Annotated in this window: 78 protein-coding genes and 1 pseudogene (1 of these 79 cut by a window edge); 47 read left to right on the top strand and 32 right to left on the bottom strand. The window is 68.4% G+C overall.

What is annotated here, in order from left to right; translation table 11 throughout:
* Positions 1 to 87, top strand: a pseudogene (locus tag ASC91_RS27670) (IS5/IS1182 family transposase); the annotation flags it as partial.
* Positions 88 to 232: 145 nt separating this feature from the next.
* Here the strand turns inward: ASC91_RS27670 and ASC91_RS27665 are convergent.
* The 3 genes from ASC91_RS27665 to ASC91_RS27655 all read right to left on the bottom strand — a co-directional run bounded on the left by ASC91_RS27665 (position 233) and on the right by ASC91_RS27655 (position 4,495).
* Complete coding sequence (locus ASC91_RS27665; RefSeq protein WP_162247881.1) at positions 233 to 1,285, bottom strand: LacI family DNA-binding transcriptional regulator; 1,053 nt, start codon at positions 1,283 to 1,285, stop codon at positions 233 to 235.
* A 370-nt stretch (positions 1,286 to 1,655) separates the two neighbouring features.
* A complete protein-coding gene (locus tag ASC91_RS27660; protein WP_056205243.1) occupies positions 1,656 to 2,750 on the bottom strand; it encodes a DNA glycosylase AlkZ-like family protein in 1,095 nt (364 codons plus the stop codon).
* A 2-nt stretch (positions 2,751 to 2,752) separates the two neighbouring features.
* Complete coding sequence (locus tag ASC91_RS27655) at positions 2,753 to 4,495, bottom strand: sensor domain-containing diguanylate cyclase (RefSeq protein WP_056205240.1); 1,743 nt, start codon at positions 4,493 to 4,495, stop codon at positions 2,753 to 2,755.
* Positions 4,496 to 4,656: 161 nt separating this feature from the next.
* Between ASC91_RS27655 and yajC the strand changes: the two genes are divergently transcribed.
* The 4 genes from yajC to ASC91_RS27635 all read left to right on the top strand — a co-directional run bounded on the left by yajC (position 4,657) and on the right by ASC91_RS27635 (position 10,524).
* Positions 4,657 to 4,980: a preprotein translocase subunit YajC gene (gene yajC, locus ASC91_RS27650; protein ID WP_056205313.1), complete on the top strand. Its 324-nt coding sequence runs from the start codon at positions 4,657 to 4,659 to the stop codon at positions 4,978 to 4,980.
* Between the two features lie 81 nt (positions 4,981 to 5,061).
* A complete protein-coding gene (secD, locus tag ASC91_RS27645) occupies positions 5,062 to 6,960 on the top strand; it encodes a protein translocase subunit SecD (protein WP_056205238.1) in 1,899 nt (632 codons plus the stop codon).
* Between the two features lie 12 nt (positions 6,961 to 6,972).
* Positions 6,973 to 8,007 (top strand): protein translocase subunit SecF, encoded by a 1,035-nt coding sequence (secF, locus tag ASC91_RS27640; protein ID WP_056205235.1) that lies wholly within the window; start codon positions 6,973 to 6,975, stop codon positions 8,005 to 8,007.
* A 45-nt stretch (positions 8,008 to 8,052) separates the two neighbouring features.
* Entirely contained in the window at positions 8,053 to 10,524 is a 2,472-nt protein-coding gene (locus tag ASC91_RS27635) for a DUF1631 family protein (protein ID WP_056205231.1), read from the top strand.
* Positions 10,525 to 10,629: 105 nt separating this feature from the next.
* On the opposite strand, the gene ASC91_RS27630 is transcribed toward ASC91_RS27635, so the two are convergent.
* The 3 genes from ASC91_RS27630 to ASC91_RS27620 form a co-directional block, all read right to left on the bottom strand.
* Complete coding sequence (locus ASC91_RS27630) at positions 10,630 to 11,082, bottom strand: DUF494 family protein (protein ID WP_056205310.1); 453 nt, start codon at positions 11,080 to 11,082, stop codon at positions 10,630 to 10,632.
* A gap of 110 nt (positions 11,083 to 11,192) precedes the next feature.
* Positions 11,193 to 12,284 (bottom strand): DNA-processing protein DprA, encoded by a 1,092-nt coding sequence (dprA, locus tag ASC91_RS27625; RefSeq protein WP_056205228.1) that lies wholly within the window; start codon positions 12,282 to 12,284, stop codon positions 11,193 to 11,195.
* Positions 12,285 to 12,511: 227 nt separating this feature from the next.
* The gene (locus ASC91_RS27620; RefSeq protein ID WP_056205226.1) at positions 12,512 to 13,681 is read right to left on the bottom strand and encodes a LysM peptidoglycan-binding domain-containing protein; all 1,170 of its coding nucleotides are present in this window, start codon (positions 13,679 to 13,681) and stop codon (positions 12,512 to 12,514) included.
* 116 nt (positions 13,682 to 13,797) lie between these two features.
* Here ASC91_RS27620 and def point away from each other — a divergent pair, with 116 nt between their 5' ends.
* The 10 genes from def to ASC91_RS27570 all read left to right on the top strand — a co-directional run bounded on the left by def (position 13,798) and on the right by ASC91_RS27570 (position 23,639).
* Positions 13,798 to 14,334: a peptide deformylase gene (gene def / locus ASC91_RS27615; protein ID WP_056205224.1), complete on the top strand. Its 537-nt coding sequence runs from the start codon at positions 13,798 to 13,800 to the stop codon at positions 14,332 to 14,334.
* The gene (gene fmt / locus ASC91_RS27610) at positions 14,334 to 15,266 is read left to right on the top strand and encodes a methionyl-tRNA formyltransferase (protein ID WP_056205222.1); all 933 of its coding nucleotides are present in this window, start codon (positions 14,334 to 14,336) and stop codon (positions 15,264 to 15,266) included. Before def ends, fmt begins: the two co-directional genes overlap by 1 nt.
* A gap of 55 nt (positions 15,267 to 15,321) precedes the next feature.
* Entirely contained in the window at positions 15,322 to 16,167 is an 846-nt protein-coding gene (htpX, locus tag ASC91_RS27605) for a zinc metalloprotease HtpX (RefSeq protein ID WP_056205220.1), read from the top strand.
* A 47-nt stretch (positions 16,168 to 16,214) separates the two neighbouring features.
* On the top strand, positions 16,215 to 16,589 hold the full coding sequence (locus ASC91_RS27600) for a hypothetical protein (protein WP_056205217.1): 375 nt from the start codon (positions 16,215 to 16,217) through the stop codon (positions 16,587 to 16,589).
* A 115-nt stretch (positions 16,590 to 16,704) separates the two neighbouring features.
* Positions 16,705 to 17,463 carry a head GIN domain-containing protein gene (locus ASC91_RS27595; protein ID WP_162247880.1) on the top strand — a complete coding sequence of 253 codons (759 nt, stop codon included), beginning with the start codon at positions 16,705 to 16,707 and terminating at the stop codon, positions 17,461 to 17,463.
* Between the two features lie 25 nt (positions 17,464 to 17,488).
* Positions 17,489 to 18,205: an AzlC family ABC transporter permease gene (locus ASC91_RS27590; RefSeq protein ID WP_056205212.1), complete on the top strand. Its 717-nt coding sequence runs from the start codon at positions 17,489 to 17,491 to the stop codon at positions 18,203 to 18,205.
* Positions 18,206 to 18,290: 85 nt separating this feature from the next.
* On the top strand, positions 18,291 to 18,620 hold the full coding sequence (locus ASC91_RS27585) for an AzlD domain-containing protein (RefSeq protein ID WP_056205211.1): 330 nt from the start codon (positions 18,291 to 18,293) through the stop codon (positions 18,618 to 18,620).
* 67 nt (positions 18,621 to 18,687) lie between these two features.
* Positions 18,688 to 19,881 (top strand): phosphoglycerate kinase, encoded by a 1,194-nt coding sequence (locus ASC91_RS27580; RefSeq protein WP_056205208.1) that lies wholly within the window; start codon positions 18,688 to 18,690, stop codon positions 19,879 to 19,881.
* A gap of 95 nt (positions 19,882 to 19,976) precedes the next feature.
* A complete protein-coding gene (locus ASC91_RS27575) occupies positions 19,977 to 21,227 on the top strand; it encodes a GGDEF domain-containing protein (protein ID WP_162247879.1) in 1,251 nt (416 codons plus the stop codon).
* Between the two features lie 75 nt (positions 21,228 to 21,302).
* Entirely contained in the window at positions 21,303 to 23,639 is a 2,337-nt protein-coding gene (locus tag ASC91_RS27570; RefSeq protein WP_056205203.1) for an NADP-dependent malic enzyme, read from the top strand.
* On the opposite strand, the gene ASC91_RS27565 is transcribed toward ASC91_RS27570, so the two are convergent.
* Positions 23,572 to 24,513, bottom strand: a complete 942-nt coding sequence (locus ASC91_RS27565; protein ID WP_082533067.1) for a DMT family transporter — start codon at positions 24,511 to 24,513, stop codon at positions 23,572 to 23,574. The two genes, ASC91_RS27570 and ASC91_RS27565, sit on opposite strands and share 68 nt — an antisense overlap.
* Before the next feature lie 20 nt (positions 24,514 to 24,533).
* Between ASC91_RS27565 and ASC91_RS27560 the strand changes: the two genes are divergently transcribed.
* From ASC91_RS27560 to pyk, 3 genes are all read left to right on the top strand, one after another.
* Positions 24,534 to 25,127, top strand: a complete 594-nt coding sequence (locus ASC91_RS27560) for a helix-turn-helix domain-containing protein (RefSeq protein ID WP_056205199.1) — start codon at positions 24,534 to 24,536, stop codon at positions 25,125 to 25,127.
* A gap of 16 nt (positions 25,128 to 25,143) precedes the next feature.
* Positions 25,144 to 25,617 carry a GNAT family N-acetyltransferase gene (locus ASC91_RS27555; RefSeq protein WP_056205195.1) on the top strand — a complete coding sequence of 158 codons (474 nt, stop codon included), beginning with the start codon at positions 25,144 to 25,146 and terminating at the stop codon, positions 25,615 to 25,617.
* A gap of 67 nt (positions 25,618 to 25,684) precedes the next feature.
* A complete protein-coding gene (pyk, locus tag ASC91_RS27550; protein WP_056205191.1) occupies positions 25,685 to 27,115 on the top strand; it encodes a pyruvate kinase in 1,431 nt (476 codons plus the stop codon).
* Between the two features lie 4 nt (positions 27,116 to 27,119).
* Here the strand turns inward: pyk and ASC91_RS27545 are convergent, their stop codons facing one another.
* Positions 27,120 to 27,554 (bottom strand): Cd(II)/Pb(II)-responsive transcriptional regulator, encoded by a 435-nt coding sequence (locus ASC91_RS27545; RefSeq protein WP_056205189.1) that lies wholly within the window; start codon positions 27,552 to 27,554, stop codon positions 27,120 to 27,122.
* 78 nt (positions 27,555 to 27,632) lie between these two features.
* On the opposite strand from ASC91_RS27545, the gene ASC91_RS27540 reads away from it, so the two are divergent.
* Positions 27,633 to 28,265: a cation transporter gene (locus ASC91_RS27540; RefSeq protein WP_056205186.1), complete on the top strand. Its 633-nt coding sequence runs from the start codon at positions 27,633 to 27,635 to the stop codon at positions 28,263 to 28,265.
* On the opposite strand, the gene ASC91_RS27535 is transcribed toward ASC91_RS27540, so the two are convergent.
* The 3 genes from ASC91_RS27535 to ASC91_RS27525 all read right to left on the bottom strand — a co-directional run bounded on the left by ASC91_RS27535 (position 28,237) and on the right by ASC91_RS27525 (position 31,115).
* A complete protein-coding gene (locus tag ASC91_RS27535) occupies positions 28,237 to 29,484 on the bottom strand; it encodes an NRAMP family divalent metal transporter (protein WP_056205184.1) in 1,248 nt (415 codons plus the stop codon). The genes ASC91_RS27540 and ASC91_RS27535 overlap by 29 nt on opposite strands.
* A 7-nt stretch (positions 29,485 to 29,491) precedes the next feature.
* Positions 29,492 to 30,565 carry an MBL fold metallo-hydrolase gene (locus ASC91_RS27530; RefSeq protein ID WP_056205181.1) on the bottom strand — a complete coding sequence of 358 codons (1,074 nt, stop codon included), beginning with the start codon at positions 30,563 to 30,565 and terminating at the stop codon, positions 29,492 to 29,494.
* Positions 30,566 to 30,641: 76 nt separating this feature from the next.
* Positions 30,642 to 31,115, bottom strand: coding sequence for a group 1 truncated hemoglobin (locus ASC91_RS27525; RefSeq protein WP_056205179.1), 474 nt, complete (start codon positions 31,113 to 31,115; stop codon positions 30,642 to 30,644).
* Positions 31,116 to 31,312: 197 nt separating this feature from the next.
* On the opposite strand from ASC91_RS27525, the gene ASC91_RS27520 reads away from it, so the two are divergent.
* Positions 31,313 to 32,017: an ABC transporter substrate-binding protein gene (locus tag ASC91_RS27520; RefSeq protein ID WP_056205176.1), complete on the top strand. Its 705-nt coding sequence runs from the start codon at positions 31,313 to 31,315 to the stop codon at positions 32,015 to 32,017.
* A 3-nt stretch (positions 32,018 to 32,020) separates the two neighbouring features.
* Here ASC91_RS27520 and cphA (ASC91_RS27515) read toward each other — a convergent pair whose 3' ends face one another.
* Both cphA (ASC91_RS27515) and cphA (ASC91_RS27510) read right to left on the bottom strand, forming a co-directional pair.
* Positions 32,021 to 34,594 carry a cyanophycin synthetase gene (gene cphA / locus ASC91_RS27515; protein ID WP_056205172.1) on the bottom strand — a complete coding sequence of 858 codons (2,574 nt, stop codon included), beginning with the start codon at positions 34,592 to 34,594 and terminating at the stop codon, positions 32,021 to 32,023.
* A gap of 14 nt (positions 34,595 to 34,608) precedes the next feature.
* Complete coding sequence (cphA, locus tag ASC91_RS27510) at positions 34,609 to 36,783, bottom strand: cyanophycin synthetase (RefSeq protein ID WP_056205168.1); 2,175 nt, start codon at positions 36,781 to 36,783, stop codon at positions 34,609 to 34,611.
* 101 nt (positions 36,784 to 36,884) lie between these two features.
* Between cphA (ASC91_RS27510) and ASC91_RS27505 the strand changes: the two genes are divergently transcribed.
* The 3 genes from ASC91_RS27505 to ASC91_RS27495 are packed head-to-tail and all read left to right on the top strand — an operon-like array spanning position 36,885 to position 40,092.
* Positions 36,885 to 39,131 carry an ABC transporter ATP-binding protein gene (locus tag ASC91_RS27505; protein ID WP_056205165.1) on the top strand — a complete coding sequence of 749 codons (2,247 nt, stop codon included), beginning with the start codon at positions 36,885 to 36,887 and terminating at the stop codon, positions 39,129 to 39,131.
* Positions 39,124 to 39,618 carry a RidA family protein gene (locus ASC91_RS27500; protein WP_056205161.1) on the top strand — a complete coding sequence of 165 codons (495 nt, stop codon included), beginning with the start codon at positions 39,124 to 39,126 and terminating at the stop codon, positions 39,616 to 39,618. The genes ASC91_RS27505 and ASC91_RS27500 overlap by 8 nt, the downstream gene beginning before the upstream one ends.
* Complete coding sequence (locus ASC91_RS27495) at positions 39,619 to 40,092, top strand: DUF1854 domain-containing protein (protein ID WP_056205159.1); 474 nt, start codon at positions 39,619 to 39,621, stop codon at positions 40,090 to 40,092. It abuts the gene before it with no gap.
* A gap of 51 nt (positions 40,093 to 40,143) precedes the next feature.
* On the opposite strand, the gene bfr is transcribed toward ASC91_RS27495, so the two are convergent.
* Positions 40,144 to 40,620, bottom strand: coding sequence for a bacterioferritin (gene bfr / locus ASC91_RS27490; protein WP_056205148.1), 477 nt, complete (start codon positions 40,618 to 40,620; stop codon positions 40,144 to 40,146).
* Positions 40,621 to 40,726: 106 nt separating this feature from the next.
* Between bfr and ASC91_RS29090 the strand changes: the two genes are divergently transcribed.
* The 6 genes from ASC91_RS29090 to ASC91_RS27465 all read left to right on the top strand — a co-directional run bounded on the left by ASC91_RS29090 (position 40,727) and on the right by ASC91_RS27465 (position 48,067).
* The gene (locus tag ASC91_RS29090) at positions 40,727 to 40,948 is read left to right on the top strand and encodes a bacterioferritin-associated ferredoxin (RefSeq protein WP_082533065.1); all 222 of its coding nucleotides are present in this window, start codon (positions 40,727 to 40,729) and stop codon (positions 40,946 to 40,948) included.
* A gap of 124 nt (positions 40,949 to 41,072) precedes the next feature.
* Positions 41,073 to 41,288, top strand: a complete 216-nt coding sequence (locus tag ASC91_RS27485; RefSeq protein WP_056205145.1) for a cold-shock protein — start codon at positions 41,073 to 41,075, stop codon at positions 41,286 to 41,288.
* Between the two features lie 86 nt (positions 41,289 to 41,374).
* A complete protein-coding gene (locus tag ASC91_RS27480) occupies positions 41,375 to 43,666 on the top strand; it encodes a YgiQ family radical SAM protein (RefSeq protein WP_056205142.1) in 2,292 nt (763 codons plus the stop codon).
* A gap of 129 nt (positions 43,667 to 43,795) precedes the next feature.
* Entirely contained in the window at positions 43,796 to 46,009 is a 2,214-nt protein-coding gene (locus ASC91_RS27475) for a bifunctional diguanylate cyclase/phosphodiesterase (RefSeq protein ID WP_056205140.1), read from the top strand.
* Positions 46,010 to 46,055: 46 nt separating this feature from the next.
* A complete protein-coding gene (locus tag ASC91_RS27470; protein ID WP_056205139.1) occupies positions 46,056 to 47,276 on the top strand; it encodes a 6-phosphofructokinase in 1,221 nt (406 codons plus the stop codon).
* Positions 47,273 to 48,067 (top strand): ABC transporter substrate-binding protein, encoded by a 795-nt coding sequence (locus ASC91_RS27465; protein WP_157282191.1) that lies wholly within the window; start codon positions 47,273 to 47,275, stop codon positions 48,065 to 48,067. Before ASC91_RS27470 ends, ASC91_RS27465 begins: the two co-directional genes overlap by 4 nt.
* A 6-nt stretch (positions 48,068 to 48,073) precedes the next feature.
* Here ASC91_RS27465 and ASC91_RS27460 read toward each other — a convergent pair whose 3' ends face one another.
* Positions 48,074 to 48,535 carry a YciI family protein gene (locus tag ASC91_RS27460; RefSeq protein ID WP_056205133.1) on the bottom strand — a complete coding sequence of 154 codons (462 nt, stop codon included), beginning with the start codon at positions 48,533 to 48,535 and terminating at the stop codon, positions 48,074 to 48,076.
* A 65-nt stretch (positions 48,536 to 48,600) separates the two neighbouring features.
* Between ASC91_RS27460 and ASC91_RS27455 the strand changes: the two genes are divergently transcribed.
* The 3 genes from ASC91_RS27455 (at position 48,601) to ASC91_RS27445 (ending at position 51,809) form a co-directional block, all read left to right on the top strand.
* Entirely contained in the window at positions 48,601 to 49,071 is a 471-nt protein-coding gene (locus tag ASC91_RS27455) for a glyoxalase/bleomycin resistance/extradiol dioxygenase family protein (RefSeq protein WP_056205131.1), read from the top strand.
* 75 nt (positions 49,072 to 49,146) lie between these two features.
* Positions 49,147 to 49,545, top strand: coding sequence for a BlaI/MecI/CopY family transcriptional regulator (locus tag ASC91_RS27450; RefSeq protein WP_056205129.1), 399 nt, complete (start codon positions 49,147 to 49,149; stop codon positions 49,543 to 49,545).
* The gene (locus ASC91_RS27445) at positions 49,542 to 51,809 is read left to right on the top strand and encodes a M56 family metallopeptidase (protein ID WP_056205126.1); all 2,268 of its coding nucleotides are present in this window, start codon (positions 49,542 to 49,544) and stop codon (positions 51,807 to 51,809) included. Before ASC91_RS27450 ends, ASC91_RS27445 begins: the two co-directional genes overlap by 4 nt.
* A 20-nt stretch (positions 51,810 to 51,829) precedes the next feature.
* On the opposite strand, the gene ASC91_RS27440 is transcribed toward ASC91_RS27445, so the two are convergent.
* The 13 genes from ASC91_RS27440 to ASC91_RS27380 all read right to left on the bottom strand — a co-directional run bounded on the left by ASC91_RS27440 (position 51,830) and on the right by ASC91_RS27380 (position 64,128).
* Positions 51,830 to 52,738, bottom strand: coding sequence for a hydroxymethylglutaryl-CoA lyase (locus ASC91_RS27440; RefSeq protein ID WP_056205123.1), 909 nt, complete (start codon positions 52,736 to 52,738; stop codon positions 51,830 to 51,832).
* 3 nt (positions 52,739 to 52,741) lie between these two features.
* Positions 52,742 to 54,724, bottom strand: coding sequence for an acetyl/propionyl/methylcrotonyl-CoA carboxylase subunit alpha (locus ASC91_RS27435; protein ID WP_056205120.1), 1,983 nt, complete (start codon positions 54,722 to 54,724; stop codon positions 52,742 to 52,744).
* A gap of 94 nt (positions 54,725 to 54,818) precedes the next feature.
* Entirely contained in the window at positions 54,819 to 55,025 is a 207-nt protein-coding gene (locus tag ASC91_RS27430; RefSeq protein WP_056205118.1) for a hypothetical protein, read from the bottom strand.
* A gap of 1 nt (position 55,026) precedes the next feature.
* A complete protein-coding gene (gene bioB, locus ASC91_RS27425) occupies positions 55,027 to 56,067 on the bottom strand; it encodes a biotin synthase BioB (protein WP_056205116.1) in 1,041 nt (346 codons plus the stop codon).
* Positions 56,064 to 56,765, bottom strand: a complete 702-nt coding sequence (bioD, locus tag ASC91_RS27420; RefSeq protein ID WP_056205112.1) for a dethiobiotin synthase — start codon at positions 56,763 to 56,765, stop codon at positions 56,064 to 56,066. Before bioD ends, bioB begins: the two co-directional genes overlap by 4 nt.
* Positions 56,762 to 57,976, bottom strand: coding sequence for an 8-amino-7-oxononanoate synthase (locus tag ASC91_RS27415; RefSeq protein WP_056205107.1), 1,215 nt, complete (start codon positions 57,974 to 57,976; stop codon positions 56,762 to 56,764). The genes bioD and ASC91_RS27415 overlap by 4 nt, the downstream gene beginning before the upstream one ends.
* A complete protein-coding gene (bioA, locus tag ASC91_RS27410) occupies positions 57,963 to 59,252 on the bottom strand; it encodes an adenosylmethionine--8-amino-7-oxononanoate transaminase (RefSeq protein ID WP_056205104.1) in 1,290 nt (429 codons plus the stop codon). Before bioA ends, ASC91_RS27415 begins: the two co-directional genes overlap by 14 nt.
* Positions 59,249 to 59,863: a DUF4126 domain-containing protein gene (locus tag ASC91_RS27405; RefSeq protein ID WP_056205101.1), complete on the bottom strand. Its 615-nt coding sequence runs from the start codon at positions 59,861 to 59,863 to the stop codon at positions 59,249 to 59,251. The genes bioA and ASC91_RS27405 overlap by 4 nt, the downstream gene beginning before the upstream one ends.
* A 5-nt stretch (positions 59,864 to 59,868) precedes the next feature.
* The gene (locus ASC91_RS27400) at positions 59,869 to 60,378 is read right to left on the bottom strand and encodes a hypothetical protein (RefSeq protein WP_056205099.1); all 510 of its coding nucleotides are present in this window, start codon (positions 60,376 to 60,378) and stop codon (positions 59,869 to 59,871) included.
* Between the two features lie 4 nt (positions 60,379 to 60,382).
* Entirely contained in the window at positions 60,383 to 61,168 is a 786-nt protein-coding gene (locus ASC91_RS27395) for an enoyl-CoA hydratase/isomerase family protein (RefSeq protein WP_056205097.1), read from the bottom strand.
* Entirely contained in the window at positions 61,165 to 61,686 is a 522-nt protein-coding gene (locus tag ASC91_RS27390) for a GNAT family N-acetyltransferase (RefSeq protein ID WP_162247878.1), read from the bottom strand. The genes ASC91_RS27395 and ASC91_RS27390 overlap by 4 nt, the downstream gene beginning before the upstream one ends.
* Before the next feature lie 40 nt (positions 61,687 to 61,726).
* Positions 61,727 to 62,521: a M48 family metalloprotease gene (locus tag ASC91_RS27385; RefSeq protein WP_056205089.1), complete on the bottom strand. Its 795-nt coding sequence runs from the start codon at positions 62,519 to 62,521 to the stop codon at positions 61,727 to 61,729.
* Positions 62,521 to 64,128: a carboxyl transferase domain-containing protein gene (locus tag ASC91_RS27380; RefSeq protein ID WP_056205086.1), complete on the bottom strand. Its 1,608-nt coding sequence runs from the start codon at positions 64,126 to 64,128 to the stop codon at positions 62,521 to 62,523. The genes ASC91_RS27385 and ASC91_RS27380 overlap by 1 nt, the downstream gene beginning before the upstream one ends.
* 163 nt (positions 64,129 to 64,291) lie before the next feature.
* Between ASC91_RS27380 and ASC91_RS27375 the strand changes: the two genes are divergently transcribed.
* The gene (locus ASC91_RS27375) at positions 64,292 to 64,984 is read left to right on the top strand and encodes a TetR/AcrR family transcriptional regulator (RefSeq protein WP_056205083.1); all 693 of its coding nucleotides are present in this window, start codon (positions 64,292 to 64,294) and stop codon (positions 64,982 to 64,984) included.
* Here the strand turns inward: ASC91_RS27375 and ASC91_RS27370 are convergent.
* Complete coding sequence (locus tag ASC91_RS27370) at positions 64,981 to 65,262, bottom strand: hypothetical protein (RefSeq protein WP_056205081.1); 282 nt, start codon at positions 65,260 to 65,262, stop codon at positions 64,981 to 64,983. The two genes, ASC91_RS27375 and ASC91_RS27370, sit on opposite strands and share 4 nt — an antisense overlap.
* A 75-nt stretch (positions 65,263 to 65,337) precedes the next feature.
* Here ASC91_RS27370 and ASC91_RS27365 point away from each other — a divergent pair, with 75 nt between their 5' ends.
* The 5 genes from ASC91_RS27365 to ASC91_RS27345 all read left to right on the top strand — a co-directional run bounded on the left by ASC91_RS27365 (position 65,338) and on the right by ASC91_RS27345 (position 75,122).
* On the top strand, positions 65,338 to 66,963 hold the full coding sequence (locus ASC91_RS27365; RefSeq protein WP_056205079.1) for a FecR domain-containing protein: 1,626 nt from the start codon (positions 65,338 to 65,340) through the stop codon (positions 66,961 to 66,963).
* Positions 66,960 to 69,341, top strand: a complete 2,382-nt coding sequence (locus tag ASC91_RS27360; protein WP_056205077.1) for a CHASE2 domain-containing protein — start codon at positions 66,960 to 66,962, stop codon at positions 69,339 to 69,341. Before ASC91_RS27365 ends, ASC91_RS27360 begins: the two co-directional genes overlap by 4 nt.
* A 200-nt stretch (positions 69,342 to 69,541) precedes the next feature.
* Complete coding sequence (locus ASC91_RS27355) at positions 69,542 to 72,301, top strand: TonB-dependent siderophore receptor (protein ID WP_056205073.1); 2,760 nt, start codon at positions 69,542 to 69,544, stop codon at positions 72,299 to 72,301.
* 126 nt (positions 72,302 to 72,427) lie between these two features.
* Entirely contained in the window at positions 72,428 to 72,883 is a 456-nt protein-coding gene (locus ASC91_RS27350) for a (2Fe-2S)-binding protein (protein ID WP_056205070.1), read from the top strand.
* Positions 72,884 to 72,893: 10 nt separating this feature from the next.
* Positions 72,894 to 75,122: a xanthine dehydrogenase family protein molybdopterin-binding subunit gene (locus ASC91_RS27345; RefSeq protein ID WP_082533062.1), complete on the top strand. Its 2,229-nt coding sequence runs from the start codon at positions 72,894 to 72,896 to the stop codon at positions 75,120 to 75,122.
* 1 nt (position 75,123) lies between these two features.
* Here the strand turns inward: ASC91_RS27345 and ASC91_RS27340 are convergent, their stop codons facing one another.
* Complete coding sequence (locus ASC91_RS27340) at positions 75,124 to 75,339, bottom strand: heavy-metal-associated domain-containing protein (RefSeq protein WP_235532124.1); 216 nt, start codon at positions 75,337 to 75,339, stop codon at positions 75,124 to 75,126.
* 27 nt (positions 75,340 to 75,366) lie between these two features.
* Between ASC91_RS27340 and ASC91_RS27335 the strand changes: the two genes are divergently transcribed.
* Both ASC91_RS27335 and ASC91_RS27330 read left to right on the top strand, forming a co-directional pair.
* On the top strand, positions 75,367 to 75,921 hold the full coding sequence (locus tag ASC91_RS27335) for an NADPH-dependent FMN reductase (RefSeq protein WP_056205065.1): 555 nt from the start codon (positions 75,367 to 75,369) through the stop codon (positions 75,919 to 75,921).
* Positions 75,918 to 76,817, top strand: a complete 900-nt coding sequence (locus tag ASC91_RS27330; RefSeq protein WP_056205062.1) for a pirin family protein — start codon at positions 75,918 to 75,920, stop codon at positions 76,815 to 76,817. Before ASC91_RS27335 ends, ASC91_RS27330 begins: the two co-directional genes overlap by 4 nt.
* A 4-nt stretch (positions 76,818 to 76,821) precedes the next feature.
* Here ASC91_RS27330 and ASC91_RS27325 read toward each other — a convergent pair whose 3' ends face one another.
* Both ASC91_RS27325 and ASC91_RS27320 read right to left on the bottom strand, forming a co-directional pair.
* Complete coding sequence (locus ASC91_RS27325) at positions 76,822 to 77,556, bottom strand: hypothetical protein (RefSeq protein ID WP_056205060.1); 735 nt, start codon at positions 77,554 to 77,556, stop codon at positions 76,822 to 76,824.
* Positions 77,553 to 78,572, bottom strand: coding sequence for an ATP-binding protein (locus ASC91_RS27320; RefSeq protein ID WP_056205055.1), 1,020 nt, complete (start codon positions 78,570 to 78,572; stop codon positions 77,553 to 77,555). The genes ASC91_RS27325 and ASC91_RS27320 overlap by 4 nt, the downstream gene beginning before the upstream one ends.
* 412 nt (positions 78,573 to 78,984) lie before the next feature.
* Here ASC91_RS27320 and fba point away from each other — a divergent pair, with 412 nt between their 5' ends.
* The 7 genes from fba to ASC91_RS30095 all read left to right on the top strand — a co-directional run.
* Positions 78,985 to 80,049: a class II fructose-bisphosphate aldolase gene (fba, locus tag ASC91_RS27315; protein WP_056205053.1), complete on the top strand. Its 1,065-nt coding sequence runs from the start codon at positions 78,985 to 78,987 to the stop codon at positions 80,047 to 80,049.
* Between the two features lie 7 nt (positions 80,050 to 80,056).
* The gene (locus tag ASC91_RS27310; protein ID WP_056205051.1) at positions 80,057 to 80,482 is read left to right on the top strand and encodes a gamma-glutamylcyclotransferase family protein; all 426 of its coding nucleotides are present in this window, start codon (positions 80,057 to 80,059) and stop codon (positions 80,480 to 80,482) included.
* Between the two features lie 98 nt (positions 80,483 to 80,580).
* On the top strand, positions 80,581 to 83,703 hold the full coding sequence (locus ASC91_RS27305; RefSeq protein ID WP_056205048.1) for a PAS domain S-box protein: 3,123 nt from the start codon (positions 80,581 to 80,583) through the stop codon (positions 83,701 to 83,703).
* 1 nt (position 83,704) lies between these two features.
* The gene (locus tag ASC91_RS27300) at positions 83,705 to 84,085 is read left to right on the top strand and encodes a response regulator (protein ID WP_056205044.1); all 381 of its coding nucleotides are present in this window, start codon (positions 83,705 to 83,707) and stop codon (positions 84,083 to 84,085) included.
* Positions 84,086 to 84,095: 10 nt separating this feature from the next.
* The gene (locus ASC91_RS27295; RefSeq protein WP_056205303.1) at positions 84,096 to 84,992 is read left to right on the top strand and encodes a phosphoribosylaminoimidazolesuccinocarboxamide synthase; all 897 of its coding nucleotides are present in this window, start codon (positions 84,096 to 84,098) and stop codon (positions 84,990 to 84,992) included.
* A gap of 145 nt (positions 84,993 to 85,137) precedes the next feature.
* Positions 85,138 to 86,283, top strand: a complete 1,146-nt coding sequence (locus tag ASC91_RS27290) for a hypothetical protein (protein ID WP_157282189.1) — start codon at positions 85,138 to 85,140, stop codon at positions 86,281 to 86,283.
* A 127-nt stretch (positions 86,284 to 86,410) separates the two neighbouring features.
* Positions 86,411 to 86,890 carry the beginning of a serine/threonine-protein kinase gene (locus ASC91_RS30095; protein ID WP_056205039.1) on the top strand. 1,302 nt of this gene lie beyond the right edge of the window, so only the first 480 of its 1,782 coding nucleotides appear in the window; it begins with the start codon at positions 86,411 to 86,413; its stop codon lies beyond the right edge, outside the window.

The raw sequence follows: 86,890 nt of genomic DNA, 5'->3' as shown, positions 1-86,890 counted from the left end.
CGCCGCATCTTCTCCAGATTCGAGAAGCTCGACGTCATGTTCATCGCCTTCATCTGCTTCGCACTCATCGCAGATGGCCTGCGGTAGTGTTAACAGGCCCTAATCGGTTGATCAATTTTTAATTAACCGATTAATCAGCCGATCAAAAAAGGTGCGGCCACGCCGCACGCGCATCTTAAATTGGTCGACCAGTTAAGCTGACTAGGGGAAAACCTAGCCACCTCCGCACGTGTCAAGGGATGGTCAGCGGCTCGCTCCGCGGTCCTGGCAAGGTCCGCCTGTGGACGATCTCGACGGGCAGGACGATGTCGCGAGGGCCCTCGTAGGCCTCGCCACGGCGCTGCGCCTCGATCAGCTGCATCAGGGCCTCGACCGCACGACGACCTATCTCAAGCAGGGGCTGGCGCACGGTCGTCATGCCCAGTGCGCGGGCCATCAAGGTGTCATCGAAGCCTGCAATGGAGATGTCCCGAGGAACGCTCAACCCGCAGCTCTGCAGCGCCTCGATGCAGCCGAAGGCGATGTCGTCGCTGCCACAACAGACGGCCTCGGGCAACGGCTGACCGCGGTGCCGTTGCAGCCATTCCCGCATGGCCTGCCTACCCCCTTCGGCGGTGAACCACGTGCGGATCAGATGGTCGGATGCAACTTCCACTGCGGCTTCGGCATGGGCGCGCAGGAAGCCATCGACACGGACGTCCGCGCCCTTGACGTTCACCGGACCACCCATGCAGAGGATCCGGCGATAGCCAAGCTCGAGCATGTGGCGTGCAATGGTATAGCCGCCTGCTTCATCGTCGGCCTCGACGTTCACCTGGGCCTGCAATAGCGGGCCAGCGTGGATCGTGACCATGGGCGTATGCGGTGGCAGCCAAGTCGTGCTGTCATCTTCCAGCTGACGCGCCAGCACGACGAGCCCGTCGACGCGTCCGTCGCACAACGCAGGGATGCGCTTGGGCGCTTCTTCCCAGCCGCCGAGCGGAAAAATGGATGTGCTCTGTTGGGCTTGCGTCGCGCCCCGCACGACGCCGCTGAAAATTTCCAGGAAATAGAGGTTGGGCTCCTCATTGGCAATGTTGGCGACGAAGCCGATGGCATTGGTGCGTTGAAACGTCAGCGCACGCGCGGTCGCGTTGGGCCGGTAGCTCAAGCGCGCCGCCGCCGCGAGGACCCGTTCACGCGTCTCGACCGACACGCGCGTCGAACCCTTCGCACCGCTGAGCGCGGAGGACGCCGCCGCACTAGAAACCCCCGCTTCTCGCGCGACGTCAGCAAGCGTGGGCAACTTGTGACGACGGCTCTTCGGCGGCTTGGACGGCTGGGGTATCGGAGCGGACACTTCCGGGGGCTGGAGACGGGGCGAGGCACTCTAGCATCGCGTCTGGCTGGAGCCGCTGGAACTGCTGGAGTCCTTCAGTCGAATCAATGCTGCCAAGGCAGCTCTGTGCTCACCTTCGCCAGCTTGCGGCCGACCGTGGTCACTGTCGGACCTGACGTCTTCGTGGCTGATGGTCGTCAACGAAGGCCGTTGACCTATGTGGTCAGAGCCCGATCCTCGCCATTTGCGGGCTGACTTGCTGGTGAAGAGGCTTTCCGTGACGTGGGGCCGTCAGTTGCTGGCCGCTAGCCGCCCCGTCAAGCACTCGTCCTTCGCATCAGCCGGCCTCGACCCCCAAGAACTCCGCCAGCCGCGTCCGCTCCACCTCCAGCGCTGGTTTGAAGGCCGCGTCGCGGGGTGCGCGGCCGGCCACATAGCCGCAGTCCACTTTCAGTCGCCCGCCCTTCACGCTGGCATTGGCCCAGCCGACGACCTGGTCGCGCCACAGCAGCGGCAGCGCGTAATGGCCACGCACCCTCTTGGCCGCTGGCGTGTAGGCCTCGAAGCGGTAGGCCCAGCCCCACAGCAGCTCGAAGCGGCGGCGGTCCCAGACGACAGGATCGAAGGGCGCGAGCAGTCGCACCTGCGAGGGGATGCGCCAGCCGCGTGTCGGGTCTTCATTCGCCGGCCAGTACCAATCCACGCCGTCGATGTGCGTGTGCGCCAGGCGTTCCTTCGCGCGGGTGATCGTCGCCGGCGCCAGCTCGCGCCACTGGTGGGCGCCGTGGAACAGCATGCGGATGAGCTGGGACAGGCTGCCGGCCGGCAGGGGGGCGTATTTCTGCACCAGCACATCGGCCAGCGCGTCCATGGCCGTCTGCGGGTCGGGGTGGGCTTCCCAGGTCGGACCGAGTCGGTAGACGCGCGTGCCGCTGTCGCGCCGCACGACGTCGAGATGGCCGCGGTAGTGCAGGCCGTCCAGCAGCTCGGTGGACAGCCGGCTGTTACCGCCAAACCAGTTCTTCACCTGTCCGTGGCCCAGCGCCGCGTCGACCTCGGCGGGATGGGCCTCGCCCAGGCGCTCGACCTCGGCCAGCACGGCGTTGGCGAGCTTCCAGTGCGGCTTGTCCCACACACGACGCGTCGTGCGCGGGTGCATCAGCGCGCGCAGCTCGGGCGTGACGAAGCCGTAGTTGATGAAGAAGTCTTCCTGCAGCGGCAGGCGCGGGTAGCGGCGCTCCAGGTCGCCGGCGCGGTAGTCCTTGACGCGGTGGCGCAGCGTCAGGTCCTGCGCCCTGGCGGGGGCGCGCAGCGGGTCGGCCTGCACAAAGCCGCCGAGCTTCTCGACGGCCTTGACCAGGGTGGTGGGCGTGAACAGGCTGCGCGCGACGGCAAGGCGGCGCAGGGTGCTGAGATCAAGGCTGGCGGGCATCGCTAGGCGGGGGGCTGCTTGCGGGCGAACATGTCGGCATCGGCATGCCGGAGCAGGCTCTCGGTGTCCTGGCCGTCGTCGGGGTAGAGGGCGATGCCGAAGCTTGCCGCCACCTGGAAGTCGGCCGGTGCCAGGCCCGCCAGGCTTTCCAGCGGCATGCGCATGCTGGCCTCGAGGTGGTCGCGCGCGGCTTCGGCGTCGGCGCGGTTCTCGACCGAGTCCAGCAGCATGACGAATTCGTCGCCGGCATAGCGGGACACGATGTCGCCGATGCGCACGCCGGCCCGCAGCCGCTGGCCGACCTCCTTCAGCACCGCGTCGCCCACGCCATGGCCAAAGCGCTTGTTGACGTCCTTGACGCGATCGAGGTCGACGAACATGACGGCGAAGGGCCAGCGGTCGCCGCGGCGGCGCTGCTGCAGGATGCGGTCCTCGATGCGGCGCAGGATGGCGCTGCGGTTGGACAGGCCCGTCAACTGGTCGGTCAGCAAGCGCCTTTGCATGTCGGCAAAGCTGCGCGCGAGCTCGCCGAGTTCGTCGGTGCGGTGCACCTCGGGCGGCTCGTCGAGCACGCCCTCGCCCACGCGCCGGGCGGCGTCGGCCAGCTCGCGCAGCTCACGGGTGACGATGCCCAGCACCGCCCAGCCCAGGCCCAGGGCGATGACGACGCCCAGGCCCGCGAGCATGCCGGCCTGCACGAAGTTGCGCTGCACACCAACCAGGAAGTCGGCGCGCGGCACGGCGACGATGATGAGCCAGTTCAAGCCCAGGGCCGGGTCGACGCGGGCATAGCCGAGCTGCACGACGCGGCCATCGGCATCGGCAAAGCTCGCCGTGCGCGGCGCGGTGCCCAGGGCCTCGGCGCCGGCCGCCGTGCGTTGGCGCACTGCCTCGAAGGCGGCAACAACGAGGGCGTCGGGGCTCTGCGCGGCGTTCAGCCTTTCGTGCTGGCCGACGGCCAGCGTCTTCATGTGTGCGCCGCGTGACACGCCGACGAGTTGCCCATCGCCTTCCACGACCATGGCGACGGCGTTCTCGCTCAATGACAGCCGCTGCAGCAGCGCATTGACCTGCTTGAGCGACAGGTCGGTGGCGGCCACGCCCTCGGGTTCGCCGACGTCGTTGCCCACGCGCTTGGTGCGCGTCGTGACCAGATCCAGGGTCTTGAAGTCGATGTAGACCGGCGTCCAGCTCAGCGGCGCCGGGTTGGCCAGTGCGGCCTGGTACCAGGGGCGCTCGCGCGGCTCGAACACCTTGTCCTCGGTGACCGGCGAGCGCATGTCGCCGGTGATGCCGCTGAGGCGGTAGATGGTGCGCGGGCCGGTGCCCGCGGTGCGCACGCGCAGCTCGGCCTCCAGTTCGGAGAAGCGCCACAGGCCAAGGAAATGCCCCTGGCGGTCGCCGTAGTAGACGTAGTTGTTGGGATCCCGGTGCACCGAGGTCGCCAGCCAGAAGCGGTTGCGCAGCGCGTCCAGCTCGCGGGGCAGGTTCTCCGGCGCCGGCAGGCCGGTGGGGAAGGCCGCCTCCAGCACGGCATCGGCCCCGCCGACATGGCGCTCCAGCGACACGGAGATGCGGTTCACGGCCTCGACCAGGAGCTGGCCCGACAAGGTGTTCACCGTGTCGCGCCCGGCGCGCCAGGACAGCGTGCCCACCAGCAGCACCAGGCCCAGCACCAAGACGACATAGGGCAGCGTCAGCAGGCTGCGCAGGCTCAGTCGGTCGGTCAGCGCCCTGATCGGCAAGGGAGGAACTCCAGACAGGTTGAATGTGGCGGCGGCAGGTTAGCAGGGGTGGGCGCAGCGGCGTAGCCCCTCGGAGCCCCGTCATCGGGGCGTTTGGCGCGGCGCACTAGAATTCAAGGTTGCCCTGCGGTTTTTGCGGCCGCCCACCCAAGGAATTCAACGTGTTCATCTCCAACGCCTACGCCCAGGCCGCCCCGGCTGCCGCCAGTTCCGACAACGGCCTGCTCGGCATGCTGCCCCTGGTGCTGATGTTCGTCGTGCTCTATTTCGTCATGATCCGGCCGCAGATGAAGCGCCAGAAGGAGCACAAGGCCATGATCGAGGCAGTGCAAAAGGGCGACGAGGTTGTCACGGCCGGCGGCATCATCGGTAAGGTCGCCAAGCTGGGTGACAACTTCATCCACCTGGAAGTCGCCAACGGCGTCGAGCTGCAGATCCAGCGCAGCGCCGTCACCCAGGTTCTCCCTAAGGGCAGCTTGAAGTAATCGGCCCTGCGCCCATCTCCCGGGCCACGGCCGCCCGGGCGCTGCTGATTACGCCGTGCAGGCGCATACAAGGAAGTCCCCATGAACCGCTATCCGCTCTGGAAGTACGCGATCCTGCTCGTCGCGCTGCTGATCGGCACTCTGTACACCCTGCCCAATCTGTTCGGCGAAGCGCCGGCGGTGCAGGTGTCCAGTGCCAAGGTGACCGTCAAGGTCGACAACTCGATGACCACCCGCATCGAGGCCGCACTGGAGCAAGCCGGCATCAAGGCGGACTTCGTCCAGTTCGACGGCAACTCGGTCAAGGCGCGCTTTGGCGACACCGACACCCAGCTCAAGGCCAAGGACGTCATCAGCAAGGAGCTCAACCCCAATGCTGCCGAGCCGACCTACATCGTCGCGCTGAACCTGCTGTCGCGTTCGCCGCAATGGCTGGCCAGCCTGCATGCCAACCCGATGTACCTGGGCCTGGACCTGCGGGGCGGCGTGCACTTCCTGATGCAGGTCGACATGAAGGCGGCACTGACCAAGAAGGCCGAGTCGCTGACCGGCGATGCACGCAGCATGCTGCGTGACAAGAACATCCGCCACGCCGGCATCAGCCGCGACGGCAACACGGTGGTCATCGCCTTTCGCGACGCCGAACAGCGCGCCGCCGCCACCGAGTTGCTGCAGACGCAGCTGCCTGATGTCGTCTGGACGCCGCAGGGCGAGGGCAGCGAGCTGCAGCTGTCCGGCAGCCTGGCGCCCAAGGCCCAGGTCGCGGTGCAGGACGCCGCCATCAAGCAGAACATCACCACCCTGCACAACCGCGTCAACGAGCTCGGCGTGGCCGAGCCCGTCATCCAGCAGCAGGGCGCCGACCGCGTCGTCGTGCAGCTGCCCGGCGTGCAGGACACGGCCAAGGCCAAGGACATCATCGGCCGCACCGCCACGCTGGAGCTGCGCATGGTGGACGACGGCAGCGAGTCGCTGGAGGCGCTCAAGGGCAACGGTCCCGTGCCCTTCGGCACCGAGCGCTTCATCGACCGCGGCTTCGGCCCCATCATCGTCAAGCGCCAGGTGGTGCTGACCGGTGACGCCCTCGTCGATGCTCAGCCCGGCTTCGACGAGAACCACTCGCCGTCGGTCGACCTGACGCTGGACGCCAAGGGCGCCCGCATCATGAAGGACCTGTCGCGCGAGAACGTCGGCAAGCGCATGGCCATCATCCTGTTCGAGAAGGGCAAGGGCGAGGTCGTGACGGCGCCGGTCATCCGCAGCGAATTGAGCGGCGGGCGCATCAAGATCAGCGGCGCGATGACGACCCAGGAAGCCAGCGACACAGCCCTGCTGTTGCGCGCCGGGTCGCTGGCCGCGCCGATGGAGATCATCGAAGAGCGCACCATCGGCCCGAGCCTGGGCAAGGAGAACATCGAGAAGGGGATCGCCAGCGTCACCTGGGGCTTTGCCGCGGTGGCCGCCTTCATGTGCGTCTACTACCTGCTGTTCGGCGTGTTCTCGTCGCTGGCGCTGGGCTTCAACCTGCTGCTGCTGATCGCGGCGCTGTCGATGATGCAGGCCACGCTGAGCCTGCCGGGCATCGCCGCCATTGCGCTGGTGCTGGGCATGGCCATCGACTCCAACGTGCTGATCAACGAGCGCGTGCGCGAGGAACTGCGTGGCGGCGAATCGCCCCAGCAGGCCATCCGGCTGGGCTACGAACGCGCCTGGGCCACCATCCTGGACTCCAACGTGACGACGCTGATCGCCGGTGTCTCGCTGCTGGTGTTCGGCTCCGGCCCGATCAAGGGCTTTGCCGTCGTGCATTGCCTGGGCATCCTGACCTCGATGTTCTCGTCCGTCGTGTTCTCGCGCGGCCTGGTGAACCTCTGGTACGGCCGCCAGAAGAAGCTCAAGAGCGTGTCCATCGGGCAGATCTGGAGGCCCGACGCCGACAAGCCCGCCGCCGAGACGACCGACGTCGCCGCCAAGGCCTGAGAAAGCTAGAACATGGAACTCTTTCGCATCAAGCGCGACCTGCCGTTGATGAAGCATGCGTTGGTCTTCAACGCTATCTCCTTCATCACCTTCGCAGCCGCCGTGTTCTTCCTGGTCACGCGGGGCCTGCATTTCTCCATCGAGTTCACCGGCGGCACGGTCATCGAGGTGGCCTACCCGCAGGCGGCCGAGATCGAGAAGACTCGCCTGGTCGTCGAGAAGATGGGCTTCGGCGAAGTGCAGGTGCAGAACTTCGGCTCTTCGCGCGACGTGATGATCCGCCTGCCCGTGCGCGGCGATATCAAGCAGACCGAGCTGGTCGGCAAGGTCTTCACCGAGCTGTGCACGGCCGAGGCCGGCACGATCAGCGAGCATCAGGAAGTGACGCCCCAGGGCGAGCAGGTCAGCAAGCAGATCTGCAGACGAGCCGATGGCGCCGAGCCGATCAAGCTGTCGCGCTCCGAGGTCGTCGGCCCGGCCGTCGGGGCCGAGCTGGCCCAGGACGCCGCCAAGGCACTGGCCGCGACGGTCATCGGCATCATGATCTACCTGGCCATCCGCTTCGAATGGAAGTTCGCGGTCGCCGGCATCATCGCCAACCTGCACGATGTGGTCATCATCCTGGGCTTCTTCGCCTTCTTCCAGTGGGAGTTCTCGCTGGCGGTGCTGGCGGCCATCCTGGCGGTGCTGGGCTACTCGGTGAACGAATCTGTCGTCATCTTCGACCGGGTGCGCGAGGCCTTCCGCAGGTTCCGCAAGATGAACACCCACGAGGTCATCGACCACGCCATCACCTCGACGATGAGCCGCACCATCATCACCCACGGTTGCACGCAGCTGATGGTGGTGTCCATGCTGCTGTTCGGCGGGCCGACGCTGCATTACTTCGCCGTCGCGCTGACCATCGGCATCCTGTTTGGCATCTACTCCTCGGTGTTCGTGGCGGCGGCCATCGCCATGTGGCTGGGCGTCAAGCGGGAGGACCTGGTCAAGGCGGGCGTGAATCGTGACGACCCCAATGACCCGAACTCCGGGGCCGTCGTGTAGAGTGATCGCAACCCAACATTCCAGCCGCGCAGCCCTCACCAGTCCATGACCGCCGCTCGTAACCAGGCCCTGGCGACCCAGGCGCGGCGCGTCTATCTGGAAGCTCTGGTGCGCGGCATGACGCCCCTGGTCGCTGCGGTCGGCCAGGGCGCTGGCCAGCAACTGGCCCACGGCGTCCCCCACGCCATCATGATGGCCAGGCGCGACGCGGTGCAGGCCTGGCAGAAGCTGGGCCCCAACTGGCAGATGGCCGTCGTCGCGGCGCTGCGCCACGCGGCAGTGCACGGCGTCTCCGACAACGCCCGCGAGCACGACACGACCGTGCCGGCCCAGTCGGTGAAGATGAGCCTGGTCGACGACTCGACCATCGAGCGCGAGATCACCAGCTCCCGCCTGGCCCTGGTCATGATGGACCGGGCGACCTGGGAATTCACCGACCTGCGCACCCGCATGCAGGCCCTGGAGGCTCATGACGACCTGGAACCGCTGGACCTGCTGCGGGCCCATGTCGTGGCCCGCGTGGCGCTGGACGCCTGGACCCGCGTCGGCCTGGACGCGAACATCTGGCAGCTGCTGCACCATGAGCTTCACGAGGAATTCGCCCAGCTCATCAGCGAGGCCTACCACGAGACCAACCGCTGGCTGATCGCCCAGAAGGTGCTGCCCGAGGTCGATCTGCGGCCCTTCATCCGCCGCACGGCCCAGGCCGCTACGGCGGCGACGGCAACGGCCACTGGCGCGCCGGTACCGCCGCCACCGCCGGTGTCTCCCGGCCCGGGTCTCGCCCCCACGTCAGGCCCGGTGCCGATGGTCGCGGGTGGGGCATCGGCGCGCAGCAAGGCGAGCAGCCAGGCCGACGAAGTCATGGCCCAACTGCAGCGTGTGCTGGCCCGCCATGTGCCGGGCTTTCCGGTCGTCAAAAGCCAGGTGCCGGCCCGCCCGGGTGGCGGCAAGCCGAGCCTGGCCGATGTGACACCCAGCCATGCCGGCACCCTCGGTGGTGGCAGTTCATCGAGCGGCGATGCACCCGCCTCCGTGGCCAGGCCGTCGCTGGCCGATGCGCCGCCCGTCTCCGTTTCCGCCGCCTCGCCGCGGTTGATGGGTGCCATCAAGCATGCCCAGGAGTCCTTGCAGCGCCGCCCCGGCGCAGCTGGCGGTGTGGATACCGGTGGCAGCGCCAGCGCCCCGCGTGCGCTGGAGGAGATTGGCGCGCGCAACCAGGCCTTCAAGCAGGTCCTGAAGCAGGCCGCGAGCAACCCGGCCGAACGCGCGACCATCGAGATCGTCGCCATGATGTTCCAGAGCATCCTGACCGAGGAGCGCATCCCGGCCACGGTGCGGGTCTGGTTCGCGCGGCTGCAGATGCCGGTGCTGCGGGTGGCCGTCAGCGAACCCGACTTCTTTGCCGCCGCCGACCATCCGGCGCGTCGTCTCATTGACCGCATGGGCGCGTGCGTGATGGGTTTCAACACGGCCCAGGTCAGTGGCCCGGGTTCGGAGCGCGCCAGCAACGATGCGCTGGAGCGGGAGATCAAGCGCGTCGTGCAGGTCGTCGAGGCCTATCCGGACACCGGCCGGCGGGTCTTTGCCACCGTGCTGACCGAGTTCGAGAAGTTCCTCGACCACTATTTCGAGAACGAGAACCAGGCCTCCAAGCGCGGCGTGTCGCTGGCCCAGCAGGTCGAGCAACGCGAAACCCTGGCCATCCAGTACACCATCGAGCTGCGCAAGATGCTGTCCGAGGTGCCGGTACAGGACGGCGTGCGCGACTTCCTCTTTCACGTCTGGGCCGACGTGCTGGCCGTCACGGCGGTGCGCGCGGGCGCCCAGTCCGACGTGACCAAGTCCATGAAGCGGGCCGCCGCCGACCTGATCTGGAGCGCCAGCTCCAAGGCCTCGCGCGAGGAGCGTGCCGAGGTCATCCGCCGCCTGCCGCCCCTGCTCAAGACGCTGCGCGATGGCATGAGCCACGCCGGCCTGCCGACGGACAAGCAGGACGAGCATGTGCGCCAGCTCAACAACGCATTGGCCGCCGCTTTCACGGCCAAGACGGCCGCCATCCCGCGCGAGCGCCTGGACGAGCTGATGGACCAGCTCGAGACACTGGAAGCCATGCTGCCCGAGGACATCGAAGGCGGCGACAGCCATGTCGACGAGATGCTGGTGCGCGACCTGTCCGGCCACGAATCCGAGGGCATGGAGGTCGTCGCCGAGGGTGGCTCCGCGCCGACGCCGGCCATGGTGGCCTGGGCGCGCGAGCTGCAGGTCGGCGGCTGGTTCATGCTCGACTACCGCGGCCGCAACGAGCAGGTGCAGCTGGCCTGGCGCGGCCTGCGCAAGCAGCTGGCGCTGTTCGTCACGCCCAAGGGCCGCGGCGTGCTGTTCTCGCTGAACCGCATGGCCGCCTTCCTGCAGGCAGGCCTGCTGCTGCCTGCCCAGGACGAAGCGCTGACCGTGCAGGCCACGCGCAAGGCGCTGGCCAAGCTGGATGCCGATCCCGGGCAATTGCTCAAATGATTTGCGGGTCAGACCTGCGCGCGTAGCGCGCTGCTCTGACCCCAACTGATTCAGGAATTGAAAAAGGACGCCGCGGCGTCCTTTGTTCTTGGTGCATCAGCGGGTTCAGTGGATCAACCGATCCTCGGGGGCAACGAACAGCTCGTCCAGGATCAGCGCATCGGGCTCTTCGCCCAGGCTCCAGAACACCATCAGCACGATGATCTTCAGGTCTTCCAGGTCCATCGGGTTCCCGGAGATGGCCATGGCGCGGTCGATGACCATCTCGCGCATCGGGCCGGGCAGCACGCCGGCCGACTCGAGGAAGCTGACGAAGCTGATCGACTCCTCGCCCAGGTGCTCCATCTCCGCGGGCGAATAGACGCGCATCGCGTGTTCGCTCTGCTCGCCCTGGTAGGACTCCCCGGACGCGGCCAGACCGTCCAGCCAGGAGAGGGCCTCCTGGATTTCGTCGTTCTCGAAGCCCACCGCCGTCAGTTTTCGCGCGAGTTGCGCGTGATCGGGGCAGGCGTCCGGGCGCCAATAGGTCTCGTAGAGATAAACCAGGACATCGAACATCGTGAGGGGATGATAGCCCAGGGTCTGGCGCACTCCGGACGCGAATAACCCCTCGGATCAGGCTCTGATATCCGCGGTTAAGCTCGCTGTCTCTGCTGCCCAGCCTGTCCTCATCCCTGCCGTCGACGCTGGAAGAGCTGGCCCGCCAGGCGGGCAATGTGGCCGTCGAGCTCCAACTCCAGCAGGGCGGCGCTGAGCTCGGCCGCCGGCCAGCCGCAGCGGGCCATCAGGGCATCCAGGCTGACCGGATCGAAGCCCATGGCGTCCAGCAGCGCCTGCTGCTCGTGAGGCGTCTCGGCAGGCTCGGGCGTCACGCACAGCTTGCCCAGCGGCGGCAGCTCCTCCAGCACGTCCTGGGCCGACTCGACCAGCTTGGCGCCCTGGCGGATCAGCGCATGGCAGCCGCGGGCCTGGGGTGAATGGATGGAGCCGGGGATGGCGAACACCTCGCGGCCCGCCTCGACGGCCTGCCGGGCCGTGATCAGCGAGCCCGACTGCACGGCGGCCTCGACGACCAGGCAGCCCTGGGCCAGGCCGGCAATGATGCGGTTGCGGCGCGGAAAGTTGGCCGGCAGCACCGGGGTGCCCAGTGAGTACTCGCTGACGATGAGGCCGCCGCCGGCCAGTAGCCGCGCCGCCAGCTTCTCGTTGCGGCGCGGGTAGACCTGGTCCAGCCCGGTGCCGACGACGGCGATGGTGGCGCCGTCGGCGTCCAGGGCGCCCTCATGCGCGGCGGCGTCCACGCCCAGGGCCAGGCCCGAGACGATGGTGTAGCCACCGCGTGCCAGCGCCCGGGCGAAGGCGCGCGCGTTGTCGCCCCCCTGGGCGGTCGGGTTGCGGCTGCCGACGATGGCGATGGACGGCGCGCCCAGCAGTTCGCGCCGGCCCTGCAGCCACAGCAGCAGCGGTGGGTCGGCCGTGGCCAGCAGGCGGGGTGGGTAGTCGGCATCGCCGAGAACGAGCAGGTCATGGCCGGGTTCGGCCAACCATGCCTGGGCCTTGTCGATCAATTCGTCGAGATGGTCAGGGGGCTTGTTGAAGCCCTCGCGCTGTTTGCCCGGCAGCGCCTGGTCCAGGGCGACGGCGGGGAGTTCGAAGACAGCCTGCGGGCTGCCGGCCATGGCCAGCAGCCGCCGCGCCGCTGCCGGGCCCACGCTCTCGGTGAGCCGCAGCCAGGCGACAAGCTCGATGGGTGTCAGCATCAGCGGTTCGAAGAACCGCCGGGCCGAGCGCTGGGCCGCTCCCGAGCCGGCCCGCCTTGGCGATGTGCTTGCCGGTCAATCCGGCAAGCATCGCCGTTCCCTCGGGGGCTGAGGCCGGACACATTGCGCCCAGTGGGCGCGATGTGCCTACCGAAGGGCTGCGGCACCCGCCGCAGCGCGGTCTGCAAGACCGACCAAGGTACTCCTTGGGCTAGGGGCTCCATTCTCTAAGGCTGGGTAAAGCGGTCGCCCGGTCGAACCGGCTCTTTCACCGAGATGATCAGCGCATAGGACACGCGCTCATAGACCTCGAAGACGAACAGGATGCCGTGGCGCTCGTCGGGCAGCTTGATGGCCTCGGCCCTCTCCTGGGTCTTGTCCATGACCCTGGCGCCGTCGCGCCACAGCGCGAACACATGGCCGCGCTCGATGCCATCACGCTTGCCGCGGTTGAGCGCGACGATCTGGTTCTGGCCTGCGTTGAGTGCCTCGCCGTAGATGGCCGCGATTTGACCCGCCATGGGCTGGCTGGGCGCGTGCGGCACATACAGCTCGAGATTGCGTGCCGGTGCCGGCGCCAGACGGTCGCCGATGCCGACCTCCTGCTTGATCTGCCGGACGGTCATCGTGGCCGGCACGATCTCGGCCTTGCCATCGGCGCCGGTGCGCTCCTCGCCCAGACGGGTCAGTTCAGCCGTGCCGACATACGGGGCCTCGTAGCCCAGGATCTCGTTGGTGGCTGGGTCGCGCAGCGGGCGGGCGTTGCGGAAGACGCGGAAGTCGGTGCCGCTGCCGAAATCGCCACGCGCATAGGCCAGTTCGCCCGGGCCGAGCAGCACATGCCCTTCCTGGGCGGCGACGATGCGCGGTGCCGTGGCCAGCGCATCGGTGTCGAAGACGACAGCGTCGGTCAGGAAGGGTTGGATCAGGTGCAGCGGGATGCTTGGGATGGGGCTGGAATCCAGCGCCGAAATGCGCATCTGCGGCCGCAGCTTGACCACGCCATTGCCGGCCGTATTGCCGCCGACGCCCTGTGCCAGTTGCAGCCGGGCCCGGCCATCGACCTTGACCAGCAGCAGCACCTGGCCCGGGTAGATCAGGTGGGGGTTGCGAATCTGGTCGCGGTTCATGCCCCAGAGCTCGGGCCAGCGCCAGGGGCTTTTCAGGAACAGCTTGGAGATGTCCCAAAGCGTGTCGCCTGGCTGCACCGTGTGGCTGTCCGGCGCATTGGGCGCCAGTTCGGCCAGGGGCACGCCCGCGGACGCGACCTGATCGGCGACGCGTCGCTGTTCGGCGGTGACGGGCAGCTTGCTGGTTTGCGCCCAGGCTGAGGTCGCCGTCGCGAGGGCGAGGCAGGTCGCAAGGACTGCGAAGTGGGCTGGGCGGGCAACGGGCATCTGGCGCGGTCTCCGAGGGGATTGCCGGATCGGCGAAAATCCAGGCGATTCTGCCCGCAATCACCGGGGGCAACCAACAACCGCTAGCGCTCGTTTGCGAGTGCTTACAAGGCGCCATGGCCCAACTGCACATCCTTCGCTACCCCGACCCGCGTCTGCACACCGTTGCCAAACCGGTGGCCGCCGTGGACGAGCGCATCCGCCAGCTCGTCGATGACATGCTGGAAACCATGTACGCCGCCGACGGTGTCGGCCTGGCCGCGACGCAAGTCGATGTGCATGAGCGTGTCATCGTCATCGACACGTCGCAGGATCGCGACACCCCGCGTGTGCTGATCAATCCCGAGCTGGTTCGTCTCAGCGAGCGCATGGTCGAGGGCGAGGAAGGTTGCCTGTCGGTGCCGCAGATCTACGACAAGGTGCCGCGCCATGCCGAGGTCACCGTGCGCGCCACCAATCGCGACGGCGAGGTCTACGAGTTCGAGGCCGATGGCCTGCTGGCCGTGTGCGTTCAGCACGAGATGGATCACCTGCTGGGCAAGGTCTTCGTCGAATACCTGAGCCCGCTCAAGCGCGACCGCATCAAGACCAAGATGGTCAAGAAGACGCGCGAGGAAGAGCTCGAGGCCAAAAAGCGCAACCAAAGGTTGTGATGCGCGTCGTCTTTGCTGGCACGCCAGAATTCGCTGCCGTTGCGCTGGACGCGTTGCTGGCTGCCGGTTTTGCCGTGCCGCTGGTGCTGACCCAGCCCGATCGCCCGGCCGGGCGGGGCATGAAGCTGCAGGCTTCGGCGGTCAAGCAACGCGCCGTTGCGGCCGGCATCCCGGTCGCCCAGCCGCAGGGCCTGAAACTGGACGGCAAATATGCCGCTGACGCGGCTGCGGCGCGCGAGGCGTTGCGGGCGGCAGATGCCGACGTGATGGTCGTCGCCGCCTATGGCCTCATCCTGCCGCAGTGGGTGTTGGACACCCCGCGCCGCGGCTGCCTGAACATCCACGCCTCGCTGTTGCCGCGCTGGCGCGGTGCCGCGCCCATCCACCGTGCCATCGAGGCTGGCGACGCCGAGACCGGCATCACCATCATGCAAATGGATGCGGGCCTGGATACCGGCGACATGCTGCTGATCGGCCGCGAGACCATCCGCGCCGACGACACGACCGCGGCCCTGCATGACCGGTTGGCCGAACTGGGCGGTCGCCTGATTGTCGAGGCTCTGCAGGCGCCCAGCCTGGCGCCGACGCCCCAGCCCGGCGAGGGCGTCACCTACGCGCACAAGATCGAGAAGGCCGAGAGCGCCATCGACTGGACGCTGCCCGCTGTCGTGATCGAGCGCCGGCTGCGCGCCTTCGATCCCTTCCCCGGCGGCCAGGCGACACTGGCCGGCGAGGCGCTCAAGGTTTGGCGGGCCGAGGTCGTTGAAGGCCGGGGTAAGCCGGGTGAAGTCATCGCCGCCGGGCCGGAGGTTGCTTGTGGTGAAGGCGCTTTGAAACTGACCGAACTGCAACGCGCCGGGGGCAAGCGCGGGCCGGCTTCGACCTTCCTCCAGGCCCGGCCGATTGCCGTCGGCGAACGCTTCGACGCTTGAAACCCCGGGTGCGTGGCACCATCTCCCACGTATTCCTGACTTCCGGGCCGGTGACATGTTCAATCTGCTGAAAACCGCTGTCCTGATGGCCGCCATCACGGCGCTGTTCATGGCCGTCGGGTCCTGGATCGGCGGCCAGGCCGGCATGCTGATCGCGTTGCTGGTGGCCGTTGGCATGAATTTTTTCGCCTACTGGTTTTCGGCCGACATGGTCCTGCGCATGTACAACGCCCGGCAGGTGGACGAGAGCACCGCGCCGCAGTTCTATCGGATGGTTCAGGAACTGGCGCAACGGGCCGGTCTGCCCATGCCCAAGGTCTATTTGATCGACGAGGAAGCACCGAACGCCTTCGCGACCGGCCGCAACCCGGAGCATGCCGCCGTCGCGGCAACGACGGGCATCCTGCGCGTGCTGTCCGAGCGCGAGTTGCGTGGTGTCATGGCCCATGAACTGGCCCATGTGGCGCACCGGGACATCCTCATCAGCACCGTCAGCGCGACGATGGCCGGTGCGATCTCGATGCTGGCCAACTTCGCCGGGCTGTTCGGCGGCCGCGACGAGAACGGCCGGCAGACCAATGTCATCGCCAGCATTGCGATCGCGTTGCTTGCACCGCTGGCCGCCACGGTGATCCAGATGGCCATCAGCCGCGCCCGCGAGTTCGAGGCCGACCGCGGCGGCGCCGAGCTCTCCGGCGACCCGGCCGCGCTGGCCTCGGCCCTGGACAAGATCCACCGCTACGCTCAGGGCATTCCGATGGCACCCGCCGAGGCTCACCCGGAGACGGCGCAGATGATGATCATGAACCCGCTGTCCGGTGGTGGCCTGCGAGGGCTGTTCTCCACCCACCCGTCGACCGAGGAACGCGTCACGCGCCTGCTCGCGATGGCCAGGCGCTGACTCGCCGTGACCTCAAGTTGCAGCCGCGCCGGCCGATAGCTGAGCCCATGAAGCGCCTTCTTCTTGCCCTGCCCCTGCTCGCAGCCCTGTCGGCCTGCGAGCAGCTTGGCATCGACGACCCCGCCAAAGTGGCCGCTGCCAAGGAAGCCGAGGGCAAGGCCATCGGCAGCGCCTGCCGGCATGCGATGCGTGCCATCGAGGACTGCTACGTCCTCAACCCCAAGGCCCAGAAGGCCGCCGTCTACACCGGCTGGCGCGAGATGGACGAGTACATGCGTGAGAACAAGCTCGAGGGCGTCGCGCCCGTCGTGCCGCGCCCGGGCTCGGTCAAGCCGTCGGCCGACGAGCCAGAGGCCAAGCCGGTCGAGAAAGCCGCTGAAAAGGCGTCTGAAAAGGGCGGCGACAAGGCCAAGGGCCACTGATCCGGCACCGCCAGACGCATTTCGCCCCTTCCATCCTGCGCACTGTCGCGTTGGTCAGGTCCGTCCCGGCGCCGCTTGGCACCATGGGAACCATCAAAACCCGATGGAGCCCGACATGAACACCTCCCGCCGTCTCTTTGCCCTCGGTCTCGTGGCCGCCGCCATGTTCAGCGGCTCCGCCCAGGCCTGGAGCTGGACCATCAACAGCGAGCGCGTCAACGGCAATGGCGACATCGCTACCGAGGCCCGCGACACGGGCGCCTTCGACGGTGTCGCGCTGACCGGCGGCTTCAACGTCGTCATTCGCCAGGGTTCGGGCAACAAGGTCGAGGTCAAGGCCGACCGCAACCTGCTGCCCCTGATCGAAACCCGCGTCGTCGACGGCAGCAAGGGCCGCACGCTGGAGATCTCGCCCAAAAAGGGCGTCAATGTGCACAGCTCGACCAACCCCAGCCTGACCATCGAGATGCCGGCCCTGCGCTCGATCGCTGTGGCCGGCTCCGGCACCGTCAAGGTCGAGGCCATGAAGACGGCCGGCGTCGACGCCTCAATCGCCGGCTCCGGCGACATCCGCTTCGCGGGCCTGGACGCCGAACGCCTGGGGATGAAGGTCAGCGGCAGTGGTGACATCGTCGCGGCCGGCCGCTGTGCCAGCGCCCAGGTGACCATCGCCGGCAGCGGCGACGTGAAGGCGGCCGACCTGGTGGCGGAAGACGTCAAGGTCAGCATCGCCGGTAGCGGCGACGCCCAGGTCAACGCGACCAAGCGCCTGAATGTCTCCATCGCTGGCAGCGGCGACGTGAAGTACGCGGGCTCGCCGGAGATTTCGTCCTCCGTCGCCGGCAGCGGCAAAGTCCGTCGCATCGGGCAGTGATTGAAGTGCCGCCGACAATGGCGGCATGAGTCTGACTTCCAGGTTGCGCGCGCTCGCGGCCGACCCCGATTTCCGCCACGGCGCGCGCGACATGGCCTCGCCCTCCCTGGGCCTGGCGGCCTGGGGCCTGGTGACCGGTGTGACCATGGTCAAGAGCGGGCTCAGCATCCCGCTCGCTATGGGCATGTCGCTGCTGGTGTTTGCCGGCAGCGCGCAGCTGACGGCCCTGCCGCTGATCGCCTCCGGCGCGCCGCTGTGGGTGCTGCTGGCCACGGCGTTCTGCGTCAACCTGCGCTTTGTCATCTTCAGCGCGCAATGGCGCAACTACTGGGGCCATCTGCCCAGGGCGCGCCGGCTGCTGAGCGGCTATGTCGCGGCCGACCTGAACTTCGTCTACTTCGTCAAGCGCTATCCGGACCCCGTGCCGGTGCCGGGCCAGCAACGCTATTTCTGGGGTGGCGTGGCCGTCAACTGGCCGACCTGGCAGGCCTGCTCCTTCGCCGGCATCCTGCTGGCCGACCGCATTCCGCCGCATTGGGGCATTGGCTTCGCCGGCGTGCTGGCGCTGCTGGGACTGTCCTATTCGCTGCTGACCGAGAAGGTGCTGTGGTGGGTGGCTGTGACGGCTGGCGCTGTGTCGATTGCCACCTATGCGTTGCCGCTCAAGCTCAACATCCTGTGCGCCATCTTTGCGGCGGGCGCCGTAGGCTGGTGGCTGGACGCGCGAAAGGCCAGGGCATGAGCGTGCGCCGAACGCCGGGCCGTCCCAAGTCGGCGCGCATCCCCTCGGGGGATCGGTCGGCGTACTCGACGACCGAGGGGCGGACATGAGCGATGCGATGACCTGGGTGGCGCTGTTCGGCCTGGCCGGCATTTCCGTCCTGACCCGCAGTTTCTTCATGATTGGCGAGAAGCCCCTGCCCATTCCGGACTGGCTGCGCGAACTGCTCAAGGTTGCACCGCTGGCGGCCCTGGTCGCGGTCGTCGCGCCCGAGATCTTCATGACGCAGGGCCAGCTCATCACGACCTGGCAGGATGCGCGCTGGCCCGCGGCGGTGGCCGCGACGGCCTACTACTTTTGGCGCAAGGGCATCCTGGGCACCATCCTCGTCGGCATGGCGGTCATGCTGCCTTTGAAGCTCGGCCTCGGCTGGTAACCGCGCCGGAACGGCGGGCAGCGAGAATCGCGGCAGTTTCGGTTTCTCATCAACTGCCCCGCCCACCATGAACGTCATCCGCTTCTCCGACCTGATCGCCGCCGGCAAGGTGGCCGGCCAGCGCGTCTTCATCCGCGCCGACCTCAACGTGCCGCAGGACGACACCGGCAAGATCACCGAGGACACCCGCATCCGCGCCTCGTTGCCGGCCATCAAGATGGCTCTGGACGCTGGCGCCGCCGTCATGGTCACCTCCCACCTGGGCCGCCCGACCGAAGGCGAGTTCAAGCCTGAAGATTCGCTGGCGCCGGTGGCCGAGCGCATGGCCGAGCTGCTGGGCCGCCCGGTGCCGCTGCAGCGCGACTGGGTCGATGCCGTCTCCGTCGCGCCGGGCCAACTGGTGCTGCTGGAGAACTGCCGCGTCAACAAGGGCGAGAAGAAGTGCAGCGAGGAGCTGTCCAGGAAGCTTGCCGCCTTGTGCGACATCTTCGTGCACGACGCCTTCGGCACGGCCCACCGCGCCGAGGCCACCACCTACGGCATCGCCAAGTACGCCAAGATCGCTTGCGCCGGCCCGCTGCTGGCAGCCGAGATCGACGCCATCACCAAGGCCCTGGCCAACCCGCGCCGCCCGCTCGTCGCTATCGTTGCCGGCTCCAAGGTGTCGACCAAGCTGACCATCCTGCAAGCCCTGGCGAGCAAGGTCGACGGCCTCATCGTCGGCGGCGGCATCGCCAACACCTTCATGCTGGCCGCAGGCCTGAAGATCGGCAAGTCGCTGGCCGAGCCGGATCTGATCGATCAGGCCAAGTCCGTCATCGATGCGATGGCTGCGCGCGGCGCCGACGTGCCCATCCCCGAAGACGTCGTGACGGCCAAGACCTTCTCCGCGGGTGCCACGGCGGCGGTCAAGGCGGCCACCGACGTGGAGGACGACGACCTCATCCTCGACATCGGCCCCAAGACGGCCGCCAAGCTGGCCGAGAAGCTCAAGGCCGCCGGCACCATCGTCTGGAACGGCCCGGTCGGCGTGTTCGAGTTCCCGGCCTTCGCCCATGGCACGGAGGCCATCGCCCGCGCCATCGCCGAGAGCGTCGCCTTCAGCATTGCCGGTGGCGGCGACACGCTGGCTGCGATTGCCAAGTACGGCATCGAGAAGGACGTGGGCTACATCTCCACGGGCGGCGGTGCCTTCCTGGAGGTGCTGGAAGGCAAGACGCTGCCGGCCTTCAAGATCCTGGCCGAGCGCGCAGCGGGCTGATACAAGTCCGCCGCTGGGGGCGGTCATGATTTCACGTTCAGCGTCGGCCGCCCCCACCGCCCGGCGTTACCGGCCGACACAATTGCCGGATGGTTTTGCGCTGGCTCCTCGCCCTGCTCGTCGTCACGACGCTGCTCGGCCTTTATGCCAACGAGTATTGGATGACTCGCCACCTCGTGCTCGATGGGCGCGGCGCGGGTCAGCATCTGGAAATCGTCGACGACCGCAGCAGCGGCGGCAAGAGTGAAGCCAGGCTGGACGCGCCTGCCGGCGGCCCGGTGGGCATGCGCTGCGACATCCGCCCCGGCTACGAGTGGCCCTACTGCGAGCTGCAGTTCGAGATGAAGGGCCGGCCGCTGGACCTGAGCAACTTCAGCCACATCCGCCTGTGGCTGAATGCCGAGGGCCCATCGCTGGACCATCAGGCGCCACAGGTGCGCGTCTTCCTGCGCAATGCCAACCCGGCCTATACGAAGCCGGGTGACGCCGAAAGCCTCAAGCCCCAGGAGGTCACCTTCGCGCCCGGCGCCCAGCCCCAGCCGGTGGAAGTGCGGCTGTCGCAGTTCGCCGTCAGCTCGTGGTGGGCCCAGACACATCAACTGCCCGTATCCCTGGTGGGCCCGGAGATGGACAGCATCCGCGTCATCAGTTTCAGCACCAGCGGCCAGGTGGCGCCGGGCCAGCACCTGATCCGCGTCGACCGCGCCGAGCTCGTCGGTGACTGGGTCGCTCCCGAGACCTTCCGCCTCGGCCTGGTTGGCCTGTGGATGTTCAGCCTGCTGGGCTATCTGGTCTGGGAAAGCTGGACGGTGCACGGGCGCCTGCGCTTGTCGATGAAACGCTCGCGAGCGCTCGAGAAGATGGCCTTGCGCGACCCGCTGACCCGTGTGGCCAACCGCGATGGCCTCAACCGTGCACTGGACCTGCTGCTGCAAGTGCAGGGCGACATGAGCTTCCCGCTGTCGGTCGTCTTCGTCGACGTCGACCATTTCAAGCGTGTCAACGACGAGCATGGCCACGAGGTCGGCGACCAGGTGCTGGTGCTGCTGGCCCGCACGCTGCGCGCCAACCTGCCGCGTGACGACCTGCTGGCGCGCTGGGGCGGCGAGGAGTTCGTCATCGTCATGCCGCAGACGCCGGCCGAGGAGGCCGTGGCCGTGGCCGAGCGGCTGCGCCAGGTGCTGGCGCGCGTTGAATGGTCGGCCGGGCTGAAGGTCACTGCGAGTTGGGGCGTCGCCCAGGCGGCGGCGGCGGCGGATGTCGAGGCTGCGTTGCGCGAGGCCGACCAGGCCATGTACCGCGCCAAGCATGAAGGCCGCGACCGGGTGATATCGGCTTCGGCATAGATCGCCAAAAAACCTGCATCGGCGGGGGCTGAAACGCGGCGTAACCTACGGGGTTATCCCTGGAGAACCGCCCTCATGGAAAAGAACAACGCACCCTTGTCGCCTGCCGAAGCCGCGCTGCGCGACGCCGCCCTCGACTACCACCGCAGCCCGACGCGCGGCAAGATTTCGGTCACGCCGACCAAGGCGCTGTCCAACCAACGCGACCTGTCGCTGGCCTACTCGCCAGGCGTGGCCTATCCCTGCCTCGACATCGAACGCGACCCGTCGCTGGCGGCCGACTTCACGTCGCGCGGCAACCTGGTGGGCGTCATCACCAACGGCACCGCCGTGCTGGGCCTGGGCGACATAGGTCCGCTCGCCGCCAAGCCCGTCATGGAAGGCAAGGGCTGCCTGTTCAAGAAGTTCGCCGGCATCGATGTGTTCGACATCGAGCTCGCCGAGCGCGACCCGGATAAGCTGATCGACATCATCGCGGCGATGGAGCCGACGCTGGGCGGCATCAACCTTGAGGACATCAAGGCGCCCGAGTGCTTCTACATCGAGCGCGAGCTGTCCAAGCGCATGAACATCCCCGTCTTCCACGACGACCAGCACGGCACGGCCATCATCTCGTCGGCGGCGCTGCTCAACGGCCTGGAGCTGGTGGGCAAGGAAATCGCCAGGGTCAAGGTGGCCGTGTCGGGCGCGGGGGCCGCCGCCATCGCCTGCCTGGACGTCATGGTGGGCCTGGGCGTCAAGCGCGACAACGTCTTCGTCTGCGACTCGCGCGGCGTCATCCAGTCCGAACGTGAAGACGCGAAGGCCGGCAAGCTGGACGAGTCCAAGCAGCGCTATTGCCAGATCACGGCGGCGCGCACACTGGCCGATGTGGTCGATGGCGCCGACGTCTTCCTCGGCTGCTCGGCCGCCGGGGTGCTGACGGCCGACATGGTCAAGACCATGGCCAGTCAGCCCATCATCCTGGCGCTGGCCAACCCCGAGCCCGAGATCCGCCCCGAGTTGGCCAAGGCCGTGCGGCCGGACTGCATCATGGCCACGGGCCGCAGCGACTACCCCAACCAGGTCAACAACGTCCTGTGCTTCCCCTACATCTTCCGCGGCGCGCTGGACTGCGGCGCGACCAAGATCACCGAAGGCATGAAGCTCGCCTGCGTGCGCGAGATCGCGGCGCTGGCCAAGGCCGAGACAAGTGACGAAGTGGCCGCGGCCTATGCCGGCCAGGAACTGGCTTTTGGCCCGGAATATCTGATCCCCAAGCCGTTTGACGCGCGGCTGATCCTGCGCATCGCGCCCGCGGTCGCTGCGGCTGCGGCGGCCGACGGCGTGGCCACGCGGCCGGTGGCAGACCTCGTCGCCTACCGCCAGTCGCTGGAGCGCTTTGTCTACCAGACCGGCATGTTCATGCGCCCGGTGTTTGCCACCGCGAAGGCCGAGTGCGCACGTGTCATCTACGCCGAGGGTGAGGACGAGCGCGTGCTGCGCGCGGTGCAGGTGGCGCTGGACGAGGGCCTGTGCAAGCCGACGCTGATCGGCCGACCGGCGGTGCTCAAGGCGCGCATCGAGCGCGCCGGCTTGCGGCTGAAGCTGGGTGAAGACGTTGCCGTCATCGACCCCGAGGACGACCCGCGCTTCCGGCAGTACTGGGAGGCCTACTACGCCCGCATGAAGCGCAACGGCTTCACGCCCGAGATGGCCAAGTCCGCCGTGCGGCGCTCCAACACAGCCATCGGTGCGCTGGCCATCGAGCTGGGCGACGCCGACGCGATGATTTGCGGCATGGTCGGCCGCTTCGACCGCCACCTGGAGCAGGTGCGCGACCTCGTCGGCCTTCGCGAGGGCGTGCGCCAGTTCGCCGCGATGAACGCGCTGATCCTGGAGCAGATGACGCTCTTCATCACCGATACCTTCGTCAACGACGACCCGAGCGCCGAGGAGCTGGCCGACATCGCCGCGATGGCTGCCGAGGAGGTGAGCCGCTTTGGCCTGCCGCCCAAGCTGGCTTTCGTCAGCCATTCGATGTTTGGCTCCAGCACGCGGCCGTCGGCCGTCAAGATGCGCCGCGCCCACGAGCTGTTCTCGGCCGCCCACCCTGAAGTCGAATGCGACGGTGAAATGCATGGCGACGCGGCCCTTTCCGAGAGCGTGCGCCAGGCCTTTCTGCCCGACAGCAAGCTCAAGGGCGCTGCCAACCTGCTGGTGCTGCCGACGCTGGATGCGGCCAACATCCTCTTCAACGTGCTGAAGATCAGCGCCAGTCACGGCGTCACGGTCGGCCCCATCCTGCTGGGCGCGGCAGCCCCCGTGCACATCCTGACGCCCTCCGCGACGGTGCGCCGCATCGTCAACATGACGGCTCTGGCGGTTGCGGACGTGCGGGAAGCCCGCGAGGCCCGTTCAGCGCAGGGCTGAACTGCGCCAGCGCCACGCCGGCGAGGATGACGCCGGCGCCGAGCAGCTTGGGCGCGCTGAACTGCTCACCGCCCCACAGCCACGCGATGAGGCCGGCCACCAGCGGCATCAGGTAGATCAACGGCGCGGTGCGGGCCACGCCGCGCTTCTCGTTGGCCCAGCCCCAGGCCAGCCAGCCCAGGAAGCCGCCGCCGATGACCTGCCAGGCCAGGCCCGGCCATACCCATGTGGGCTGCGTTGCCCAGTCCAAGGACACCAGTGCTGGCGAGCACCACAGCAGCATCGGCAGCGTGCACACCAGGCTGCCATAACCTAGCACCGTCACACCGCCGTGGTGCTGGATCAGTGGCTTGCTCGCCACCGTGTAGTAGCTGAAGAGGGCGGCGGCGGCCAGCAGCGTCAGGTCGCCCAGGCCGGCCTGCCAGTCGGCGGCGAGCAGCTTGTCCGATGTGAAAACCAATGCGCCCGTGGCCGCCATCGCCACGCCGACGACCTGGCCCGCGGAGAGCTTCTCCACGCCGGTTGCGCGCAGGATCAGCAGTGTGAACACCGGCCCGCAGGCCAGCAGCACGCTGGCGCTGAAGGCAGTGGAGCCCTGCATGCCGTAGGCCGACAGCAACAGGTGCAGGCCTTGGCCGATCAGCGTCAATCGCACCAGCGGCCAGACTTCGCCGCGGTCCAGTCGCGGCCAGCGCATGCCGAAACGCCAGCACAGCAGGGCCACGGCGCAGAAGGGCATCAGCAGATAGCGCAGCCCCAGGAAACCCGTCGGGCCGACCTGGTTGAACAAGGCCTTGGACAGTGGGAAATTGACGCCCCAGGTCAGCACGACGGCCATAGCGGCGATCAATGGAGCGAGCTGGCGGTCCTTCATATCGGCTAGCATATTCTCATATGAGAGAAGAATTCTCTGAATTGAGCGAAGAGGGGCAGTTCGAGCGTCAACTGGCCGAGCGGCTGGCTGCGCTGCGCACGGCCGCCGGCTGGTCGCTGGACGAGTTGGCTTTGAAAAGCGGCGTCAGCCGCGCAACGCTGAGCCGGCTGGAGCGCGCCGAGACCAGCCCGACGGCGACGCTGCTGTCGCGCCTGGCCCGCGCTTACGGCCTGCCGTTGAGCCGCCTGCTCGCCGAAGCCGAGGCCTTGCCCGTGCGCCTGCTGCGCGCCGCCGACCAGCCACGCTGGCACGACGTGCAGAGCGGCTTCGAGCGACTGATGCGCTGTCCGCCCCTGGCCGGCTTCGCGACCGAGGTCATCGAGGGCCGTCTCGCGCCCGGCGCCGAGCTGGCCTACGACGAGCCCACCGTCGCGCGCCTGGAACACCACCTGTGCCTGCTGGAAGGCCGGCTGCGGCTGACTCTGCAGGGGCAGGTCTTCGAGCTGGGCGCTGGCGACTCGATCAGCTTTCGCTGCCTTGGGCGCAGCGTTTTCACCAACCCCGGGGCCGAATCAGCGCGCTATCTGCTCGCGATGACGGTGCCTTCCCTGTAACTGGTATCCAACCACCATGAGTTCCGAACTGCCCGCCCGCCTTGCGCCGCTGGACCCCGGTCATCCCGATGCGCGGCGTCTGATCGCGCTGTCCGAGGCCTATATGGGCGCGCTCTATCCCAGCGAGAGCAACCACTTCGAGCCCGCCGATGGCCTGCGCCCACCGCAGGGCAGCTTCTACGGGCTGTGGCGTGGCGAGCAGCTCGTCGGCTGCGGCGGCGTCAAGCACTTCGACGCGGACGGCTATGGAGAGATCAAGCGTCTTTTCGTGCTGGATAGCGAGCGTGGCCGTGGCGTCGCCCGGCAGCTGATGGCGCAGTTAGAGGCCGAGCTGACCGAACGCGGCCTGCGGATCGCGCGGCTGGAGACCGGTATCCACCAGCCCGAGGCCCTGGCGTTGTACCGGCGTCTGGGCTACTCGGAGCGCGGGCCCTTCGGCGGCTACACGCCTGATCCATTGAGCTCCTTCTTCGAGAAGGTGTTGGGTTGAAACACGACGAAACTCGCGCGAGGCTTGGCGGACCATAATTCCGCGCCTTCCAAGAATCGAGACAGCCATGACCCGCGCCACCAAGATCGTCGCCACCCTCGGCCCTGCTTCCAACACGCCGGAGATCCTGGAGAAGATGATCCGCGCCGGCGTCGACGTCGTGCGGCTGAACTTCTCCCACGGCAAGGCGCAGGACCACATCGACCGCGCGACCATGGTCCGGGAAGCCGCGCAACGTGTCGGCAAGTCGGTGGCCATCATGGCCGACCTGCAGGGCCCCAAGATCCGCGTCGGCAAGTTCGAGGGCGGCAAGATCGAGCTGATCCCCGGCGCGCCCTTCATCCTGGACGCCGACCGCACCGAGCTGGGCAACCAGGACATCGCCAGCCTCGACTACAAGGAACTGCCGCGTGACGTGAAGCCCGGCGACACGTTGCTGCTCAACGACGGCCTGCTGGTGCTGACCGTCGAGTCCGTGCGCGGCGCGCAGGTCCACACCATCGTCAAGCTCGGCGGCGAGCTGTCCAACAACAAGGGCATCAACAAGCAGGGCGGCGGCCTGACGGCGCCGGCACTGACAGCCAAGGACATGGACGACATCAAGACCGCGATGTCCTTCCAGTGCGAATACCTGGCCGTCAGCTTCCCCAAGAACGCCACCGACATGGAAATGGCGCGCCAGCTCGCCAACGTGGCCGGCGAGGCTTATCGCCACAAGCCGGCCATGATCGCCAAGATCGAGCGCTACGAGGCCATCCCCCACCTCGAGGCCATCCTGAAGGCCAGCGACGGCATCATGGTGGCGCGTGGTGACCTGGCCGTGGAAGTGGGCAACGCAGCCGTGCCGGCGCTGCAAAAGCGCATGATCAAGATGGCCCGCGAGCTGGACAAGGTGTCCATCACGGCCACGCAGATGATGGAGTCCATGATCGTCAACCCGGTACCCACGCGTGCCGAGGTCAGCGACGTGGCCAACGCCGTGCTGGACGGCACCGATGCCGTCATGCTGTCCGCCGAGACGGCTGCCGGCAAATACCCCATCGAGACCGTCGAGCAGATGGCCAACATCGCGCTGGAAGCCGAGCGTGCCGAGTTTGTCAGTCTCGACACCGACTTTGCCGGCCGCCAGTTCGGCCGCATCGACCAGTCCATCGCCATGGGCGCGCTGTTCACCGCCTACCACCTGGGCTGCAAGGCCATCCTGGCCCTGACCGAATCCGGCTCGACGGCACTGTGGATGAGCCGCCACCGCATTCAGGTGCCCATCTTCGGCCTGACGACCCAACCGGTCAGCCAGCGCAAGATGGCGCTCTACCGCAATGTGCTGCCGCTGTTGATGCCCAAGTTCGAGGACCGCGACGTGGCCCTGGCCGCCGCGGAAAAGATCCTCGTCGAGCGCGGTGTGCTGATGCCCGGCGACACCTATGCCATCACCTGCGGGGAGCCGATGGGCTACCCCGGCGGCACCAACATGCTGAAGGTCTGCCGGGTCGGCTGATGCCCTAGTGGCTGTGGCCGACGTGGCTCTTGGGCGGTAGCTCGGCGCCCGGCTCGGCCAGCCCTTCGAGGATGGCGCAGGCCGGCTCGTCGCCCTGGCAGCGTGCCCGCAGCGCGCGCAATTCCTTCTCCAGTTCCTGCAGCGCCGTGATGCGCGCGCTGACGTGGTCGATGTGCGCGTCCAGCAGCGCATGCACACCTGCTCCGTTGGCGCCACCGTGCCCGTCGCCCTGCAGCGCCAGCAGCGCCCGCACCTCAGCCAGGTTCATGTCCAGCGAGCGGCAGCGGCGGATGAAGTGCAGGCGCTCGACATCAGGCGGGCCATAGACGCGGTATCCAGCATCCGTGCGCGGTGGCGGCGCCAGCAGGCCCTCGCGCTCATAGTGGCGGATGGTGTCGACCTTTGTTCCGGTCAGGCGGCTGAGTTCTCCGATACGCATGTGACGATTCTCGGCTTGACTCTGGTGTGGCTCCAGGGTTTGCAATAGCGGCAGTTTTCAGCCAAGGTCTTCCCCGCCATGAGCCACGCCTGCCACCACCATCACGATGAACCCAGCCCCGGCAATTCGCCGGCCTACCGCCGTGTGCTGTGGGCGGCACTGCTGATCAATGCGGCCATGGCCGTCGTCGAGATCACGACCGGCTGGCGCGCCGGGTCGCTGTCGCTGTGGGCCGATGCGCTGGATTTCATCGGCGACGCAGCCAACTATGGCGCGTCGCTGGCCGTGCTGTCGGCCGGGCTGCTGTGGCGGGCGCGGCTGGCCTGGGTCAAGGGTTGGGCGATGGCGGTGTTCGGCGTTGGTGTGCTGGCCCGCGCGGCCTGGGCCGCCTGGGCGGGCGAGCCACCGCAGGCCGCGACCATGGGTATCGTCGGCACGCTGGCCCTGCTGGCCAATGTGGGTGTGGCCGTGATGCTCTATGCCTGGCGCGAAGGCGACGCCAACATGCGCGCGGTCTGGCTGTGCAGCCGCAACGACGCGCTGGGCAATGTGGCCGTCGTGGCCGCCGCCGGCGGCGTGGCACTGACCGGCCAGGCCTGGCCTGACTTGCTCGTGGCCGTCATCATGGCCGGCCTCGCCTTGCACTCGTCACGTGTGGTGCTGCGCCACGCGCGTGAAGAACTCAGACCAGCGCCAATGCCAGTGCGGTAAGCGCCATCACGCCGGTGGCAGCCCAGCCCATGCGGCGCAGCCTGGGGCCGATGACATGCTCACCCATGACGGATTCACGCGTGGCCAGCACCATCATCGCGGCCATGATGGGCACAGCGCTGATGCCATTGAACACCGCCGACCAGAACAGCGCCTTGACCGGGTCCAGCGGCGCGAAGCACAGGGCCACGCCGCCCAGGGTCGCGACGGCGATGACGCTGTAGAAGCCGCGTCCCTCGCCGCGTTCGAGCTTGAGGCTCAGGCTGTCGCGCCAGCCGGCCACCTCGGCCACCGCGTAGGCCGCCGAGCCAGCCAGCACCGGCACGGCCAGCATGCCCGTGCCGATGATGCCCAGGCTGAACAGCAGCGCCGCATGCTCGCCCGCGATCGGCCGCAGCGCCTCGATGGCCTGGGCCGAAGTCTGGATGTCGTGCACGCCGGCGGCATGCAGCGTCACGGCCGTGGACAGCATGATGCAAAAGGCGATGAGGTTGGAAAAACCCATGCCGACATGCGTGTCCAGCTTGATGCGGCGCAGATGGCGCTTCACGTCGGCTGGCTTGCAGGGGCGGCCTGCGCAGTCCTCGACCTCCTGGCCCGCCTGCCAGAAAAACAGATAGGGGCTGATCGTCGTGCCGAACAGCGCCACCAGCATCAGCACCGTGTCACGGTTCCATTTCAGCTCCGGCCGTATCGTGTGCAGCAACACCTCGCCCCAGTCCAGGCCCAGCACGATGACGACGCCGACATAGGCCAGCAGTGCCAGCGTCAGCCACTTCAGCCAGCGCACATAGCTCTGGTAGGCGAGGAAGACCTGCATCAGCACGCTCACCACGCCGAAGGCGATCGCGTAGATCAGCGCCGGGCCGCCCACCAGCATGTGCAGCGCGCTGGACATGGCGGCGATGTCGGCGGCGATGTTCAGCGTGTTGGCTGCCAGCAGCAGGCCTACCAGCGCCAGCAGCACAGGGCGCGGGAACGTGCGCTTCATGTTGGCCGCCAGGCCGCGGCCGGATACATAGCCGATGCGGGCGCTGACGATCTGGATCGCGGCCATCAGCGGCAGGGTGAAGACGACGCTCCACAACATGCCGTAGCCGAACTGCGCGCCGGCCTGGGAGTAGGTGGCAATGCCGCTCGGGTCGTCGTCCGCCGCGCCGGTGATCAGCCCAGGGCCGAGCTCATGGAAAGGCCGACGAAGACGGGCAAGGAGAGTCATGGCGCGGCTAGCCTAGCCGCGAGGATGGGGGCAGCCTGTCGGCAAGTTCCTCGGGCGGCTGTCGGATTTGGCGAAGCGGCAGACGCCGTGTCTCACCGATGGCCAGCGTGAAGAAGGCCTGCTCAGCCAGCCCAAGCGCCGCGCGCTGCCGTTCGAGCTGGCGGGGCGGCTCGTCCAGCGCCTCGTCGGTCAGCTCGAAGGTGCCCCAGTGCACGCCCAGCGAGCGCTTGGCGCCGAGGTCGGCGTGGATCTTCAGCGCTTCCTCGACATTGACATGCTGGCTCTGCATGAACCAGCGCGGCTCGTAGGCGCCGATGGGGATCAGCGCGATGTCGAAGCTGCCGCCTTGATGAGGCTGCTGGCGCTCGGCGAAGCGCTCGCGGATGTCGGCGAAGTCGCGTGAATAGCCGGTGTCGCCGGCGAAGAAGAGCTGGCAGTCCGGTGCGAACACGGCGAAGCCGCCCCACAGCGTCTTCATGCGATCGTTCAGGCCACGCGCCGACCAGTGCTGGGCCGGGACGAGCACGATGTCCACGCCGGCGAGGCGCTCGGCCTGCCACCAGTCCAGTTCCACGACGTGCTCGATGCCGCGTGCCTGGAACCAGGCCCTGAGGCCCAGTGGCACGACGAAGAGCGGGCTGCCGCCGGGCTGGCGCGCGAGGCTGCGTACCGAAGCCAGGTCGAGGTGGTCATAGTGGTTGTGCGAGACGAGCACGGCGTCGACGTGGGGCAACTCGGCCAGCGCCACGCCTGGCGGCTGCTCGCGCTTCGGCCCGGCAAAGGGCAGCGGCGAGGCGCGCCCGGAGAAGATCGGGTCGGTCAGCAGGTTCAGGCCGCCGAGCTGGGTCAGCACGGTGGCGTGGCCGATCCAGGTCACCGCCGGCTGCTGCGCAGCGCCGTGGTTGGCGCGGATGAAGCCGAGATCGGCCGGCTGCGTCGGGATGGGCTCAGCCGGGCGCGGCGGCAGGCCGCGACGGGAGGCGTTCCAGCGCCAGCGGATCACGTCCGCCAGCGACTTGGGCTCGAAGTCGCCGTGGTTGTTCTGGAAGCCGCCGTTGCGGTGGTGTGGGGGCAGGCTCATGCAGAAGCGCCAGGCCAGGCCCGGTTTCCTTGACCCCTTTGTGAGTCGGGCTGGGCGAATGCCGGTCCTGGCAGCTTCATTTCGTGATGATGTCGCGGTGGAAATGGGCCATGCGGGCCAGCAACTGGTTCTGCACGCCGAAGGGCACGTTGGCCCTGTCCATGGCGCGCTGCAGATGCTCGACCAGGGTGTTGAAGTCGCCTTTGCCAATGCCCAGATGGGCGTGCGCGTCCTTCATGCCCACGCCGTCGTAGACGCAGGGGCCGCCGGCAACGACGCAGAAGTAGTCTGCCAGCACGCGCTTGAGGTGCTTCATGTTGATGCCGTCGAAGAAGCGCGCGATGCGCGCGTCCTGCAGCAGGGTGTCGTAGAAATCGTTGGTGAAGCGCTGGATGGCTTCCTGGCCGCCGAGCTGCTGGTAGAGCAGGTCATCGTGGGGAATCGGGGCCACGCCGGGGCGGACCGTGCTGGCCTGCGTCTGGGCATGGGCCAACGGCACCGCCAGGGCCCAGGCCAGGGTGAGGGCGGCGAACGACAGGCGGGACTTCATCGGGGGTGTGGCAGGTGACCGGCGAGTCTAGCGATGCGACCCTGGGCGTGGCGTGCCGGGTCGGCAGGTTTTCGTGCGCCGGTCACGGTCCGCTGGCCGGCTGGCCACCCTGCGCTCGCCCTGGATTGGCGGGCACGGCATGATGCAGTCCCATGGTCGGGACGCGGCGATATTGGGTGCGAAGGGGAGTGGGCGGCATGGCCGCGCTGCTGCTGAGCCCGCTTGCCGGTGCCGAACCTGCCCGGCCGCTGGTGATGTTGGTGGAGACCAGCGCGCTGATGCCGCATGCCCGCATCGAGGGCGACCGCGTCATCGAAGGCCTGAACCTGGACATCGGCCAGGCCCTGGCGCGGCGCCTGGGCCGCGATCTGGTGGCCCGCCCGACGCCGCGCAAGCGCCTGGCCGAAGCCCTGCAACGCGGCGAGGGCGACTTGTTGTGCGATTACCAGAGCGACTGGCTGCCCGGCGCCTTCGCGTGGAGCCGGCCCTTCCTGCCCGACCAGGCCCTGCTCATCAGTGCCGCCTCGGTGCCGGCGCCGGCCTCGTTGACAGCGTTGACAGGGCAGCCCATCGGCACGGTGCGCGGCTATGTCTATCCGGAGATGGCCGACGCACTGCGATCAGGCTTCCTGCGCGACGACGCACCCGATGCGGTGGCCAATCTGCAGAAACTCGAACTCGGCCGCATCCGCCATGCGCTGACCGGCCGGCGCGTGCTGGAGTACCAGCAGCGTATCGGCCACTTCAAGCTGCCCCTGCATCCGCCGCTGGTCGTGTCGGAAGTGCTGGCCCAGTGCGCGTTGTCGCCGAGCAGCCCGGTGGGCCTGGCGGCGTTGAACACCGCCATCCAGGGCCTGGTCAGCGAAGGCGAACTGAATCGCCTGCTGGCCAGGTACCGCTGAGCCTCAGCCGGCGGCAATGCGCTGGGCCAGATGGGCCAGCGCCTCTTCCACCTGATCCACCAGCACCAGGCAGAGGTCGCCCGGCTGCAGGCGTTCCAGTGCACGGTCGATGGCCGTGAACTCACCGACGATCTCCTCGACATGCCGGGTGCGCGACGCGCCTTCCAGCCCGGCACGCAGCAGGGCCACGACCTCGCCGGCCGCGCGGCCGCGCTGGCAGGCGTCTTCGTAGAGGATGACCTCGTCGAAGGCGCCGCCGAGGATCTCGGTCTGCACGCGGATGTCCTCGTCGCGGCGGTCACCAGCGCCGCTGATGACGACGCTGCGGGTCTTGGCCGGCAATGCCGCGACGGCACCGACCAGGGCCTTCATCGCGTCGCCGTTGTGGCCGTAGTCGGCGATGACGGTGGCGCCGCGGTAGTCCATGACGTTGAAGCGGCCCGGCGCGTTGTCGGCGTCATTGGCGAAGCTGGCCACGCCGCGGCGGATGGTGTCCCAGTCCAGGCCCACGGCCCAGGCCGCGGCCACCGAAGCCATCGCGTTCTCGACCTGGAAGCCGATGAGGCCGCCACGCGTGATGGGGATGTCGCGCAGCGGGATGCTCTCGCGCCAGACGCCCTGGGCCGCAATGAGCTGGTCGCCGTCCACATAGACGCAGCGCTTGCCCTGGGCGCGGTGGGTTGCCATCAGCGGGTGGTGGCGGTCGGCGGCGAAATAGATGACCTGGCCGGGGCAGACCGAGCTCATGCTGGCCGTCAGCGGGTCGGTGGCGTTCAGCACCGCGTAGCCGTTGGGCGCGACGTTCTGCACGATGACGCGCTTGACCAGCACCAGGTCTTCCGCCGTGTGCAGGAAGTTCATGCCGAGGTGGTCGCCCGCGCCGACGTTGGTGACCACGGCGACCTGGCAGCGGTCGAAGCCCAGGCCTTCACGCAGGATGCCGCCGCGGGCGGTCTCCAGCACGGCGGCCTCCACGTCCGGGTGCATCAGCACATTGCGGGCGCTTTTGGGGCCGGAGCAGTCGCCGCTGTCGATCTGGCGGCCATCGACATACACGCCGTCGGTGTTGGTCATGCCGACCTTGAGGCCGCAGCTGGCAAACAAGTGCGCGATCAGCCGCGTGACGGTGGTCTTGCCATTCGTGCCGGTGACGGCGACGACGGGGATGCGCCCGTCCTCGGCCATGCCGCCCGATTTGTTGCCGGTGCCGAACAGATGGCCGACGATGCCCTCGCCGACATTGCGGCCCTTGCCATAGCTGGGGCTCAGGTGCATGCGCAGGCCCGGTGCCGCGTTGACCTCGACGATGCCGCCGTTGATCTCTTCGAGCGGCCGCAGCACGCTCTCGGCGACGACGTCGACGCCGCAGACGTGCAGGCCGACGACCTGGGCCGCGGCAATAGCGCGTGCAGCCACCTCCGGGTGGACGTCGTCCGTCACGTCCGTGGCGGTGCCGCCGGTGGACAGGTTGGCGTTGTTGCGCAGGATGACGCGCTGACCCTTGTCGGGCACCGACTCCGGCGCCAGGCCCTGCTGGGTCAGGCGCGCGACGGCGATGTCGTCGAAGCGGATCTTGGTCAGCGACGTCGCGTGGCCGTCACCGCGGCGCGGGTCGGAATTGACCTTGTCGACCAACTGCTTGACCGTGTGCACGCCGTCGCCGATGACGTGCGGCGGATCGCGTCGCGCCGCGGCGATCAGCTTGTCGCCGATGACGAGCAGCCGGTAGTCGGAGCCAGGCAGGAACTTCTCGACCATGACGGGGCCGATCTCGTCGGCCGCCTTGTAGGCAGCCTCAAGCCCCAGGCGTGTCGTCACGTTGACGGTCACGCCCTTGCCCTGGTTGCCGTCCTGCGGCTTGACGACGACGGGCAGGCCGATCTCCTGGGCCACGGCCCAGGCATCGTCCACCGAGTCGACCGGCCGGCCGATGGGCACCGGCACGCCGGCGGCCTGCAGCAACCGCTTGCACAGGTCCTTGTCCTGGGCGATGGACTCGCTGACCGCGCTGGTGGCGTCGACCTCGGCGGCCCAGATGCGGCGCTGCTTGGCGCCCCAGCCGAACTGCACCAGGCTGCCTTGCGTGAGGCGGCGGTAGGGAATGCCGCGCGCCAGGGCCGCATTGACGATGGAGCCGGTGGAGGGGCCGAGGCGGATGTCCTCGTCGAGCTCGCGCAACCGGGCCAGCGTCGCGTCGGCATCGAACTCGCCACCGTTCAGCGCAGCGAGCACGAGCTTGAGCGCCTGCTCGAAGGCCAGCCGGCCGACGTCTTCCTCGCTGTACTCGATGACGATCTGGTAGGTGCCGGCCTCGGGCGTGACATGGGTCTGGCTGAAAGTCACCGGGCAGCCGGCCTGGGCCTGCAGGGCCAGCGTGGCCTGCTCGAGCACCTGGGCCAGCGAGGCGTCTCTGCGCAGCTCGCCGACTGAGGGAAAGAGCTGGCGCAACCGCGGCTCGAAGCCGGGCAGGCGCTCGAGCGAGCGCTCGGACTCGTTGCAATGCACGACGGCTTCGATGGCCGTGTGGCGGCTCCACATGTTCGGGCCGCGCAGCGCGCGGGTGCGGGAAACGTCCATGAGTCGTGTTCTTTTCAGGCGAGGTGCAGGTTGGGCACGAAGGTGTCGAGCCCGGCGGCGATCAGCTCGGGCGAGATGCCCAGGGCCCAGGCGGCGGCGACGGCGGCAAGTAGCGTCGAGGCATCGATGGCCTGGTCGCCAAAGCGGCGCAGCAGGGCCTCGATGTTGGCGCCCGGCGTCTCGGCCGGGCCATGGGCCAGTACGGCGGCGCCGCCGCGCAGGAAGACGGCGCGTCCACCGCGGTCGCGGTGGTGCTGCAGGGCCTCGAGGCTGCCGTCCTCCGCGTAGAAGACGACCTCGCCGTCGCTCAGCTCGGCCATGTCCACCAGGCGCGGGTGGGCGGCATTGAGCACGCTGGCGCCGTCGCTGAGCACGACGTCGATCTGGGTGCGCAGCACCTTGTAGAGCTGGTCGATGTCCTGCACGTCGAACTCCGCCAGCGCGGCGATGCCGTCCAGATCGGTGACGACGCCGACGGCGGCGCGGTCATAGGCCAGGCCATCGCGCAGGATGGAGGCAGCATCGTTCTCGATGACGACGGCGTTGACGCCGCGGTTCATCAGGAGGCGGTGAGCGGCGTCCCAGCGGGCGCTGTCGCGCTTCTCGACGCGGCGCGTGCCCAGGAAGAGGCCGTCACGGCAGGCCAGGCCGACATGGCGGCCGTTCAGGTGCAGCAGCCAGGCGACCAGGCGCGTGATCTGGCGCCCGCCGCGCGAGCCAGCCACGCCGACGATGGGGATGCGGCCGGTCTCGTCCTCGGCGAAGAGGTGGTCGATGATGGCCTGGCCGACGGGCTGCGGCGCGCCTCCGGCGGGCTTGAGGTGCATCAGCAGACCCGGGCCGGCGTTCACTTCGACGATGGCGCCGCCGGTCTCGGACAGCGGCTTGGAGATGTCCTCGGTGACGAGGTCGACGCCGGCGATGTCCAGGCCCACGGTGCGGGCGGCGAGCGACACGGCATGCGCCACCTCGGGGTGGACCTCGGGCGTGCAGTCGATGGACACGTTGCCATTGCGCTGGATCAGCACGGCCTTGCCGGCCGCGGGCACGGCCTCGGGCGACATGCCCTGGCGTTGCAGGTCCAGCAGCAGGGCGGTGTCTTCGTGCACGCGGATGCGGTTGAGCGGGAAGTCCTCGCTCAGGCCGCGGCGCGGATCGGTGTTGATCTGGCTTTCGACCAGTTGCTCCACGGTCTGGCGGCCGTCGCCGTGCACCCAGGCGGCTTCGCCGCGCGCGGCCGCCACCACCTGGCCGCCCACGACGAGCACGCGGTGCTCATTGCCGGGGATGTAGCGCTCCACGAGCACCGAGGAGCCGTGGCGGGCCGCCAGCGCGAAGGCGGCCTCGCAGTCGGCCTCGGTCGCGATGTCCAGGGAGACGCCGCGGCCATGGTTGCCGTCGCTGGGCTTGACGACAACGGGCAGGCCGGTGTCCTGTGCCACCGTCCAGGCCTCGGCGGCGGTCTTGACCTCCTGGCCTTCCGGCACGGGCACGCCCACGGCCTTCAGCAGCGTCTTGGTCAGGTCCTTGTCGCTGGCGATGCCTTCGGCAATGGCGCTGGTCATGTCGGTCTCGGCCGTCCAGATGCGGCGCTGGCGCGCGCCGTGGCCGAGCTGCACCAGGTTGCCGTCGTTCAGGCGGATGTGGGGGATGCGGCGGTCCGTGGCCGCGGCGACGATGGCCGCCGTGGAGGGGCCCAGGTAGCAGTCGTCCAGCTTGTCGCGCACGCGGGCCACCGCGGCGGGCGCGTCGAAGGGCTGGTCGTTGATGACGGCCATGATCAAGGCATGACCCTCGGCCAGGGCCGCGCGGGCGACCTGCTCGTCACGCGCCCGGAACACCATGCGGTAGACGCCGCGCTGGCTGGTGGAGCGGGTCTGGCCGAAGCCGGTCGGCATGCCGGCCAGGTTGAGCAGCTCGATGACGATGTGCTCCAGCACATGGCCGCACCAGGTGCCTTCGGTCAGCCGTTCCAGGAAACCGCCGCGCTCACCGACGCCGCAGTGGTGCTCGACGAGGTTGGGCAGGGCGGCCGTCAACCGCTCGTTGAAGCCCGGCAACACATGGCTGGGGTGGTCTTCCAGCTCGCCGAGGTCCAGCCAGACCTCCAGCACCGGCCGGTAGGTCCACATATTGGGCCCGCGCAGGTAATTGATGCGCAGCAGGCGGATGTCGTTCTTCTGGCTCATGGAGCGTATCGAGTAAGGGGTTGTGCGCGGTGCAATCGCGTGGAATTGTGCGCTGAACTCATGGCGGAGAATCGCCGCAGCCCGTAAGAGCCAACAACAACATGCAAGACCTTCCTCCCGCTGCAGTGCTTCATCCCCAAACAGCCGTCCTTCAGGGGCGGCTCATGGCTGGCGAGAACGTGGTGGCCCTGCTGGAGGTTGACCTGGATGCCCAGGGCCACTTCGCGCAAGGGCTGATCGCGCTGACGAATTCACGCCTGCTGGCCCTCGATCCCACCAGCGCCAGCTGGGTCGAACACACGCTGGTGCCGGGCTTGAGCCTCAAGCTCAGTGACCATGGCGGCCTGGCCTTCATGGAGCTGTTTGACGCCGACCGGCGCCTGGCGCGCTGGCGCTTCACGCTGGCCTGCAATCCGGCGGCGGTGCGCTTTGCCGACGCCTTCGGCCGCGAGGTGCAGCGCCTTTCGGGCCATGTCGTGCTCGAAGAGGCCGATGACGGCGAGGACTCGACCTTCGATTTCGGCGAGGCCAGCAAACCGCCGAGCACCTGGGTGCTGCTGCGGCTGTGGCGCTTTGCGCGGCCCTACCGGGGCCAGCTCTTGCTGGGCTTCTCGCTCATGCTCGGCTCGATTGGCGCAACCCTGGTGGCGCCTTACCTGAGCATGCCGCTGATGGACAGGGTGCTGATCCCGTTCCAGAACGGCCAGTCGATCGACACCAGGCTGGTCGGGTCGCTGCTGGGCGGCCTGCTGGGTGCGGCGTTGTTCTCGTGGTTGCTGGGCTGGGCCAAGACCTATCTGCTGGCGCTGGTGTCCGAGCGCATTGCCGCCGATCTGCGCACGGCGACCTTCGACCATCTGCTCGGCCTGTCGCTCGAGTACTTCGGCAACAAGCGCACCGGCGACCTGATGGCGCGCATCGGCTCCGAGACCGACCGTATCAGCGTGTTCCTGAGCCTGCACGCGCTGGACTTCATCACCGATGTGCTGATGCTGCTGATGATCTCGGCGATCCTGTTCAACATCCACCCGGGCCTGGCGCTGGCCACCCTGGTGCCCTTGCCCTTCATCGCCTGGATGATTCATCTGGTGCGAGACCGGCTGCGCACCGGCTTCGAGAAGATCGACCGCGTCTGGGGCGAGGTCACCAACATCCTGGCCGACACCATCCCGGGCATCCGCGTCGTCAAGGCCTTTGCCCAGGAGAGGCGCGAGGCGCAACGCTTTCGGGAGGCCAACGCCAAGAACCTGGTCGTGAACGACCGCCTCAACAAGACCTGGAGCCTGTTCGGCCCCACGGTCTCGCTGCTGACCGAGATGGGCCTGCTCGTCGTCTGGGGTGTCGGCATCTGGCTGATCTCGCACCAGAGCATCACGGTCGGCACGCTGACAGCCTTCCTGGCCTACATCGGCCGCTTCTATGGCCGGCTGGATTCGATGAGCCGCATCGTCTCGGTCACGCAGAAGGCCGCGGCGGGCTCCAAGCGCATCTTCGACATCCTGGACCACGTCTCCAACGTGCCCGACCCGGTCAACCCCCAGCCCTTCGAGAACGTGACCGGCGCGATTTCGATGCAGGGCCTGGACTTCCGCTACGGTTCGCGCTCGGTCATCCGCAACCTGAACCTCGACATCCGCCCCGGCGAGATGGTCGGCCTCGTGGGCCACAGCGGCTCGGGCAAGAGCACGCTCGTCAACCTGATCTGCCGCTTCTATGACGTGACCGAGGGCGCCATCAAGGTCGATGGCGTGGACCTGCGGCGCATCAGGGTGACCGACTACCGCCGCCACATCGGCCTCGTGCTGCAGGAGCCCTTCCTGTTCTTCGGCACCATCGCCGAGAACATCGCCTACGGCAAGCCGGAGGCCACGCGCGACGAGATCGTCGCAGCCGCGCGCGCCGCGCATGCTCACGAGTTCATCCTGCGGTTGCCGCATGGCTATGACAGCCTCGTCGGCGAGCGCGGCCAGGGCCTGTCAGGCGGCGAGCGCCAGCGCATCTCCATCGCCCGGGCGCTGCTGATCGATCCGGCCATCCTCATCCTCGACGAAGCGACCTCAGCCGTGGACACCGAGACCGAGAAGGAGATCCAGCGCGCGCTGGACAACCTCGTCAAGGGCCGCACCACCATCGCCATCGCCCACCGTCTGTCCACGCTGCGCAAGGCCGACCGCCTCGTTGTCATGGACCGCGGCGAGATCGTCGAGCTGGGCCCGCACGACGAACTGATCGCCCGCCAGGGCCACTATTGGCGCCTCTGGGAAGCTCAGGTCCGCCGCGTGGACCAGGAAGACCTGGAGGAACATGCCGTGACCCCCAACCCCAGCGCCCACACCACCGATGCTTGATACCGCCCTGCACGACCGTGACCGCGAGCTGGATGCCGCCAGCGCGGAACACGGCTTCGACCCCGCCGTTCCCCTGCAGATTGGCGGGCGCTACAGCCCGCTGGTGCGTGACGGCCGAACCCTCTACCTGAGTGGCCAGATCCCGCGCATCGGTGACCATGTTGCCGTGGCCGGCGTCGTCGGCGCTGAGGTCAGCCTGGAGCGCGCCAAGCGTGCCGCGGCCATCTGCGTGCTGCGAGCGCTGACCTTGCTGCGCCAGGAGCTCGGCAGCCTGGATCGGCTGCAGGCCGTGGTCAGGATGACCGTCTTCGTGCATTGCGACGCCGGCTTCACCCAGCACAGCGAAGTGGCCGACGGTGCCTCCGACCTGGTCTGGCGCGTGCTGGGCACGGCTGGTGCCCACACGCGCACCTCGGTCGGCGTGCTGCAGCTGCCCAAGAACGCGGCGGTCGAACTCGACCTGATCGCGACCTCCGCGGAGTCCTGAATGTCCACACTGCCCTTCCGCGACCTGCATCTGGACGCCCTTGGCCGGTTGCTGCTGACCGATCTGAACGGCGACAGCCATGTCGGTGTCACGCCGGTACGTGCCCACCCGATCTCGGCACCGGACGAGGGCCTGTCCCTGGTCGGCTCGCACGGCCATGAACTGGCCTGGGTGGAGCGCCTGTCGGCCCTGCCCGAGGGGCCGCGCCGGTTGCTAGAGGCCGAACTGGCCGCCCGCGAATTCCATCCGACGCTCAAGCGCCTGATTTCGGTCAACACCTTTGCCACGCCCAGCACCTGGCGCATCGAGACCGACCGCGGCGAGGTCGACTTCGTGCTCAAGAGCGAGGAAGACATCCGCCGCCTGGAAGAGGGCCGCCTGCTGATCACGTCCACCCATGGCGTGCAGTTGCAGGTGCCGGATCGCTGGGCGCTGGACAAGCATTCCAAGCGGCTGCTGGAACGCTTCCTCTGAGACAAGAAAAAGCCGCCTGCGAGAGGCGGCTCGGCGCGAGGGTGAGGGTGCTCAGCTGGGCTCGCTCATCTGCGACTGCAGATAGTTCTGCTCGCCAACGGTGGTGACGAGTTCCAGCTGGGTTTCGAGATGGTCGATGTGCTCCTCGGTGTCGTCGAGGATCTGCACGAAGATCTCGCGGGACACGTAGTCGCGCACCTGCTCGCAGTAGGCGACGGCTTCCTTCAGGTGGACGTGCGAGGCCTTTTCGATGATCAGGTCGCAGCTCATGGTCTCGACGGCGTTCTCGCCGATGTAGAGCTTGCCGAGGTCCTGCAGGTTGGGCAGGCCGTCCAGCGTCAGCACGCGCTCGATGAGCTTGTCGGCGTGCTTCATCTCCTCGATGGACTCCTCGTACTCGTGCTTGGCCATCTTCAGCAGGCCCCAATTCTTCAGCATGCGGGCGTGCAGGAAGTACTGGTTGATGGCCGTCAGCTCCAGCTTCAGCTGGGCGTTGAGGTGGGCGATGACTTGGGGGTCGCCTTTCATGGGGAGCTCCGGATCGTGAAATTAAGCCGCAGTATCCCCAGTGAAAGCCCCACGGCAAAACCGCTCTTTCTGCAAATGAGACCGATTCGCATTAGACTTCGCACCCATGATTGTTTGTGTCTGCCACCGAGTCTCTGATCGCGACATCGCGATTGCCGCCTCCAGCGGCTGCCCGGATTTCGAGGCCCTGCAGGATGACCTGCGCGTGGCCACGGCCTGCGGCGCCTGCCGGGACTGCGCCTGTGCGGTTTTCGAGGAAAGTCGTGTCGAAGGCGCCGCTCCGCGGGGACGCGGCATGGTGGTCGTCCCGATCCGACTGGCGGCATGAACTAGAATGCTCCCCGGCGCCGACATCCGGCGCCTTTTTGTTGGTCTGATTTCCTGAACGTCGTTGTGAATTCCGCAGCCGATCTGGGGCGGGCCACGCAGCACGACAACAGTAAGGAAATTCCATGAGCACCCTCCAAACCGGCACTGTCAAATGGTTTGACGACGGCAAGGGCTTCGGCTTCATCACGCCGGCCGACGGCAGCAAGGACCTGTTCGCCCACCACAGCGAAATCAAGAACAACGGCGGCTTCCGCACGTTGGCTGAAGGCGCCCAGGTCGAATTCGAAGTGAAGCAGGGCCCCAAGGGCCTGCAAGCAGCAAACATCCGTTCGCTGTAATCCCTCACGGCTTTGGCCGTTGAGTCAAGCCCGCGCCCTGCGCGGGCTTTGTGCTTTCTGGGTCCGCCGTCGACAATCCACCTCTTATGTCCGCCTTGCCCGTCACTGCCCCGAAGGCCCTGACCGCTTACCGCCCGTTCTGGGCCAAGCGTTTCGGCCCCGCACCCTTCCTGCCCATGAGCCGGGCGGAGATGGAGCAGCTCGGCTGGGATTCCTGCGACATCATCATCGTCACCGGCGACGCCTACGTCGACCACGCCAGCTTCGGCATGGCCGTCATCGGCCGCACGCTAGAGGCGCAGGGCTTTCGCGTCGGCATCATTGCCCAGCCGGACTGGAACAGCGCCGACGCCTTCAAGGCCCTGGGCAAACCCAATCTGTTCTTCGGCGTCGCGGCCGGCAACATGGATTCGATGATCAACCGCTACACGGCTGATCGAAAAATCCGCAGCGACGACGCCTACACGCCCGGTGGCGAGGGCGGCAAGCGCCCCGATCGCGCGACCCTGGTCTACACCCAACGCTGCCAGGAAGCCTTCAAGGACGTGCCCATCGTCATCGGTGGCATCGAGGCCTCGCTGCGTCGCATCGCCCACTATGACTACTGGCAGGACAAGGTCCGCCGCTCCGTCCTCGTGGACAGCAAGGCCGACCTGCTGGTCTACGGCAACGCCGAACGCGCCATCATCGAGATCGCCCACCGCCTGGCGCGCCGCGAGCCCATCGAGAGCCTGACCGATGTGCGCGGCACCGCCTTCATGCGCCGCGATGACGACCCGACGGCCGAAGGCTGGTTCGAGCTCGACTCGACCGAGGTGGACCGTCCCGGCCGCATTGACGAGCTGATCAGCCCCTACCAGATCGTCGAAGAGAACAAGGCCTGCGCGTCCAACGACGCGCCCGATGGGGCGAAGCCCATCACCATCCACAAGACCGGCCGCATCACCATGCCGCCGCGCGACCACACGGTGGTGCGCCTGCCGGCCTATGAGAAGGTCAAGAGCGACCCGGTGCTCTACGCCCACGCCAACCGCGTGCTGCACCTGGAGACCAACCCCGGCAATGCCCGCGCGTTGGTGCAGCGCCACGGCGAGCGCGACCTGTGGATCAACCCGCCGCCCATCCCGCTGACGACGCCGGAGATGGACCACGTCTTCGACCTGCCTTACGCGCGCAGCCCGCACCCGAGTTATGCGGACGAGAAGGGCGGCCACGACGGCGCGACCAAGATCCCGGCCTGGGAAATGATCCGCTTCAGCGTCAACATCATGCGCGGCTGCTTCGGCGGCTGCACCTTCTGCTCCATCACCGAGCACGAGGGCCGCATCATCCAGAGCCGCTCGGAAGACTCCGTGATCCGCGAGATCGAGGAGATGCGCGACAAGGTCAAGGGCTTCACCGGCATCGTGTCGGACCTGGGCGGCCCGACGGCCAACATGTACCGCATCGGCTGCAAGAGCCCCGAGATCGAGGCCGCCTGCCGCAAGCCCAGCTGCGTCTACCCGGGCATCTGCCCGAACCTGAACACCAGCCACGACCCGCTGATCAAGATGTACCGCCGCGCGCGTGCGCTGCCGGGCGTCAAGAAGATCCTGATCGGCTCGGGCCTGCGCTACGACCTGGCCGTGCAGTCGCCCGAGTACGTGAAGGAGCTCGTCACGCATCACGTCGGCGGGTATCTCAAGATCGCGCCCGAGCACACCGAGAACGGGCCGCTGTCCAAGATGATGAAGCCGGGCATCGGCAGCTACGACCGTTTCAAGCAGATGTTCGAAGCGGCGAGTGCCGCAGCCGGCAAGAAGCAGTACCTGATCCCTTACTTCATCGCCGCCCACCCCGGTACCAGTGACGAGGACATGATGAACCTCGCCGTCTGGCTGAAGAAGAACGGCTTTCGCGCCGACCAGGTGCAGACCTTCTATCCCAGCCCGATGGCCACGGCCACGGCCATGTACCACTCGGGCAAGAACCCGCTCAAGGGCATCAGCCGTGACGAGACGCGCGGCGAGAGCGTGGACATCGTGCGCGGCGAGCGCCGCCGCCGCCTGCACAAGGCCTTCCTGCGCTATCACGACGCCAACAACTGGCCGCTGCTGCGCGAGGCGCTCAAGGCCATGGGCCGGGCCGACCTGATCGGCAACGGCAAGCACCACCTGATCCCGACCTATCAGCCCATCACCGACGGCAGCTACGAAAGCGCGCGGCGCAAGAACTCGACCGGCGTCACACCGGCGGCCAAACCAGCAAGTGCGGCGCCGATGAAGCCGGCCACCCCGCGCAAGGGCCAGCTCTTGACCCAGCACACTGGCCTGCCGCCGCGCGTGACCGGCGCAAGTCGTAACAGCGCGCCGCGTCCGGGCAAACCCGCAAAACGTTGAGGCGATTCGCAGGACTTTTGCCCCTGCTTTTCGTGACTACAAGGCCGAGGATGCCGTACGCTTGCGGCTACTTGACGAGTAGGAGCCGCGGCCGCGCCGTGATGCCCCAGCCCCGGAGCCCTCGCCCCCATGCAAGAAACGCCCGCCGTTGACGACGACCTGCTCGAGCTGCTCGACGACCCCGAGCACGCTGAAGGCGAGCATCGCCCGCAAGACCGGCCCTGGCGCATCCTCATCGTTGACGACGACGGTGACGTCCACAAGGCCACCGAACTGGCCATGCAGGGCCTGACCGTCGAAGGCCAGCCCCTCGTCTTCCTGCACGCCTCTTCCGCCGCCCAGGCCCGCCAGTTGCTGGCCAGCGAGGACGACCTCGCCGTCGTGCTGCTCGACGTCGTCATGGAGAGCGAAGACGCCGGGCTGCAACTGGTGCGCCATATCCGCGATGAGCTGTGTCTGAACGCCCTGCGCATCGTGCTGCGCACCGGCCAGCCCGGCTATGCGCCCGAAATCGAGACGGTGCAGGCCTATGACATCAACGACTACAAGACCAAGTCGGAGCTGACCCGCACGCGGCTGTACACGGTGCTGACGGCCGCGGTGCGCTCCTACCGCCAGATCTGCGCGCTGGAGGCCAACCGCCGCGGCCTGGAGATGATCGTCGAGAGCAGCACCTCGCTGTCGCGCATGCGTGGGCTCTCCCGATTCGCCGAGGGCGTCGTCACCCAGCTCTGCGCCCTGCTCGGCATCCTGCCCGAGGGCCTGGTCTGTGCTCAGGTCAGCGGCGAAACCGGCGACGAAGTCCGCATCGTCGCGGCCGCCGGCCAGTACAGCGGCCTCATCGACCGGCCGCTGGCCCAGGTCAAGATCGCCACCGTGCGGGACCGCCTGGAGCGCTGCCTGCAGCAGGAACGCAACCTCTACGACGACGGCACGGTCCTCTATTTCGGCATGGGCAAGGGCCGCGCGATGGCAGCGCTCGTGGATGTCGGCCGCGAGCTCGACGAGCTCGACCAGCAGCTGCTGCGCGCCTTCTGCTCCAACATCTCGGTCGGCTTCGAGAACGTGGTGCTCTACAGCCAATTGCTGGACCAGGCCTACAACGACCCGCTGCTGCGCCTGCCCAACCGCAACCGTTTCGTCGAGCTGCTCGACAAGAACCTGAAGGATCCGTCCGGTGTCACGCTCGCGCTGATCGACATCGACGATTTCTCCGACATCAACGACGCCTTTGGCCACCACTTCGGCGACCAGGTGCTGCAGGCCGTCGTGCACCGCATGAGCGAGACGCTGGGCCTGAACACCGCGATGGCCCGCGTTGGCGCCGACACCTTTGGCGTGCTGGGCGAGCATGCCAAGGTCTGCCCCGAGACCGTGAACAGCGTCTTCGCCGACCCCTTCATCGTTGCCGGCGAGCGACTGCAACTGTCCGCCACCACGGGCCTCGTGCGCCTGGGTGAATCCAAGGCCGTCGGCTCCGAACTGCTGCTCGATGCCCAGATCGCGCTCAAGCGCGCCAAGCAGCAGCAGCGCGGCTCATCTCAGTACTTCTCTGCCGCCATGGGCAGCGACGCGCGCGAGCGCTTCAAGCTGCTCAAGGGCCTGCGGACCGGCTTCGAGGAAAGCCAGCTCTTCGTCGTCTACCAGCCCCAGGTCGAGCTGAGCAGCAGCCGCATCGTCGGTGCCGAGGCCCTGCTGCGCTGGAAGACGCTGGATGGTCGTTTCATCCCGCCCGACCAGTTCATTCCGCTGGCCGAGCAGAGCGGCCTCATCATTCCCATCGGCGAGTTCGTCATGCGCACCTCCTGCGCCCAGCTGAAGAAGATGCAGGCCCTGGGCCATGCCGACTTCCGCATGGCCGTCAACGTGTCCATGGCGCAGTTCCGCCACCCCGGCTTCATCGACATGCTGGGCCGCGCGCTGCAGGACTGCGGCGTCGCCGGCCAGAACATCGAGCTCGAAATCACCGAGTCCATGGCCATGGAAGACGCCGACCTCGTGCTGCGTGTGCTGGCCGACATCAAGCAGCTCGGCTTCAGCGTCGCCATCGACGACTTCGGCACCGGCTTCTCATCTTTAAGCCAGCTGCGCCAGCTGCAGGTCGACCGCCTCAAGATCGACCGCGCCTTTGTGCAGGAGGCGCAGGCCTCGTCCGCCGGCTCGACGATCGCCCAGATGGTCATCAACCTCGGCCGCGGCCTGGGCCTGACCGTCATCGCCGAAGGCATCGAGACCGAGGAGCAGCGCCAGTACCTGATCGGCCTGGGCTGCCATGAGGGTCAAGGCTGGCTGTTCGCCCGGCCCATGCCCGCGGACCAACTTGAAGTTTGGATGAACCGCTGAGACCCCTAAACTCCGCGCCGTCGATTGACGACAGCCAGGAGCGTTCATGAGTCTCGCCAAGATCCTCGTCGCCCAGGGCGGCGGTCCCACCGCCGTCATCAACCAGAGCCTCGTCGGTGTCGTGCTCGAAGCGCGGCGTCAGGCCGGTGTGGGCAAGGTTTACGGCGCCCGCCATGGCGTGCGGGGCATCGTCAACGAGGACTTCGTCGACCTGACCCAGGAGACCAGCCACAACCTCGAGCTGGTGGCCAACACGCCGGCCTCGGCGCTGGGCTCCACGCGCGACAAGCCCGATGCCGCCTATTGCCGCGAGATCTTCACGGTGCTGCAGGCGCACGGCATCACGCATTTCTTCTACATCGGCGGCAACGACTCGTCGGACACCGTGCGCATCGTCTCGGAGGAGGCGCAGGCGGCCGGCTACCCACTGCGCTGCATCCACATCCCCAAGACCATCGACAACGACCTGGTGGGCAACGACCACACGCCGGGCTATGCGTCCGCCGCGCGCTTCGTCGCCCAGGCCTTTGCCGGCGCCAACCTCGACAACGCGGCCCTGCCGGGCGTCTACGTCGGCGTCGTCATGGGCCGTCACGCCGGCTTCCTGACGGCGGCCGCGGCCCTGGGCAAGAAGTTCGAGGACGACGGCCCCCACCTCATCTACCTGCCCGAGCGCCACTTCGACAACGAGCAGTTCCTGCGCGACGTGAAGGCCACCTACGAGCGCTTCGGCCGCTGCGTCATCGCCGTCAGCGAGGGCATCCACGACGCCAGCGGCACGCCGATGCTGTCCAAGCTGGCCGGTGACCTGGAGCGCGACGCCCACGGCAATGTGCAGCTCAGCGGCACCGGCGCGCTGGCCGACCTGCTCTGCGAGGAGATCAAGACCAAGCTCGGCATCAAGCGCGTGCGCGGCGACACCTTCGGCTATCTGCAGCGCAGCTTCCTGGGCTGCGTGTCCGACGTGGACCAACGCGAGGCCCGCGAGGTCGGCGAGAAGGCCGTGCAGTACGCCTTCCACGGCGACCGCGACGGTTCGGTCGCCATCAAGCGCGTCGGCTACTACGCGGTGGACTACGAACTGTTGCCCCTCACCGCCGTCGCCGGCAAGACGCGCACGATGGAAGACGAGTTCATCAGCGCAAGTGGCACCGACGTGACCGATGCCTTCCGCCTCTACCTGCGCCCGCTGCTGGGCTCTGGCATGCCGGACGCGTTCAGGCTGAGGCCGAACCCGGTGGAGAAGGTGCTGCGGCGCGAGCCGTGAGACCGATCTCCCCGCGGCTGCTGCTGGCGATCGCGGTGGCGATGGCCGGGCCGGCGGCCGCCGCGGAGGTCACGCTGCGCTTTTTGAGCCAGGACTTTCCGCCCTACGTCGAGCGAGAGGGGCAGCAGGCCCGTGGCCCGTTCGTTCGGCTGGTGATGGAGGGTTGTGCGCGCCTGGGCTGGAAATGCTCGGTCGAAGTCCTGCCTTGGCGTCGCGCCCAGGCCGCTGTCGAGCGCGGCGAGGCCGAGGGCATCTTCCCCCTGCTGGACACCCCGCAGCGCCGCCAGATCTACCACCTGAGCCAGCCCGTCGTGGGGGTCCAGATGGTCTTCTTCACACGCGTCGAGCAGGACTTCTTCTACCGTGATCCGGCCAGCCTGGGCACCCAGAGGATCATCGGTGTGTTCGGGCCGTCCGGGACGGCGACCGTGCTCCAGGACATCGTCGCCGCCAACCCCAACACCATGGTCGTCGAGCCCGACAACACGACGGTGCTGCGCAAGCTGCTGGCCGGTCGTTACGGCGAAGACGGCGTCGCCCTGATCAACCGCGACGTGGCCTGGCATCTGGCAGACCGCTCGCACCTGACGGGGCTGCGGGAGGCGGGCGTCGCCCATACGGACACCTATCGCATCGGCCTCGTGCGCAAGCGGGTCAGCGCCGCGCAGGCAAATGCCTTCATGGACATGCTGGCCGAGATGTGTACTTCGCCAGCGGCGGCCCTGCTGCTCGCGCCCGAACTGGTGCCGAGTGCGGCCTGCGGCGCCGTGCCGGCCAAAGCGGCGCGCTGAATGCCCTCACGGCTTGGGCTTGATCAGCTTCGGATGCCACTCGTTCACGGCCAGCAGCGCTGCCGAGCCGAAGTGCTTGTGCAGCTCGGCCACCATCTCGCCGCTGGCGATGACGGGGTCGGTCTCCACGGCCTTGCGGGCGACGTCCATGTCCGACGTCGCGAAGATGAAGAGGCCGCGCCAGCCGTCTACGCCGTCGAAGGGGCCTGCGTAGACGAGCAGGCCTTCCTTGGCCAGGCGGGTCATGTTGGCAAAGTGGCCCTTGAACATCTCGTCGCGCGCCGGGCCGGCGGGCATGGGCTTGGGGCCGGTCTTCAGCAGCACGAAGGTGTACGAACGCAGGCCCTGGTCGTTGGCACCCCAGGCCTGGGCCTTGGCGGCGTCGTAGATGGGCGCCTCCTGGGCCTGGACGGGCAGGGCGCAGAGCAGGGTGAGAGCGCAGGCGGCAAGCAGTTCAAACAGTTTCATGGTGGTGGTGGCGCGTCAGTCGGGGTGCGAGGATTGAACCGCACCCCAGCTTCAGCAAGACCGCGATGAAAACCCTTGGTTTCGCCAAACCCACCCCACCCGGCTGGCCGCGCCTGTCGTCGGCCCTGTACTGCGAGAACGCCCGCGAAGCCGTCGCCTGGTATTGCCAAGCCTTCGGTTTCGAGGTCGAGATCGTCGTCGACGCGCCGGACGGCAGCGTCATGCACAGCGAGATCCGCTATGGCGAAGCCATCGTCATGGTGGCCGAGGGCAGCGCCGAGCGCGAGGCGCGCTTTGGCGTGGCGGGGCGCTCCCCCAAGGCCGTCGACGGCGTCAACACGCAGACGCTGTTCCTCTATGTCGACGACGTCGATGCACATTGCGCCCAGGCCCGCGCGGCCGGCGCCAACGTGACCTACGAGCTGACCGACAACGACTACGGTGCGGAGTACTGGACCGACCGCAGCTATGGCTGCCTCGACCCGGACGGCCATCTGTGGTGGTTCAGCCAGCGGCTGCGCAACCCGCCTGTCTGACCCCCTGCCGAAAGACACTTGCTGCCTTCATGGCGGTCTTCTACATTTGTAGTACGACAACTGTAGAAGATCGTGATGGATGAGGACACCGGCAGTGGGGACGTGTCGCTGAGCGAGCTGCAGCTCAGCCTGATGCGCGTGCTTTGGGCGCGTGGCGAGGCCAGTACGGCCGATGTGGCGGAAGCGCTGCGCGGCGAGCGTGATCTCGCGCACACGACGGTGGCGACGCTGCTGACGCGCCTTGAAAAGCGCGGCCTGCTCAGCAGCCGCCGCGAAGGCCGTGCGCTGCTCTATCAGCCCCTCGTGACGCAGGCCGACGTGCAGCGCTCCATGGTGGGCAGCCTGGTCGACAGCCTGTTCGCCGGCCGCGCCAGCGCCCTCGTCAGCCACCTGCTGGACGCCCGCGGCGTCGATGCCGGCGAACTGGCCGAGCTGCAGGCGCTGCTGAAACAACGCAAGGGAGAGACGCGATGACCGATGTGCTGCTGACCTGGCTGTGCAGCTACCTGCTGCACAGCAGCCTGTTGATCGGCGCGCTGTGGGCGGCCGAGCGCGCCGGCGTGCTGGCCCGCCTGGCCCTGTCGACGCAGGAGACGCTGTGGCGCCTGGCCTTGCTGGGCGGCCTCGTCAGCGCCAGCCTGCCGCTGCTGCCCACGTTGCCTCAGACCGCGCCGGCCGATGTCGTGCGGCCCGCCGTCGTCGTGCAGGAGGCCGCGCCGGTGCCCGCCGATGTTCGGCTCATCGTCGTCGAGGCGCCCGCCGCCGCGCGGCCCAGCGCTCAGCTCGGCGCCTTGCCCATCACGACGCCGCTGGCGCCGCAGGCCCATGACGTCGCCATCGGCTTCATGGCGCTGTGGCTGGCGGGTGCCGTGTTGATGCTGCTGGGCCTGGCCCTGCAGTGGGCCTGGCTGCGCCGCACCGTGCGCTGCCTGCCCGAGTTGGCTGACGCGCGTTGGCGAACCCTGGCCGTGCGCCTCGCTGCCGACATGCGCCTGCCCCTGCCCTCATTGCGCCATGCACGCGCCAACTGGGCCAGCCCGCTGCTGGCGCCGGGCCGGGTGCTCTGCCTGCCGGCCTGGTGCCTGGACCTGCCGGACGACGAAGCTCGTGCCGTGCTCGGCCATGAACTGGCTCATCTGCGCCGCCGCGACCCCGCCTGGCGCCTGCTTGCCGCCGTCATGAAGACCCTGCTGTGGCCGCAGGTGCTGAACCGCGTCGCGCTGCAGCGCCTGGACCTGCTGGCCGAGCTGGCCTGCGATGCTGCGGCCGCTGCACCGACCGGCCAGCGCCTGGCCCTGGCGCAAAGCCTGCTGCGCTGCGCTGAGGCACTGAAGGCCCAGGGAGGCGGCCACGGCCCCGCCCTGGCCTGCGGTGCCGCCAGCGCGGGCTCGCCCTTGTTCGCCCGTGTGCGCCGCCTGCTCAAGGCCGAGGTCGAGGGTGAGGACGCTCCGCGCGAGCGCCGCGGCCTGCGCCTGGGACTGGTGGGCGCCATGGTGATCGCCCTGGTCGCGCTGCCGGCGGTCGTCGTCAGCCACACCGATGGACGCAGTCTTCTGGATCGCTTCGACCTTGGTGGCCTGAGCGACGGCATGTCCTTCTCGGTGCGCGGCACGCGCATCTACAGCCGCTATCCCGGCGGCAGCTTCTCCGTGACGCTGGACGGCAAGGCGGTGTTCAACGACGCCGAGGATGAAGTGCAGACGCTGACGGGCACCCTGACCGTGAAGGAGCGCGAGGGCGGGCTGACGCGCGAGATGGTGCTGAAGTCCATGGGCGAGGGTCGCATCGAGCGTGAGTACCGGGTCGGCAACGAGAGCCTGCCTTTGGATCAGGCCGGTCGCCAGTGGTGGGCCAAGGCCGTGCAGCGCATGGCCGAGGACCTGACCGACCCGCAGGTGCGTGCCCGCAAGCTGTTCGCCAAGGGCGGTGTCGATGCGGTGCTTACCGACATCGAGCGTGCCCGGGAGGACTTCCAGCGCCGCCGCCGCATCGAGGCCGCGCTGCAACTCGACGCGCCGCTGCCCGCGGTGGCGTTGGACCGCCTGATCACCGCCTCCACGACCCTGCAAGGTGCCTTCGAGCGTCGCGAGGCCTTGAGCGCCATTGCCCGCCAGCCGCTGAACGAACCCCAGCAGCTGGCCTGGCTGGCCGCCGTGGCCGGCATCGACAGCGACTTCGAGCGCCGTGAGGCCCTGGGGGCGCTGGCGCCCAAGCTGCTCGACAGCCCTGCCGTGCTCGCGGCCTGGACCGAGGCGCTGGGCCGTATCGGCGGCGACTTCGAGCTGCGCACGGCCATCGACAACCAGGTGTCGGCGACGCCCCAACCCGCCGTGCTCGCGGCCGCCGTGCAGGCGGCGGCGCGCATCCAGAGTGATTTCGAGAAGCGCGAGGCCCTCGGCGCCGTCGCGCAACGCATGCAGGGCGACGAGGCCGAGCTGGTCGACGCCTATGCCCGTGCAGCCGGCGGCATCTCGGGCGGCTTCGAACGGCGCGAGGCCTTGAACCGCCTGCTGGACCGGCCCAAGCTGGCGGCCGCAGGCCTGGAGCGCGTGCTGGCCAGCGCCGAGAGCATGGAAGGCGGCTTCGAGCGCCTGCAGGTGTTGCTGCGCGTGGCCGAGAAGCTGGGCCAGGCCAAGCCGGTCGATGCCGGTCTCGTTGAGCGCGTGCGCCGCGCCGGGCGCGGCCTGGGTGACCACGAGCGCGGTCAGATCGAGAACGCGCTGGACCGGCTGGGCTGACGCCGCAAGGCGCGGCGGGCTTAACTCGCTCGTTTCGCGAGCACGGCGCGCGCCACGCGCGACACCGGCGGGCGGCCCAGCACGTTGGAGATGTAGGCGCCGGCGTCCACGAGCTTGTCGAGGTCGATGCCGGTTTCAATGCCGAGACCATTGAGCAGGAACACCACGTCCTCGGTGGCGACATTGCCGGTCGCGCCCTTGGCATAGGGGCAGCCGCCCAGGCCGGCCACGCTGGCGTGGAAGCTGTGGAGCCCCAGTTCCATGCTCGCGTAGACATTGCTCAGCGCCTGGCCATAGGTGTCGTGGAAGTGCCCCGACACTTCGGCGAGCGGGAAGTGCTTCAGCGCCCGCTCCATGGCCGCCTGCACCTTGCGCGGCGTGCCGACGCCGATGGTGTCGGCGATGTCGATCGCGTCCACGCCCAGCTCGCGCAGCGGCTTCACGACGCGCTCGACCTGGTCGGCGGTGATTTCACCTTCGTAAGGGCAGCCGAGCGAGCAGGACAGCGCGGCGCGCACCTTGATGCCGGCGGCGTGTGCGCCTGCTATGACCGGCGCAAAGCGCTCCAGGCTTTCGGCGATGGAGCAGTTGATGTTCTTCTGCGTGAAGGCTTCGCTCGCGGCCGTGAAAACGAGGACCTCGTCGGGCCTGGATGCCAGCGCCGGCTCCAGCCCCTTCAGGTTGGGCACGAGCACCGAGTAGCGCACCCCGGTGCGGCGCTCGATGGCCGCCATCACGGCGGCGTTGTCGCCCATCTGCGGCACCCACTTCGGGCTGACGAAGCTGGTGACCTCGATCTCCTTGAGCCCCGCGTCCTGCAGCATCGCCACGAGCTGTGCCTTGTGCTCGGTGGCGACGTTCTCCTTCTCGTTCTGCAGCCCGTCGCGCGGGCCGACGTCGAGGATCTTGACGTGGGTGGGCAGGGCCATGGCTCAAGCCTCCAGTTTCAGCAGTTCGGCGCCGTCGCCGACTTGGTCGCCAATGCTGAACAGCAGCTCCGCCACCTTGCCATCACGCGGCGACGAGATGGTGTGCTCCATCTTCATGGCCTCCATGACGGCCAGCGGTTGGCCCTTGGTGACGGTGTCGCCGGCCTGGGCGAGGAAGGCGATCAGTTTGCCGGGCATGGGTGCCGTGAGGCGGCCGCCTTCGCTGGGCGAATCCCCGGCGTGGGCGATGAGGTCGACCTCGGTCAGCACGGCGGAACCGTTCGCGGCGAAGACGGCGACGCGTTCGCCCTGGGCGTAGGTCTTCACGCGGAGGCGATCGGCGCCGAGGAAGAGTTCATGTGTTTCGGTGTCGGCGGACTGAACCGCGAATTCGATGGCTTCGCTCTCGACCGTCAGCGTCATGCCGCCGCGGTGGTGGCGGGACAGCAGAACCTCGTGATGCACGCCGCCGGCCTCCAGATCGAAGCGCCGTGTCGCCGAGCCGAAGAGACGCCAGCCATCGCGGGCGCTCCACGGGTCGTTGCTTTGCCGCGTGCCCTCGACAGCCAGCGTGTGCGCGATGACCGCAGCCGCGCTGACTCGCAGCGGCAGGCCGGGCTGGTCGAACAGCACCGCCTTCTCGCGCTCGATCAGGCCGGTGTCGAGATCGGCCTTCGAGAACGACGCCGTGGCCGCGCAGCGGCGCAGGAAGGCGACGTTGGTCTGCAGGCCGACGATGTGGGTATCGCGCAGGGCCAGGTCCAGTCGGGCCAGCGCCTGCGCGCGGTCCTCGCCCCAGACGATGAGCTTGGCGATCATCGAGTCGTAGAAGGGGCTGATCGCATCACCTTCGCGCACGCCGGCGTCGATGCGCACGTTGCCTCGCTGGAAAGCCACATGCTCGGGCCAGCGTGCCACGTCCAGCCTGCCCGTGGCGGGCAGGAAACCGGCGTCCGGGTTCTCGGCGCAGATGCGCGCTTCGATGGCATGGCCGTGCATGCGCAGCTCGTGTTGCTTCAGCGGCAGGGGCTCGCCCGAGGCCACGCGCAATTGCCACTCGACCAGATCCTGGCCCGTGATCGCTTCCGTCACCGGATGCTCGACCTGCAGCCGTGTGTTCATCTCCATGAAATAGAAGCGGCCGTCCTGCTCGGCGATGAACTCCACGGTGCCGGCACCGACATAGCCGACGGCCTTCGCAGCGGCCACGGCAGCCTCGCCCATCTGCGCGCGGCGCTCGGGTGTCATGCCGGGCGCGGGCGCTTCCTCCAGCACCTTCTGATGGCGGCGCTGCACGGAGCAGTCGCGCTCGAAGAGATACACGCAGTCGCCGTGCGAGTCGCCGAAGACCTGGATCTCGATGTGGCGGGGCTTTTGCACATAGCGCTCGATCAGCACCGCGTCGTCGCCAAAGCTGTTGATGGCCTCGCGCTTGCACGAGGCCAGCGCCGCGTCGAACTCGTCGGCGTTGTAGACCGCGCGCATGCCCTTGCCGCCGCCGCCGGCGCTGGCCTTGATGAGCACCGGGTAACCGATGCGGCCGGCTTCGCGCTTGAGCAGCACGGGGTCCTGGTCGGCGCCGTGGTAGCCCGGCACCAGCGGCACGTTGGCCGCTTCCATCAAGCGCTTGGACTCGGCCTTCAGGCCCATCGCGAGGATGGCGCTGGGCGGCGGGCCGATGAAGACGAGGCCCGCATCGGCGCAGGCCTGGGCAAAGGCTTCGTTCTCGCTCAGGAAGCCATAGCCGGGGTGCACCGCTTGGGCGCCCGTGGCCTTGGCGGCTGCGAGGATGCGCTGCCACTGCAGATAGGAGTCGCGCGGCGCCGGGCCGCCGATGTGGACGGCTTCGTCGCAGGCCTGCACGTGCCGTGCGTCGCGGTCAGCGTCTGAGTAGACGGCCACGGTTTGAATGCCGAGGCGCTTGGCCGTGGCCGCAACTCGACAGGCGATCTCGCCGCGGTTGGCGATCAGGATTTTCTTGAACATCTCTTCTTGTCTCCGGTCTCGTGAACCTTCTACACGGTTGTTCAGGCGGGGCCAGGATCACTGGCGCTGAGGCAAGGTAAACAGGCGAGGGCGGTCAGCCCGGCTTGTTACCTTCCTGCAGCCGCTTGCGGCGGGCCTCGTAATCGTCATAGGCCGGTGCGTTGCGCTTCTCGCAGGCGCGACGGTCTTGCGCGTTGCCATTGCCGGCGCACTGGGTCTGCGCGATGTCCTGCACCTGGTCGTAGACAAAGGCGCAGCCGGACAGCGCGAGGACGGCAATCAGCAGGAGGGCTTGCTTCATGTCAGTGCGTGCAGACCTGTACCTTGGCCGCGGCGTCCGACGGCGTCAGCTCGGCCTCAGTCGAGCAGCGCATGCCCAGCCGCTCCAGCAGCGCCCGGTCCTTCTCGGCCTGCGGGTTGCTGGTCGTCAGCAGCTTGTCGCCGTAGAACATGGAGTTGGCGCCGGCCAGGAAGCACAGCGCCTGCATGGTCTCCGGCATGTCTTCGCGGCCAGCGGACAGGCGAACCATGGCGCGCGGCATCGTGATGCGGGCCACCGCAATCGTGCGGATGAACTCCAGCGGGTCCAGCGGCGCGGTGCCGGCCAGCGGCGTGCCTTCGACCTGCACGAGGTTGTTGATGGGCACGCTCTCGGGATAGGGGTCGAGGTTGGCGAGCTGGGCGATCAGGCCGGCGCGCTGGCGGCGCGTCTCGCCCATGCCGACGATGCCGCCGGAGCAGACCTTCAGGCCCTGCTGGCGCACGCGCTCCAGCGTGTCCAGGCGGTCCTGGTAGGTGCGCGTCGTGATGATCTGGCCGTAGAACTCGGGCGCGGTGTCGAGGTTGTGGTTGTAGTAGTCGAGGCCGGCGCTCTTGAGTTGCTCGGCCTGGCCGTCTTCCAGCATGCCGGCAGTCAGGCAGGTCTCCAGGCCCAGGGCCTTGACTTCGGCAATCATCTCGCCGATGGCGTCCAGGTGGCGCGGCTTGGGGCTGCGCCAGGCGGCGCCCATGCAGAAGCGCGTCGCGCCGTTCTGCTTGGCCGCGCGGGCGGCTTCCATGACCTCTTCCAGCGGGATCAGCTTCTCGGCCTTCAGGCCGGTGTCGAAGTGGGCCGACTGCGGGCAGTAGGCGCAGTCCTCCTCGCAACCGCCGGTCTTGATCGACAGCAGCGTGGACAGCTGCACCGCGTTGGCATCGAAATGCTCGCGGTGGACTTGCTGGGCGCGGAACAGCAGGTCGTTGAAGGGCAGCTCGAACAGCGCGGCGATCTCGCTCACGGTCCAGGGCTTGGCCTGGCGGCGGTCGGCGTCGGAAGTGGGGGTGAGGGTATGGATCTGGTTCATGCTGGGAGGTGTTCGAGCAGAGGTTCGAGCGACAGATGGCGTGCCATCGTGGCGTGGTCGGCGTGGGCCAGGCGCGGCACATGGCCGAGGCAGGGGGCGGCAAGGCCGCGCTGCAGAGCTTGCAGATTGTCGGTGACGTGAGGCTGACGCTCATCCACCGTGTTGGCCACCCAGGCGGCCAGCGTCAGGCCGCGTGCGCGCACCGCCTCGGCTGTCAGCAGCGCGTGGTTGATGCAGCCCAGGCGCAGGCCGACGACGAGGATGACCGGCAGGCCCAGGTCAGTGGCCAGGTCGGCCGTGTCCCACTCGTCGTTGAGCGGCACGCGAAAACCGCCCACGCCTTCGACGAGGGCGACGTCTGCGCGGAAGGCGACCGTGCGCAGCGCGTGCAGCACGGGTTCGCGGGCGATGGCCTCGTTCTCGATGCGGGCGGCGATATGGGGTGCGCAGGCGGTGCGCAGCTGCAGCGCGCCGACTTCGGCCGATGTGAGGTCCAGGTTGCCGGCGGCGCGCAGGCGCTCGACGTCGTCGTTGAGCCAGTGGCCGCCGATGAAGTCCTGCCCGGCCGAGATGGGCTTGAGCGCGGCGACGCGCCGGCCGGTCTGCGCGAAGGCGTGGGCCAGGCCGGCCGTGACGGCGGTCTTGCCGATCTCGGTGTCGGTGCCGGTGATGAAGAAACCTCTTCTCAAGGCGGTCATGCGGCCTGCTCCTGAGCCGCCGCGGCGCGCTGCAGCGCAGTCAGCAGGGCGTCCACGTCGGCAGCGGTGTGCGTGCCGCACAGCGCGATGCGCAGCCGCGCCGTGCCCGCGGCAACGGTGGGTGGGCGGATGCCGGGCACGCGCAGGCCGGCGCTCTCCAGTGCGGCGGCCAGGGCCATGACCTCGGCATTGCCGCCGACGATCAGCGGCTGGATGGGCGTGGCCGAATCGGTCAGCGACCAGCCCAGGCGCGGGTGCTGGTCGATCAGCGCCAGCAGGCCGTCGCGCAGCTGGGCTTGCAGCGCGACGAGGTTGGCGCGGCGGGCGGCGCCGAGCGGACCTTCGATGAGCTCGAAGCTGGTCAGCAGCGCATGCTCGATGGCTGGCGGCGAGGCGGTCGAGAAGATGAAGTTGCGCGCGGCCTGCAGCAGGTAGTCGACGATGGTGGCGTGGGCCGCGACGAAGGCGCCGGCGAGGCCGGCGGCCTTGCCCAGTGTGCCGACGAGGATCAGGCGTTCGCTGTGCAACCCGAAGTGCTCCAGCGAGCCGCGGCCCTTGTGGCCGAGCACGCCAAAACCATGGGCGTCATCGACGATGAGCCAGGCGTCGAACTCGTTGGCGAGGGCCAGCAGCGCCGGCAGCGGCGCCAGGTCGCCGTCCATGCTGAACACGGCGTCGGTGACGATGAGCTTGACCTTGGCGGTGCTGGCCGCCAGCAGCGCGCGCAGGCCGGCCACGTCGGCGTGGCCATAGCGCGTGACCGCGGCCTTGGCCAGGCGCGCGGCGTCGATCAGCGAGGCGTGATTCAGCTGCTCCGAGAAGATCTCGGTGTGCTCGTCGCCCAGGGCTGTCACAACGGCCAGGTTGGCCATATAGCCCGTGCAGAAGCCGATGGCTCGCGCCTGCGGGATGTGCGGTGCATACCAGCGTGCCAGCGTGTCGGTCATGGCCTCGTGCGCGGCGCTGTGGCCGCTGACCAGCGGCGAAGCGCCCGAGCCACCGCCCCACAGGCGAGCGCCTTCGGCAATCGCCTCGGCAATCGCTGGCTCGGCGGCCAGGCCGAGGTAGTCGTTGGAGCAGAACATCAGCAGCTCGCGGCCGTTGATGGTCTGGCGGGGCGCGGTGCCGTTGTCGGCGCGGCGCAGCGTGCGGGTCAGGCTCTGCGCGGCAATCGCGTGGAGCTTGGCCTGGAGGTGATCAAGCAAGGACATCGTTCAAGGTCGCCGTCACGGCCTGGGCCAAAAAGGCCGCGGTCGCGTCGTCGATCAGGTAGGGGGGCATCAGGTAGACGGTGTTGCTGATCGGGCGGATCAGCAGTTCGTGCTCGCGCGCCTTCAGGTGGAAGGCTTCCGCGAAGCGTGGTGGCGCTTGCGGCACATCGAAGGCCAGGATCATGCCGCGTTGGCGCAAATGGGTCACGCGCGGGGCCAGTGGCGCGAAAGCGCGGGTCAGCCGTTCGGCCTGGGCGCGGTTGTCGTCGAGCTGGCCGGCGTCGAAGCGGTCCAGCACCGCATTGGCCGCCGCGCAGGCCAACGGGTTGCCGGTGTAGGAATGCGAATGCAGGAAGCCGCGCGTGACGTCCTCGCTCCAGAACGCGGCGAACACGTCGTCGGTAGTCAGCACCAGCGACAGCGGCAGCGTGCCGCCCGTGATGCCTTTGCTGAGCAGGATGAAATCCGGCCATTCCGCGCCCGTCTGCTCCCACGCGAAGAAGGTGCCGGTGCGGCCGCAGCCCACGGCGATCTCGTCGGCGATCAGGTGGACGCCGAACTCGTGCGTCAGCTTGCGCAGGCCCTTCAGATAGGCCGGCGCGTACATGACCATGCCCGCCGCCCCCTGGATCAGCGGCTCGACGATGACGGCAGCTATCTGGTCATGGCGCTCGGCCAGCAACGCGCGCATGGCTTCCAAAGCCTCGGCCTCGTTGCCCAGGCGCCCATCCGGCGACGCGATGATGTGGGCGCGCATCAGCAGCGGGTCATAGGCGTCGCGGAACACCTGCACGTCGGTGACGCTGAGCGCGCCCAGCGTCTCGCCGTGATAGCTGTTCTTCAGGCAGACAAACTCGCGCTTCTCGGGCCGGCCGCGGTTCTTGAATGAGTGGAAGCTCTGCTTCAGCGCGATCTCGACGGCGCTGGCGCCATCGCTGCCGAAGAAAGCATGGCCGAGCGCGCCACCGGTGCGCGCCGACAGCCGCTCGGCCAGCCGCACGGCGGGCTCGTGGGTGCAGCCGGCCAGCATCACATGGGGCAGCGTGTCGAGCTGGGCCTTGATGGCGTCGTGAAGCGGCTTGTCGCTATGGCCGAACAGGTTGACCCACCAGGACGAGTTGGCGTCGAAATAGCGCCGGCCGTCGGTGTCGAACAGCCAGGGGCCATCGCCGCGGGCGATGGGCAGGGGCGGCACGTCGGCCAGGCGCGCCATCTGCGTGCAGGGGTGCCAGACGGCGGCGCGGCTGCGTGCGGCGAAATCGGAGGGAGAGGTCATGCGGGAGAGGGGCGGCGCACGCGCTTGAGCAGCGCGCGCAGGAACTTGAAGCACAGCCAGATCAGCGCGCCCATGACGACAAGGGCCAGGACGAGCAGCGGGAAGAAGATGAAAGGGTGCGCCCAGGCCAGCCACAGCATGGTCGGCACGGCCACATCGCCCATCAGCGACAAGCCGATGTTGGAGAACGGCTCGGGCGACGTGTTGGCGGCCGCGCGCGTGCTGGCTTTGGCCGTGTGCGCCACAGCCGCGAGGCCACCGCCGAACAGCGCTGCAACGACAGCCCAGGCCTGGCCATGGTCGCCCGCCCAGCCACTGACGAGTCCGGCCACGAGCGCCGCGCCGGCGGGGATGCGGATCAGCGTGTGCAGCGCGTCCCAGGCGCTGTCGACGAGGGGAATTTTGTCGGCCAGGAACTCGACGAATGCCAGCGCCGCGGCGCAGCTCATCACCAGTGGCGACGCCAGCACCTGCAGCCCGGGTGGCAGCGCGATCCAGCCCCAGTGCCCGGCAATGCCGACGAGCAGCACCGTCAGGTAAAGGCGCAGGCCGCTGGCCCAGCCGAGGGCGGCGGCGAGGGCGAGCAACTGGATGGCGTCGAGCTGGGGCATGCGGGTCAGGGCAGGCGCGGCCGAAAGCCCGACACTGTCGCGTTGAACAAGGCAGCGGCTCCATGGCCGGGCTGGCAGACCATGGAGAAGTTCAGCACCTTGCGGGAGGTCACGTAGCCCAGGTAGAGGTGCACGTGTTCGCTCTCCGCCTCCGCGGCGAAAGACAACTCCAGGCCAACGCCGCCCGAGTGTGGCTTGATGGCCCGATGCAGCACCTGGACTGGCCCGGCGCTGGCCTTCTGGATGGCCTCGAGGCGGCTGGCAACCACGGTCTCCGCCAGGCCCTGGGCCTTGTCGTCCGGGATCTCATAGAAATCAGCGGAGATGATGATGGCGGCGCCATCCTCGTCCGAGAAGAAGTTCAGCGTGTCGTCGTCCTGCACCGGCAACTGGCGCCAGCGGGCCGCCAGTTCCAGCAGGAACTCCGAATAGGCGTACTCATGCCGTGCCTCGGGCGCGGCCGGAACCGGCGCCGCAGACGGCGTCAGAGAGAAGGAGTACTTGAGGATGGCCATGGGCTCAGGCGCCCAACCAGGACGGCTTGGTCTTGGTCAGGAAGCTCTGCACGCCCTCGCGGCCCTCGGCGCTGGCGCGGATGTCGGCGATGCGGCGCGCCGTGTTTTCGCGCAGCTCGGGCGTGATCTCGCGGCTGGCCACGTCTTTGACGAGCTGCTTGCAGGCGCGCGCGGCGGCGGGGCCGTTGGCGGTGACGGCGGCGACGAGTTCATCGATCTTCGTGTCCAGCGCATCAGCGGCGACAACCTCGTGCACGAGGCCCAGACGCCTCGCTTCGTCAGCGGCAAAGCGCTCCGCCGTCACGAAATAGCGCCGCGAGGCCTGCTCGCCGAGTGCCTTGACGACGTAGGGGCCGATGGTGGCCGGCAGCAGGCCCAGCTTGGCCTCCGACAAGCAGAAGCCCGCCGCATCCACAGCGACGACGATGTCGGCGCAGGCGACCAGGCCCACGCCGCCGGCATAGACATCGCCCTGCACGCGCGCGATGACCGGCACGGGGCAGGAATAGATCGCCCACAGCATGTCGGCCAGCTTGGTGGCATCGGCGTGGTTCTCGTCCCAGGAGTAGCCAGCCATCGCCTTCATCCAGTTCAGGTCGGCGCCGGCGCAGAAGGCCTTGCCCTCGGCGGCCAGCACGATGGCGCGCAGGTCGGCACGCTGGCCCAGCTCGGTGAACGCAGCGGTCAACTCGGCGATCAACACCTCGTTGAAGGCGTTGCGCACCTCGGGGCGGTTCAGCGTGACGCGGGCGACATGGCCCTCGATCGTGACGGTCAGGCAGGTGTTCATGGCAATGTGCTTACGTGCGGGATTGTCCGGCCGGCCTCGCCAAGCGGCTTGCACATCAACACGGATCCATACGTCTTGCCCTGCCACTGCACGCCGCCGACGGTGGCATAGCCGCGGCGCTCGTAGCGGCGGCGTAGCGCGACGGCGGGCTCGGCGGTGTCCAGCGCGAGCCGGGCGAAACCTTGTTCGCAGGCCCAGGCCTCGGCGGCATCCATCAATCGCTCGGCGATGCCTTGGCCACGGCAGTCCGGGTGGACGGCCAGCTGCGACAGGATGGCCGTGCCAGCCGTCGTGTACAGCGGCGGCGGCGGGTCGGCGATGTAGGCCTCGCCGGCAGGCTTGGGGCCGCGCACGGCGACCGTGCCGACGAAGCGGCCGTCCCGTTCGGCGACGAAGCCATGGGCGCCGGCCAGGCGTTCACGCGTCACGTCGACGCTCTGGTCAACGGCGGTGAAGTTCCAGCCTTGGGCCGCGAGGCTGGCGTAGGACAGGTGCAGCAGCGTGGTGAGCGTTTGCATGCAGTCATTGCTGCTCAGCGGGCGGATGGTGACCATCTCGTCATCCCTTCAGCATTCGGGCTGGGTTGGGCTTGCCGCAGGCGCGGCTGAGCAGGGCCGGATCGAGCTGACGCGCGGCTTCATCGCGCGACAGCTCGTAGCGAGGCAGCAGCCGTTCAGTGGCGGGCCAGGGCGGCTGCGATGCGGCGGCCGCCCGGCAGAAGTTGTGTGCCACCTGGGCCGCGTTGGCATGTCGGCGTGCGTTGTCGGGGTGGGTGGGCCCGCCATGCGACTTCATGCCGGGAATGCGTTGACTGGCCGTGCGCCAGAGTGCCGCGCCGCGATGCACGTCGTACCCCGCCAGGCCGGCAAAGACCAGGCCGAGCGTGTCGGCGTCCAGCTCCTGGGCGCGCAGGTCTTGAGGAGTGTCTGCGTGGGGCTCGATACCAAACTGTTCACTGAGCGACAGCATCATCGCGTGCCCCTCGTCTGGGGCTTTGGCGATCTGCCGGCGCATCCTGAAGATGCCGTGACCCAACACCACGTGCGCCAGCTCATGGCCCATCGCTGCGGCGAGTTCGTCCTCAGACAGCACGGCCAGCAACTCATCGGAGATGCGGGTCATGTCGAACACCGCGAACGCGTTGCCTGCGCCGATCGGCCCCACGCTCTCGAAGGACACGGTGCAGCGGCGCTGGCCCTGCGCGTCGATTTCAGCCAGACGGCCGCACCACGGCGACGCGGCATGGCGCAGCGCGGCGTCCACGCGCCGCAGGTCTTCCTGCGTGGCGGCGTTGGCAGCAACGGTAAGGCTGACCAGCAGCGAGGTCAGCGTGGAGCGCAGGCGTGGGGTCATCACATCCGGAACACGCCGAACTTCGTCTCAGGGATGGGCGCATTCAGCGACGCCGACAGCCCCAGCGCCAGCACGCGGCGCGTGTCGGCGGGGTCGATGACGCCGTCGTCCCACAGCCGCGCCGACGCGTAGTAAGGATGACCCTGGTCCTCGTACTGCTGGCGTAGCGGTGCCTTGAAGGCTTCCTCTTCGTCGGCGCTCCAGGTGCCGCCCTTGGCCTCGACGGCGTCGCGGCGGATGGTGGACAGCACGCTGGCCGCCTGCTCGCCGCCCATCACCGAGATGCGCGCGTTCGGCCACATCCACAGGAAGCGCGGCGAGTAGGCGCGGCCACACATGCCGTAGTTGCCGGCGCCAAAGCTGCCACCGATGATGACGGTGAACTTGGGCACCTGGGCGCAGGCCACGGCCGTCACCATCTTGGCGCCGGCGCGGGCGATGCCGTCGTTCTCGTACTTGCGGCCGACCATGAAGCCGGTGATGTTCTGCAAGAAGATCAGCGGGATCTTGCGCTGGCAGCACAGCTCGATGAAGTGAGCGCCCTTGTTGGCGCTCTCGGCGAACAGGATGCCGTTGTTGGCGACGATGCCGACCGGCATGCCCTCGATGTGGGCGAAGCCGCAGACGAGCGTCGCGCCGTAGCGGGCCTTGAACTCATCGAACTCCGAGCCGTCGACGATGCGGGCAATGATCTCGCGGATGTCGAAGGGCTTGCGCGTGTCGGTGGGAATCACGCCGTGCAGCTCGGCGGGGTCGTGCGCCGGCGCCTTCGGTTCCTGCATCGCCAGTGGGCTCGCCTTGGTCCAGTTCAGCCGTGCGACGGACTGCCGTGCGATGGCCAGCGCATGCGTGTCGTTGTTGGCCAGGTGGTCGGCCACGCCCGAAAGGCGTGTGTGCACGTCGCCACCGCCCAGGTCCTCAGCCGTGACCACCTCGCCGGTGGCCGCCTTCACGAGCGGCGGGCCGCCCAGGAAGATGGTGCCCTGGTTCTTGACGATGATGGTCTCGTCGCTCATCGCCGGCACGTAGGCGCCGCCGGCCGTGCAGGAGCCCATGACGACGGCGATCTGCGGAATGCCTTCGGCGGACAGATTGGCCTGGTTGAAGAAGATCCGGCCGAAATGGTCGCGGTCGGGGAACACTTCGTCTTGATTCGGCAGGTTGGCGCCGCCGCTGTCCACCAGGTAGATGCAGGGCAGGCGGTTCTGCTGGGCGATCTCCTGCGCGCGCAGATGCTTCTTGACGGTGATGGGGTAGTAGGTGCCGCCCTTCACGGTTGCGTCATTGCAGACGACAACGCATTCCACGCCCGACACGCGGCCGATGCCAGCCACCACGCCGCCGCCGGGCGCCGCGTTGTCATACAGGTTCAGGCCCGCCAGCGGCGCCAGTTCCAGGAAGGGCGTGCCCGGGTCGAGCAGCATCTCGACGCGGTCGCGCGGCAGCAGCTTGCCGCGGGCCGTGTGCTTGGCGCGCGCGGCGTCGCCGCCGCCCTGGGCGATCTTGGCGAGCTTGGCGTTCAGGTCGTCAATGAGGCCGCGCATCGCGTCCGCATTGGCCTTGAAGTCGGCCGAGCGGGGGTTGAGCTGGGTATTGAGGACCGGCATGGTGTCTCCGCGAAGCCCATGCTCGAGTCAATGACTAAGCAGGGCTCAACTTATTGATTGACGGCCTCGTGAGCCGCGTGAGGGGCGCCAGAATAATCCAGGGTGAACACGGATGCAATGCCGACTTGAGTGTTACTCAAGAATTACGCAGAATGCGACCTCGATGACCACCGTCGCCGTCACGCCCCAGCGCAGATCCCCCGCAGGCCCCAAGGCCGAGCAGCGCGTGCGCGACATCCTGCGCGTGGGCCGCGAGGTGTTCGCCGAGCGCGGCTACGAGCGTGCGACGACGACCGAGATCGCCCAGCGCCTGGCCATCTCGGAGGCCACCGTCTTCACCTATTTCCGCGGCAAGCGCGAGCTCTGCATGCGCGTCATCCAGGACTGGTACGACGAGATCATCGCCGCCATCGAGGCCGGCCTGCCGCGCCAGGCTTCGGTGCGCGAGCAGCTGGAGTTCGTCGTGCTGACGCATCTGCGCCTGTTCCTGATCCAGGGCACGGGGCTGTGCGCGCTGGTGCTGTCGGAAGGCAGAACCAAGGGCCAGGACCTCGGCGAAGGCTTCGTCGAGCTGCAGCGGCGCTACACCGCGCCGCTGATGGAGCTGCTGGCGCGCGGCCAGGAGGCCGGCGAGGTGCGGCGCGACATCCCGCTGCGCATGCTGCGCTCGTTGGTGTTCGGGCCGATGGAGCACATGCTGTGGGAGGTGGTCATCACCGGCCGCCAGATCGACGTGGAGGCCAGCGCCCGCGATCTCGTCGCGCTGCTGTGGCCGGCCCTGCAGGCACCCGACCAGGAGCTGCAGCGGCTGCGCCGGCTGCGTGGGCAGCTGCAGGATGCGTTGGCTCAGGCCTAACGCGTCCAGGCCTGCACGAGCACCGTCTCGCAGACCTTGAACAGCAGCCAGGCCGCCATCGCCGCCAGCGTCGAGGCGATCAGCTCGGCCAGTTGCCGCAGCCCGCCGTCCTGCAGGCCCTGCCAGCCGTAGTTCGACAGCAGGGCTGCGTTTGCGCTCACCAGCCGCACCAGGTCCAGGGTCAGCAGGCCGAAGACGACAAAGCTCAGCACCATCAACCCGAAGCAGGCGAAACGGTGCCGGCGCAGCCAGCCGGTAAAGGCCGAGATCGTGAACATCGCACGCCCTCCTCGTGGTGTCGCCCATTCTCAGGTATGACTAGGATGCACCCTGCTACCAGGGAAGGGGCTCCGATGAATGCACTGAGAGTCTGGCTCGCCATGAGCTTGATGCTGGCCTGTGGGTGGGCCGTCGGGCAGACCGACGCGGCCGATGCCGACTGGCGTTACCGCATCCAGCCGGGTGACACGCTGATCACATTGACCGATGCCTGGCTGGCGCCGCCCAGGACCTGGCGCGATCTGCAGAAGCTCAACCGCGTGCCCGATCCGCTGCGGTTGATGCCCGGTTCGACCCTGCGCATGCCGGTGGCCTGGCTGAAGCGCGAGGCCAGCGTCGCCGAGGCCGTGTTCGCGCGCGGCCAGGTCACGCGCCAGCGTGGTGCGGCGAGCGAAGCACTCACCGCCGGCACGACGCTGCAAGGCGGGGACCGCATCAAGACCGGCGCTCAGTCCAGCGCCAGCCTGCGTTTCGCCGATGGCTCGCGGCTGCTGATCCCGCCCGACAGCGACATCACGCTGGACCAACTGCTGGTGCTGGGCCGCGGCGCCATCCCCGCGGTGCGCATCGGCGTGCAGCAGGGCGGTGCGGACAGCCGCGTGACGCCCAACGCACAGCGCGTGCCGTTGTACGAAGTGCGCACGCCGCATGTGAACCTGGGCGTGCGCGGCACCGAGTTCCGCGTGCAGACGGCGGGTTCGCAGAGCCGCATGCAGGTGCTGTCCGGCGCCGTGCATGCCGGTGGCCTGGGCCCCGACGTGGCGAGCGGCCAGGGCCTGCTCGCCGAGGGAGCAGCGCGCAGCGTCGCGCCGCTGCTGTCGGCGCCCGATCTGAGTGGCCTGGTGCCCGTGACGGAGCGGCTGCCGCTGCACCTGGCCTGGGTAGGCGGTCCGGCCGGCGCTGCCACCTGGCGCGTACAGCTGTACGTTGGCGGTGACTTCGACCGCCTGCTGCTGGATGACGTCGTGGGCGAGCCGGCCGTCACCTGGCCCGAGGTGCGCGAGCTGGCCGACGGCGACTACACGCTGCGCGTGCGCGCCATCGACGCGCGCGGCCAGGAGGGCGCCGCTGCCGATGCAAGCATCCGCCTGCTGGCCCGGCCTGAGCCGCCCTTCATCCAGGCGCCTGCGCCCGGTGCCGTCAGCTACGCCGGTGGCACGGCCTTCGCCTGGACGCGCAACACGGTGGCGCCAAATGTGCGCCTGCAGATCGCGCGGGATGCCGGCTTCAAGGACCTGGTTCTGCAACCCTCACCCATTGACGGCGCGAACTACGACGCCCGACTGCCCGACGGCCTCTATCACTGGCGCATCGCCTCCGTCGAAGCGGGCGGCCGTGCCGGGCCGTTCGGCGACCCGCAAACCTTCGAGATCAGGCCGCCGCCGCCCGCGCCACCGCCGGCCGAGCCGGAGGTCAGCGGCGACCAGTTGAAGCTGCGCTGGCGGGCCGACCCGGACGTCACGCGCTACGAACTGGAATGGTCCAAGACCGAGACCTTTGACGGCGCGGACGTGCAGCGCTTTGCAACGGACAAGCCCGAGCTCGCGATCCCGAAGCCATCGCCGGGCAAGTACTTCTTGCGCGCCAAGGCCTTCAACGCCGCCGGCGCGGCAAGCCCCTGGGGCCAGACGCAGATGATCGAGCAGCCCTATCCGCGCTGGCTGTGGCTGCTGCCCTTGCTGCTGATCCCCGTGCTTTGAAACGCTGGCCCTGGCTCGCCCTGCCCGGAGCACTGCTGCTCTGGGCGCTGCTGAGCCTGACCGGCGCGCAGCCGCGTATCGACCGCGCCATCGGCGACCTGTTGCTGCGTGCCGCCGCGCCCGCGGCACCGCCACCCACCAGCGTCATCGTCGACATCGACGACGCCTCGCTGCTTGTGCTGCGCCAGCCCCTGGGCGAGTGGCCCTACTCGCGCGAGGTCTATGCGCTGATGCTGGACTACCTCGGCCAGGCCGGTGCCCGCCTCGTTGTCGTCGACATCGTCTTCGCCGGCCCGCGTGAAGGCGATACACGGCTGGCGCAGACCTTGGCCGCCGGCCCGCCGACGGTGCTCGCGGCTGCCGGCCTGGCGACGCGCCAGCGCGCCGGCGTCGAACTCGCGCCAGCCAGTGCGGCCGAGCAGCGCGCGCTGACCCGCCTGGGCGCGGCCCATGCGCCAGGCCTGGACTGGGACGCGCTGACGGCCCCGGCCGATGCACTGCTGGACGCGCTCGCCGAGCCCGCCAGCCTGGGAGTCATTTCGGTGGCCCTGGACGACGACGGGCTGCTGCGCCGCCTGCCGTTGTTGCATCGCGTGCAGGGGCGCAGCCTACCCAGCCTGGCCTTCGCTGCGCGGCTGCGCGCCGATGGTGCTCTTGGCTGGCGGCGCGAGGGCGACGAGCTTGTCGCGGGCGCGCGCCGCTGGCCTGTGGACGAGGCCGGCCAGCTGCGCCTGCGCCTGCCGTTGGGCGGCGGCGAGCCACCACGCGTGTCCTGGCAGCGCCTGATGCGCGCGGCCCTGGGCGAGAGCGAGGACGCCGAGCTGGCCCGATTGCTCGCCGGCCGCAGCGTCTTCGTCGGCAGCAGTGCCTTCTTTGCCGATGAGGTCATGACGCCCCAGGGCCGGTTGTCGGGGACGGCGCTGAACGCTGCCGTCTTCGAAGCCCTGGGCGCCGAGCCGCTGGCGCTGCTGCGCGAGCGCGGTGCGGGCGTGTGGGCCGTGGATGCATTGTTGTTCGCCCTGGGTGCGTTGCCCCTGCTGTTGCGTCGCCAGGCGCTGGCGGCGGGCATCGCGATGGCGGCGCTGCTGTTCGCGTCCTGGAGTGCTGCGTGGGCCGGTACGCTGCCGACGCTCGCGCCTGGCTTCTACCTGCTCGCGCTGGCCCTGCTGCTGACAGCCGTCGAGCACGAGCGCCACGCCCGTGAGCGGGAGCGCGAGCTGACCCGCGAGCGCGAGCTGGCCGACGCGCGCAGCCGCGCCAAGACCGAGCTGCTGGCCCAGGTCAGCCACGAGATGCGCACGCCGATGAACGCCGTGCTGGGCTTCTCCGACATCCTCGCGCGCTCGCCGCTCAAACCGGATCAGGCCCATTACGTCGAGGTGCTGGGCCATGCCGGTCGCCAGGTGTTCGCCCTCATCAACGACCTGCTCGACAACGCCCGCATCGAGAGCGGCCGGCTGGAGCTGGCCTCGCATCCCTTCAATCTGGTCGACCTCGTCGAGTTGCAATTGGAGCTGCTGCGCGAGCGCGCCCAGAGCCAGGGCCTGTGGCTGCGCGTGTTCGCGCGCACCGAAGCGGCGGGCTGGGTACTGGGCGACCAGCAGCGGGTGGCGCAGATCGTCACCAACCTGGTTGGCAACGCCATCAAATTCACCAAGACGGGCGGCGTGACGGTCGAGCTGTCGCGCAGCACCCAGGGCCAGGTGCTGATCAGCGTGCAGGACACCGGCATCGGCATTGCACCCGACGGGTTGGAGCGCATCTTCCAACCCTTCGCCCAGGCGGATGCGACCATCGCGCAGGAATTTGGCGGCACCGGCCTGGGCCTGGCCATCACGCGCAGGCTGGCGCGGCTGATGGGCGGCGATGTCAGCGTGCGCAGCCGTGTAGGCGAGGGCAGCTGCTTCGAGGTGCGGCTGGATCTGCCCGACTCGCAACCGCCGCATGCCGGCCCGGCAGAGACGCGCGCTGAACGCATGGCGCCGAGCCGTCCGCTTGAGCTGCTGCTGGCCGAGGACAACGACGTCAACGTGCTCGTCATCGAGGGCATGCTGCAGCCCCTGGGCCACCGCATCACGCGGGCGCGCGACGGCGAGCAGGCCCTGGCCGCACTGCGTGAGGGCACGGGCGAGGGTGACTTCGACCTCGTGCTGATGGACATGCTGATGCCCGGGCTGGACGGGCTGTCGGCCACTCGGCAATGGCGGGCCATCGAAGCTGCCGAGGGCAGGCAGCGCACGCCCATCGTCGCGCTGACGGCGAACGCGTTCGACACCGATGTGCAGCAGTCCCTGGCGGCTGGCTGCGACGCCCATCTGACCAAGCCCCTCAGCCTGGCGGCGCTGCTGCGGGCGCTGGCCAAGTACGCGCGAGTCTGAGCCTTGCGGCGCCGGCCGCGGACGTGAAGGAAGTCAGGCCCTAATTCGCAGTGCTGTGAATGCGCCACAGCCTGACTTCCCGCAGGGGAGGAGCCATGAACTGCGGCTCAACACTTCTTTGCATGAGGGCAACAAGCCGCGCCGCGGCGGGGGTCGGGGGCGACCCTTCACAAGGCCCCAACTGACAGGAGTGAGCTTCCATGCAACACCGTCACACCCGACTGGCGCTGGCCTTGCTGGCCGCCGGTATCGCCGGCTCGGCCGCTGCGCAGAACGCACCGGCCCAACAGCAGCAGCTCGAGCGCATCACCATCACCGGCTCGTCGATCAAGCGGGTTGAATCCGAGACGGCCCTGCCGGTGTCGGTGATGACGCGCGACCAGATCGAGAAGACCGGCGCCACCAACGTCGAGGACATCCTGCGCCGCATCGGTGCCAACACCGCCGTGCAGTCGGACACCACGCAGGGCGCCGGCTATTCCCAGAGTTTCGCCAACCTGCGCGGCCTGGGCCCCAACTCGACGCTGGTGCTGCTGAATGGCCGGCGCCTGGCCAACTTCGCCTTCGGCTCCATCGGCGGCAATTCGTCAGTGGACCTGAACAGCATCCCTTTCGCGGCCATCGACCGCATCGAGGTGCTGCGTGACGGCGCCTCGGCCGTGTATGGCACCGACGCCGTCGGCGGCGTCATCAACTTCATCACCCGCAAGGACTACGACAAGGGCGCCGTCACGCTGAAGTACGGCGCACCCGAGAAGAGCATCGGCGGCAAGGAGACGAGCGCCTCCATCGCCTTCGGCATGGGCGGCCTCAAGACCGATGGCTACAACCTGCTCGTGACCGGCAACGTCAAGAAGCAGACCAAGGTCAGCTCCCTCGACCAGAAGTGGTATCTGCGCGGCATCGACGAGATCCCCGGCTCCGATCCCCCCACCTCGGGCCGCTCCTTCCCAGGTCGCCTCGTCGACTTCAACATCACGCCGGGCGCCTATGCCAACGCGGGTACCAACTTCAGCCCCTGCGACCCCAACTTCAACACCATCCAGACGCTGACCGCGACGACCCCCAACGGCACGCCGATCAAGCGCTGCCGCTTCATCTACCCGGCCATGCAGGAGAACCTGCCCGACTCCAAGAAGGCCGATGCCTTCGGTCGGTTGACGCTGGACACGGGCGGCGATTCGCAGGTCTTCTTCGAGGCCAGCTACGCACGCAACGACTCCATCGGCCGCACTGCCGCCGTGCCCATTGACTCGACGGCGGGTCATGTGAAGGCCGACGGCACCTACCCGTCCTTCGCCTTCCCCATCTCGAGCAAATACTTCCCGGCGGCACTGCTGACCAGCCTGGGCTACACGCCGGCGCAGTTCGACACGCTGGGTGGCGGTTTCACCGAGATCGCGATGCGTTCCGTGCCGGTCGGCCCGCGCACCAACAACGTGTTGAACGAGCAGACCCGCTTCGTGGCCGGTGCCGCCGGCATCTTCCAGGGCTGGGACTACGACGCCGGCCTGACGATGTCGCAGGCCAAGGGCTCGCTGGACTACTACAACTACCTGCATGAAGGCCGCTTCATCACCGAACTGGCCACCGGGGTCATCAACCCCTTCGGCCCGCAGGATGAAGCTGGGCTGGCCGCGCTGAACCGTGCGCGCATGGAAGGCCCGATGCGCCGTTCCAAGAGCACGACCTACGCCTTCGACGCCAAGGCCAGCACCGAGCTGATGGCCATGAGCGGCGGCCCGATGATGCTGGCCGTCGGTACCGACCTGCGCAAGGAAAAGGCCGACGACCATGCCGTGAATGCCGACTATGAGCTGGGCCTGCACATCGGCGGCGAAGGCACGGTGCCCAAGACCGTGGCCTCGCGCACCATCTATGCCGTGTTCAGTGAGCTGTCCATGCCCTTCGCCAAGGGCTGGGAGGCCACGGTCAAGGCGCGCTACGACAAATACAGCGACTTCGGCGGCACGTTCAACCCGGGCGTGACGCTGCGCTTCCAGCCCAGCCGCGAAGTGCTGCTGCGCGCCAGTGCCGGCACGGGCTTCCGCGCCCCGACGCTGTGGGACGTGAACAGCCCGACGGCCTTCACCAACACCGCCAACTCCCTCGTCGACCCGAACTGCCCGCCCGGCCAGGCCGGCGACCCGCGCTGCGAGACTCAGTTCAACGTGCGCCTGTCCAGCGACCCCTCGCTCAAGCCCGAGAAGTCGCGCCAGTATTCCTTTGGCGCGGTGTTCGAGCCGATGCGGGACCTGTCCATCGCGCTCGACTACTGGCACATCCAGAAGAAGGACCAGATCGGCACCATCGGCGGCGACGCCATCATGTCCGACCCGATCCTTTACCAGCGCTACAACACCCGCATCCACCGCCTGCAGCCCAGCGGCTTCATCAGCTACATCGAGACCCCGGTCGAGAACCTCGGCGATCTGAAGACCAACGGCATCGACCTCGACGTGAAGGCGGGCTGGAGCTTGGGTTCCATGGGTCGCCTGAGCGCGAGCTACGCCGGCAGCTTCATCAACCAATGGAAGCAGCAGAACGGCAAGGGCACGCCGTTCGTGTCCTATGAGGGCACGGCCGGCGACGGCGCCGGCGTGCAGCCGGTGCCCAAGTGGCAGCACACCCTGGGTCTGGACTGGAACATGGGCAACTGGAACCTGACGCTGGAGAACATCTTCGTCAAGGGCTGGACGGAATCGGCCGGCCTGGTGGAGGCCAACGTCGGCCCGCTCGTCGAGCACAAGGTCAAGGACAGCAGCCGCTGGAACTTGGGCCTAGGCTGGAAGCCCATGCCCACGCTGGCCCTGCGTGTCGGCGCGCGCAACCTGCTGGACCAGGACCCGCCGTTCACCGCCGTGTCCAGCTATGGCTCGCACGTGACCGGCTATGCGGGTTCCTTCGTCGACCCGCGTGGCCGCTTCTGGTACGCCACGGCGAGCTACCAGTTCAAGTAGGCGGCGCCGGAGTGGCTACGTCTTGGGGGCTCTTCGGAGCCCTTTTTGTTTGGCAATGCCCGAGTGATGTACGGGGACACCGCAAGTGGCTAGAGTCGCCCGCGTCCCACCCCCCTGAGGAATCCCATGATCAACATGACCGTCAACGGTCGCGCCGTCTCGCTGGACGCCGAGCCCGATATGCCCCTGCTGTGGGCCGTGCGGGAGGAATTGCAGCTGACCGGCACGAAATTCGGCTGCGGGGCGGCCCAGTGCGGCGCCTGCACCATGCACGTGGCCGGGGCGCCGGTGCGGTCCTGCCTGACGCCCATCTCCTCGGTGCAAGGCCCGGTGACCACCATCGAGGGCATCGCCACCGACAAGGTCGGCCAGGCCGTGCAGGCCGCCTGGGTCGAGCATGACGTGGCCCAGTGCGGCTACTGTCAGAGCGGCCAGGTCATGAGTGCGGTTGCGCTGCTCAAGGGCAACAAGAAGCCCAGCGACGCGCAGATCGACGAGGCCATGGCCGGCAATCTCTGCCGCTGTGGCACCTACACCCGCATTCGCGCGGCCATCCACACGGCTGCGGCCAAGCTCGCCTGAGGAGGCCGACATGCTGAATCCCCGTCGTATCGACCAGGCACTGACCGCGGGCTCCCTTGGAGTTTCCCGCCGCAGCTTCGTCACCACCACCGTCGGCGGCGCCGTCGGCCTGGCGCTGTTGCCTGGCATGGCGAGCGCCCAGGCGCCCAAGCCCGGGTCCAAGCCGACTGAACAACCGTTGGCCTTCGTCACCATCGCCAAGGACGGCACCACCACCATCCTGTGCAACCGCATGGACATGGGCCAGGGCGTCGAGACCGGCCTGGCCATGATCTGCGCCGAGGAGCTGGAAGCCGACTGGAGCAAGGTCCGCACCGGCTTTGGCGACCAGAAGGCCGCCTATGTGGACCCGCTTTTCGGCATCCACCTGACCGGCGGCTCCAACTCGGTCAAGAACAGCTATCAGCAGTACCGCGAGCTGGGCGCCCGCACCAAGGCCATGTTGCTGGCCAGCGCTGCCGAAAGCTGGGGCGTGCCGGCCGCGTCGCTGAAGGCCGAGAACGGCGTCATTTCAGGTGGCGGCAAGAGTGCCGGCTACGGCGAATTCTTCGACGCCGCGATGAAGGGCACCGTGCCCGAGGCCGTCACGCTGAAAGACCCCAAGACCTTCAAGCTGATCGGCAAGCCCACCGGGCTGGTCGTCAGCCAGGCCAAGAGCACCGGCACCCAGGCCTACGGCATGGACGTGCAACTGCCCGGCATGGCGGTGGCCGTCATCCAGCGGCCGCCGGTCTTCAACGGCAAGGTCGCCAAGCTCGATTCGACCGAGGCGCTCAAGGTCAAGGGCGTCAAGGCCGTGCTGCCGGTGGCGCTGGACCGCGGTGGCCAGGGCGTGGCGGTGGTGGCCAGCGGCTACTGGGCGGCCAAGAAGGGCCGTGATGCGCTCAAGGTCGACTGGGACCTGGGTGGCGTGGCCAAGCCCGACACCGCGGCGCTGACCAAGCAGTACCTGGCCCTGGCCAAGACGCCCGGCACGCCGGCGCCCAAGCCGGAGTTCCAGGCCGATGCCAGCGCCTGGGCGAAGGCGCCCAGGAAGATCACGGCGGACTTCGTCTTCCCCTATCTGAACCACGCCCAGATGGAGCCGCTGGCCTGCACGGTGGACCTGAAGGCCGACCGCTGCGACTTCTATTACGCGGCCCAGATGCCCGGCATCGATGCGATGAACCTGGCCAAGACGGTGGGGCTCAAGCCGGAGCAGGTGCAGGTCAATGTGCAGATGGCGGGCGGCGGCTTTGGCCGGCGCGCCACGCCCGCCACCGAATGGCCGCGCGAGGCGGCAGCCGTGGCGGTGGCCCTGGCCCAGGCCGGCAAGCCCATGCCGGTCAAGGTGATCTGGAGCCGCGAGGATGACGTCAAGGCCGGCTACTACCGGCCCATGACGGTGCACCGCGCCGAGATCGGCTTCGATGCCGCGGGCAAGATCTCCGGCTGGCAGCACCGCATCGTCAGCCAGAGCATCCTGAAGGGCTCGCCGCTGGAAGGCTTTGGCTACCAGAAGGGCGTGGACGGCACGACGACCGAGGGCATGCGCGATCCCTACGAGATCCCGATGAACCTCAGCGTCCACCACCCGGACGTCAACGTGCCGGTGCTGTGGTGGCGCTCGGTGGGCTCCACCCACACGGCCTATGTCATGGAGACCCTGGTCGACGAGATCGCGTTTGCCACCAAGCAGGACCCGGTCGCCTACCGGCTCAAGCTGATGGAGGGCAACGCCAAGGCCGACCGCCATCGCGCCGCCCTGCAGGCGGCCGTCGACAAGAGCGGCTATGGCAAGCGCAAGCTCAAACCCGGCCAGGCCTGGGGCGTGGCGGTGCACGAGAGTTTCGAGTCGGTCGTCGCCTATGTCGTCGTTGCGAGCATGAAGGGCAAGGGCAAGGATCGCCAGCCGGTGCTGCAGGAAGTCCACGCTGGTGTGCACTGCAACCTGTGCGTCAACCCCAAGGCGGTCGAGACCCAGGTGCAGGGCGCGGCCATCATCGCGCTGGCCACGACCATGCCGACCCACCGCGTGACCTTCAAGGACGGCGTCGTCGAGCAGAACAACTTCTACGACATGGCCATGCCCCGCATGCCCGACGCGCCCAAGGTCATGACGGTCAGCATCGTGCCCAGCAACGACCCACCCAAGGGCATGGGCGAGCCGGGGCTGCCGCCGCTGGCACCGGCGCTCGCCAACGCGGTGGCGCGGCTGACTGGCAAGCGTCAGCGGGAACTGCCGTTCAGCTTCGCTTGAGTCAGGTGCTGGCCGGCGCCGGCGGGTAGCCGGCCTCGGTCAGCACGGCCACCAGTGCCTCGCGGGGCAGGTCGCTGTCGACGTCGGCGGTCTTGGCGTTGCGATCAATCTCGACGCGCGCCTGGGCGTCGGCCGCCTTCAGCGCTTCGGTGATGGCGGCGACGCAATGGCCGCAGCTCATGTCGGGCAGGATGAAGCTGTGCATCGCTGGCATCATGCCCGCATCCACCTTTGCGGTATCGCCATGCACATCATTGCCCTCAGCGGCGCGCTGCGCCGCGCGTCCTACAACACCGCCTTGCTGCGCGCTGCCATCGCGATGGCGCCCGAGGGCGTCACGATCGAGCTGCGCACCCTGCACGGCATTCCCCTCTATGACGGGGACGTCGAGGCCCAGGGCATCCCCGAGGCCGTGACGAAGCTGCGCGAGGAGATCCGTGCCGCGGATGCGCTGCTGATCAGCACGCCCGAGTACAACCACTCCATCCCCGGCGTGCTGAAGAACGGGTTGGATTGGCTGTCGCGCCCCAGCGGCGAAGGCGCCAAGCTGTTTGGCGGCAGGCCCACGGCCGTGATCGGCGCGTCGCCGGGCGGCTTCGGCACCGTGCGCTCCCAGGGCGCGCTGTTGCCGGTGCTGCATGCTTTCGGCTGCGACCACTGGATGGCCGGCGAGCTGCTGGTCTCCAAGGCGGGCTCGGTCTTCGACGCCGACGGCCGTCTCGTTGATGACAGGGTGCGGGGGCAGTTGCAGACCTTTGTCCACGGCTTTGTCGACTTCGTGCGCAAGAGAACGTCATGAGCGTCCACGTCGAGCGCCTCGCCAGCCACATCGGCGACGTGGGCGGCATTCCCATTCAGCGCGCCCTGCCCAACAAGGCGCGGCGCATCATCGGCGCCTGGTGCTTCGCCGACCATGCCGGCCCGGCCACCTTGCCGCCCGAGCGGCGCATGAATGTCGGCCCGCATCCGCACACGGGGCTGTCGACCTTCAGCTGGATGATCGAAGGCGAGATCCTGCACCGTGACAGCCTGGGCTCCGAGCAGGTGCTGCGCCCCGGCCAGGTCAATCTGATGACGGCCGGCCACGGCATCTCGCACAGCGAGGAGTCGCTCTCCGACCGCATCCACCTTGCTCAGCTGTGGATCGCGCTGCCCGATGCCGAGCGCGAACGCGCGCCCAGCTTCCAGCATTTCGCCGAACTGCCGCGGCTCAGCCAGGGTGGCTTCGAGGCGACGCTGCTGGTCGGTGAGTTCGGCAGCCAGCGTTCACCGGTGCCCAGCTTCACGCCGCTACTGGGCGTGGATCTCGTCGCCGACGGCCCGGCCGATGCGGTGCTGGCCCTGCAGCCCGGGTTCGAGCATGGGCTGATGCTGCTGGAGGGCGAGGTCGAGGCCGCGCCGGCCGGCCATGACGCGGTCGAAGTCATCACACCGGGCACGCTGCTCTACATCGGCCCAGGCTGTACGTCGGTCGAACTGCGCTGCACGGTGGCGTCACGCCTGCTGCTACTGGGCGGCGAACCTTGGAGCCAGCCGCCGCTGCTGTGGTGGAACTTCGTCGGCCGAGAGCTGGCCGAGATGCAGGCCTGGGCGATGGACTGGGCCCGCGAGGATGGCGGGCGTTTCGGCGTCGTCGAGGGCTACCCAGGTCCGCGCATCGCGGTGCCGCCGGTGCCGGCGCTGCGCAAACCCTAGGCGATCACCAGCTCAGCGCGCAGCAGTAGTGGGCCCAGAAGGGCTCCTGTTTCGTGCTCAGACCATAGGCTTTGCCGTCGTAACGATAGGTCCATCGCTGCGGTGCACGGCCGACCTCGGTGACGACGATGTCGGCCCATCCCGCCGGTCCGGGCCGGCCCATGGCCAACGAGAGCTTGGCGACCTGCCAGTTGTCTCCGTTGCTGGCGACTTGCTGCCGGGCCTGGGTTACGGTGCCCATCACCGCGCGCAGGCCGGCTCCGTCCGGCACGAACAGCGTCAACTCGTCTCCCCAATAGGCTTCGGCATAGCGCGAGCCGTAGGCAGAGGAATGAAAGCGCAGCCCCAATGCGCGGAGCTGCGGCGTCAGCTGCCAGGCGGCGGTATCGAGCTTGAAGCTGTATTCGTCGATGCCGGTCAGTGCGTCGGAGTCGACATGCGTCCAGCGCATGTGCAGCGGGCGCAGCGTGCGGGCATCTAGCAGAGCCACTACCACCTCCCAGGCTGCGTCGCCCCTCGGTGATTTGCCGTTGCTCCGGAAGCCCATCACGGCGGCCGAGATCCGGTCCACGGACGGTGGCCAAGGCTTGCAGTGCTGAGAGACCAGATCGCCCAGCCCGACGGCGGGTGGTCGCGCCGCTCGCAGGGCTTGTTCGATCGCGTCGCTGCAGCCCTGACGGTCCTGGGCTTGCGCCAGGGCACAGGCCGTGCCGAGCGCCAGTGCGAGCGATTTCTTCATCCGGCCCTGGCGCTCTTCACCAGCGCCTCGATGCGCGGCGTCGCGTTCACCGCCACCAGCTCAATCTGCGGATTCGCCTTGGCGAACACGCGGAACAGCTCGTCCGTGAAGCCGTGGCCGACGTCGGCCACGCCGTCGAAGTCGATCTCGGCGCGCTTGAAGGCCGACAGCCGGGAGCCGACGCGGCGGGCCTGGGCGCGGGAGTCCAGGGCCTGGCCTTCGCTGGTCAGCAGGCGCAGCTGCACGCGGGTCTGGTCGAACTCGATGCCGTCGCCTGCCAGGCTCCAGGTTTCCATGACTCCGTCAAGCGTGCGCGTCGTGTTCAGCGCGATGGCCATGTAGATGGAGCTGCCCTGGCGCGGCAGGGCGCGGCCCTTCTTCCAGCCGGCGCTCTCCCAGGCTCGGCGCTGGTAGGCGGTGTTGTTGGCGTGGATGTCGAACACATCGGCTAGCTGCGAGCTGAAGAACAGGCCGCGGCCGGTGTGGGCATCGGGGGCACTGGTCAGGCGCCCCTTGCTGAGCTCCAGCATCGCGTGCTGGGGGTCCTCGAGCTGGAAGGCGCTGCAGATCTTGTCGAAGACGCCCATGCCGTCATCGCTGACGAGCAGCTGCACATGGGTGGGCGTCTGGCGCAGCGACACGGTGACGCTGCTGCCGCCGGAATGGTCGGCCGCGTTGTTCACGAGCTCGGTGAAGCCATGCTGCACCATGCGTTCCACATGCTTGGGCAAGGCGAAATGGGGTGCGAAGTCGCGCTGCCAGGGCAGGTCTTCCTGCAGGCCGTAAAGGGTGTAACTGCGCGCCACCTGGCGCAGGCTGCCGGGCGAGAACACCGGTCGGCGGCCGGTGCCGGAGCGGGTCAGCCAGCCGGCGTCCACCAGGCGCTTCAGTGCCGACAGCACGGCGCGGTGGCTGGCCCCGGTGCGCTCCTCGATGTGGGTCGCCAACGCCAGCGAGTGCTCACTGGCCGCGGCGGTGATCCAGTTGGTGAGGTGGTCGAACACCAGTCTTGTCATGAGCACGCATTGTGCTGACTACTTCAATCACGGGGGGTGGGGTCGCTACCGACTCTGGAGGCTGCCGGCCTTTGGGACGGGTGCGCGCCGGGGAGATTTGCCATGCCAGACAAGGCGCGGCCGCCGCTGTGGGGTCATCCCCACGAGGCGGGCGCAACGCTGGATGGCGTGGCAAATCGCCCCGGCCCTACGGGTTGACCCGCCTTCGAGGCTCATGCGGCGTTGCAAATGCTCGCCGGGTAACCCACCCGGCTCCGCTTTGCGCCTTGCCTGACCCCCGAATGCGGGTCAACGCGCGCCCGTCCCAAAGGCCGGCAGCCTCCATAGAATCCCCAACCAGTTACGAAGCGGTTACGGCCTAGGGTGCGTACCGCAGTCGGCCCAGATTTCTCAACTCCACCGGGGACAACCCATGCCTCTCGTTTCCATGCGCCAGTTGCTGGACCACGCCGCCGAAAACGGCTACGGCATCCCAGCCTTCAACGTCAACAACCTGGAGCAGGTGCAGGCCATCATGGCCGCGGCCGACGAGGTCGGTGCACCGGTCATCCTGCAGGCCTCGGCCGGCGCCCGCAAATACGCTGGCGAGCCCTTCATCAAGCATCTGATCCAGGCCGCCTGCGAGGCCTACCCGCATATCCCCCTGGTCATGCACCAGGACCACGGCACCAGCCCCAAGATCTGCGCCGGTGCCATCGACCTGGGCTTCGGCTCCGTGATGATGGACGGCTCGCTGATGGAAGACGGCAAGACGCCGGCCTCTTTCGAATACAACATGGAAGTGACCCGCAAGGTCGTCGAGATGGCGCACCAGGTCGGCGTCACCGTCGAGGGAGAGCTGGGCTGCCTGGGCAACCTCGAAACCGGTGATGCCGGCGAGGAAGACGGCATCGGCGCCGAAGGCAAGCTGGATCACAGCCAGATGCTGACCGACCCCGAGGAGGCCGCCGTGTTCGTCAAGGCCACGCAGCTCGACGCGCTGGCGATCGCCATCGGCACCAGCCATGGCGCCTACAAATTCAGCCGCAAGCCCACGGGCGACATCCTGGCCATCGGCCGCGTGAAGGAGATCCACGCGCGCATCCCGAACACCCACCTAGTCATGCACGGTTCGTCCAGCGTGCCGCAGGAGCTGCTGGCCATCATCAACCAGTACGGCGGCAAGATGAAGGAGACCTTCGGCGTGCCGGTCGAGGAGATCCAGGAGGCCATCAAGCATGGCGTGCGCAAGATCAACATCGACACCGACATCCGCCTGGCGATGACGGGCGCGGTGCGCAAGTTCCTGGCCGAGAACCCCGACAAGTTTGACGCCCGCGAATGGCTCAAGCCCGCCCGCGAAGCCGCCAAGGTCATCGCCAAGGAGCGCTATATGCAATTCGGCTGCGAAGGCCAGGCCGGCAAGATCAAGGGCCGCACGCTGGTCGACATCGCTGGCGCCTATGCGCGCGGTGAGCTGGCACAGAAGGTCCAATAAGGGTTCAGTGACGCGTCACTGCTTCACCTACGGCTCACTGATGTGGGCCGACATCATGGCCCGCGTCTGCGGGCGTGAATTCGCCAGCGAGCCGGCCTCGCTGACCGATCACCAGCGCCACCCGGTGCGCGGCCAGGACTACCCCGGCCTGCGGGCCGCGGCGGGCGGCCTTGTGCCGGGGCGGGTTTATCGCGACGTCGACACTGGCGCCTGGGAGCGGCTGGATGCCTTCGAGGGCGTCGAGTACGAGCGCGCCGATGTCGTCGTGGCGCTGGCCGACGGCAACGCGCTACCGGCCCAGGTCTACCGCTTCCGCCCCGAGTTCGCCGACCGGCTGCTCCCTGGGGACTGGGACGCCGACGCTTTCGCCCAGGAGGGCCGGGAGCGCTTCATCGCCCGCTATGTGGGCTTCGAGCTGATCACGCCACGCTGAAGCCCCGGGAATAAGACACGTTTTCGCCTGATGCCCCCCTGTTCGCGGGGTCACAATGCATCGGCATAACCCCTTGGTCATTGGGGTCGGGAGCTGGGATGGACGAGCTGACCGGAATCGTCGCGCGAGCGGGTTTCCTGCCCCACGGCTATTGCTTCCAGTGGTCGCCCGGCCTGCTCTGGACCATGGTCGGCGCCGACCTTTCCATCGCGCTGGCCTACTTCTCCATCCCGCTGGCCATCGCCAGCTATGCCCGCCAACGCCCCCAGGTCAACCTTGGCAGCATCGCGACGCTGTTCGCCATCTTCATCTTCGCCTGCGGCGTGACCCATGTGCTGGACGTCTGGACGATCTGGCGCCCCGACTACGGACTGCAGACCGCTGGCAAGGTCTTCACCGCCTGCGCGTCCGTGCTGACGGCGGCCGTGGCCTGGCGCCTGATGCCCACGCTGCTGGGCCTGCCGTCACTGGACGAGATGCGCACGGCCAACGAGGCGCTTCGCAGTGAGATGGACCGCCGCCACAGCGCCGAGGACCATCAGCTGGAAGCCGAGCAGAGCCTGGCCGCCACGCTGTCGGCCATCGACGCCGGCTTCATCACGACCGACGGCGACGGCCGGGTCACGCGCATCAATGCCGTGGCCGAGCGCATCACCGGCTGGCCGGCGCGCGAGGCCCTGGGCCTGCCGGTCTGGGAAGTCTTCCAGCGCGAGGGCACGCCGGCCGACCTGAAGGCGCGCAACCCCATCGACGTCGTGCGCGAGCGCAACCGCGAAGGCGCTTTCCAGCGCCAGGCCGTCTGCGTCGCACGAGACGGCAGCCAGCGGCCCGTTGAGGTTCACGCTGACCTGACCCACCACGCCGACGGCCGCGTGCGTGGCGTCGCCATCGTCTTCCGCGACGTCGGTCGCCTGACTGAAGCCGAGGCCGAGGTGCGCCGCCTGGCGGCCGTCGTCGAATCCTCGGCCGACGCCATCATCGTCAAGACGCCGGATGGTCGCATCACCAACTGGAATGCAGGCGCCGAGAAGATGTTCGGCTACACGGCCGCGGAGGTCGTCGGGCAGCCGGTGCAGATGCTGATCCCGCCCGAACGTGAAGCCGAGGAGACGCGCATCCTCGCCAGTCTGGCCCAGGGCCAGCATGTGCCGCCGTTCCGCACCGTTCACATCGCCAGGGACGGCCGGCGAGTCGAGATCTCCGCCCAGGTCTCGCCGCTGCGCGATGCGGCCGGCCGCATCATCGGCGGCATCAAATCCGCCCGCGACCTGACCCACCAGCGCCAGATCGAGACCGCGCTGCGCCAGAGCGAGGCACGGCTGCGCTTCGCCCTCGAGTCCGCGGCCATCGGCGACTGGGAGCTGGAGCTGGACAGCGGCCTGATCCACCGTTCGCGCCGCTATGACCAATGTTTCGGCCGACCCGACTCTGAAGGCCCGTGGGACCGCGAGCGCATGCTTGCTGCCGTCCATCCCGACGACCGGGCCATGGTGGAGGCCGGCCTGGCGGCGCTGCCCGAAGGCCACCGGCCCTGGCATGCCGAGTTCCGCGTCATCTGGCCCGATGACAGCGTGCACTGGCTGCGCCTGGACGCCCGGGTCACCCACGACGACGCCGGTTCGCCGCGGCTGGTCGGCATCGTGGCCGACGTGACCGCCATGCGCACCGCCGAGCAGGCCCGCCAGCAGTCCATCTGGCTGGCGGCCGAGAACCGCCGCGTGCAGGAAAGCAGCCGGCTCAAGAGCCTCTTCCTCGCCAATATGTCGCATGAACTGCGCACACCGCTGAATGCCGTCATCGGCTTCGCCGACCTGCTGACCATGAGCGCCCATCCGCCGCATCTGCTGGATGGGCCGCGCCAGCGCGAGTGGCTGCAGCACATTGCCAGCAGCGGCCGGCATCTGCTGGCCATGATCAACGACGTGCTCGACCTGTCCAAGATCGAGGCCGGCAAGATGGACTTCCATCCCGAGCCGGTCGAACTGCCGGCCCTGGTCGACGACGTGATGGCCACCGTCGCGGTGCTCGCCGAGCAGCGTGGCCTGAGCCTTAAGTCCTCCATCGAACCGGGGCTGCGAGACCTGGTGCTGGACCCCGCTCGGCTCAAGCAGGTGTTGCTCAACTACCTGTCCAACGCCATCAAGTTCACGCTCGCCGGCGGCCACGTCGAACTGCGCGTGGTGGGCGAGGGCCCGCGGCTGTGGCGGTTGGAGGTCGAGGACAGCGGCATTGGCATTCCGGCCGACCGCCTCGGCCATCTGTTTGTCGAATTCCAGCAGCTCGACGACGGCCTGACCAAGCGCCACCAGGGCACGGGCCTGGGGCTGGCGCTGACGCGCCGGCTGGTGGAGGCCCAGGGCGGCCGTGTCGGCGTCTACAGCGAGCCCGGGCGCGGCAGCCGCTTCTACGCCGTGCTGCCGCGCCAGCCGCTGGATGCCGGCGAGCCGGTCGGGCGGCCGGCCCACCAGCAGCTCATCGCCCTGCGCGACCATCCGCTGCGCGACGGCCTGGCCCGTGATCTGTCGCGGGCCGGCGTGAGCGCCGACACCGCGTCCACAGCCGGCGAGGTGCTGCGCCTGACCCGCGCGCGCCGTTACACCGAACTGGCCATCGACCTCGGCCTGCCTGATGCGCCCGGCCTGTCATTGCTGGCGGCGCTGCGCAGCGGCGGGCCGTCCATGCACGCGGCCGTCAAGGCGCTGGCGCTGACGCCCCCGACGGGGGCGGGCGTGGCTTTCACGGTGTCCGACGTGCTGGCCAAGCCGCTGCGCCGCCCGGCCCTGGCGCGTGCCCTCGTGCCGCTGCGCGACCGGTTGGGTCCGGGCCGGCCGGTGCTGGTGGTCGACGACGAGGCGGCGTCGCGCGAGCTGATGTGTGCGGCATTGCAGGCCACGGGCGTCGAGGCCGTGGCCGTCGGCAGCGGCGCCGAGGCGCTGCAACGCCTGCCCGCCCTGCAGCCCGCGGCCATCGTGCTCGACCTGATGATGCCCGGCATCGACGGATTCCAGGTGCTGCATGAACTGCGCGGGGATCCGCGCTGGGCCGAGCTGCCCGTCATCGTCTGGACGGCGCTGACCCTCAGTGGGCAGGACATTGAAAGCCTGGCGCGCTCGGCCGCGGCCATCGCCAGCGCCGGCGAGGCCGAAGCCCTGGCCGAGGTGCGCGATGCGCTGCTGCGCGCCGCCCGCCAGGACCGGCGTGGCCGACTCACGAAAGGTTGACATGGCTGGCGAACGCATCCTGATCGTCGACGACAACGAGCTCAACATCGATCTCGCACAGTACGTGCTGGAGGCCGACGGCTTCATCGTCGACCGCGCGCTGCACGTCGACGAGGCCTGGGCGCGGCTGCGCGCCTACCGGCCCGCCCTGGCCCTGGTTGACATCCAATTGCCGGGTACCGACGGCCTGAGCCTGGTGCGCGCCATCAAGGCCACGCCCGACCTCGCCGATCTGCCCGTCATTGCCTTCACCGCCTTTGCCATGCCGGGCGACGAGGTGCGCTTTCGCGCAGCCGGCTGCGACGGTTATCTGACCAAGCCGATCGACGTGCACAGCTTTGCAGCTGCAGTACGAAGCCATCTGGCCGGAGGCGGCACCTAAAATCGCCGCCATGCCCCAAGCCCTCTACGAATCCAGCCTGACCTCCCTGCCGCTGCTTGGCCGCGGCAAGGTGCGCGAGAACTACGCCGTCGGCGACGACCGCATCCTGATGGTCGCCAGCGACCGTCTCTCGGCCTTCGACGTCATCATGGGCGAGCCGATTCCGGGCAAAGGGGCGCTCTTGACCCGCATGGCGCTGTTCTGGTTCGACAAGCTGCAGGGCATCGTTCCCAACCATCTGACCGGCCAAGACCCGCTGTCCGTCGTCACGCCCGCCGAGGCTGAGCAACTGCAGGACCGCACCATGCTGGTCAAGCGGCTCAAGCCCCTGCCCATCGAAGCCGTCGTGCGCGGCTACCTGGCCGGCAGCGGCTGGGCCGAATACCAGGCCAGCGGCAGCGTCTGCGGCGTCAAGCTGCCGGCGGGCCTGCGCAATGCCGACAAGCTGCCCGCCCCCATCTTCACGCCGGCCACCAAGGCCGAGATGGGCGATCACGACGAGAACATCTCGTTCGAGCAGGCGGCTGAAATCATCGGCGCCGACCTCGCCGCCCGCGTGCGCGACATCTCCATCCAGCTCTACCAGCGTGCCGCCGATTTCGCGCTGACCAAGGGCATCATCATTGCCGACACCAAGTTCGAGTTCGGCCTGGATGCCGACGGCACGCTGACGCTGATGGACGAGGTGCTGACGCCCGACTCCTCACGCTACTGGCCGGTCGAGAGCTATGCGCCGGGCAGCAACCCGCCCAGCTACGACAAGCAGTTCGTGCGCGATTGGCTGGAGGCCGTGCGCATCGACGGCCAGCCCTGGGGCAAGAAGGCGCCTGCGCCGGCCCTGCCGGCCGAGGTGATCGCCAAGACGGTGCAGAAGTACGAAGAAGCGCTGCAGCGGCTGACGGCATGAGCGCCGCGCCGGGCCGTCCCAAGCAAGCTCGCTCCCGCCTGGCGGGAGTGAGCCCGGACATGGGATGCCCAGTGGGCATCGCATGCCTGGCGAACGCCTGGCCGCGCTGCCGGACAGGCAAGGCCGCAGGCCGAAGGGTGCACCAATGAGCGTTGCAGCCGGTCCGGTCAAGCTTCGCAGCCGGCTGGCACAGCGGCTTGACGGCGAGATTGCCGCCGTCGCCTCCATGCCGGCGCGTGCCGCCGTGCTGCAGGTCCAGCGTGCCATCCTGTGGCTGCGCCATGGCCGCGAGGTCGAGGCCCGCGAGGAGCTGAACCGCCTGCAGGCGCGCGCCCTCGTGCATCCGCGCATCGAGCTGGCAGCCTGGCTGCATCTGGCCGAAGGGCTGACGGCTTATTTCAGCGCCTTCGGCGGCGGCGCCTGTGAACGCGTGCGGCGCGCCCACGTCATGGCCAAGGCGGCCAACCTGGCGGCGCTGCAGACCCTGTGCGACGCCTGGCTGGCGCAAATGGCCTTTGTCGACCGCGATATCGACCGTCTCGTCGCCCATGCCGCCGCAGTCCTTGCCGCCCCGGCGGACAACGCCGCCGCGTGTCGCGTCGCTTCAGCGCTGGGCATGGCCTGGGATCTCGCGATGGGGGCTCGGGACGAAGCCGCCGCGTCGTCCTGGTATGCCTGGGGCCGCCGCGCCGCCAGTGCCGACGGTGACGACGCCGGCCTGGCGGCCTTGCTCTACAACCAGATGCAGATGCGCGCCCTGCGCATCCGCCACGCTGCCCTGGCCGGCGAGCCTGGCGAGGCGCCGGCCGTGCTGCTGGGGGTGGACTCCATCGGCCATTTCGACGATGCCGTGGGCGGTTCTGCCCGCGCCAACCTGACCCCGCTGCTGCGCGCCCAACTGCTGACCGTGCAGGGCGACTACGCCACTGCCGCTGCCTTGCTGGAGGCCAACCTGCCCGAGGCGGTGGCGGCTGGCCTGGCCCGTACCGGCGGCAGCCTGCTGGCCGACCTGGCCTGGTGCTGGGCCAATACCGGCGAGGTCCAACGTGCCAGGGCCCTGGCCGACCAAGCCGCCGTCGAGGTGCTGGCCGAGGATGCGGCCCACTGCGACCTCGACGAATGCGCGGCCCTGCACGCCCGCCTGGCCCAGGTCTACGCCCGCTTGCATGAGGATGGGCTGGCAGCCCGCCACGGCGACGCCGCCCAGGCCGCCTGGGGCCAGGACGCCGCCCAGCGCCGCCTCTGGGCCGAGCGCTTGAGTAGCGCCGGGCTGGGCACTCCGCCACGCTGACCGGCTTTTTCCGGAGAGTCGGCACGGCCTGGCTGCGTTACCCTCGCCGGCCTATGAGCAACGCACGGCCGCCCGAAGGGGCTCATTCCCGCTCGGCGGGACAGCGCGCAGCGCGAAGGGTGCATCAGTGACCGCCGACGCCCGCGACGACGAAGCCATCAATGCCTTGCCCGCCGGCACCCGGTTCGGCGAGCTGGAGATCATTGGCACCCTGGGTGTGGGCGGCTTCGGCATCGTCTACCTCGCACGCGACCACTCGCTCGAGCGCGAGATTGCGATCAAGGAGTACATGCCCAGCCAGTTCGCACTGCGCGACGGGCAGTCCCAGGTGTCGGTGCGTTCGGTCTCCATGAAGGAGACCTTCGAGCTCGGTCGACGCAGCTTCGTCAACGAGGCCAAGCTGCTGGCGCGCTTCGACCACCCGTCCCTGCTCAAGGTCTACCGTTTCTGGGAGGCCAACGGCACCGCCTACATGGCCATGCCGCGCCTGGTCGGCCAGAACCTTCGCGAGGCGCGCAAGGCCCGGCCGACGCCGCCACCCGAGGCCTGGGTCAAGCGCATCTTCGACGCCGTGCTGGGTGGGCTGGAAACCCTGCACGCCCAGAAC

This window comes from Pelomonas sp. Root1237 (assembly GCF_001425055.1).
Taxonomy (GTDB): domain Bacteria; phylum Pseudomonadota; class Gammaproteobacteria; order Burkholderiales; family Burkholderiaceae_C; genus Pelomonas.
Note: the sequence above shows the minus strand (reverse complement) of the source record. Positions and strands in the feature narration are given on the sequence as shown.

Coding starts and splice junctions, on each gene's coding strand:
- ASC91_RS27595 (WP_162247880.1), top strand. CDS start 16,705: ATGAACACCTCCCGCCGTCTCTTTGCCCTCGGTCTCGTGGCCGCCGCC.
- ASC91_RS27320 (WP_056205055.1), bottom strand. CDS start 78,572: ATGACAAGACTGGTGTTCGACCACCTCACCAACTGGATCACCGCCGCG.
- ASC91_RS27620 (WP_056205226.1), bottom strand. CDS start 13,681: ATGCCCGTTGCCCGCCCAGCCCACTTCGCAGTCCTTGCGACCTGCCTC.
- ASC91_RS27475 (WP_056205140.1), top strand. CDS start 43,796: ATGCAAGAAACGCCCGCCGTTGACGACGACCTGCTCGAGCTGCTCGAC.
- ASC91_RS27580 (WP_056205208.1), top strand. CDS start 18,688: ATGAACGTCATCCGCTTCTCCGACCTGATCGCCGCCGGCAAGGTGGCC.
- ASC91_RS27495 (WP_056205159.1), top strand. CDS start 39,619: ATGTCCACACTGCCCTTCCGCGACCTGCATCTGGACGCCCTTGGCCGG.
- bioB (WP_056205116.1), bottom strand. CDS start 56,067: ATGAACCAGATCCATACCCTCACCCCCACTTCCGACGCCGACCGCCGC.
- ASC91_RS27400 (WP_056205099.1), bottom strand. CDS start 60,378: ATGGCCATCCTCAAGTACTCCTTCTCTCTGACGCCGTCTGCGGCGCCG.
- ASC91_RS27460 (WP_056205133.1), bottom strand. CDS start 48,535: ATGAAACTGTTTGAACTGCTTGCCGCCTGCGCTCTCACCCTGCTCTGC.
- ASC91_RS27300 (WP_056205044.1), top strand. CDS start 83,705: ATGGCTGGCGAACGCATCCTGATCGTCGACGACAACGAGCTCAACATC.
- ASC91_RS27485 (WP_056205145.1), top strand. CDS start 41,073: ATGAGCACCCTCCAAACCGGCACTGTCAAATGGTTTGACGACGGCAAG.
- ASC91_RS27520 (WP_056205176.1), top strand. CDS start 31,313: ATGGCCGCGCTGCTGCTGAGCCCGCTTGCCGGTGCCGAACCTGCCCGG.
- ASC91_RS27330 (WP_056205062.1), top strand. CDS start 75,918: ATGAGCGTCCACGTCGAGCGCCTCGCCAGCCACATCGGCGACGTGGGC.
- ASC91_RS27430 (WP_056205118.1), bottom strand. CDS start 55,025: ATGAAGCAAGCCCTCCTGCTGATTGCCGTCCTCGCGCTGTCCGGCTGC.
- ASC91_RS27440 (WP_056205123.1), bottom strand. CDS start 52,738: ATGGCCCTGCCCACCCACGTCAAGATCCTCGACGTCGGCCCGCGCGAC.
- ASC91_RS27480 (WP_056205142.1), top strand. CDS start 41,375: ATGTCCGCCTTGCCCGTCACTGCCCCGAAGGCCCTGACCGCTTACCGC.
- fba (WP_056205053.1), top strand. CDS start 78,985: ATGCCTCTCGTTTCCATGCGCCAGTTGCTGGACCACGCCGCCGAAAAC.
- ASC91_RS27470 (WP_056205139.1), top strand. CDS start 46,056: ATGAGTCTCGCCAAGATCCTCGTCGCCCAGGGCGGCGGTCCCACCGCC.
- htpX (WP_056205220.1), top strand. CDS start 15,322: ATGTTCAATCTGCTGAAAACCGCTGTCCTGATGGCCGCCATCACGGCG.
- ASC91_RS27630 (WP_056205310.1), bottom strand. CDS start 11,082: ATGTTCGATGTCCTGGTTTATCTCTACGAGACCTATTGGCGCCCGGAC.
- dprA (WP_056205228.1), bottom strand. CDS start 12,284: ATGCTGACACCCATCGAGCTTGTCGCCTGGCTGCGGCTCACCGAGAGC.
- pyk (WP_056205191.1), top strand. CDS start 25,685: ATGACCCGCGCCACCAAGATCGTCGCCACCCTCGGCCCTGCTTCCAAC.
- ASC91_RS27370 (WP_056205081.1), bottom strand. CDS start 65,262: ATGTTCACGATCTCGGCCTTTACCGGCTGGCTGCGCCGGCACCGTTTC.
- ASC91_RS27565 (WP_082533067.1), bottom strand. CDS start 24,513: ATGAAGGACCGCCAGCTCGCTCCATTGATCGCCGCTATGGCCGTCGTG.
- ASC91_RS27335 (WP_056205065.1), top strand. CDS start 75,367: ATGCACATCATTGCCCTCAGCGGCGCGCTGCGCCGCGCGTCCTACAAC.
- ASC91_RS27380 (WP_056205086.1), bottom strand. CDS start 64,128: ATGCCGGTCCTCAATACCCAGCTCAACCCCCGCTCGGCCGACTTCAAG.
- ASC91_RS27545 (WP_056205189.1), bottom strand. CDS start 27,554: ATGCGTATCGGAGAACTCAGCCGCCTGACCGGAACAAAGGTCGACACC.
- secD (WP_056205238.1), top strand. CDS start 5,062: ATGAACCGCTATCCGCTCTGGAAGTACGCGATCCTGCTCGTCGCGCTG.
- ASC91_RS27415 (WP_056205107.1), bottom strand. CDS start 57,976: ATGTCCTTGCTTGATCACCTCCAGGCCAAGCTCCACGCGATTGCCGCG.
- ASC91_RS27375 (WP_056205083.1), top strand. CDS start 64,292: ATGACCACCGTCGCCGTCACGCCCCAGCGCAGATCCCCCGCAGGCCCC.
- ASC91_RS27660 (WP_056205243.1), bottom strand. CDS start 2,750: ATGCCCGCCAGCCTTGATCTCAGCACCCTGCGCCGCCTTGCCGTCGCG.
- ASC91_RS27385 (WP_056205089.1), bottom strand. CDS start 62,521: ATGACCCCACGCCTGCGCTCCACGCTGACCTCGCTGCTGGTCAGCCTT.
- ASC91_RS27585 (WP_056205211.1), top strand. CDS start 18,291: ATGAGCGATGCGATGACCTGGGTGGCGCTGTTCGGCCTGGCCGGCATT.
- ASC91_RS27450 (WP_056205129.1), top strand. CDS start 49,147: ATGGATGAGGACACCGGCAGTGGGGACGTGTCGCTGAGCGAGCTGCAG.
- ASC91_RS27355 (WP_056205073.1), top strand. CDS start 69,542: ATGCAACACCGTCACACCCGACTGGCGCTGGCCTTGCTGGCCGCCGGT.
- ASC91_RS27560 (WP_056205199.1), top strand. CDS start 24,534: ATGAGAGAAGAATTCTCTGAATTGAGCGAAGAGGGGCAGTTCGAGCGT.
- bioA (WP_056205104.1), bottom strand. CDS start 59,252: ATGACCTCTCCCTCCGATTTCGCCGCACGCAGCCGCGCCGCCGTCTGG.
- ASC91_RS27290 (WP_157282189.1), top strand. CDS start 85,138: ATGAGCGTTGCAGCCGGTCCGGTCAAGCTTCGCAGCCGGCTGGCACAG.
- ASC91_RS27340 (WP_235532124.1), bottom strand. CDS start 75,339: ATGATGCCAGCGATGCACAGCTTCATCCTGCCCGACATGAGCTGCGGC.
- secF (WP_056205235.1), top strand. CDS start 6,973: ATGGAACTCTTTCGCATCAAGCGCGACCTGCCGTTGATGAAGCATGCG.
- ASC91_RS27345 (WP_082533062.1), top strand. CDS start 72,894: ATGCTGAATCCCCGTCGTATCGACCAGGCACTGACCGCGGGCTCCCTT.
- ASC91_RS27405 (WP_056205101.1), bottom strand. CDS start 59,863: ATGCCCCAGCTCGACGCCATCCAGTTGCTCGCCCTCGCCGCCGCCCTC.
- ASC91_RS27295 (WP_056205303.1), top strand. CDS start 84,096: ATGCCCCAAGCCCTCTACGAATCCAGCCTGACCTCCCTGCCGCTGCTT.
- ASC91_RS27505 (WP_056205165.1), top strand. CDS start 36,885: ATGCAAGACCTTCCTCCCGCTGCAGTGCTTCATCCCCAAACAGCCGTC.
- ASC91_RS27600 (WP_056205217.1), top strand. CDS start 16,215: ATGAAGCGCCTTCTTCTTGCCCTGCCCCTGCTCGCAGCCCTGTCGGCC.
- cphA (WP_056205172.1), bottom strand. CDS start 34,594: ATGGACGTTTCCCGCACCCGCGCGCTGCGCGGCCCGAACATGTGGAGC.
- fmt (WP_056205222.1), top strand. CDS start 14,334: ATGCGCGTCGTCTTTGCTGGCACGCCAGAATTCGCTGCCGTTGCGCTG.
- ASC91_RS27635 (WP_056205231.1), top strand. CDS start 8,053: ATGACCGCCGCTCGTAACCAGGCCCTGGCGACCCAGGCGCGGCGCGTC.
- def (WP_056205224.1), top strand. CDS start 13,798: ATGGCCCAACTGCACATCCTTCGCTACCCCGACCCGCGTCTGCACACC.
- ASC91_RS27390 (WP_162247878.1), bottom strand. CDS start 61,686: ATGCAAACGCTCACCACGCTGCTGCACCTGTCCTACGCCAGCCTCGCG.
- ASC91_RS27305 (WP_056205048.1), top strand. CDS start 80,581: ATGGACGAGCTGACCGGAATCGTCGCGCGAGCGGGTTTCCTGCCCCAC.
- ASC91_RS27395 (WP_056205097.1), bottom strand. CDS start 61,168: ATGAACACCTGCCTGACCGTCACGATCGAGGGCCATGTCGCCCGCGTC.
- ASC91_RS27530 (WP_056205181.1), bottom strand. CDS start 30,565: ATGAGCCTGCCCCCACACCACCGCAACGGCGGCTTCCAGAACAACCAC.
- bfr (WP_056205148.1), bottom strand. CDS start 40,620: ATGAAAGGCGACCCCCAAGTCATCGCCCACCTCAACGCCCAGCTGAAG.
- ASC91_RS27455 (WP_056205131.1), top strand. CDS start 48,601: ATGAAAACCCTTGGTTTCGCCAAACCCACCCCACCCGGCTGGCCGCGC.
- ASC91_RS27555 (WP_056205195.1), top strand. CDS start 25,144: ATGAGTTCCGAACTGCCCGCCCGCCTTGCGCCGCTGGACCCCGGTCAT.
- ASC91_RS27535 (WP_056205184.1), bottom strand. CDS start 29,484: ATGACTCTCCTTGCCCGTCTTCGTCGGCCTTTCCATGAGCTCGGCCCT.
- ASC91_RS27435 (WP_056205120.1), bottom strand. CDS start 54,724: ATGTTCAAGAAAATCCTGATCGCCAACCGCGGCGAGATCGCCTGTCGA.
- ASC91_RS27365 (WP_056205079.1), top strand. CDS start 65,338: ATGAATGCACTGAGAGTCTGGCTCGCCATGAGCTTGATGCTGGCCTGT.
- ASC91_RS27525 (WP_056205179.1), bottom strand. CDS start 31,115: ATGAAGTCCCGCCTGTCGTTCGCCGCCCTCACCCTGGCCTGGGCCCTG.
- ASC91_RS27445 (WP_056205126.1), top strand. CDS start 49,542: ATGACCGATGTGCTGCTGACCTGGCTGTGCAGCTACCTGCTGCACAGC.
- ASC91_RS27350 (WP_056205070.1), top strand. CDS start 72,428: ATGATCAACATGACCGTCAACGGTCGCGCCGTCTCGCTGGACGCCGAG.
- ASC91_RS27540 (WP_056205186.1), top strand. CDS start 27,633: ATGAGCCACGCCTGCCACCACCATCACGATGAACCCAGCCCCGGCAAT.
- ASC91_RS27570 (WP_056205203.1), top strand. CDS start 21,303: ATGGAAAAGAACAACGCACCCTTGTCGCCTGCCGAAGCCGCGCTGCGC.
- ASC91_RS29090 (WP_082533065.1), top strand. CDS start 40,727: ATGATTGTTTGTGTCTGCCACCGAGTCTCTGATCGCGACATCGCGATT.
- cphA (WP_056205168.1), bottom strand. CDS start 36,783: ATGAGCCAGAAGAACGACATCCGCCTGCTGCGCATCAATTACCTGCGC.
- ASC91_RS27325 (WP_056205060.1), bottom strand. CDS start 77,556: ATGAAGAAATCGCTCGCACTGGCGCTCGGCACGGCCTGTGCCCTGGCG.
- bioD (WP_056205112.1), bottom strand. CDS start 56,765: ATGACCGCCTTGAGAAGAGGTTTCTTCATCACCGGCACCGACACCGAG.
- ASC91_RS27590 (WP_056205212.1), top strand. CDS start 17,489: ATGAGTCTGACTTCCAGGTTGCGCGCGCTCGCGGCCGACCCCGATTTC.
- ASC91_RS27500 (WP_056205161.1), top strand. CDS start 39,124: ATGCTTGATACCGCCCTGCACGACCGTGACCGCGAGCTGGATGCCGCC.